Source organism: Kitasatospora sp. NBC_01300 (assembly GCF_041435235.1).
Classification (GTDB): Bacteria; Actinomycetota; Actinomycetes; order Streptomycetales; family Streptomycetaceae; genus Kitasatospora.
The window spans coordinates 4,915,001-5,029,284 of record NZ_CP108408.1 but is presented as its reverse complement, the minus strand read 5'-3'; the positions used below and the strand labels follow the sequence as shown (position 1 = coordinate 5,029,284).

Genomic DNA, 114,284 nt, shown 5'->3' with positions numbered 1-114,284 from the left:
CTCGGCGGTGACCCAGCCTTCGCCGCTGCCCTTGCGCCAGCGGGGGACGCCCTCGGTGACGCTGGCGGTGCACAGCACCTTGGTGTCGCCGTAGGAGATGAGGACGGATCCTTCGGCGTGCTTGCTCCAGCCCCGTTCGATGGTGATGGGGCGGAGCTGGTCGGGGGTGCGGCCGTCGATGCGTGACATAGGCACTGAGCGTAGTCGCTCGGAGTGAGTGTTCCGGGTGCGCCTCGGCCCGCCGGGGTGCTGCCGGGCGTCGTCCCCGGGTGCGGCTCGGTGTCGCCCCCGGGTGCGCCTCGGCCCGCCGTTCCCGGGTGGGGCGGCGGGCCGGGGGTGGGGTGAGCCAGGTGGCTCAGCTCACATCATGTCCTCGATGTCAGCGGCGATCGGGTCGGCGTCGGTGCCGATGACGACCTGGATGGCGGTGCCCATCTTGACGACGCCGTGGGCGCCGGCGGCCTTGAGGGCGGCCTCGTTGACCAGGGAGGCGTCCTTGACCTCGGTGCGAAGGCGGGTGATGCAGCCCTCGACCTCTTCGATGTTGTCGATGCCGCCCAGACCGGCGACGATCTTCTCAGCCTTGCTGGCCATCTGATTTCTCCCTCTGTCTCGGCCCGCCGGCCGCTCTGCCGGGTGCCGTCCTGCGCTGTGCTGGGGTGTCCGCCGACCCGGTGGCCGGCGTGGTCGGTACCGGTGCTGACGCGGGTTCAGCCGCGGTCGCGCCGCCGGGCAGCGCGACCAGCATCACCTGCTCCGGTCCGATCTGCCACGTTAGTCCACTTTTGGCCCATTCCGGCGCGCACGGTCCCGACCGTCACCGGAGGATGACGAGCAGCGGGCTCGTGCCCGGAGTGCGGCCTGCGTCCCAAAGTGGTCTACACCAATATATGTGTACTCCGATGAACGCAGAAAGGACCCCGGGTGTTCCGGAGCTCCGCCCGAGGGTCCCGCCGGGGGCCACCGGCCGGCAACTGCTCCCGGAGGGCGAAGGATGAGTTCGGCAGGCGCCACGGCCCCGCAGCGCGTGTGGTGGCACACCTTCTACGGCGGCCTCCAGAAGATGGGCCGCTCCCTCCAGCTCCCGGTGGCGGTGCTCCCCGCGGCCGGCATCCTCAACCGGCTCGGCCAGCCCGACGTCTTCGGCAAGGACGGCCTCGGCTGGACCGACGTCGCCAAGGTCTTCGCCGCCGCCGGCGGCGCCCTGCTGGACTCCTCGTTCGGCCTGCCGATGCTGTTCTGCGTCGGTGTGGCGATCGGCATGGCGAAGAAGGCGGACGGTTCCACCGCGCTGGCCGCCGTGGTGGGCTTCCTCGTCTACTACAAGGTCCTGCACGCGTTCCCGGAGGACTGCAAGAACGGGACGGTCCTGGTCACCGACGCCTGGACCGGCCAGTGCGTGGACTACAGCTCGGCCAAGGCGGCGGCCGCGACGTACCAGAACCCGGGCGTCCTGGGCGGCATCCTGATCGGCCTGATGTCGGCCTGGCTCTGGGTCCGCTTCCACCGCACCAAGCTGGTCGACTGGCTGGGCTTCTTCAACGGCCGCCGCCTGGTGCCGATGATCACCGCGGTGGTGGGCCTGGCCACCGCGTGCGTCGCGCTCTGGGTCTGGCCGCCGATCGGCCGCGGACTCAACGACTTCAGCCAGACCCTGGCCGACCTGGGCGCGGGCGGCGCCGGCATCTTCGGCCTGTTCAACCGCGCGCTGCTGCTGATCGGCATGCACCAGCTGCTGAACACATTCGTCTGGTTCCAGTTCGGCGAGTTCATCAAGCCGGACGGCACCATCGCGCACGGCGACATCCCGCGCTTCCTGGCGGGTGACCCGACGGCCGGCCAGTTCCAGTCCGGATTCTTCCCGATCATGATGTTCGCGCTGCCCGCCGCCGCACTGGCGATCGCGCACTCGGCGAAACCGCACCGCCGCAAGGAGATCTACGGCCTGATGCTCTCGGTCGGCCTGACCTCCTTCGTGACGGGCGTCACCGAACCGCTCGAGTACTCCTTCGCCTACGTCGCCCCGGCCCTGTACGGCGTGCACGCGCTGCTGACCGGCGCCTCGATGGCCGTCACCTGGGGGCTCGGGGTGCACGACGGCTTCAGCTTCTCGGCCGGCCTGATCGACTACGTCATCAACTGGGGGCTGGCCACCAAGCCGTGGCTGATCATCCCGATCGGGCTCTGCTTCGCCGCCGTGTACTACGCGCTCTTCCGGTTCATCATCGTCAAATTCAATCTGAAAACACCCGGGCGGGAGGACGAGAGCGAGGTCGAGGACGTCACCAAGCTCTGAAACCGAGCGTCACCGGGCAGCACCCGCAATGGCCTCCGGACCCGACGGTCCGGAGGCCATCGGCATTTCCGGAAAGGACCAAATACCCGGTCGGTAAAACAATTCCGATATGCGCCCCGGGGATTCCCCGGCGGGCCGTCCGCCGTGCCAGGCGGGGCCGGGGCGGCCCGCACCGCCCGGCCGCCGGGCCGCCGGGCGGGGGTGCCGCGGGGGTGGGGAAAGGCCGCCGCCGCCCGGCGCGGGCGGCGGCCGGCAATCGGCCGCCACCGTTTCCCCGCCGGCCCCGACCGCGCGCCGCGGGGGGTCGGAAAGCCGCGGATTGGCCGAAGCCGGACGGGGTGGGGCCCGGACTCGTCCCGACCGCCGACCGTTCGTGATGTCCGACACCCCGGCGGGCCCCTCCCCCGCCGCCCGCCGCGCCCGACCCGGACCTCGACGGCGGGCATCGGAGCTCCGGGGGCCACCGCCGCCCGGACACCGTCGCGTCCGCCCGTGAACCCCGCCGGCCCGACCCCCGCCCGCGCACCGCCGGGCCCGCGACGGACCCCTGACGAGGCCTCGGCGGGGCCTCCGGACGGGGCCGGGTCTTTTTGTTGCGCAAATAGCCAAAATCCCAATCACGGCGGGTAATCATGATCGTCGTTCCGCAACTAGGTTTCGATTTCATAGCGCTTCCCGGCAGGGGCGCTTTCCGGGGTTCCCCCCCTTCTCCACCCGTGCTACAAAACTGGTCTACACCACACGTGGTGTAGACCAGTTCGCGGTTCGGCCCCCTGTGCCCCTCCCCCGACCGCCATGCCGTTAGGAACCCACCCCCATGAGTCAGTCTGCGCAGGCACCGGCGCCCGCCACGGCTCCGGCTTCACCCAGCCCCGCCAAGAAGTTCGGCCAGGACCTCCTCCAGGGCCTGCAGAAGATCGGCCGCAGCCTCCAGCTGCCGGTCGCCGTCCTCCCGGCCGCGGGCATCCTGGTCCGGCTGGGCCAGCCCGATGTCTTCGGCAAGGACGGGCTCGGCTGGGGGAAGGTCGCCGAGGTCTTCGCCACCGCCGGTGACGCGGTCTTCAAGAACCTGGCGCTGCTGTTCTGCGTCGGTGTCGCGATCGGCTTCGCCAAGAAGGCCGACGGCTCGACCGCGCTGGCCGCCCTGGTCGGCTACCTGGTCTTCAAGAACGTGCTGACCGTCTTCCCGATCGACGGCACCGTCACCGAGGCGCTGCCCGCCGGGAAGCCGCAGGACCCGGGTGTCCTCGGCGGCATCATCGTCGGTCTGCTGAGCGCCACGATCTGGCAGAAGTACCACCGCAAGAAGCTCATCGACTGGCTCGGCTTCTTCAACGGCCGCCGCCTCGTGCCGATCATCATGGCGTTCGTCGGCACCCTGCTCGGCGTCCTCATGGGTCTGGCCTGGGGCCCGATCGGCACCGGCCTGACCCACGCCAGCGACTGGCTGACCGGCCTCGGCGCCGGCGGTGCGGGCATCTACGGTGTCGCCAACCGTGGTCTGATCCCGGTCGGCATGCACCAGTTCCTCAACACCTTCTTCCAGCAGCAGGTCGGCAGCTTCACCGACGCCTCCGGCCACACCTGGACCGGCGACATCCCGCGCTTCTTCCACGGTGACCCGACCGCCGGTCAGTTCATGTCCGGCTTCTTCCCGATCATGATGTTCGGCCTCCCGGCCGCCGCGCTGGCGATCGCCCACACCGCCCGCCCCGGCCGCCGCAAGGCCGTCACCGGCATGATGATCTCCGTCGCGCTGACCAGCTTCGTGACCGGTGTCACCGAGCCGATCGAGTTCTCGTTCATGTTCATCGCGCCGGTGCTGTACCTGATCCACGCCCTGCTCACCGGCCTCTCGATGGCCGTCACCTGGGGCCTCGGGGTGCACGACGGCTTCGGCTTCTCGGCCGGCCTGATCGACTACCTGCTCAACTGGAACCTGGCCACCAAGCCCTGGGTGATCATCCCGATCGGCCTGGTCTTCGCCGCGTTGTACTACCTCCTCTTCCGCTTCGCGATCACCAAGTTCAACCTCAAGACCCCCGGTCGCGAGGACGACGACGAGATCGAGGACGTGACCAAGGCCTGAGGCCCCGCCCGTCCGCACTCCACGACCCCGCCCCGCCGCTGCTCCCCCAGCGGCGGGGCGGGGTCGTTGCGTGTCCCGGCCGTCGTGCGTCCCGCCCCGGGGCGGCGGGAACGGCGGTTGACGAACCGGCGGAGGCACTGGTCAACTGAAGCCGTGAACGCGTCCTGCCCGCTGGTGACCCGCAGCCACATCGACTTCGGTCGCGTGTGGTCCGCGGCGTGTCGCGGCTGAGCCGACCGTTCCCCCCGCCGCCCGGCTGACCTCCCGCCCGGCGCCGTTCCTCCCCTCCCGCCCGCACGGGCCCCGCCCGCCTCCGGGCCGCCACCGCGCACCCGCGCGCGGCCGTACGCACCCGCACGCACCCTGTGCGGGTTCGCCGGCGTCGCCCGCACGCGTCCGCACGAGGAAAGTCAGGCCTCAGCATGCCCCGCCAACTGCACCTCTCCGCCGCCCTGGACAGCCCCGGCCACGTCGACGCCGGGCACTACGCCGCCCTCGCCCGCCTCGCCGAGCGGGCCACCCTCGACTTCGTCACCCTCGACGACTCCTTCACCCCCGAGCCGAGCCGCCCCGACGCCCTCGCCACCCTCGCCCGGATCGCCCCGCTGACCGAGCGGGTCGGACTGGTGCCCACCGTCACCACCACCCACACCGAGCCGTTCCACACCTCGATCTCGGTCAACACCCTGGACTGGGTGAGCCGGGGCCGGGCCGGCTGGCTGGTCGGCGTCTCCGCCACCGAGGCCGAGGCCAGGGCCTTCGGTCGCCGCCCGACCGCCCCCGCGGACGCGCTCTGGGCCGAGGCCGCCGACGCCGTCGAGGTCGCCGCCCGGCTCTGGGACAGCTGGGAGGACGACGCGGAGATCCGCGACACCGCCACCGGGCGGTTCATCGACCGCGACAAGCTGCACTACGTCGACTTCGAGGGCCCGCACTTCTCCGTCCGCGGGCCGTCGATCACCCCGCGCCCACCGCAGGGCCGCCCGGTCGTCGCCGTCCCGGTGGCCGCCGTCGACCTCGCCCCGTACGCCTCCCCCGGCGGTCGCGCCCGGGTCGCGACGGCGATCCGGTACGCCGACGTCGTGCTGCTGGACGCCCCCGACCACACCGCCCGGCTGGCCGCCGCCACCGAACTGCGGCTGCGCGCCGGCGAGCACCTGCGCATCCTCGCCCGGACCGACGCCGCCCTGCCCGACGACGCCGCGGCCGACCGCCTGCTCGCCGACCTCGCCGCGATCGGCACCGGCGTCGACGGCTTCCACCTCGTCCCCGCCGAACCCAAACGGGACCTGGCCGCCCTCGCCGAACGGGTCGTCCCGGTGCTGCGCGCCCAGGGGCTGTTCCGCGCCGGGTACGCGGCCGGCCGCACCCTGCGCGACCACCTCGGCCTGGCCCGCCCGGCCAGCCGCTACGCCACCGACGCCGCCGCCAACGCCACCCCGTCCACCGCCCCGTCCGCTGCCGCTCTCGCCGAGGTGACCCGATGACGGACCGCCCGCTCAAGCAGATCCACCTCGCCGCGCACTTCCCCGGCGTCAACAACACCACGGTGTGGAGCGACCCGGACTCCGGCAGCCACATCGAGTTCGCCTCCTTCCGCCACCTCGCCGAGACCGCCGAGCGCGGGAAGTTCGACTTCTTCTTCCTCGCCGAGGGCCTGCGGCTGCGCGAGAACAAGGGCCGCATCCACGACCTGGACGTGGTCGGCCGCCCCGAGTCGATCACCGTGCTGAACGCGCTGGCCGCCGTCACCACCCGCCTCGGGCTGGCCGGCACCGTCAACGCCACCTTCAACGAACCGTACGAACTGGCCCGCCGCTTCGCCTCGTTGGACCACCTCTCCGGCGGGCGCGCGGCCTGGAACGTGGTCACCTCCTCGGACGCCTTCACCGGGGAGAACTTCCGCCGCGGCGGCTACCTCGACCGCGCCGACCGCTACACCCGGGCCGCTGAATTCGTGCAGCTCGCAAGGGAGTTCTGGGACGGCGGAGCGGAGACCGTCCGACACACCGGCCCGCAGTTCGAGGTCGAGGGCCGGCTCTCGCTGCCCCGCCCGCCGCAGGGCCACCCGGTGGTCATCCAGGCCGGGGACTCCGACGAGGGACGGGAGTTCGCCGCCGCGACGGCAGACGTCGTCTTCAGCCGGCACTCCACCCTCGCCGACGGCCAGGCCTTCCACGCGGACGTCAAGCGCCGGCTCGCCGCGTACGGCCGCAAGCCGGACGAGCTGAAGATCATGCCCGGCGTCACCTTCGCCCTCGGCGACACCGACGCCGAGGCCGCCGAACTCGCCGCCGAGATCCGCCGGGCCCAGGTCGGGCCGCAGACCACGATCGCCTTCCTGGAACAGGTCTGGGGCATCGACCTGTCCGACCACGACCCGGACGGTCCGCTGCCCGCCGTCGACCCCGACCCGGACAGCGCCCTGTCCCAGGGCCGGGTCCGGATCGGCGACCCGCTGGCCGTCGCCGCCCGCTGGCGGGAGCTGGCCGCCGAGAAGAAGCTCACCAGCCGCGAGCTGGTGATCGAGGTGACCGGCCGGCAGTCCTTCATCGGCTCCCCCGCGACGGTCGCCGAGCGGATCGACTTCTTCGTGCAGAACGACGCGGCCGACGGCTTCATCCTCGTCCCCCACCTGACCCCGGGCGGCCTGGACGCGTTCGTCGACCGCGTGGTGCCGCTGCTCCAGGAGCGCGGGGTGTTCCGCACCGACTACAGCGGGACGACCCTGCGCGACCACCTCGGCCTGCCGCTCCCCGGCCGGCGCTGAGACGCCCGGCCCACGCCCTCAGATCCGGTACACCGCGCCCGCCCGGGCGACCTCGACGGGGCCCGGGTAAGCGGCGGCGGCGTCGCGGCGGTTGTGCTCGGCGTCGGTCCACGGGGGGATGTGGGTGAGGACGAGTCGGCGGACGTGGGCGGCGGCGGCGTGCTCGCCGGCCTCCCGGCCGTTGAGGTGGACGGCCTGGTAGGTGTCCCGGCCGTCGATGTAGGCGGCCTCGCAGAGGAAGAGGTCGGCGTCGCGGGCGAGTTCGACGAGTTCGGCGCTCTCGCCGGTGTCGCCGGAGTAGACGAGCGCGCGGCCGTCGTGTTCGAGGCGGAAGGCGAAGGCGTCGACGGGGTGGTTGACCTGGGCGACCTCGATCCGGAACGGGCCGAGGTCGAAGGCCCCGGGGGTGAGGGTGTGGAAGTCGAAGACCTCCTTCATCCCCGGGTTCTCCGGCATGTCGTAGGCGCGGGCGAGCCGTTCGGCGGTGCCGGCCGGGCCGTAGACGGGCATCGGGTCGGGGCAGCCCTCGGCGCGGTAGTTGCGGGCGACCCAGTAGGCGCACAGGTCGACGCAGTGGTCGGCGTGCAGGTGGCTGAGCAGGACGGCGTCGACCTCGTAGATGTCCACGTACTTCTGCAGGGCGCCGAGGGCGCCGTTGCCGAGGTCGAGCACGACGCGGTAGCCGTCGGCCTCGACGAGGTAGCTGGAGCAGGGCGATTCGGCGGACGGGAAGCTCCCCGAGCACCCCACCACGGTCAGTTTCATCCGAGCCCCTCCGCCCCGACACGTCCTGGCTGCTGCTGGAAAACGGCAGGCCGGGCCGGTGGAACCGGCCGGTAGCACTGCTTCGCGTGTCGAGAGTAAGGGCGGAGCGGCACTTTGCCCCCGTCCCCGTGCCGGGCTGTGGCTGGAATCACCAGAACGCCGGGGCGGGGGCGGTGCCGTCCGTTCGGGTGCCGTCGGGTCAGCGGTGGCGTGGGCGGTTGCGGGCCCAGGCCTTGATCGTGTCGGGGTACCAGCGGGGGTGGCCGCTGGCGTCGAGGACGTCCGGGGCGGGCAGCAGCCCGTGCCGCCGGTAGTTGCGGACGCTCTCGGCCTGCACGTTGATGTGGCGGGCGATCTCGGCGTAGGACCACAGCTCGGAGCTTCTCCCCACGAGGCACCTCCGGAGGGGCGGGGCGGGCGTACGTGAGGCAGCCTGTCCGGGCGTTGGCGACTCTTCACCGCACAACGGGCACCGTGGTCATTCCGTGACGAACCGGGAGCGTGGTGCGGACAAATGCCCGGCCGTCTCGGCACTCACGGTGGTGGGGGCCGCCATGCGCCCGGTACGGTTCGCGCCATGAACAGTTCGACCGGGGTCTGGGTGGTCCTGGCGGTGGCGGGCGTCGCGCTGCTGGCCGCCGTCGTGGGGGCGCTGGTCCGGCGCACCCGCCCGGCGCCGCGACCGGCCGGTCCGACGGCTCCGCGCCCGCGCCCGGCGGCCAAGGGCCGTCCGGGGCCGCAGCCGCAGGAGATCTGGTGGGCGGAGGTCCCGTTCGAGGACGGCCCGGGGTCGAAGGACCGCCCGTGCCTGGTGCTGCGGGTGCACGGCCGCACCGCGACCGTCGCGAAGATCACCAGCAAGCACCACGCCGAACGCCCGGGCGTGCTGCCGCTGCCGCCCGCCTCGGTGGGCGACCGGCAGGGCCGCACCAGCTGGCTGGAGACCGACGAGCTGCGCGAGGTGCCGCTGTCGGCCTTCCGCCGCCGGGCCGGCACGGTGGACCGGCAGGTCTGGTCCCGCGCGCAGCAGGCCCTGCAACGCCGCTAGGTCCTCGGTCCCGGAGCCGGCCCTCCAGCACCGCTAGGGCCCTCAGGCCCAGAGCTGGCCCTGCAGCGCCTCGACGGCCGCCTCGGTGGTCTCCGCGGTGTAGATGCCGGTCGACAGGTACTTCCAGCCGCCGTCGGCGACCACGAACACGATGTCGGCACGCTCCCCGGCCGCCGCGGCCTTGCGGCCGACGCCGATCGCGGCGTGCAGGATCGCGCCGGTCGAGACGCCCGCGAAGATGCCCTCCTGCTGGAGGAGTTCACGGGTGCGGCGGACGGCGTCCGCGGAGCCGACCGAGAAGCGGGTGGTGAGCACCGCGGCGTCGTACAGCTCGGGGACGAAGCCCTCGTCGAGGTTGCGCAGCCCGTACACCAGGTCGTCGTAGCGGGGTTCGGCGGCGACGATCCGCACGCCGGGGACCTTCTCGCGCAGGTAGCGGCCGACGCCCATCAGGGTGCCGGTGGTGCCGAGGCCGGCCACGAAGTGGGTGACGGTCGGCAGGTCGGCGAGGATCTCGGGGCCGGTGGTGGCGTAGTGGGCGCCCGCGTTGTCGGGGTTGCCGTACTGGTAGAGCATGACCCAGTCCGGGTGCTCGGCGGCGATCTCCTTGGCGATCCGGACGGCGGTGTTGGAGCCGCCGGCGGCCGGCGAGGGGATGATCTCGGCGCCCCACATGCGGAGCAGTTCGCGCCGTTCCTCGCTGGTGTTCTCGGGCATCACGCAGACCATCCGGTAGCCCTTGAGCTTGGCGGCCATGGCGAGCGAGATGCCGGTGTTGCCGCTGGTGGGTTCCAGGATGGTGCAGCCGGGGGTGAGCCGGCCGTCGGCCTCGGCGCGCTCGATCATGTGCAGCGCCGGGCGGTCCTTGATCGAGCCGGTGGGGTTGCGGTCCTCCAGCTTGGCCCAGAGCGTCACCTGCCCGTCGGTGTTGCCGGGGACGGCCGCGGACAGCCGCGGCAGGCGGACCAGCGGGGTGTTGCCGACGGCTTCGAGCGGGCTGTCGTAACGCAAGGGAGGCCTCCGGCCACGGCGGTGGGGGTGCGGAAGGGCGCCCTCACCGCCCGCCGCGGGGCGGGCGGTGGGGGCGGGAGGTCAGCGGGCTCCGCCGGCCACGGCGGGCAGGATGGTGACGCTGTCGCCGTCGGCGAGGGCGGTGGAGATACCCTCCAGGAAGCGGACGTCCTCGTCGTTCAGGTAGACGTTGACGAAGCGGCGCAGCTCGCCGCCCTCGACCAGGCGGGCGGCGATGCCCGGGTGGCGGGCGTCGAGGTCGGTGAAGAGTTCCCCGAGGTTGCTGCCGGTGCCCTCGACGGCCTTGGCGCCGTCGGTGTAGGTGCGGAGGATGGTCGGGATGCGGACCTCGATGGCCATGGGTGCGCTCCTGTGCGAGTCGTGAGGCGGGTGGGCCGCGGCGGGCGCGGCGGGGAGGGTGGTCCCGGGGCTCGGCGTCGCCGGCAGGCGGTGGGCCCGGGTGGGGCGGGGCGGCTCAGCGCGAACGCGCGGGCGTGCCGGGACAGATCGCACTGGCGAGCCGGCACAGGTCGACGTGCAGGCGCGCCACGAGGCGGGTGCCCGGGGCCTGGTTGCTCACATCGACGGAACGCATGGGCTCATCGTATAGATTCCCCGGCCCGCTCCTCCATGCCCGTCTCGGGATCCGGATGTTCCCGTTTCTCGGGCTGAGACGACACGGGCCCGCCGACCGCTCGCGGGCGGTCGGCGGGCCGCGCCCAGGTGGGTGCTGGTCAGGCCGGGTAGGCCTCGACGACCTGGACGTCTTCCTCTGTGATCTCGCCGTCCACGATGCGGAACGAGCGGAACTGGAACGGGTCGTCCTCGCCGTTGCCGTCGGCGGTGGAGACCAGGACGTAGTGGGCGAACGGCTCGGAGGCGTAGCTCACGTCGGTGCGCGAGGGGTAGGCCTCGGTGGCGGTGTGCGAGTGGTAGACGATCACCGGCTCCTCGTCGCGGTCGTCCATCTCGCGGTAGAGCTTGAACAGGTCGCCCGAGTCGAACTCGTAGAAGGTGGGCGAGCGGGCCGCGTTGAGCATCGGGATGAACCGTTCGGGCCGTCCGCTGCCGGCCGGTCCGGCGACCACGCCGCAGGCCTCGTCCGGGTGGTCGGCGCGGGCGTGGGCCACGATCCGGTCGCGGAGTTCTCGGGTGATGGTCAGCATGCGGTCAGGATAGCCACGCCCCGGCGGGTGTCCGCCGGGGCGTCCGGAGCGCGGTCACCGGGTGTCCGCCACCTGGGCGCGGCGGCCCGGCGCCGGCGGTTCAGCCGCCGTCGCGCACGTGCAGGTGGTCGTGGGCGACGCCGTGGGCGGCCCGCGGGTTGCGGCGCTTGAGCACCTGGTAGCCGATCACCAGCAGGACGGCCCAGCCCGGGAAGACGTACAGCGAGATCCGGTTGACCGAGTCGAACGCGATCAGCACCACGACCAGGGCGAGGAAGGCGAGCGCGGTCCAGCTGGTCCAGGCGCCGCCGGGCGCCTTGAAGGTGGGCGGCGGCAGGTGGCCGGCCCGCCAGGCCTTGCGGTAGCGGATCTGGCAGATCAGGATCATCGCCCAGGTCCACAGGCCGCAGACGGTGGCGACGGAGGTGATGTACTCGAACGCCTTGGCCGGGACGAGGTAGTTGAGCACCACGCCGACGCCCATCAGCAGGCAGGAGAGGGTGATCGCGAAGGCCGGGGTGCGGTGGGAGTTGAGCTTGGTGAGCTGCCCCGGGGCCTGGCCGCGCAGGGCGAGGTCGCGCAGCATCCGGCCGGTGGAGTACATGCCGGAGTTGCAGGAGGAGAGCGCGGCGGTGAGCACCACGAAGTTGATGATGCCGGCCGCGGCCGGGATGCCGATCTTGCCGAAGGCGGCCACGAACGGGCTGACGCCGGGCTGGAACTCGGTCCACGGCACGAGCGAGAGGATGATCACCAGCGCGCCGATGTAGAACAGCATGATGCGCCAGGGCAGGGTGTTGATGGCGCGCGGCAGGGTCTTCTCGGGGTTCTCGCTCTCCCCGGCGGTGACGCCGACGAGTTCGACGCCCAGGTAGGCGAACATGACGATCTGCAGCGTCATCACGGTGGCGCCGATGCCCTTGGGGAAGAAGCCGCCGTCCTGCCACAGGTGGGTGATCGACGCGGTGTCACCGGCCTTGCTGAAGCCGAGGGTGAGCACCCCGATGCCGATCAGGATCATGCCGATGATGGCGGTGACCTTGACCATCGAGAACCAGAACTCGATCTCGCCGAACAGCTTCACCGAGATCAGGTTGGCCGCGTAGAGGATCACCAGGAAGGTCAGCGCACTGGCCCACTGCGGGATGTCGGGCGCCCAGAACCTCACGTACACGGCGGCGGCGGTGGTCTCCGCCATGCCGGTGACCACCCAGAACAGCCAGTACGTCCAGCCGGTCACGTAGCCGGCGAAGGGGCCGAGGAACTCGCGTGCGTACTCGGCGAAGCTGCCGGAGACCGGGCGGTAGGTGAGGAGTTCGCCGAGGGCGCGCATGATCACGAAGATCGCCACGCCGGCGACGGCGTAGGAGAGGATCAGGCTCGGGCCGGACCGGGAGATCGCGGTGCCCGCGCCGAGGAACAGGCCGGTGCCGATGGCACCGCCGATCGCGATCATCTGGATCTGGCGGCTTCCCAGCCCCCGGTGATAGCCCTCCTCGTCCGGTTTCGCGTCGACCACGTCGTCGTACAGCTGCTCGGCCATGGTGCACCGTCCTGGGTGGGTCTCGTGGGGTGGAGAAGTCGTACCACGCAGGGTTCGGATAGCGGTGTTCATCTGAGCGTTATTTGAGCATGACCTGCTAGGGTTTGCCCGATTTACACAGAAATGCCCCGGCCATCCGTCCACATATTGGACGAATCGACCGGGGCTTGCCCGGAAGCGGGCAGGATCAGTCCGCAATCGCCTCCAGGAGCGTCTCCTGGAGCGCTCCCAGCCAGACGTACGCCATCACCAGCGGCTTGCGGTCGTCCTCGTCCGGCAGCTCGTAGAGCTCCTCGTCGTCCTCGCTGACCTCCAGCTGGACGCCCAGGGTCAGCCGCAGGTCGTTGAGCGCACCCAGCCAGCGCAGGCCGTCGGCGGGGTCCAGCTTGACCACCCCGCCCTCGCCGCCGAGCCGGTCGAGCATCCGGACGACGTGCAGGGCGTCCTCGCGCTTGCGGGTCCGCAGGTCCACCTCGGTGTAGCGGCGGAACTCGCCCGAGGCGGCCCGGCTCTCCTGGTCCTGCGGCCCGGCCGGGTCGCCGTAGGCGTCCGGGAAGAGCCGGGCGAGCATCGGGTTGGCCGGCGCCTCGGTCGGGCCCTCGGCGAACAGCGCGGCCAGCGGATCGCCGCCGTCCCCGCCCGGGCCGGGCCCGATCAGCTGCAGGATCCCCACCTCAAGGGAGCGCAGGATGGAGGCCTCCACCTCGTCCAGCGCGATCGCCGCGCTCCCGCCGCCGGCACTCTCGAACAACCCAGCCATGTCTATCGGTCAGCCCGTCTTCGTCGTCTCGGGTGGGGTACCGGCTCCGCGGCCGGTCGCGGCCGCGGTCCGCACTGCGCCGGTCACACCGCGCCGGTCGCACTGCGGTCAGTCCTGCCGCGGCCGGTCGTGCCGCGGCCCGTCCTGCTGCGGTCGGTCGTGCCGCGGTCAGTCGTGTTGCAGCGTCGCCCAGAGGCCGTAGCCGTGCATCGCCTGGACGTCGCGCTCCATCTCCTCGCGGGAGCCGCTGGAGACCACCGTCCGGCCCTTGGTGTGCACCTCCATCATCAGCTTCCTGGCCTTGTCCTTCGGGTAGCCGAAGTAGGCCTGGAAGACGTACTGGACGTAGCTCATCAGGTTCACCGGGTCGTTGTGCACGATGGTCACCCAGGGCGTGTCCGGCTCCACCACCGGTAGTCCTTCGACCTCCGGGCGCTCGATCTCCACGGGCGCGACACTCACCGCCGGGTCCTCCTCGCTGCGCAGTCCGTCCACGCCTCTTCAGCCCCATGCTGCCATCCGGGGGACCCCCGGGCGATTCCGGCCCGGCTCGCAGCACGAGAAATCGTCACTCTGACGCTAAGTGGTAGTAGCATCATCCGCATGGACGCCACTTCAGTGCGCGCGGCCGGTTCGACCGCGCTCCTCACCGACCGCTACGAGCTCACCATGCTGCAGGCCGCCCTGCGCAGCGGGGCCGCGCACCGCCGCTCCGTGTTCGAGGTGTTCACCCGCCGCCTGCCCAGCGGTCGCCGCTACGGCGTCATGGCCGGCACCGGCCGGGTGCTCGACGCCATCGAGAACTTCCGCTTCACCACCCCGCAGCTCGACTGGCTGGCCGGCCAGGACGTGGTCGACGAGGACACCCTGCGCTACCTCGCCGACTACCGCTTCACCGGCGACATCCACGGCTACCCCGAGGGCGAGGTCTACTTCCCCGGCTCGCCGCTGCTCACCGTCGAGGGCAGCTTCGCCGAGGCGGTGATCCTGGAGACGGTGATCCTCTCGATCCTCAACCACGACTCCGCGATCGCGGCCGCCGCCTCCCGGATGACCGCCTCCGCCGGCGGCCGCCCGGTGATCGAGATGGGCGCCCGGCGCGCCCACGAGCAGGCCGCCGTCGCCGCCGCCCGGGCCGCCTACGTGGCCGGCTTCGCCGCCACCTCCGACCTGGAGGCCGGCTTCACCCACGGCATCCCGACCACCGGCACCGCCGCCCACGCCTTCACCCTCGTCCACGACAGCGAGCGGGACGCCTTCCGCGCGCAGATCGCCTCCATGGGCAAGGGCACCACGCTGCTGGTCGACACCTTCGACCTGCGCGAGGCCGTCCGCACCGCCGTCGAGGTGGCCGGCCCCGAACTGGGCGCCGTCCGGATCGACTCCGGCGACCTCACCCTGCTGGCCCACCGGGTCCGCCGCCAGTTGGACGACCTCGGCGCCACCAAGACCCGGATCATCGTCACCTCCGACCTCGACGAGTACGCCATCGCCGCGCTCGCCGCCGCCCCGGTGGACGGCTACGGCGTCGGCACCAGCCTGGTCACCGGCAGCGGCCACCCGACCTGCGCGATGGTCTACAAGCTGGTCGCCCGCGCCGAGAGCGCGGACGGGCCGCTGGTGCCGGTGGCCAAGCGCGCGGCCGGCGGCAAGACCAGCATCGGCGGCCGCAAGTGGGCCGCCCGCCGGCCCGACGCCGACGGCGTCGCCGAGGCCGAGGTGGTCGGCACCGGAGCGATCCCCGCCAACCTGGAGCCGCACCTGATGCAGGTGCCGCTGGTGCGGGCCGGCCGGGCCGTCGGCCGCGAACCGCTCACCGCCGCGCGCGAACGGCACATCCGGGCCCGGGCCGCGCTGCCGCTCTCGGCCACCCAGCTCTCCAAGGGCGACCCGGTCCTGCCGACCGAACTCGTGCTCTGACCCCGTCCCGGCCGACCGGCGCGGACCGGGGGACGACCCCGGGGCCGGCCGCCGGTCCGCCGGTTCGCCACGGTTCGCCGTGCCGCCGGTTCCGGGCCGCCGGTCCGCCGCGGTTCGCCGGTTCGCGCCGGGAGCCGGCCCGGGGTCCGCCCCAGCCCTTCCGCCCCCGCACGCCACTCCCTAGAGTCAGCCGTAGAGTTCCCCCGGAGCTCCCCGAGAACCCCCGAGCCCCGCCGCGGGCCGAGTACTCCCGAGGGCTCCCCCCACCAGGGCGCCGCCACGGCCGCCCCCCACATCCGAGGATGCGAGCCATGCACCGGGCACTGATCGTCGTCGACGTGCAGAACGACTTCTGCGAGGGCGGCAGTCTGGCCGTCGCCGGCGGCGCCGAGGTGGCCGCCGCCATCACCGATCTGATCGCCGAGTCCTCCCCCGGCTACCAGCACATCCTCGCCACCCGCGACCACCACATCGACCCGGGCGACCACTTCTCCACCGAGCCCGACTACGTCACCAGCTGGCCGGTGCACTGCGTGGCCGGCACCGAAGGCGTGGGCTTCCACCCCAACTTCGCCCCGTCCGTCATCTCCGGCGCGGTCGAGGCGGTCTTCGACAAGGGCGCCTACTCGGCGGCGTACAGCGGTTTCGAGGGGTTGGACGAGAACAACCGCGGCCTGGTGGAGTGGCTGCGCGAACGGCAGGTCGACGAGATCGACGTGGTCGGCATCGCCACCGACCACTGCGTCCGGGCCACCGCCCTGGACGCCGCCCGGGCCGGCTTCACCACCCGCGTCCTGCTCGACCTCACCGCCGGGGTCGCGCCGGCGACCACCACCGCCGCGCTGGCCGAACTGCGGGCCGCCGGGGTCGAGTTGGTCGGCGCCCCGGTGGTTCGGGCGTAGCCCCGACCCCAGCTCCGTCTCCGGCTCCGGTTCGGGAGCGGCCCCGGACGCGGGTACCGGCGGATCCGGTCCGGAGCTAACCGACCATCAACTCCACCACGTCCGAACCGCCCACCCGGTGGGCCTCGCGCAGTTCGGCGCCGACCGCGTCCCGGTCGGCCGCGAGCCGGGCGCCGGAGACGTACACCACCCGGATCCCCAGGTACTCCATCCGGTGCTGGCCGCCGCGCACCCAGGCGGCCTCGCCCTCGCTGACGCAGCGCAGGTCCGAGTCCACCTCCACGGCGACGCCCTGCTCCGGCCAGTAGAGGTCCGGGACGGCGATGTACGTGCCGCCGCGCATCCGCAGCTCGGGGCCGACCAGCGGGACGGGCAGCAGGCACTCGTCCACCAGTTCGCCGACCCGCTCCAGGACGAAGTCCCGCTCACCGGCCAGCAGTTCGTCCAGGGCGGCGCGCACCCCGGGCTCGCCGGTCAGCCCGGAATCGGTCAGCTCGGAGGCCAACTCCCTTATGGTGCAGGGGCCTTCGGGCCGCGAGACGGCCTCGCGCAGCAGCTCCCGCACCGGCACCGGGGCGCCGCCCTCCTCCGCGGTCCACTCGCACAGCGCGTCCGCGACCGCCCGGGCGACCGGCGCGCAGGCCAGCCCGTGCACCGATCGGGCCACCAACTCCCGTTCGGTGCGCCGGATCCGCACCTCTCCGGCGTCCTTCAGCCGGCGCTGGCGGGGCACCAGGACGTCCACCCCGGTCACCGCCGGCAGCCGGGGCACCGCGGCGAAGCCGTACAGCGCGAGCGCGGCCGCACCGGTGATCACCGCGCCCTCGCGGCGGCCCTCCTCGCGACCGTTCTGCGCCGCGTACAGCAGGGCGGCCCACATCCGCTGCTCCGGGGTCGGCCCGTCGGACTGCAGCAGGTACACCCGGGGCAGCAGCCGCCGCCAGGGCCCGCCGCGACGGCAGTGCTCGGTGATGACCCGGGCCGGCACGCCCCGGGCGCGCAACTGGCTCGCGGTGACGACGTTCTGTTGACGCTTCGCCAGCTCCTCCAGGGACGGCGGCGGCGTGGGAATCCGGTAGCTCATGCGGACACCATCCCCAACCGCTCCGACCCGCCACCGGCCACCTGACGCACTGTTACCCAACCGTCGCGAAACCGGGATCAGCTCGCACTAAAGTCCCCATACCCTCACTCAATCGGAGTAATTGACGGTCGTCAGGTTGTCATATCTGATCGAAACCGATCGCCCACCAGGCCGCCTGACCCAGAGTGACCAAAGGCATACGCCGGGAGACCCTTCAGGCGTCAAACCCGCCCCGGGAATTGCCTAGGCTTGCGTCATGTCACGTGACGAGACCGCCGGCCTCCGCGCGGCCCAGCTCCGCCTTGGCCGTCTGCCCGGATACGTCCGCCGCCCGGACCCGGCCCGCCGCAGCGGCGAACAGGGCCATACGTACAAGAAGGGCTGGGAGGTCCGCTTCACCGCCCGCAGCGAGGCCGAGATAGCCGAGATCCGCGACCTCGTGGTCGCCGCCGGGTTCGCCCCGGCCAGACCCTTCTTCAAAGGCCACCAGCTCATCCAGCCGGTCTACGGCATGGCCGCCGTCCAGGCCTACCTGGCCGCGAGACAGGCGGCCGAGGAACACGCCGCCCGCACCGCGCTCGGCCGCCGCCGACGAACCGCCGGCGGACACCCCGCCACCGGACACCCCACCGGCGCCGCACACCCCGCCACCACCGGGCACCCCGGCGGCGCCGCGCACCGGTGCGAACGCGAGGAGGCCACCGCCGAGGCCGCTGCGGCCGCCCAACTCGCCCGGCGGCGGGCCATCGAGTCCTTCCCCGCCCAGGTCGAACGGAGCAGCGCCGTCGACGACCGCCTCTCCCCGACGGAGGCCCGACCGCAGTCCTGACGGCAGACCACCCCACCCGCGCCTCGACCCCCGGGCCTGACGGCCCCAGGCCGCCGAGGCGTGGCCGACGTGCACGGTGGCGGCCAGCAGGCGCGGGACCGCCCGGATCAGCGCCTGCTCCGCCCCCTCGGCCACCCGGGTGCGCCGCCGCCACGGCGAGCGCACCGCCCACCATCACCGCCGCCTCTGCCCGCCACGCCCGCCTCGCATCCACCGCCCGCACCCGGGCCGCGCGCCCCCTGTGGAGACATGCACGGCGGCGCCCATCCGGCCCGTCACGCCACGCCGGTGCGGGCGCGACCGAAGGTGTGGTTGCGCGGATGGTTGTGCGGCCGCAGCTTCGCGCCGTGGGCGTGGACGCCAGCCTCCATAAGCCCTACGGTGGCACATCAACCGTCCTGCAACCACGGCCCTTCTGCACCCCCTGACCAGCCGCGACGCGCTCGCAACTACACCCCCCGCACCACTGCGCCACCCTCCCCCACCGATCCCCCGCCCGGCCGCCCCACCACCGCCACACCACCGCGCCCCACCGGTCGACACCGGAACCGGCCGAGCGGCGGCGGGTTCCGGGCATTCAATCCGATTGGTAACCCAGCGCACCGAGGGCATATCGTAGAGTGAGCGCAGATGATCGACCGTCAGCCACCCATCTCCCTTTCCGAGAAGCCGAGATGACCAACCGTCACGCGAGTTCCGCCGAGCCGCCCCCGAGGCCCGGTGAACCGGAGGACGTACCACTGGAGTTCGCCGCCTTCTGCGAACTCCACCGCCCCCGGTACCTCAGCTACGCCCGGGTGTGGCTGACCGAGCACAGCAGCGCGGCCACCGCCGTCCAACAGGCGTTCGCCGAAATCGCCGTGCAATGGCGCGAGTTGCTGGGAAGCTCCAACCCCACCGCGAACGCCTGGCAGATCCTGCGCAGCACCGTCGCCGACCACACCCGGCACGTGCCCGCCGCACCGGACCGCCACCCCGCCGACGACGACCTGGCGATCCTGCACTACGTCGTCGGCCTCGCCGCCCCCGAGATCGCCGACGTCATCGGCACCGACACCGCCAGCGTCGCCGGCCGACTCCGGCGCACCATGCTGTGGGAGGCCTCCGGCTGGTGAGCCCCCTCAGACCCGCTCACCCGTCACGTCGAACAAGTGATGCACCGGGTCGTGGATCAGATAACGGGCAAACGACTCCACCGTGAACCGCGCCCCGTCACTACGCCCCCCGGTACGGCCCCACTGCTCGCCCGCCACCCGCCCGAACGCCGCCGCCAGCGCCTCCCCGGCCGCCGCCAACTCCCCGGCCACCACCGCCGGCACCTGCTCCCCGTACCGCTCGGCGACCGCCGTCTCGTCCTGGTCCCAGTTCGGGAACAGCGGGCCATCCTCGGCCAGCATCAGATCCAACCGGACCCGGAACAGCCGGAACACGTCCCGGACATGGCACGCGTACTCCAGCCCCGACCACACCCCCGGCCGCGGCCGCCGCCGCAAACCCTCCTCGGCCCCCGCCAACAACGCCACCCAGGCCTCCGCATTGGCCCGGACCATCCCGGCGACGTCCTCCCGCACCACCGCCGGAACATCCAGCCCACAATCCGGACACGGGCGTTCCAACACCCACGTCCAGTCCTTGCCGTCCGGAACGACCACACCCACCGGATCCACGCCACGCTCAGAAGCACTCATGGCCCCAGCATGGCCACCCCACCACCCGCCCCACCAGCGGCAAGGACGCCAACCGCCACCAAAATGCTGCCACCCCGCCCGCAGCCCTCAGCCGCCCGCACCCCTACGCCGCCGCACCCGCACCACCCACACCACGACCGCCACCACCCCACCGACCAGCACCCCCCACAACGCCACCCCCACCGCAACCCCGACCCCGAACCAGCCGCCCCCACCAGCCCCACCGGCCCCAGCCGCAGGCACCACGGCCTCGCCACCCGGCGGCTCCGTCACCCCGTCCCCCGCAGCCCCCTGCGACTCCGCCCGCCCCACCAACGGATTCTCCCGGGACCCGCCGTCCACCCCTGGATCGGCCTCCAACGCCTTCGCCGGCGCCAGCACCCCGAAGCCGTACCTGCTCCCCGGCACCGCCGACCCGTCCTGCGGCGGCGTGGCAGTCCTGATCATCCGATTGATCACCTGCCCCGCCGAAAGCTCCGGATACTTCGCCCGGATCAACGCGGCGGTGGCGGAGACGTAGGCGGTGGCATCCGAGGTGCCGTTGCCCACGCCGTAGCCGGCAGAGGTCTTCGCACCGGCCCGGTAGATCTCCGCCCCGGGGGCGACCAGCGTGGTCTCCGGCCCGTAGCTCGACTTCTCCCACAGTCGCCCCTGCCGGTCCACCGCGCCGACCGCCACCACTCCGGGGAAGGCCGCCGGGTACTGGACACCGCTCGGGCTGTCGCCGTTGTTCCCGGTGGCGGCGACCAGCACGACGTCCTTGGAGACCGCGTAGTTGACGGCTTCACGTGCCGGGGTGTCGAACCTCGACGTCCCCCCGAGCGACATGTTGACGACCTTCGCACCGTGATCCACGGCAAAGCGGATCGCCTCGGCGAGGCCGTTCTGCTGGATGTCCCGATTCTCGCCGTCGGTCCGTACCTTCACCGGCAGGATCTTCGCCTTCGGCGCCAAGCCCATGATCCCCGCCTGCGCACCGTGCCCGTGCCCTGCGATCAGGCTCGCCATCCCGGTGCCATGGCCGTCGCCGTCGGTACGGCCGTCCGTGTTCGTACCGGAGAAGTCACCCCCCGCAAGCACCTGTCCGGTGAGGTCCTGGTGGTCCTGGTTGACCCCACTGTCGACCACGCCGACGATCACGCCCTCGCCCTGGTTGACGGTCCAGACCTTCGTCTCGGCCTCGAAGGTCTTCAGGGCCCACTGCTTGTCTCTGATCTGATCCGCCGATGCCGTCGGTGCCATCGGTGCCGCGACACTCCAGATCAATGCCCCGGCGGCAAGGGCCGCTGTACCACGCGCCAACCGGCGGCTCGTCAAGCCTGGTCACCCCACTCAGCGAGGCGTCCCGCAGATCACCGACCTGCGGGACGCGATCAGATCACCCGTCCGTTTCAGGACCGGGCTCATTCCACCACGTTCGGATTGGCCGGCTTGTCCGGCGCCCAGGTCTCCTCGTCCTCAACGAGGTAGTCGGGCCTCCGACGGCCCTTCTCCCGGTCCTTCTCGTGCCGTTGCGCGCCGGTGAGCGGCAGGCCAGGGGCCATACCGCCTGGGCCGCCGGCACCGGGTTCGCCCCTGAGCCGGTTCCGGACTCCCAGGCCGGAACCGCCTTCCGTGAACGCCTGCTTGCCGCGCATTCCCTCGACCGGCCCTGCGGTCCCACCGACGATCCCACCAGGTCGGCCTGTGGACCCACCCATCGGCCGGGCGCCGGAGCCACCTCGACCCCCGATGCCCCCACCCGGTCCACGGCCGCCCGCCGGATCGTCACCGCCCGGCAGTGCCCGACCGCTGAATCCGACCTTGGCCTCGCCGATGCCGGGGCCGACCGGTAGACCAGCCGCCGCCGGGCCTGCGGGATTGGAGATCCCCTGCCCGCCGCTGCTTCCCGGGGTGCCGCCCGCAGCACCACCAGGCGGCACAACACCCGCCCCGGACACCTGAGTTCCCGGGATGGCAGTGGTGACCACAGTCCTGTCAGGGACGACCGCCGGCGTGTCGGCGACGCCCGCACCCGGGCCGTGGTTTACCGAGCCCAGGGGCTTCGGCGGAGTCTGCGCCGCGCCGCCCTTGATCCCCGAATCGGTCGGACCAGACGCGCTCCTCGACGTGGAGCGGGCTGGCACCGCCACTCTGGGGGACTTCGGGCTCTGTGCCGGCGGGCTGGTCGTCACCCGCCCTGATGTTCCCGCGACGCCGATCGAGGTTCCCGACATCATCGCGCTCGCCACCGCCGCCGCCCCAGCGGGATCGCCCTGTGGTGTCACATCGCGTGTCTCATCGGACGTCTGCAGCGGTGACAGATTCGGTGGCGGCTTCAGGGTGGGGGTGGCGATGCGGTAGTGCATGGCGAGGGTTTGCATGACGGTGGCGGCTTCGGCTTTTCGGCGGTCGGCGACGGGGATGTGTTCGTCGTCGCCGCCGAAGACGGAGGAGACGCCGTCGCCGACGGTGTCCTTGACCTTTTCCCAGGTGCTGGGTTCCTCGGGCATGTCGCGTTTGGCCTTGGCGATGGCCTCGGACATGTTGTGGAGGGTGTTGGCCGCGTCGTTGGCGTAGGAGGCGGCGTTGTTGATGCTGTCGGCGAGGTGGAGCATGCGGGTGTGGAAGGCGTCGCTGGTGGCGCCTTCCCAGGTGACGGCGGTTTCGGTGCTGGCGCGGGTGAGGGTGGCGCGGATGGCCTTGAGGGTGTCGGCGGCGTGGCGCCAGGGGTCGCCGGCGGCCATGACTTCGCCGGGGTTGAGGGCCTGGGCCATGGCGCGGAGTTGGGCGTGGCTGTAGGTGGTGAAGTCGGTGTAGGCCATGGGGGGTTCGCCTCCGTTCGGGCTCGGCCGGTGGTGGCCGGGGGTCAGGGGGCGGGTGGGGCGACGGTGCGCTCGTAGGCGGCCTTGCTGCCGGCGGAGGGGTTGGCGACGGACCAGCCGTCGTCGCCGAGTTCGAGTTTCTTCGCGGTGTGCTGGTCGTGTTCCTCGTAGCTGGTGGCGGTGAGTTCGGCGTTCTTCTGGGCTTCGTCGACGGCTTGTTGGAGTTGGTCGAGGACGTCGCGCAGGCCGTCGCGCATGGTGTTGTAGCGGTTGTGGATCTCGGTGGCTTCGGCGAAGGTGCCGAAGGCGGTCCTGCCGATGCCGCTGCGCCCGTGGGTGCCGGTGCCGTCGGCGTGGTGCTGGAATTCGGCGAGGAGGAGCCGGACTTGGGCGGCGAAGGCGCGGAGTTGTTCGACCTCGACGCGGTAGCCCCGGCCGGCGCCTCCGGTCGTGCCGGTTCCTGTTGCCACTTCGGCGCCTCCCCCGTGCGTCCGTGGGTCGCTGTCGGGGTGGGGCCCCGGTGTCTCATGTCTAACACACGGGGCCCGAATTCCGCCTGGTACCTGGTCAGTTCGCAGGCGTCCTGGCGTGGAGGGCGTCGGCGAGGGCGCGGCGGCAGAGGGAGTCGGCGTGCCGGGTGGTTTCGGGGAGCCGGTAGTGGGGGGCGAGTTGGAGGGTGGTGCGGACGGCGGTGTCGAGGCTGATGCGGTGGCCGATGGAGACGTAGACGGGTTTGACGCCGGGCCGGGTGCGGAGGGAGCGGCCGACTTCTTCGCCGGTGGCGGGGTCGGTGAGCGGGGTGGTGGAGCCGCGGGGGGTGTCGGGGTCGTGGTGGTGGAAGGTGAAGGGGGTTTTGGCGACGCCGAGGGTGCGCAGGCCGGTGAGGACGCCGAGGTGGCTGGCGAGGCCGAGGCGGCGGGGGTGGGCGAGGCCGTAGCCGTCGCAGACGACGGTGTCGGGGGTGCGGGTGAGGGCGGCGAGGGCGTCGAGGACGGCGGGGAGTTCGCGGAAGGCGAGCAGTCCGGGGGTGTAGGGGAAGGGGATGCGGCCGACGGCGGTGGACTGTTCGACGACGGCGAGGGTGTCGTGGTCGAGGAGGACGGCTGCGGCGGCGACGAGGTCGTGTTCGTCGTCGTAGGCGACGTCGACGCCGGCGATGAGCCGCCCGACCCCGCCGCCGGAACCGGAGCCTGAGCCTGAGCCGGAACCGTCGGGGTCGTCGGAGTCGTGGGTCTGGACGAGGGGGCGCAGGCGTTCCTGTTCGGCGAGTGCCTGGGCTTCGGTGGTGGGCCAGTCGGCGGGGATGGGCACGGGTGTTCCCCCGGGTGGGTGGGGCGGGCGCGGTCGGGTTCACCGTACCGAGGGGCGGACGACCCCGGGGTGAGCCTGTGCGCCCCCCGTGCTCCCGGTCCGGCGGGTTAGCCTGGACTTACCGAACTCCCTTGCCGGGCAGCACTTCTGGGACCGGCGCCATTCCCGCTCGTTCCCCCCGACGTGCGAAGGACCCCCCGCCATGCCGCGTCCGTCCGCTGCCCAGTACTGCCTCGGCTCGTTCACCGTCGTCGCCGCCACCGTGGCGCTGCTGGCCGTTTCGGGCGCCTCGGGCGTCCTGGAGGTCGCGGTGCTGGAGGGGTTCGCGCTGGCGCTCGGCACCGTGGTGACGGTGTTGTCGCTCGCCGTGTCCGGCCGGTCGGCGGCGAGGTCGGGAGCGGCCTCCCCGGCCCCGGCCGGACACGAGTACGCCCGGCAGCGCTAGCAAGCCAGTCCGCCGCCGGGCGCCCGCGGCCCGCTCGACCGGTCAGTCGGTGGTGACCACCACGGTCTTCGCGGCCTTGTCGTGGATGCACTGCCGGTAGGGCTTGTCGAAGACGCCGAACATCCCGTCGATGATCCACCAGAAGGCGGCGCAGCAGATCACGGCCGGGAGGATGTAGACGGCCGCGCGGGTCCAGGCGGCGCTCTGGGTGGGCTTGTTGCCGTCGATCAGCATGGCGACGCGGACGTGCATCGCCTTCTTGCCGAGGGTCTGGCCGTCCCGGCCGAGCATCAGGCCCTCGTAGAGGAGGTAGATGCCGCAGCCGAGCCAGAACGCGCCGACCTCGCCGGAGCGGTTGCTGAAGTCGGCGAAGGGGGCCACCACGATCACGGCGACGGCCTGGACGAGGAGGTAGTCGATCAGGCGGGCGATGATGCGCCTGGGCCAGCTGCCGATCGGCGGCATGCCGGGGACGGGTCCGGCGCCGGGGGTTCCGTAGCCGGTGGGGCCGTAGCCGGGCGGGGGCTGGTCGTAGGGGCTCTGGCCGTAGGGGCTGCCGCCGGGCGGGCTCTGACCGCCGGTCGGGCCGCCGTAGGTGCCGCCGTACGCGCCGGGGCCGTCGGACGGGGTGCCGGAGGTGCCGTCGGACGGGCCGCCGGCGGGCGGTGGGGCGGACGGCGGGTTCGGGTCCGACGGCGGGTTCGGGTTCGACGGCCGGTCTTCCGGCGTGCCGCCGCCCGGCTGCGGAGGCTGCTTGTCGAAGGAGGGCTGGCCGCCCCCCTCCGGCTGGGAGCCTGAGGGGTCGTGAGTGCTCATCCGTCGAGTAGAACATCACACATTCTCGCCGTTTGGGACATTCTGTCCGTTTTGCTGCCAGGGCCGGACGGCGCCTCCGCCCCGGATGATGCCTGCGCGCCGGGAGCCGGCCGCCACGCCGGGAGGCCTCAGCCGCGGACCACCCGGGTGCGGGCGGCCCGGTCCTGCCAGCCTCGCCGGGCCGGGCGGTCGAACACGGGCCAGACCAGGCCGACGAGCAGCAGCAGGCCGAGCTGCCTCACGGCCCACCGGAGCAGCGAGCGGCCGAGGCTCAGCCTGGTCCGGGCGGCGGGGGCGGCGGCGTCCGCCACCCGGATCCGGGCCAGCCGTTTGCCGAAGGTCTGGCCGGTGCGGGCGGTCGGCAGCACCTCGTAGAGCAGGCTGACGAAGAGCAGGATGCCGAGCAGGACCGCGACCTTGCCCAGCACCACGTCGTCCACCAGCCAGACCTGGACCTGACGCCGGGTGAGGGAACTGGCCATCCGGGCCTGGTCGAGCTTCTGCTGGAGGTGCTCGGACGCGGAGCGGCCGAGCGGGATTCCGGCGGCGACGGCGACCACGAGGAGTACGACGGTGTCCACGGCGCGCGCGGCCAGCCGGCGTCCGAGCCCGGCGGGCGTCGCGGAAGCGGGCACGGTGGGGGCGGGCACCGTGGGGGCCGGCTCGGCCGGGGCGGGGCGGCGCCGCGCGACGGCCTCCCGGGCCGGGCGCACGACCGGCAGCGACCCGGCGGGCGCGGCAGGCGCGGGAGCCCGGCCCTGGGCCCGGACCGGAGCCGCCCCGGCGGCGACCGGCGCGGCCGGGGCCGGTACGGCGGGCTCGGGCTCGGACGCGGGCTCGACGGCACGCCCGGCCCCGCGCGCAGCCGCCGGAACGGACGCCGCGACGGGCGACGGCGCCTCCCGCACCGCCACCGCCGCCGGGACGGTCGCGGGCGCTCCGGAGGCGGTGGCCACCTCCGCCCCGACCGAAGCGGCGGCCGGCATGCCGGCCGAAGCCCGGACCGGAAAAGCAACCGAAGCGCGGACCTGCCTCGCGCGCCCCTCTTCCTCGTCGGGCGCCCCCGAAAGCACCCCCCAGGAGATCCGGTGCGGCTCGCCATCCGCTTCCATCAGCCCCCGCCGTGCCGGCGGAACGGCCTGCCAGCCAGGCCCCTCCACCTCGCCCTGGCCGGCCGCACCCCCGACCGCCGAAACCTCGACCACCGGTTCGCCATGGACCTCTTCGCCCAGGACCGGCTCGTCGAAGACCACCTCCTCGAAGACCGCCTCCTCGAAGACCGGCACCTCGACCGCCGCCGCCGGCTCCGGCCCGGACGCCCCAGCCACCCCGGACGCCTCAGGGTTCGCGGGCGCCTCCGGCTCCCCGACCGTCCGGAACACCGGCCCGCCGATCACCTCCGCCGCCCGCGACCCGAGGACGAACTTCGCCCCGCCCGTGGTCTGGTCGAAGTACACCGGCCCGGTGTCCCCGCCCCCGCCGCGCGCGGTCCCGCCCCAGGACGGCTCCGGGGCCACCGTCTCCGGACCGGCCGCCTCCGGCACCGCCGGTGGCGGCACCGCCCGCGCCGCCCCCGCCGCACCGGCGGCGGGCCGCCGGGACGCGAACCGGGGCGGATCCAGCACCTCGCCCTCGGCGGGTGCGAGCCGGCTGGTGCCCGGCACCCAGGCCGAGCCGCCCCAGTACCGGACGAAGCCGGGGATGGAGGGGTCGGGGTAGTAGCCCGGCTCGGGTCCGACGGCCGAGTCGCCGGCGCCGGCGAAGGGGCGGTCCGTCATGGGGTCTTCTCTCCTGGCGGGTCCTGGCGGGGCCGACACGGCACGCCCGCCCGGCGCACCCGCGAGCCGCCCGGCGCGCGTGGGTGGGGGCACCGCCGGTAGGCGGAAAGTCGCCGGACAGTCACAAAGGGTAGTGCCTCGTCGCGGTGCCGACGGAAAGTTGGTCAATCACCGGACAGCGGAGGGCCCTCCGGGGTAAGGGCGGCCGAATCGTCCCGGCGCGCGGCGGGCGTCCGCGCGCCGGGATCCCCACCAGTCGCCGCCCCTCGTCTCACCCACCCCTCGTCGAACTTCCCGAAGAAATCCCGGAAACGTGTGTAAGAGCCGGCGCGGACCGCCCTCTCAAAGGTCACCGGGCCCGGAACCGGGCAGGAACCCAAGGCAGAGAGGAAGACGATCATGGAGCGCCCCACCGGCGTGGTCGAGCACGAACTGGAGCTGAACCTGGTGCTCTCCCCCGAGCACAGCGTCCCCGTCCCGGCCCGGCTGTCCTACGGCAGCCACGACCCGTACGCGGTGCACATCACCTTCCACCTGGACACCGGCTCCCCGGTGACCTGGGTGTTCGCCCGCGAGCTGCTGGTCGAGGGCACCTTCCGGCCGTGCGGCCAGGGCGACGTGCGGATCTGGCCGACCCGCTCGGGCCGGCGCAGCGTGCTCTGCCTGGCGCTGAGCTCCCCGGCCGGCGACGCCCTGCTGGAGGCGCCGCTGCCGGTCGTCGCGGCCTGGCTGGAGCGGGCCCACCGGCTGGTCCCGCCGGGCAGCGAGCTGGCCGCGCTGGACATGGACGGCTCGCTCGCGGACCTGCTTGCGTGAGCACGCGCAGGACCACCAGCACGCGCACGACCACCACCACGCGCGCGACCGCGAACGCACCGGCCGGCCACAGCGCGCAGCCGACCGGGACCGCGCGACGCGACGGGAGCCGCGCCCCCGCCGGCTCAGCGGGCCGCGGGGGCCTGCTGACGGCCGCGGGTGGCGTCCGGGCCACCGCCGTCGCGCTGTCCGGGCAGCCGGACCAGCGGTGCCCCGGCGGAGCGTCGCCGGGCCCTTATCCGGATGGCGGCGGCGAGCAGGAAGCAGAGCCCGACCCACGGGTAGACCGAGGTCGGCAGCTGGCGCAGCGGCCCCATGTGGAGGACGGCCGGCCCGAGCGGCTTGGCGGCCCACATCGCGAAGGAGAGGAACGCGAGCAGCGTCGCCCAGAAGGCGGCCCGCCAGCGCAGCCGGCGGACGCCGACCGGGCGGGCGTGCTCGACGGAGGCCTCGGTGGCGAGCAGGACGAGCACCGGCACGCACCAGACCCAGTGGTGGGTCCAGCTGATCGGTGAGATCAGCACGGCGGTGACGGCCGCGCAGCAGACGCCCCAGGCCTCGGCCCGGGGCAGCCAGCGGGCGCTGCGGTGGGCCCAGGCGGCGACGGCGAGGCCGGCCACCGCGACCAGGCCGGCCGCGAGGGTGGCGAGGGTGCCGGGGTCGGCGGTGTGCAGCAGCCGGGCGAGGGCGCCGCGCAGCGACTGGTTGTCGACGATCTCGGTCTTGCCGACCCGGGAGGAGTCGTAGAGGTACTTGGTCCAGAAGCCCCAGGTGGCGTCGGGCAGGAAGACGGCGCCGATCAGGAAGGTGCCGAGGAAGGTGAGGCCGGCCACGAAGGCGGCTCGGACCCGGCCGGTGATCAGCAGGTAGACGGCGAACAGGCCGGGGGTGAGCTTGAGGCCGGCGGCGATGCCGATCGCCATGCCCTTGCTGCGGCGGGCGTCCGAACGGGTGAGGTCCCAGAGGATCAGGCAGGCGAGCGCGAGGTTGATCTGGCCGTACCGGAGCGTGGTGAAGACGGGTTCGAGCCAGACGCCGAGGCCGGTCACCAGGATGACGCCGATCGGCCGCAGTTCGCGGCGCGGCCAGCCGACCAGCTTGAAGGACAGGTGGGTCAGCAGGGCGAGCAGCCCGAGGTTGCCGAGAGTGATCGCCACCCGGAGGAACGGGACCGGGAACCAGGTGGTGGGCACGAACAGCATGGCCGCGAACGGAGGGTAGGTCGCGGGCAGGTTCCACTCGGTGACGCGCAGTGCGTACAGGTCGGTGCCGTTGGCCACGGCGGCGCCCTCGGCCCGGTAGACGATCATGTCGACCATCGAGGTGTTGACGAAGTGGCGGACCACCGCGTACACGACCAGGGACAGGAGCGCCAGGGCCGAGGCGGCCAGCAGCGGTCGGCGGGGGGCCTCGCGCAGCGCGCGGACGGGGGCGCCGAGCGCGGTCCGCAGCCGGTCCGACAGGGGGGCGGGCGCGGGGTCGGGTGCGGTCCGCACCGGGCTCCGCTCGTCTTGCACCGCTGTCACCAGTCCACTCCGTCCACCGCTCGACCAATCGCCGACGATACCGGATGCGGGCCGCCCGGGCCTGGGCACAGGCGGTCACGCAAGGTGACGAATGGGCCCCGACCGGCCGTACTCCGTTGCGGGCGGAGCACGGACGGCCGGGGCCACCCGGCGAAGGGCTCAGGGCCTCAGCGACCTCAGGGGCCCAGGGCCTCAGGGACTCAGCGGCCCCAGCGGCCCCGCGCCTCAGCCCGTGTAGGCGCCGAGGGCCCGGGTGAAGTCCAGCGGCTGCTGGACGATGCTGCTGCAGCTGGCATCGGCGTAGGCCTTGGCCCCGCCGTCGCAGGCCTTGTCACGGGTGCCGGACCACATGGCCAGCCAGGCGAGGTGCCTGGACGCCGCGAAGTCGGCGAGCTGCTTGGCGTCGGCGACGGTGAAGACCTCGCTGGCGACGTCGTTGACGCCGATCATCGGGGTCACGGCGACCTTGCGCCAGGCGGCCGCGTCGTCCAGTCCGAGCACGCTCTTGACCTGGGCCTGGGTGGCGGTGGCTGCGGCGATCGCGTACTTGCCCATCTGGCCCTGCGGGTTCGGGGCGACGCCGTCGCCGAAGTCCATGGCCATGATGTTGACCGCGCCGATCGCAACGCCGTTGTTCTTGGCGTCGGCGACCAGGTTGACGCCCTCCTGGGTCAGGCCGGAGGGCAGCGCGGGCAGTGTGAAGGAGACGTCGAGCGCCTTGCCCTTGGCGGCGGCGTTCTTCTGCAGCTGGGCGATGGCCTGGGCGCGGCGGGTGTTGGCGGCGGTGTTGGCGATCGCGCCGCCCTCGACGTCGAAGTCGAGCCTGGTCAGGCCGTAGGCGTCGACGGTCTTCTGGTAGACGGCGGCCAGGTCGGCGGTGGAGCCGCAGGCGAGGGCCAGTTCGCTGCCGTTGGCGCCGCCGAAGGAGACCCGGACGTCGCCGCCGATCGCCCGCAGGGCGCCGATCTGGGCGGCCACCGCGTCGGCGGAGAGGTCGCTGACGCCGCCCCACTTGGGCTGGCAGCCGCCGCCGGACACGACGAAGGCGAGGGTGTAGTTCTTGACCCCGGTGGCCTTGGCGGTGGCGACCAGGTCGTACGGCGGGTAGAGCGAGGTGTCGACGTACGGGGCGAAGCCGGCCCCGGCACCGGCCGGGGGTACGGGCACACCGGTCGCCGTGGGGGTGGCGGTCGGGGTGGGGGTCGGCGCCGGGGTGGTCGGCTTCGCCGAGGGGGTGGCACTCGCGGTCCCCGTGGGGGAAGGGGCCGCGGTGCCGGTCCCGGTCGGCTTGGGAGGTGTCGACACCGGAGCGGTCGACACCGGAGCGGTCGGCACGGGACCGGTCGACACCGGACCGGTCGGCGCGGTGGTGGTGGGGCGGCCCGAGGGGGTGGGCGCGGTGCCGTCACCGGCCTTGCAGGAGGTGTTGTTGATCAGGCAGTTGCCGGGCTCGGCCTGCGCGGCACCGGCGCCCTGGGCGACGAAGCCGACCACCACGCTCCTGCCGGGCTCCAGCCGCTTGCTCCACGCCTCCGGCTTGACGGTGACGTGCTGGCCGGCGGCGGTGAAGGTGGCGTTCCAGAGCGAGTCGATCTTCGCGCCGGCCGGAAGGTCGAAGCTGAGCGTCCAGTCCTCGATCGGGCTGCTGTCCGGGTTGGTGACCAGGTACTGGCCGGTGTAGCCGGAGTCCCAGCTGCTGGTCCGGCTGTAGACGGCGCCGAGCGAGGCGGCGCTGGCCGAGGAGGCGAGGACGACGACACCGCCCGCGACCAGGGCGGCCGCGACCGCCGAGGCCCCGACGATCGCGCCCTTGCGGCCGCGCCTGCGGCGGCCGGGGCGGCGGTTGGGCTGGGTGGTCATGGCGCGTTACCTCCGGGGTGCCGTCGGTCGGCCGCGGTCCGGGCGCGGGTGCGTGCGGACGTCCGGGCGGCCGGCCCGGCTCGGTCGGGTGACCGGCGCGACCGACGCTAGCGGCGACCGGGAGGCCGAACCGGCGGGCTGAGCGAGGGGAAGAACTCCCTTAGGCCGCGCTTAAGGAAGATCCGGAAACTGGCGGCGCATCAGACGCGTGCGAAACCTGCCGCCACGCTTCCCCCGGGCCTCGGCCGAGGAACGAGGAAGAGGAAGCGGAAGCGGAAGCGGTCACTTCTGGAACAGCGCGCCCCGGCTGCGCCGCCGCCCCGCCCGCGCGGGGGTGCCGTCCGGGCGCGTCCGCAGCCGAAGCCGGATCTCGGCGCCGCCGAGCACGGCGGAGCGGCCGAGCGCCAGGTCGCCGCCGGTGGACTCGGCGAGTTTGCGGACGATGTCGAGGCCGAGGCCGGTGGAGCCCTCGCCGCCGTGGCCCTCGCCGCGCTTGAGGGCGGCGGCCGGGTCGCTGAAGCCGGGGCCGGCGTCGCCGACCAGGACGATCACCGAGGTCTCGGTGGCGAGCACGTCCACCGAGAAGGCGGTGCCGACGGCGGTGTGCCGGAAGACGTTGCCGAGCAGCGCGTCGACGGTGGCGGCCAGGTCGGCGCGCTGGACCGGGACGGGCGTCACCTGGTCGGCACCGGCCAGTTGCCAGCGGCGGCCCTCGTCCTCGGCCAGCGCGGACCAGAAGCCGACCCGTTCGCGGATCACCTCGGCGACGTCGCAGCCGACCGCGACGGCGGGCGCGTCCTCGGGGTCGCGGCGGGCCGAGCGGATGATCTGGTCGACCTCGCGCTCCAGTTGGGAGACCGCGTGCCGGGTGGCGTCGGCGGCGTCGCCCTCGCCGAGCGAGGCGGCGTTGAGCCGCAGCACGGTCAGCGGGGTGCGCAGCCGGTGGGACAGGTCGGCGGCCAGTTCCCGTTCCGCGGCGAGGAGTTGGACCACCCGGTCGGCCATGGTGTTGAACGCGTGGGCGGCCTCGCGCAGTTCCTCGGGGCTGCCGGCGGCCTGCTTGCCGTCCACCGGGACCCGTACGGCGAGGTTGCCGGCGCCGAGCGAGCGGGCGGCGCCGGCGAGCCGCCGGGCGGAGGCCACGATCCGGCTGCCCATCCGGTCGGCGACCAGGACCGAGATGGCGACCAGGCCGAGCGCGACGCCTGAGAGCACCAGCCAGGCGGTGGAGACGCCGCGGGTGAGGTCGCCGTCGGCGACGAACACCTCGACCACGGCGGTGCGCCCGGTGTCCACCGCGACCGGCTGGAGCAGCGCGTAGCCGCCGGGCACCTCGACGGTGAAGGAGCGGCCCTGGCCTCCGGCGGTGGACACGTCGCCGGCGGCGGCCCGGGCCTCGCCGATGGTGGGCCCGCCGGGGCCGCCCGCGCCGGGGAGCGCGTCCGGGGCGGCCGGGGCGGGCAGGTGGACCGCCATCCGGCCCTGCCCGCCGGCGTCGGTGCTGGCCAGGGCGCGGTCGATGGCGATCTGGTCGGTGGTGATGGCGAGGGCCGGGCCGAGCGCGGCGGCCTGCCGCTCGGCGGCGGTGAAGGCGTGGTCCCGGGCGGTCTGCTGGACCATCAGGCCGAGCGGGATGAGGAAGGCCAGCGCGACCATGGTGGTCCCGGCGACGGCGGCCTTGATCAGGGCCCAGCGCAGCGAGCGCCCGAACCTCCTCATGTCCGGTGCTCCGCCAGTCCCCCGGCGGCCTCCAGCCGGACCCCGACTCCCCGGACGGTGTGCAGGTAGCGGGGGCTGGAGGCGGTCTCGCCGAGCTTGCGGCGCAGCCAGGACAGGTGGACGTCGATGGTCTGGTCTCCGCCGTAGGTCTGCTGCCAGACCTCGGCCAGGATCTCCTTGCGCGGCACCACCACGCCGGGGCGTCCGGCCAGGAAGGCCAGCAGGTCGAACTCACGGCGGGTCAGGTCGAGCAGCCGCCCGTCCAGCGAGGCCTCGCGGCGCTGGAGGTCGATGGCGAGGCCGCCGACCCGCAGCACCTGGGCGACGGGGGCGGCGCCGCCGCCGAGCCGGCGCAGCACGGCGGCCATCCGGGCGCTGAGGTGTTCCCCGGAGAAAGGTTTCACCAGATAGTCGTCGGCGCCGTCGTTGAGCAGCCGGACGATCTCGGCCTCGTCGTCGCGGGCGGTCGAGATGATCACCGGCACGTTGGTCAGGCCCCGGATCATCTTGAGTGCCTCGCTGCCGTCCAGGTCCGGCAGTCCGAGGTCGAGGATCACCAGGTCACAGCCGACCTGGGCGACCTCCCGCAACGCCTCGAGTGCCGTGCCCACGCTGCGGACCGCATGACCGGTGTCGGTCAGGTGCCGGATGAGGGCGGAGCGTACGAAGGGGTCGTCCTCGACCACGAGCACTGTTGCCATGGCCCTGCACGGTACGCCATCGACGGGCAGTGGTCTGTACCTCGGGGTGGCCTCCGGACATTGTGCAACTCCCCTGACTAATAACGGGGCTGCCCGGCTGCGCAGGCCCGGAATACGGCAGGATGAGCGGACGATGCGGAACGGACTGGTACAGCTCGGCGCCTGGGCGGCGGCCACCGGGGCGGCGGTGGCGCTGTCCTGGCTCGGCGTGCACGCGGTGCTGACCGGTGCCGCGTTCGAGCAGCCCACGGCCCTGCCGCTGCCCTCACCGAGGGTCGACGGCACGCCGCACACCGCGACCGTCACCCCCGACCAGCCGCGGTCGGCCACCCAGACCGGGGCCCCGACCCCACCACCGGCCTCCCCGACCGCCGCCACGACCGCCGCCACGACGACGACGCGCGGGCCGGCCCCCGCCACCACCCTCGCCGCCGCCTCCCCGTCGGCCACCCGCCGCCCAACTCCCGCCACCACCACCGCGGTGTCCTCCGTGAAGAGCTATCCGGTGCCGGGCGGCAAGGTCGCCCTGGACATCCGCCCCGACAAGGCCTCGCTGGTCTCCGCCACCCCCGACCCGGGCTGGCAGATGCAGGTGTGGAACGGCGACCAGTGGATGCGGGTGGACTTCACCAAGGGCGAGCAGGCCAACTCGGTCTTCGTCTACTGGAACGGCCACCCGCCGGTGGTCGAGACGGCCATCCGCTGATCCCCCCTCACCAGGTCTCGAACGGCAGGTACCCCGGCAGGTACGGCCCGGCGTAGCCGGACCGGTCGACCAGGGTGTGCCTGGTCCCGCCCGGCACCCCGATCGTCGCGAGCACCGCCGTGCCGAAGCGGTCCCGCGCCTCGTACGGCTCGGCCAGCGACAGGGCGCCCCGGTCCACCGCGTAGTCGTAGGCGTAGAAGACGTCCGGCACGCTCACCGCGAGGTCCAGCACCCCGTCCCCGTGCCGGGCCAGGTGCGCGGCCAGCTCCCGGCCGCGCGGGCCGATCACCTGGACCAGCGAGGTGAGCACGATCCTGGTCCCGGGCGCGTCCAGCACGTACGAGACCGTCTCCGGCTCCCCGGTCTCCGGCCCGGCGTACGCGGTACAGCGCAGTCCGAGCGCGGCGGTGTAGCGGCGGGCGGCCCGCTCGGCGTCGCCGACCGCGAAGACCACCGCGTCGGCGCGGCCCATCGGGAGGGGGGCGGACTCTCCGGGCCCTGCGGCGAGCAGGACGGGTTCGGCGGCGGTGTCGGTCATGACGGCCCTCCCGGTAGGCGTGCGGACCACGGCGGGTGCGACCGCGCGCCGGTGTGGGGCCCGGCGCACGGCGTTGTGGCTGGAGGGTGGCGCCGAGCCGACCGGCGCGCAACTGTTCCGTTTCCTCCTGGTCAAGCTGTGCGCCGGGGCGGGAGAATCAGCGGCGCCGCTGTACAGAATGCCCACCGGAGGACGGAGCCGCGATGCCCCACGCCCAGTCCCCGAGCTCCCCCGGCTCGCCCAACTCCCCCGCCCCGCCGGGCGTTTCGGCCGCCCCCGGGACGGGCGGCGGGAACGACTCGATCGACGCGCTGGACGGCCGGCTGATCCGGCTGCTCGCCGAGGAGCCCCGGATCGGGGTGCTGGAGTGCTCGCGCCGGCTCCAGGTCGCCCGGGGCACCGTGCAGGCCCGGCTGGACCGGTTGCAGGCCAAGGGGGTGATCGGCGGCTTCGGCCCGGAGGTCGACCCGGCGGCGCTTGGCTACCCGGTGACGGCCTTCGCCACCCTGGAGATCTCCCAGGGCCAGGGCGCCGACGTCCGGACGCACCTGGCGAACGTGCCGGAGGTGCTGGAACTGCACACCATCACCGGGGCCGGGGACATGATGGTGCGGATCGTGGCCCGCTCCAACGCCGATCTGCAACGGGTGATCGACCGGGTGGTGGGCTTCGACGGGATCGTCCGCTCGGCCACCGCGATCGCGCTGGAGAACCCGGTGCCGTACCGCATCCTGCCGCTGGTGGACCAGGCCGCCGCCGAGTAGGGCCCGCGCCCGACGGCAGGGCCCGCGGCCCCGGTCAGCAGCTGGGGACGGTGCCGCCGCTCTTCAGCGCCTCCAACGCCGAGACCGCCTCGCCGAGCGTGCCGACCGGCACCAGGCGCAGCGTCTTGGGCGTGTTGACCTTGGCGTCCGTGCACTCGTCCTTGGGCAGCAGGAACACCGTCGCGCCGTCCCGGGCGGCCGCCTGGGTCTTGAGCGGGACGCCGCCGACCGCGCCGACGACGCCCTGGTCGTCGATGGTGCCGGTGCCCGCGATCTTGAGCCCGCCGGTGAGGTCGCCGCCCTTGCCGTCGCCGGCGAGCTTGTCGATGATGCCCAGCGCCAGCATCTGCCCGGCGCTCGGGCCGCCGACGTCACCCAGGTCGACCTTGACCTTGACCTGGTCCGGCGAGAGGTGGAGGTAGCCGAGCGCGGCGGCGGTGGCGCTGTTCTGCGACTCGGTCATCTGCTGGGCGGTCTGCTCCTCGGCCTTGGCCGGGTTGCCCGGCGGGTAGACCGTGTCGGTCGGGCGCACCGCCTCGTCCTGGTCGAACCAGGCCTGGAGCGCGCGCCAGAAGGTGGTCCTCTCCCCCGGGTTGGTGGCCGAGATGGTGACCATCCGCAGCTCGCCCTCGGTGGTGCGCAGCGGCGCCCCGGTCACGGTGAGGACCGGCTTGTCCTTGTACGTGCCGAGGGTGTCCGCGGTCAGGCCCGGCCAGGTCAGCGTGTACGGCAGCGGGACGAAGGCGGCCACGCCGAACAGCGCGGCGACCAGCACCCCGCAGAGCGTGAGCGCGCGGGTCCGCGGGGAGGTGAGGGCCTTGGGCAGCTTGGTGTCGGACACAAGGGGAATCCAAACACACCGGGGCCCGTGCCGGCCTACCGCAGCGCGTCGGCCACCTCGGTCGCCGCCTCCACCACCCGGGGGCCGACCCGCTCGGGGACCAGCCCGTTCAGCATCACCACGCCGACGCTGCCCTCGATGCCACTCAGTCCGATCAGCGCGGCGGCCGCGCCGCAGGCCCCGGACTGCTCCTCCGCACGGGTGATGACGAAGCCCTGCTCCGGCCGGCGCTGGCTGGGGAAGGTGCGCGCCTCCAGGATGGCCCGGCCGGCGGCGCTCTCGCCGAGCGGGTGGCGCAGGCCGGTGCGGTAGGCGACGTGGAAGTCGGTCCAGCTCGGCTCGACCACGGCGACGGCCAGCGCCTCGTTGCCGTCCACCAGGGTGAGGTGGGCGGTGGCGCCGAGGTCCTCGGCCAGGCTGCGCAGGGCCGGCAGCGCGGCCTCGCGCAGCAGCGGGTGCACCCGGTGGGCCAGGCGCAGGACGCCCAGGCCGACCCGGGCGCGGCCGCCGATGTCCCGGCGGACCAGGCCGTGCTGTTCCAGGGTGGCCAGCAGCCGGTAGACGACGGTGCGGTTGACGGCCAGTCGGGCGGCCAGCTCGGTGACGGTGAGCCCGCGCTCGGAGTCGGCGAGGAGTTTGAGGACCCGGACGCCACGGTCCAGGGTCTGGGAGGTCTCGGCAGTCACGACGGGCATCCTTTCCGCGGCGCTCGCGGGGCAGGCGGCGCCGGACCGGGTTCGGTGTCGCGCGCAGGTGGGGTGGCCGCGCTCGGACCGCTCGCGGTGTCGTCCTTGACGTGCGTGCGGTCCTGCGGCGCCCGTCCTGTGGGGGTTGCCCGGTGGAAGAGCGTGGGGGAAAGGTAGTGAAGGAAATGTCGCGACGGAAGTGGTTGTCCAAAATTCGGGCGTGATCGACTTCAACAGCGCGACGGAACCGGGACAAATGCCGGCATTTCTCCGGGCCCGCCGGCGCGCGGCTCCGGTCGCGCTCCGGAGTCCGGACACGCGGGAGCGGGGCGGCCGGCGCGCGGCAGCGCGCCGTGCCGTTCCCGCGTCCGGTTCCGCGACTACTTCGCCCACTCGCGGATCTTGGCGATCCGCGCCTTCAGCTGGTTGGCGGTGGCCTGCGCGGTCAGCGGTCCGCCGCACTGGCGGCGCAGCTCGTTGTGGACGGTGCCGTGCGGCTGGTCGGTGCGGTGGTGCCAGGCGGCCACCAGTGCGTTCAGCTCCTTGCGCAGCTCCCGGAGTTCCTGGTGGGTGACGACCGGCCGCTGCTCGGCCGGCAGCTCCAGCAGGTCGGCCTCCTCGGCGGGCTTGCCCTTGCTGCGCTGGATCTGCCGGTGCTGGCGCTTCTGCAGCAGCATCTGCACCTGGTCCGGCTCCAGCAGGCCCGGGATGCCGAGGTAGTCGTCCTCCTCCTCGCTCCCCGGGTGGGCCTGCATGCCGAACTCCATGGAGTTGTACAGCACCCGGTCGAAGACCGCGTCGGAGCCGATCGCCTCGTAGGAGAACTCGTCGCCGCCGGCGCCGTCCGGCCCGTCGTTGGCCCGCTCGGCCTCGGCGAGCAGCCGGTCCTCCTCGTCGAAGAGGCCCTCGCCCTCCTTCTTCGGCCGGTCCAGCACGTGGTCGCGCTGGACCTCCATCTCGTTGGCGAAGCCGAGCAGCGTCGGGATGGTGGGCAGGAACACCGAGGCGGTCTCGCCGCGCTTGCGGGCCCGCACGAAGCGGCCGACGGCCTGGGCGAAGAACAGCGGGGTGGAGATCGAGGTGGCGTACACCCCGACGCACAGCCGGGGCACGTCGACGCCTTCGGACACCATCCGGACCGCGACCATCCAGCGCGAGTCCCCGGCCGCGTAGTCGGAGATCCGCTGGGAGGCCTCGGTCTCGTCGGAGAGCACCACGGTGGCCTTCTCGCCGGAGATCTCGCGCAGGATCTTGGCGTAGGCGCGCGCGGTGTTCTGGTCGGTGGCGATGACCAGCCCGCCGGCGTCCGGGATCGCCTTGCGGACCTCGGACAGCCGCCGGTCGGCGGCCTGCAGCACGGACGGGATCCACTCGCCCTGCGGGGCCAGCGCGGTGCGCCAGGCCTGGGCGATCAGGTCCTTGGTCATCGGCTCGCCGAGCCGGGCCTCCAGCTCGTCACCGGACTTGGTGCGCCAGCGCATGTTGCCGCTGTAGCTGAGGAAGATCACCGGGCGGACGACGTGGTCGGCGAGCGCGTGCCCGTAGCCGTAGGTGTAGTCGGCGACGGACTTGCGGATGCCGTCGCCGCCGGCCTCGTACTGGACGAACGGGATCGGGTTGGTGTCGGAGCGGAACGGCGTCCCGGTCAGCGCCAGCCGGCGGGTGGCCGGCTCGAAGGCCTCGAAGCAGGCCTCGCCCCAGGACTTGGAGTCGCCGGCGTGGTGGATCTCGTCCATGATCACGAGGGTCTTGCGCGCCTCGGTCCGGTTGCGGTGCAGCATCGGGTTGACCCCGACGCCCGCGTAGGTGACCACGATGCCGTGGTAGTCCCGGGAGAGCGGGCCGGAGGAGTAGGCCGGGTCGAGCCGGATGCCTATGCGCGCGGCGGCCTCGGCCCACTGCTTCTTGAGGTGCTCGGTCGGCGCGACGACGGTCACCTGCTGCACCAGGTGGTTGTGCAGCAGGTACGAGGCCAGGGTGAGCGCGAAGGTGGTCTTACCGGCGCCCGGGGTGGCGACCGCGAGGAAGTCGCGCGGCTGCGTCTCGATGTACCTGTCCAGCGCGCCCTGCTGCCAGGCCCGCAGCTTGCCCGCGGTGCCCCAGGGGGCGCGGCCGGGGAAGGCCGGCGAGAGGTGGTGGGAGGCGGCGGACGCGGCGGGTCCGGCGCCCCGGGCGGGGGCCTGCGGCTCCGGCACGTCGGAGAACAGCGGCATCGAGGAGGCGGCGGCAGTACTCACGGTCTCCGAGGGGGGATCATCGCAGGTCAGGGGCGGTTTCTCAGCCCCGCCCCGCGGAAGGGCGGCGATCGGACAACCCGCCCAGCGTACCGGCCCGGCGCCGTCGGGGCGGCCAGGCGAGGCTCCGCGCCGGGCCCGGGCGGCCGGAAATCGACGTGACCCGGATCACATCCGATCGGTTCCGAAACCGAGTAATCACGGCCGGTCCCTGGACTCTCACCAGGGTGAGGCCGCCCCAACCCTCCCCCTTGTCGACCGGCCTCACACCGACCCGAAGGGACTCGCCGTGCACACCGCCGCCGAAGAGACCGTCCAGGCCCGACTGATCCTCTCGCTCCACCGCTCCGTCCGGCTGCGGGTGCTCCTGAGCTACCTGCCGGAGGACCCGCTCGCCGTCCGGATGGCCTTCCCCGCCGAGTTCTCGCTGGACGAACCGGCGGACGGCGGCCCGGGCTCGGACGGCGCCGACGACATCGTCTGGGTCTTCGCCCGCCAGCTGCTCTCGGCCGGCCTGGACCTGCCGGCCGGCGTCGGCGACGTCCACGTCCGGCCCGCGGTCGGCCGGCGCACCATGGTCGAACTGCGGGCGCCGGAGGGCACCGCGCTGCTCCAGTTCGACACCACCGACCTGCGCCGCTTCCTGTGGCGCAGCCGGCTGCTCGTCCCCGAGGGCGAGGAGCACCTGCACCTGGACGCCGACCGCGCGCTCGCCGAGCTGCTCGGCTGAGCGGCGCGCGGGGCCGGCGTCCGGGGGCGTCACCGCGCTTCCGGCCGTCACCCGGGTCCGGGGCCCGGGGCGCCTCAGCCCGACAGCCTGCGCATCAGCCGGACGCCCTGCGCCGGCGTCAGGTGCGGCAGGTACGCCTTGCCGATCGCCCTGGTGATGCTCGGCAGTGCGGCGGGGTCGGGGTAGGCCATGTACATCGGCCGGTACTCCGGCTGGAACTTCGCCTTGAACGCGAGCAGCGAGCGGAAGCCGTACACCGGCTCCAGCACCCGTCCCATCCAGTCCAGCATCCGCTGCAGGCCGGAGGGCTCCTCGTCCTGCCCGGAGCGGGCCAGCGGCGCGCCGGACAGCGACAGGAAGCGCGCGCCCTCCTCCTTGAAGCCCAGCGCGGCCGAGGCGATCAGGAACTCGTTGACGCCGCGGAAGCCGTCCGAGCGCCGGCGCATGAAGTCCAGCGTCCAGCCGACCGGCACGCCGTTCTCGTACACCGGCATCCAGCTGGTCAGCCCGTGCACGACGCGCTGCTCGTCCACCGCGATCAGCACCCGCACGTCCGGGTCGTCCAGCTCCTCCAGTCCGCCGAGCGTGAAGCCCATCTCGGGCAGGCCCTTCTCGGAGACCCACTCCTCGGAGATCGCCCGGATCTGGTCCCGCAGCGCGCGCGGCGCCTCGTGGTGGGACCACCACTCGGCGGTTATGCCCTGCTTGCCGGCCTTGTTCAGCGCGGTCCGGATGTCCTGCCACTTGCGGCCGGTGAAGGCCAGCTCGGGCAGCGCCACCACGGTGTCCTCGGCGACCTGCACCGAGCGCCAGCCGAGCTGGGCGGCGGCCTCCCGGGTCTGCGGGGAGACGCTGTAGAAGCACGGGGTCCAGCCGCGCTGGTCGCAGAACCGGGCGAACCCGGCCACCGCCCGGGCCCGGGCCTCCGGCGCGCCGAACGGGTCGCCGGTGGTCAGCGCCACCGTGTTGTGCACCCGGTAGGCGACGGCCGCCCGGCCCTCCTCGTCGAACCAGTAGTGGTTGCCGTCCCAGGTGGTGATGAAGGACAGCGTCCCGCCGCCGTACGCGGTGAGCAGCGCCCTGGCCCGGGCGGCCGCCTCCGCGTCGGTGTGCAGCACCGGCCGGCGGAAGGCCAGCAGCAGCGCGGTCAGCGCGACCACCCAGAACGCCAGCCCGCAGTACGTCTCCAGGAACAGCGCCACCGGGCCGACCGCGATCGGGTAGTCCGGCAGCAGGTCGTTGTAGGCGGGCGGCAGGAACTGCGCGGGCAGCCCGTGCAGCAGTCGGCGGATGTTCGCCCCCGGCTCGAACTGGTCGGCCGCGAGGCGCCCGAGCCCCACGTACGCGGCCGAGGCCGCCAGGGCGGCGCCGCCGAGCAGCGTGCCCAGCCGCAGCACCTCCCGGCCGGCCAGCCGCAGCCGGAAGCGCTGCCGGGTGGCCAGCAGCAGGCCGAGGGTGAGCAGCGGCAGCAGCAGCGCCTCGACGAAGTACTGGACCACGTCGCCGCTGACCGGGCCGGAGTCGAGGTACAGCCAGCCCAGCAGCGCCGCCCAGAGCAGCTCGGTGGCGACGGTGATCCGCCAGGCGAGCCGCAGCCCCCGGCGCAGCCCCTCGGCCAGGACCAGCAGCAGCGCCGGGAACAGCGCGGCCATCAGCCGGCCCGGGGTGTCGAAGATCCGCTCGACGGCGTGCGCGCGGGCGCAGTCGTGCGCCGACAGCGCGCAGAAGTCGGCCACCTCCTCCGGGCTGAGCCGGTGCGAGAAGTACAGCTCGGAGAAGGTGTTGAACGGCCCGCTGGCGTTGTCGTACAGCGAGGCGATCAGCGGCCCGAGGGCGGCGGCGACCAGGCAGAGCGCCACCAGCACCCGGGTCTCGGAGTGCGAGGAGCGGTGGGTGCGCAGGTGCAGCCCGCCCCGGGCGAGCAGCGCGCCGGCGCCCAGCCCGACGAACGCGGCGGCGCACCGCTGGACGCTCTGCAGGTGGCCCACGTACAGCGTCATGACCAGCGGGCCGAGCAGCACCAGCAGGTGCAGCCGGCGGCGCCAGAGCACGGTGAGCCGGTAGCCGAGCACCCCGGCCAGCGCGAACAGGCCGACGCCGGGGCCGACCGAGGTCTGGTCGGCCACCGAGACGGTCCACTGCTCGCCGACCCGGGAGCCGACCGCGATCAGCCCGGTGCCGAGCAGGGTGCCCGCCAGCTGCCCGCCGACCAGCACCGCGAGCGTGCGCAGCCACCCGAGCCGGTGCTCGGCGGCCGGGCCGACCAGGACCAGCAGCAGGCTGGTGAACACGTACGAGCCCAGGCCGGAGCACCAGAACAGCGAGGTGAACGGCGTCCACCAGTGGCCCTCGGCGAGCGTGGGCACGCCGGCCCCGACCCGGTCGAGCAGCCGCTCGGACGGCCCGTGGGACAGGCTGCCGGTGGCCGCGCCGAGCGCCCAGAGCCCGGCCAGCAGCACCAGGGTGAGCGGCGCCGAGCGCAGCCACACGCCGAACCTGCGGGTCGCCCGCCAGGCCCGCTGCGGGCGCGGCTCCGGCGTCCCGGCGACCGGCGCGCGGTCCGACGGCCACTCCTGCTCCTTGGCCGGCGCGGGGGCCGCGGGGAGCCGGATCACCGGATCAGCCCGGTCTGCTGGGAGAGCCAGGCCAGGTTCTGTTCGAAGGCCTGGCGGAACACGACCCAGCTGTGCCAGCCGGGGATGGTCTGGTAGCCGACCTTCATTCCGGCCGCCTGTGCCGCCGCATAGGCCTTCTCCTGCATGGGTCGGAAGTCCGGGTCGTTGGCGCCGACCACGAACATGCCTGCGGTGTCGGGGAACTTCTGCCGGGCCATGATGTGCACCGGGTCGACGGCGTCGAACGCGGCCTCGTCGCCGCCGAAGGCCTTGTCGACGGTCTCGCCGTGCTCGCCCAGGGTCGGCTCGTCCTGGCCGGAGATGTCCAGGAAGGTGCCGTAGACCCCGGGCGCGTTGACGGCCAGCTGGAGCGAGCAGGTGCCGCCGAGCGAGAGCCCGCCGATGGCGAAGGCGCCCCGGCCGGTGGCGGTCTGCAGGTTGTGGTGGATCCAGTCCGGGACGTCGGTGGCCAGGTAGGTGTGCGCCTTGGCGATCCGGGAGTCCATGCAGAGCGTGTTGGTGAACGGGCTGCCGGTGGGGTCGGCGACCACCACGATCGGGGCGAGGCCCTGGTGGTCGGCGGCGAAGGCGTCCAGGGTCTCCTGGATGGCCCCGGAGGTGATCCAGTCCACCGGGGCGCCGGGCTGGCCGGGCAGCAGCACCACGACGGGCAGCAGCGGCCGGGGATTGGCCTGGTAGGCGGGCGGCAGGTAGACGTACCCGTCGCGGGCCGTGAAGCCGGACTTGGTGCCGGGGATGGTCACGGTGGAGAGGGTGCCCTTGGCGGGCAGGCCGGGCGGCGCGTGCCAGAGCTCCTCGACGGGCTTGCCCGGCGTGGCGGCGATGGTGCTGGCCACCTTGCCCGTGGTCAGCGCCTGGACCCCGGGCACCAGCATGGCCCGGGCGGTCGGGTACTGGTCGAAGCCCCGGTTGACCTGCGAGGCGGCCATCAGCAGCACCAGGACGGCGGCTCCGGTCGCCAGCAGCCGGCGGCGGACGGCGAGCAGCGGCGCGCGGAAGCAGACCAGGGATATCGCGAACAGCGCGACGGCTATCCAGCGCAGGACGAAGTCCGGTGTGCCCTCCGGGAAGGGGTGCCACCAGCCGTCGACGCCGAGCTTCACCAGGGCGGTGAGCGTTCCGGCCAGCATCAGGGCGCCGAAGAGGCGCGGGGCCCGCCAGCGTTCGTGGCGGGAGAACGCGAGCAGGACCAGCGACCCCCAGCCCGCGGCGAGCACGGCGTACGGGATCGGGCCGTGGGTGAGCGGCCAGTCGATCGGGTTCCAGCGGGTGGCGAGGGTCAGCGTGGTCATGCGGCTTTGCCCGGCCGGGTGGTGTCGGCCAGGAAGCCGTAGGCGACGACGTTGCCCTCGTAGCCGTGCTCGGCGCTGTACGCGCCGCCGCAGGTGATGACCCGCAGCTGAGCGTCGGCGGCCTGGCGGTAGACCCGGTCGTCCGGGAAGTCCTTTCGGTCGTGCACTTCGATGGCGTACAGCTGGTAGACGGCGACGGCGCCGTCCGCGCGGGCGATCTCGATCCGGTCTCCGCGCCGGAGCGCCCCCAGGTTGTAGAAGACGGCCGGGCCGGCCTTGTTGTCGACGTGCCCGTCCAGGATGGCGGTGCCGCGCTGCCCGGGGCTGGCCCCGCCGCGGTACCAGCCGGCCAGGTTGCGGTCCGCCTCGGGCGGGGCCTGGAGGTGGCCGTCGGGGTCGAGCCCGAGCGCGGTGACCGGGGCGTCCAGCCGGACGGCCGGGATGCGGATGCGGGTGGGGTCGGAGGGGCCCAGCGGCGGGACGACGGAGACCGGGGCGAAGCCGGACAGCGTCTGCGTGCTGCCGGGGGCGGGCGGCAGCACGCCCTGCCCGCCGTCGTGCAGCAGCCAGGCGCCGAGCACCAGCGCGGCAGCGGCCGCCAGGGTGCCCGGCCACGGGCTCCTGCTCTGCTGGACGCCCACGGGCGCTCCCCTCTACCGACGGATTCCCGATCCTGGGAGTTTCCTGGGAAACAATTCAATCGGATCGGACCTTAGAGCACGTCCACACGATGGGTGTAATGACACCCCCCGATCGGCAGGGCAACCGCCCGAATCCCTGCGCCCAGTGGGCACCCGGTGACGGAACGCGACGGCCGTTTCCCAGGTGAAAGCGCCACCGGAACGCCTCGGTACGAGCTTCGACGGCGCGGAGGGTCGGTCCGGTTGCGGCAATCGGGCGATCGATGACGACTGCCAGTGGCGCCTGGCCGACCGATCGGGGTCAGCTGCCATGCTGACCCGGTCACGGGTTCTATCACCCCACTTGTCCGACCGGATTTCCGCACGCCTGTACGCCTGCCGAACGCCTCATGAACGGAGTGACCATGGCCGCTCTCTCCCGCCGCACCCTGCTGGCCGCCGGTGCGGCCTCCGCCGCCACCCTGGCGACCGGCTGCGGAAGCAACAGCGCCGACAAGCCGATGATCGGCTCGGCCGTCCCTCCCAGCGGCGCGGCCGTCGACCAGAGCGCCGGCCCCACGGACGTCGCCGAGCCGCAGGCCGTCCTGATCGGCGACGGCTCCACCTCCGACACCGGGGCCCAGCCCCACCAGCCCACCCCCGAGCGGCTCAAGGCCGGCGAACGGCCGCCGCAGTTCGTGGTCTTCTCCTGGGACGGCGCCGGCGAGCTCGACAACGGCCTGTTCGCCCGATTCCGTCGGCTGGCGCAGGAGCACAACGCCTCGATGACCTTCTTCCTCAGCGGCCTCTACCTGCTGCCCGAGTCCAAGAAGGACCTCTACCGCCCCCCGCAGCACAAGGTCGGCGCCTCCGAGATCGGCTACCTCACCGACCAGCACATCCACGACACCCTGGAGAACGTGCACGCGGCCTGGCTGGAGGGCCACGAGATCGGCACCCACTTCAACGGCCACTTCTGCGGCGCCACCGGCGTCGGCAAGTGGTCCCCGGAGGACTGGGACAGCGAGATCCAGCAGGCCATGGACTTCGTGACGAACTGGCGCACCAACACCGGCTTCACCGACCTGCCGGCGCTGCCCTTCGACTACCGCAGGGAGCTGGTCGGCAGCCGCACCCCCTGCCTGGAGGGCCAGCGCAACCTGCTGCCCACCGCGGTCAAGCGCGGCTGGCGCTACGACAGCAGCGGCAACGGCACCCAGGTGTGGCCGCAGAAGATCCAGGGCGGCGCGCTCTGGGACCTCCCGCTGCAGTCCATCCCCTTCCCCGGGCACACCTTCCAGGTGCTGTCGATGGACTACAACATCATGTACAACCAGTGCGGCCCCAACACCAAGGCCGACCCGGCGCTCTACCCGGGCTTCCAGGCCCAGGCCCGCGACGCCTACCTGCTGGGCTTCGACCGCACCTACAACGGCAACCGGGCGCCCTACGTCATCGGCAACCACTTCGAGGAGTGGAACGGCGGCATCTACATGAACGCCGTCGAGGACGTGCTCCGGACGATCGCGGACAAGCCGGAGGTCCGGCTGGTCTCGTTCCGCCAACTGGTGGACTGGCTGGACGCCCAGGACACTGCGGTGCTGCGCAAGCTCCAGGGCCTCGCCCCGGGCCAGGCGCCGACCGGCGGCTGGGAGGCCTTCCTCGGCACCCCCGGGGCACCGCCGGTGCCCTCCGCCGCCGCTGCCGGCTGACCCTCAGGACCTGACCCGGACCCGGCCGGCGAGCAGCGCCCCCAGCAGCGCCACGCCGGCCATGGCCAGCAGGATCACCGCGAACGCCGCGGGCGACCCGGTGGCCCCGGCCGAGGCGGTGGCCCCGGCGCCCTCGTGCGCGGCGGCGAGCGAGCCGCCGCCCAGCACCGCGAACATCACCCCCGCCAGGCCCGTCAGCAGGACGTTGCCCAGCGCGTCGCTCATCTGCAGGGCCGCCGAGTTCACCCCGGCGTCCTCCGGCGCGGAGAGCTTCATCATCAGCACGCTGACGCTCGCGACGGTCAGTCCCATCCCGATGCCGCCGACGCCCCAGGCCACCGCCGCCACCCAGGCCGGCACCGCCGGGACCAGCACCAGCGCGGCGCCCGCGATCGCCACCGCGGTCAGCACGAACCCGCCCCGGATCATCGCCTCGCGGTAGCGCTCGGCCCCCGGCCGCCCCTGCAGCCAGGAGCCCAGCGCCCAGGTGAGCCCGCCGCTGGTCAGGGTGAGCCCCGACATCGTCGGCGAGAGGCCGCGCTCGGTGGTCATCATCAGCGGGACGAAGGCCTCGGCCCCGAGGAACGCCCCGGCCGCCAGTCCGCGCAGCAGGATCACCGCCGGCAGCCCCCGCCCGGCCCGCAGCGTCCGCTGGGGCAGCAGCCCCAGGACGGCCGGCACCAGCAGCGCCGCCCCGACGACCCCGGGGAGCAGCCCGATCAGGTCGTGCCGCCCGCCCGCGTACTGCAGCAGGCCGGCACCGAGCGCCGCCATCGCGGCCAGCAGGGTGCGCCGGCGGTCGAACTCCGCGCCCCTGGCCACCGGGTGCTCCCGCTCGGAGCGGGCCAGCGCGGGGCCCATCACGGCCAGCGGCAGCAGGATCAGCACCGGCACGGCCAGGAACACCCAGCGCCAGCCGAGGTGCTGGGTGATCGCACCGGAGACCAGCGGCCCGACGATCGAGGGCAGCACCCAGGCCGAGGAGAAGGCCGCGAACACCGCCGGCCGCAGCCGCTCCGGGAAGGCCCGGCCGACCACCACGTACAGCGCGACGATCACCAGCCCGCCGCCCAGGCCCTGGATCGCCCGCCCGGCCACGAACACCCACATGCCCGGTGCCGTCCCGGCCACCACCAGGCCCACGCCGAACACCGCGATGCCGGTGAACAGCGGCTGCATCGGCCCGCGCCGGTCGCACCACTGCCCGGAGACGACCAGCGCGAACAGCGTGGTGGTGAAGTAGCCGGAGAAGGCGAAGGCGTACAGCCCGATGCCGTTCAGCTGGCGGGCCGCGGTCGGCATCGCGGTGTTGACGGCGGTCGCCTCGAAGGCGATCACCAGGACCACCGACACGATCCCCAGCGTCAGAGCGCGGTAGCGGCCGCTGAGGACCCCGCCACCGGGGTCGGGTTCGGAGGGTATCGAGGCGGAGTCGACCGAGGTGGGGGAGGCAGTGGTCATACGTAACATCGTAAGGGCCGTCTACCTTCATGACCCCTGACCCGAGTCGGTGATCAGCTAGTCCGCAGGGCTTAGGACCAGGGTCAGGGGGAAGCTCAGGCGGAGGTCAGTGGAGCACCTTCAGGCCGACCACGCCGGAGACGATGAGCAGCAGGCAGCCGATCCGGGCCGCCGTCACCGCGTCCCCCAGGACGGCCATGCCGTAGAGCGCGGTGCCGACCGCGCCGATACCGACCCAGACCGCGTAGCCGGTGCCGATCGGAATGGTGCGCATCGCGTACGCCAGCCCGCCCATGCTCAGCAGCAGGGCCACACCGAAGACGAGGCTGGGGGTGAGCCGGGAAAAGCCCTTGGACGACTCCAGGGCCACCGCCCACACGGTCTCCAGGACACCCGAGATGATCAGAACGAGCCATGCCATGACGGCCTACCTCCGCAGTCCACAGCGGCCGGATTGCCGCTGAACTGCGCCGTCTTGTCGTCACCGGGTACGACGCGCTCGTCCGGGGCGGCCGGGCGACCGGCCACCTGGTTCCGACCGTAGCACAAGCCGCCATACAGAATTTACATTCCGCCGTTGACGGCCCCCCACGCATTCCGCCACTATGAATTCACTGGCCGTGTGCCCGAGTGGCTTAGGGAACCGTCTGCAAAGCGGTGTACACGGGTTCGATTCCCGTCATGGCCTCGCCGGAAATGGAATTGCCGGTCGACATTCCGTCGACCGGCAATTCCTGTTTACGGTATTTCCGGGGCGGTCGACCGAAACCGCCGCCCCCGGCCGTCAGACCGCGACCGCGTCCTCCGGCCGGATCGGCAGCCGGCCGACCGGCAGGCCGGTGGCCGCCCGGACGGCGGCGGCCACGGCCGCCGGGGCGACCACCGCAGGGGCGGCGCTGACCGCCTTGGCCCCGAAGGTGGCGACCACGTCCCGCTCCTCCAGCAGGGCGGCGATCCGCACCTGCGGGGTGTCCAGCGCGGTGGGCAGCCGGTAGCCGGTGAGCGAGGGGTTCAGCAGCACGCCGCCCTCGGTGCGCAGGTCCTCCAGCAGCGCCAGGCCGACGCCCTGGGCCACGCCCGCCTCGATCCGGTCCTCGATCTGCCGCGGGTTCAGCGCCCGGCCGACGTCCTGGGCGACCGTCATCTCGACCACCCGGACGGCGCCCAGCTCGATGTCCACGTCCACCACCGCGCGCATCGCGCAGAACGCGATCGACACGAAGGCGTCGCCCTGCCCGGACTCGTCCAGCGGCTCGGTGGGGTGCGGGCGGCACTGGGCCGTCGCCCAGAGCTCCTTGCCCTCCAGCGCCTCGGCGACCGGCATGCCGAGCACCCCGTCGTACGAGGTGATCTTGCCGTCGGCGATCTGCAGCAGTTCCACCGACATCCCGAAGTTGGCGGCGATCGGCTGGAGCAGCTGGTGGCGGACCATCAGCGCGGCGCGCTCGACGGCGCCGCCGGAGACCCAGGTGTGCCGGCCGCGGGCGGAGGGACCGGCGATGGACTGGTCGCTGTCGGCCGGCGCGATGTACACCTCGCTGACGCCCAGCACGGTCTGCACGATCTGCCGGGCCAGCGTGGCGAAGCCCTGTCCGGAGTCGACGGCCGCGCAGATCACCGTGGCGTGGTCGCCGCTGACCCGCACGGTGGCGGTGGAGACCTCGTCCTCGCCCTCGGCGCCGAGCATGTGCACCATGCCGACGGCGTAGCCGATCCCGCGCCGCACCGCCGCCGGGTCGCCGGCGCCACCGGGCCCGCCCGGCAGCAGCCACTCGGCGTCCGGGTCGTCCACCGGCAGGGCCGGCAGCGGCTCGGCCGCGACGGCCTCCAGCAGCGCGCCGACCGGCGCCGGGCAGGTGACGGCCTGTCCGGTGGGCATCGGGTCGCCGGTGGACATCGCGTTGCGGCGGCGGATCTCCACCGGGTCCACGCCGATCCGGGCGGCCAGCTGGTCCAGCTGCGACTCGTAGGCGAAGCAGGCCTGCAACGCGCCCTCGCCGCGCATCCGCCCGGCCGGCGGGTTGTTGGTGCGCACCGCCCAGGCGTCCACGAAGACGTTCGGGCAGACGTACGGGCCGACCGAGAACGCGGTGGCGGCGGCCAGCGCCTCGGCGGAGACGTCCGCGTACGCGCCGCCGTCCAGCAGGATCTGCGCCTCGACCTTCACCAGGGTGCCCTCGGCGTCGGCGTGGTGGCGGTAGCGCAGCAGCGCGGGGTGGCGCGAGGGGTGGGTGTGGAAGGACTCCTCGCGGGTGAGGGTCATCTTCACCGGGCGGCCGGTGCGCAGCGCCAGCAGCGCCAGGGTGACCTGGAAGGAAAGGTCCTCGCGGTCGGTGGTGGCCCCGGGCACGCCGGTGACCACCAGCCGGACCCGGTCGGGCTCCAGGCCGAGGCAGGCGGCGGTGCGGTCGCGGTCGCCGTGCGGGTCGGTGGAGGACAGGTGCAGTTCGACGCCGCCGTCCGGGCGCGGCACGGCCAGCCCGGCCTCGGCGCCGAGCGGGGCCGGGTCCTGACGGCCGACCTGGTAGAGGCCCTCGATGATGATCTCGCCGGCCGCGTCCGGGTCCCCGGTGCGCAGCGGCAGGTGGCGGAACAGGTTGCCGTCCGGGTGCAGCGACGGGGCGGTGAAGGCCTGCTCGGGGTCGGTGACGGCCTCCAGCGGCTCGTAGTCGACCGCGATCAGACCGACCGCCAGCCGGGCGGTGTCCGGGTGGTCGGCGGCCACCGCGGCGATCGGCTCGCCGTGGTGGCGCACCACGCCCGCGGCCAGCACCGGCCGGTCGGCGACGATCGGCCCGGCCGGGGCGCCGTCCGGGCTTCCGTCCGGGCCGGGCGGCAGGTCGGCGGCGGTGACCACGGCGTGCACGCCGGGCAGCGCGAGCGCGGCCGCGGTGTCGATGCCCCTGATCCGGGCGTGCGGGTGCGGCGAGCGCAGCACCGCGCCCCAGAGCAGCCCCTCGGCCCACAGGTCGGCCGCGTACGGGTAGATGCCGAGCGCCTTGGGCAGCGCGTCGCTGCGCAGCGGTGAGCTGCCCAGGCCGAACGGCTCCGGTGCGCCGCCCTCGCCGCCGTCCTGCTGGAGTGCTGCGCCGATGTCGGTAGGCGACGTCATGATGCGTGGTCGTCCTCGGGGAGCCGGATGCCGTGGGCGGGGGTGGCGCCGTACGGGACGCCGGCCGGGGCGGTGCCGCCGGCCGGGGCGCCGTGCGGGGGCGTGGCGACGTACGGCGTGCCGTGCGGGGGCGTGCCGTCGAAGGCGGCCCCGGGCAGCGGTGTGCCGTGCGCGGGGGTGGGTTCGTAGACCGGGGCGTCGTACCCGGCGTCGTAGCCGTTCTGCTGCGGGTAGCCGCCGGGCACGTAGGTGCCGTGGGCGGGGGTGCCCTGGTACGGCTGCTCGGGGTAGCCCTGGGGCGGGTAGTACACCTGGTCGTCGGCGGTCTGGGCGGGGATGCCCTGGACCGGCGTCAGGACGGCGGTGTCGTACACGCCGGTGTCGTAGCCGCCCTGGCCGTCGCCGTACGGCTGGTCGGTGCCGGCCGGGGGCTGCTCGGCGGGCGGCTGCGGGACGTGCTCGATCCAGGCGTCGGCGTCGGCGTAGACCGGCGGTTCGGCGGCCGGCTCCGGTCCGGCGGCCGCTTCCCCGGCGGGCTGTTCGGCGGGCTGTCCCGCGGCCGGGGCGGCGGTCTGGGCGGCGGCCGGAGAGGCCGTCTCCTCCGCCTCCTCGACGTCCTCGGCGCGCGCGTCGGCGATGCTCTGGACGGCGGCCAGCACGCCGCGGTAGCCGGTGCAGCGGCAGAGGTTGCCGCAGAGCGCCTGGCGGGCCTCGACCTCGGTCGGGCGGTGGTTGCGCTGGAGCAGGTCGTGCACCGCCATCGCCATGCCGGGGGTGCAGTAGCCGCACTGCACCGCGCCGGACTCGGCCAGCGCCTGCTGGACGTCGCTCGCGCCGCCGGCGGCCGACAGGCCCTCGACGGTGTTGATCTCGCTGTCGGCGGCCAGCGCGGCGGGCACCAGGCAGCCGGCCACCAGCTGGCCGTCCACCTGCACCGAGCAGGCCCCGCACTCGCCCTGCTCGCAGCCGTCCTTGGCGCCGGCCAGGCCGAGCCGCTCGCGCAGCACGTAGAGCAGGCTCTCGCCGATCCAGGCGTCGGTGACGGGCCGTTCGAAACCGTTGACCCGCAAGGTGTAGGAGGCGCACGGGCGCAGCTCGCGGCTGACCTGCGGGGTGAGGCCGAGCGGGTCGGCGTCGAGGGTCTCGATGGGGTCTGTGGTCACTTCAGCGCCCTTCCCAGTGCCCGTCGGGCCAGCACCGATACGGTACGCCGCAGCCGGATGGCGGCCGCGCTCGGCCCCTCGGTCACGGCCTCCCAGGCGCCTTCGGCGCCGTAGCTGTCGGGGACGCAGGCGGTGGCCACGTACTCGCCGAAGGCGGCGGTCGCGGCCGGGTCGATCTCCCGGCTGCCGTCCCAGTCGATGCAGCCGGCGACCCAGGCCTCGGCCTCCAGCGGGCGCAGCGGCACCGGTGCGACGGCGCCGACCGCGCAGCGCACGGCGCGCCGGGCGGGGTCGAGGACCAGCGCGACGGAGGCGGTGGCGCGGGCCGGGCCGCTGCGGCCGGTGGCCTTGAGGAAGACCTGCGGGGCGTGCAGCAGCGGGACGCGCACCCAGGTGAGGAGTTCGCCGGGGCGCACCGGGTCGAGGCCGGTGAGCAGGTGACTGACCGGCACCTCGCGGCTGGCGCCGGCCCGGGCGAGGGTGACGCTGGCCTCCAGGGCGGTGAGCACCGGGAGGGTGTCGCCGGCCGGGGCGGCGGTGACGATGTTGCCGCCGAGGGTGCCGACGTTGCGGACCTGCGGCGGGCCTGCGGTGCGGGCGGCGTCCGCGAGCGCGGGGATGAGCGCGGCGAAGTCGGGGCGGTCCATCCGGGCGTGGGTGAGTCCGGCGCCGAGGACGGCGGTGCCGCCGTCCTCGTAGCGCCAGCCGCGCAGTTCGGTGATCCGGCCGAGGCCGACCAGGGCGGCGGGGCGTAGCCGTCCGGCGTTGACGGCTTCCATCAGGTCGGTGGCTCCGGCCACCGGTACCGCGGCCGGGGTGGCGGCCAGCGCGTCGACGGCCTCGTCGAGGGAGGCCGGCAGCATGATCGTCCGGTTCACCTGGGTCCCACCGTGCTCCACTTGCTCATCGATCGGCTGCCGCCCGCGGCCCTCGGCCGTGGTGTCCGCGTCAGCAGCCCGGCCTGGCCCGTAGGGTACGGGCGATCGGGCCGGGTTGGGCAACTCTGGCACACAATGCTCGATGATCATTTCGGGGCAGGTGAACGGGACTGCCCGATTGGGACGGATACCGGGCGGTATCTGCCCCGGCCCGAACCGGACCAGGGCAGATGTTCATCTGTTCTTGACGTCAGATGACCACTCAGAAGTTCCCGTCAGAGCGAGTCCATCGCGCTCAGCGCACCGGCGGCGGGCCCTCGATCGGCCGGCCGGCCACCCCGGGCCAGCGCTGCCAGGGGTGCGGGCCGTCCGCCGGGCGGTACTCCACGCCGAGCGCGTCCAGCACCTTCAGGTGCGTCTCCAGCCGGTGCTGGAAGCCGGCGTAGTCGCGCTCGGCCGGATCGGTGGGCAGGTCGGACCAGGCGACCTCGGCGAAGGCCACCAACCGGGGGAAGGCCCGGTAGTCGATGTCCCGGGCGCTGTCCATGAACTCGCTCCACAGGTTGGCCTGGGTGCCGATCACGTGCCGGGCGGCGGTCTCGTCCAGCTGCCCGGGCACCGGCTCGAAGCGGTACACGTCCTCCAGCGTGCGCACGAAACCGACCGGGATCGGCTCGTCCGGGCCGTCGGCCTGCCGGTGGTCGAAGTAGACGTGCTGCTCGGGGCACATCACCACGTCGTGCCCGGCCTTGGCCGCGGCGATCCCGCCGCCGAACCCGCGCCAGGAGGAGACGGCGGCGCCCGGGGCGAGCCCGCCCTCCAGGATCTCGTCCCAGCCGATCAGCCGGCGGCCGCGCTCGGCCAGCCAGCGGTCGAAGTGCCGGATCACGTGGCTCTGCAGCTCGTCCTCGTTGGCCAGGCCGAGCTCGCGGATCCGCGCCTGGGCGGCCGCGCTGTCCTTCCACTGCTCCTTGGGGCACTCGTCGCCGCCGAGGTGGATGAACTCGGACGGGAAGAGGTCCAGGATCTCCTCCAGCACGCCCTCGAAGAAGCGCAGGGTGTCCTCGGAGGCGTTGAGCACGTTGTGGCTGACGCCCCAGTCCGTCCAGACGCCGAGCGCCGCGGTGTCCACCACGTCGGTGTTGCCCAGCTCGGGGTAGGCCGCGACGGCGGCCTGGGTGTGCCCGGGCAGGTCCACCTCCGGGACGACGGTGACCCCGCGCGCGGCCGCGTAGGCGACGATCTCGCGCAGGTCGTCCTGGGTGTAGTAGCCGCCGTGCGGGCGGTCGTCGCGGCGCTGGCCGGCCCGGTAGCCGACCATCGAGCGGTCCCGCCAGGAGCCGCGCTCGGTCAGGCCGGGGTAGCGCTTGATCTCCACCCGCCAGCCCTGGTCGTCGGTCAGGTGCAGGTGCAGCACGTTCAGCTTGTGCGCGGCCAGCAGGTCGACGAAGCGCAGCACGTCCGACTTGGGCAGGAAGTGCCGGGCGACGTCGAGCAGCGCACCGCGCCAGCCGAACCGGGGGGCGTCCTCGATGTCCGCGCCGGGCAGCACCCAGCCGGTGCCGCGCAGCGGGGAACGGCGGAAGGCGTCCGGGCCGAGCAGCTGGCGCAGGGTCTGCGCGCCCCACAGCGCACCGGCCGGCCCGCCCGCGGCTATCAGGGCGTGGCCGGGGCGCACCGTGATCCGGTACGCCTCGGCGGCCAGCGCGTCGTCCTGGACGAGTTCGATGCCCGTGCCCGGCCGGCCCGGGCCGAGCGGCAGCCCGGTGGCCGCGGACAGCGCGGTGCGCAGCCACCGTTCGGCGTCGGCCAGCCCGGGCGGCGCGGTCAGCGTGGTGGCGTCGTCGAGGGGGAAGTCCTCGTCCGGGCGGCGGACGGCACTCGAAGGCACGGGAATGAGGTCCATTCCGACATCCTGCCCCCGCCCCGGACGACTGGCATAGACCACTTCGGAAACGCGGCACTATGCAAAACGGCGCTGTGCACAACCACACCGTGCGCTACGGCGCCGGGCACCGGCCCGCGGCGGTCGGTGCTACTTGCCGCCCTTGTTGTCGTCGCCGCCCTGCGGCTTGCCGATGCCGTCGTAGATCTCCTTGCACATCGGGCAGACCGGGTACTTCTTCGGGTCGCGCCCGGGCACCCAGACCTTGCCGCAGAGCGCCACCACGGGCGAGCCGGAGAGCGCGCTCTCCATGATCTTGTCCTTCTGGACGTAGTGCGCGAAGCGCTCGTGGTCGCCGTCCCCGTGGGACACCTGGGGGACGGGCTCGACCAGGGTGCCGGTGCCGAGGCCGCGCTCGGGCTCAAGAGTGCTCATAGGTGCCAAGTCTATGGGCGCCCCGCGAAACCCGGCCAGTATCGCGACGGCGGCCCGTACGTCAGTTCAGCGTCGGGTCGTCCGGATAGGTGGCGAGCAGCGCCAGCGGGCCGCGCTGGCGGCGCAGCACCGAGCGCCACAGCCGCTCCGGTTCCGGGCTGGAGATGTCCCCCGGTTCGCAGTCCACCAGGTACCAGGCGCCGCTCCCCAGCTCCGTCTCCAGCTGGCCCGGCGACCAGCCGGCGTACCCGGCGAAGATCCGCAGCGCGCCCAGCTCGCCGGCCAGCACCTCGGGCGGCGCCTCCAGGTCCACCAGGCCGATCGCGCCGTGCACCCGCCGCCAGCCGAGCGGCTCGCCGGTGCCCGGCTCCCCCGGCGCCACGGCGAGGCCGAGCGCCGAGTCCAGCGCCACCGGTCCGCCCTGGAACACCACGGCGGGCTGCCCGACCAGCCGCCCCCAGCCGTCCAGCACGCTGCCCACCTCGACCGGCGTCGGCCGGTTGAGGACCACGCCGAGCGCCCCCTCGACGTCGTGGTCGAGGAGCAGCACCACCGCCCGGGCGAAGTTCGGGTCGGTGAGCAGGGGCGTCGCGACGAGCAGACGGCCGGTGTGGGACCGTCCTGCGTGCGAGTGGGCCGCCGTCATGCCCACATGATCCCGCAGAACGGCCGGGGTCGGACACCTCAACGATCGAAACCCCGCCACGCCGGACAAACACCCGAACGGCCCCTCCGGCGGGCGGGAGCGAGCCCGGAGAGAGGACCATCACGGGAGAGGCTCACGGGAACCATCGGCACGCCCACTACCATCTACGGATGGTGGACGCCCTTTACGGTGCCGACTCGGTTTTGCCGGGGGCCCGAGCGCGCCCGTACCAACCGGTCCACCACCGGCTCTCTACCGGAGCCTTCCCACTCCTCTGGCACCCCGGATTGCGAGAACGATGACCGACGACGTCCTGCTGGTCCACGGCGGAAACCCGCTCGAAGGCGAGATCCGCGTCCGCGGTGCGAAGAACCTGGTGCCCAAGGCCATGGTCGCCGCCCTCCTCGGCCAGGGCCCCAGCAGACTGCGCAACGTCCCGGACATCCGCGACGTCAAGGTGGTCCGCGGACTGCTCCAGCTGCACGGGGTCACCGTGCGGACCGGCGACGAGGACGGCGAGCTGATCCTCGACCCGTCGCACGTGGAGAGTGCGAACGTCGCCGACATCGACGCGCACGCCGGCTCCTCGCGGATCCCGATCCTGTTCTGCGGCCCGCTGCTGCACCGCCTCGGCCACGCCTTCATCCCGGGCCTGGGCGGCTGCGACATCGGCGGCCGCCCGGTCGACTTCCACTTCGAGGTGCTGCGCCAGTTCGGCGCCACCATCGAGAAGCACCCGCAGGGCACCTACCTGGTCGCCCAGCAGCGCCTGCGCGGCACCAAGATCGAGCTGCCCTACCCCTCGGTCGGCGCGACCGAGCAGGTGCTGCTCACCGCCGTCCTCGCCGAGGGCGTCACCGAGCTGCGCAACGCGGCCATCGAGCCGGAGATCGTCGACCTGATCTGCGTGCTGCAGAAGATGGGCGCGATCATCACCCTGGGCACCGACCGGACCATCCTGATCACCGGCGTCGACGAGCTGGGCGGCTACACCCACCGCGCGCTGCCGGACCGCCTGGAGGCCGCTTCCTGGGCCTGCGCGGCGCTGGCCACCAAGGGCGACATCTACGTCCGCGGCGCCCGCCAGCTGGAGATGATGACCTTCCTGAACACCTTCCGGAAGGTCGGCGGCGCCTTCGAGGTGGAGGACGAGGGCATCCGCTTCTGGCACCCGGGCGGCGAGCTCAAGGCGATCGCCCTGGAGACCGACGTGCACCCGGGCTTCCAGACCGACTGGCAGCAGCCGCTGGTCGTCGCCCTGACCCAGGCCACCGGCCTGTCCATCGTCCACGAGACGGTGTACGAGTCGCGGCTCGGATTCACCGGCGCGCTCAACCAGATGGGTGCACACATCCAGCTGTACCGCGAGTGCCTGGGCGCCACCCCGTGCCGCTTCGGCGCGCGCAACTTCCTGCACTCGGCGGTCGTCTCCGGCCCGTCCAAGCTGATGGGCGCCGAGCTGGTCATCCCCGACCTGCGCGGCGGCTTCTCGTACCTGATCGCGGCGCTGGCGGCCGAGGGCACCTCGACCGTGCACGGCATCGACCTGATCAACCGCGGCTACGAGAACTTCATGGACAAGCTGCGCGACCTGGGCGCCCACGTCGAGCTGCCGTCCGAGCAGCTGGTCGACGCCTGACCCGCAGGGCCTACGGGCCTGCGGGCCCGTAGGCCCACGACGAGAGGCCGGGCTCCCCAACAGGGGAGCCCGGCCTCTCGGGCGTTCAAGGGGTGGTTCAGGCGCCCTTGGCGGCTTCCTTCAGCTTGGAGCCGGCGCTCACCTTGGCGCTGTAGCCGGCCGCGATCTGGATCGGCTCACCGGTCTGCGGGTTGCGGGCGGTGCGGGCGGCGCGGTGGGTGCGCTCGAAGGTCAGGAAACCGGGGATGGTGACCTTCTCGTCGCCCTTGGCGACGACCTCGCCGACGATCTCGGCGAAGGCGGCCAGAACGGCGTCGGCGTCCTTGCGGGTCACCTCGGCGCGCTCGGACAGCGCGGCCACCAGCTCACTGCGGTTCATGTGTACTCCTGTGGTCTGTTCGCTTGCGGTGTGCGGGGGCCCATCGGTACTCCCACCGGGGGGCACCCGGATAGGCCGCAGGTCCGCACACTGTGCTCATGCAGGCAATGCGTGGTCGCAGGCCGGGTCCGTACCCGATGCCGCGCGCCGGTGCCGTCGAAGGCCCGTCCGCCTGCCTGGATACGAATCCTGCCCCGACCGGCCCCGAGAAAGCCAATCGGGCCCCGGCCACGACACCCGAACGAACCCCACCCGTTGGAGGTGTGACGCTCCGTCGGCTCCGGCGGACCGGGCCCGGGCGGCGGTCGGGACGACGCGCCGGAAGACCAGGGGGACGTTCCGTACTTGTCGGACACGCCTGCCCCGTGCAGGGCTACCGTACGCCCTAGGCACGACAAGCCCAAACACGCCCCTCGCCCTTGTGTCGCAAGGGTTCGGGGCGGGCTCGGGCGGGTAAGGCCGCTATTCGGACATTTGACCGATCAGCGACACGTCGGTCGCCTCGCCGGTCAGAGCTTGACGGTGGGGAACGAGGAGGCGTCGAGGGTGCCGACGATGCCCGGGGTCGGACGGGCCGGCTCCGTGCTCTCCTGGACGCCCGCCAGCGCCGCCTCGCGCACCGCCGAGGCGACCGTCTTGGCGACGTCCTTGTGGAAGACGCTCGGGATGATGTAGTTGGCGTTCAGCTCGTCGTCGGCGACGGTGGTGGCCAGCGCCCGGGCGGCGGCGATCATCATCTCGGTGTTGACGGTGCGGCTCTGGGCGTCCAGGAGGCCGCGGAAGACACCCGGGAAGACCAGCACGTTGTTGATCTGGTTGGGGAAGTCGCTGCGGCCGGTGGCGACCACGGCGGCGGTCTGCCGGGCGATGGCCGGGTCGACCTCCGGGTCCGGGTTGGCCAGCGCGAAGACGATCGAGTCCTCGGCCATGGTGGCCAGGTCGTCGCCGTCCAGGACGTTCGGGGCCGAGACGCCGATGAAGACGTCGGCGTCCGCCACGGCCTCCTTGAGGCTGCCGGTGCGGCCCGAGCGGTTGGTGTGCTCGGCGATCCAGCGCAGGCTGTCGTTGAGGTCCTCCCGGCCCTGGTGGACCACACCGTGCACGTCCGCCACGGTGGCGTGCTCGACGCCGGCCGCCAGCAGCAGCTTGAGGATCGCGGTACCGGCGGCGCCGGCGCCCGACATCACCACCCGGATGTCGCTGATCTCCTTGCCGACCACCTTCAGCGCGTTGGTGAGGGCGGCCAGCACCACGATCGCGGTGCCGTGCTGGTCGTCGTGGAAGACCGGGATGTCCAGGGCCTCGCGCAGCCGGGCCTCGATCTCGAAGCAGCGCGGCGCGGAGATGTCCTCCAGGTTGATGCCCGCGAAGCCGGGGGCGATCGCCTTGACGATGGCCACGATCTCGTCGGTGTCCTGGGTGTCCAGGCAGAGCGGCCAGGCGTCGATCCCGGCGAAGCGCTTGAACAGGGCCGCCTTGCCCTCCATGACCGGCAGCGCGGCGGCCGGGCCGATGTTGCCCAGGCCCAGCACCGCCGAGCCGTCGGTGACCACGGCGACGCTGTTGCGCTTGATGGTGAGGCGGCGGGCGTCCTCGGGGTTCTCGGCGATCGCCATGCAGACCCGCGCGACACCCGGGGTGTAGATCATGCTGAGGTCGTCACGGTTGCGGATCGGGAGCTTGGACGACATCTCGATCTTGCCGCCGAGGTGCATCAGGAAGGTGCGGTCCGAGACCTTGCCGATCGACACGCCGTCGATCGCCCGCAGCTTCTCGACGATCTCCTCGCCGTGCGCGACCGAGGAGGCCGCCACCGTGACGTCGATCCGCAGCGCCTCCAGGCCGGAGGCGGTGACGTCGAGACCGGTCACCGAACCGCCGGAGGACTCCACGGCCGTGGTGATCGCACTGACGGCGTTGCCCCGGGCCGGGACCTCCAGCCGCACCGTGATCGAGTTGGAGACACTGGGCACCGTCGCCATCGACGCTTCCTTCTTCCGTCCGTGCGGCAGGTTCAACATTTTGTTGAAGGCATCGCCTGCGCATGCTAGACCTCGATCGTCGCACCTTCCAAGGGGTAGCCAGAAATAACGTTCATTGAGTGTGCGGACCCGACAACTTCTTGCCTCTCCGGGCCGATGCGTTACATTGGACGGGACACCGGCTCGATCCAAGCCCCCGGGCCCAACCTTCGTCCCTTCGAGGGACCACTTGCCGCGAGGCGAGCATGGCGGGTCGGTGTCACTAACGTCTGAAGGCCCCTCACCATCCGGTGAGGGGCCTTCTTCGTCCGGCGGACCGGCCGTCAGCCGTGCAGCAGCGCGGGCACGCCGGCCGCGTCCGGCAGGTCGTCCGGACCGGACAGCACGGTCAGCCGCTGGGTCGCCCGGGTGAGCGCCACGTACAGCACCCGCAGGCCGGCCTCCGACTCGCCGGCGATGCCGGTCGGATCGGCCACCACGGTCGCGTCGTACTCCAGGCCCTTCGCCTCCAGGCTGCCCAGCACCACCGCCCGCTCGCCCAGGCCCTCGGCCCAGCCGGCCGCCTCGGCCCGGCGGTCCATCGGCACCACGATCGCCACGGTGCCGTCCACCTCGGCCAGCAGCCGCTCCAGCTCCGCCCGGGCCGCCGCGCCGAAGGCCTCCGGGGCGGGATCCACGACGGCCGCGAAGCGCGGCTCGACGCCGACCCGGCGCACCGCGGTCGGCGACGGGGTGCCCGGCGCGGCCAGCGCCAGCACCTTGGCCGCGACCTCGGCGATCTCCGCCGGGTTGCGGTAGTTGACGGTCAGCGTGAAGCGGCGGCGCGGCTTGCCGGACAGCACCTCGTCCAGCGCGGCCTGCGCCTCCTGCGGGAACGGCCAGGAGGACTGCGCCGGGTCGCCGACGATCGTCCAGGTCGCCATCCGGGCCCGGCGGCCGATCATCCGCCACTGCATCGGGGTGAGGTCCTGCGCCTCGTCCACGATCACGTGCGCGTACTCGGTGCGCTCGACGGGGACGCGCTCGCGCTGGCGGGAGCTGCGGTCGGCGAAGGTGGTGACCTCCTCCAGCCCGCTCAGCAGGTCCACCGCGTCCACCTCCCGCACCTTCGGCCGGGCCGCCTCGCCCAGCAGCACCTGGAGCTCGTCCACCAGCGCGACGTCGTGCGCGGACAGCGCGCCCTCGCCGTTCGGGGACAGCCGGCGCCAGGACGCCGCCAGCAGCCTCGCCTCGTCCGGGGAGACGGCGCGGCGGGCGATCCGGTTGATGTGCCGGTGCTGCTTGAGCGTGCCGAGCACCCGGCGCGGGGTCACGGCGGGCCACCAGGCGTCCAGGAAGTCCAGGAACGGCGCCTCGTCCGAGACGTACTCGTCGAAGGACTCCTTCTCCTCCTGGCGCTGCTCGCGGGCGTAGTGGTCGGTCGGCTTCGGCAGGTGCCGGGTGGCCTCCTGCCACAGGGCGTCCAGCAGCAGGCGGCGGGCGCGCGGGCGCAGCAGGTTCAGCGGGGTGCCGCCGGAGCCGATCACGTTGCCGCGCACGGCCTTGAGCCGGCCCGCGTCCAGCTTGAGCACCTCGCCGCGGGCGACCACCTTCAGCTCCTGCGGCGCGCCCAGCTCCAGCGCGGCCCGGGCGGCCCGGCGCAGCAGCTGCACCATCCGGCCCGAGCCCTTGACCCGGGCCGCCTCCGGACTGTCGTAGGTGCCCGCCTCGATGCCGTCGACCAGCGAGCCGACCGCGCGAATGGCGACCTGCCCCTCCTCGCCGAGCGAGGGCAGCACGCCCTCGGTGTAGGAGACCAGCAGCGGGGTCGGCGAGACCACCAGGATGCCCCCGGCGTACCGGCGGCGGTCCTGGTACAGCAGGTACGCGGCGCGGTGCAGGGCGACGGCGGTCTTGCCGGTGCCCGGGCCGCCGGTGACGAGCGTGGCGCCGGCGGCGGCCGCCCGGATCACCTCGTCCTGCTCCTTCTGGATGGAGGAGACGATGTCGCGCATCGAGTGGCTGCGGGCGCGGCCGAGCGAGGCCATCAACGCGCCGTCGCCGACCACCGCCAGCTCCCGGCCGTTCAGGGTCGGGGTGAGGTCGGGACGCAGCAGGTCGTCCTCGACGCCGATCACCCGGCGCCCCTTGGAGCGGATCACCCTGCGGCGGACCACCCGGCCCGGCTCGACCGGGGTGGCGCGGTAGAACGGCGCGGCGGCGGGCGCCCGCCAGTCGATCACCAGCGGACCGTACTCGGCGTCCAGCACGCCGAGACGGCCGATGTGCAGGGTCTCGGCGACGGCCGGGTCGGCCGGGTCGAGCGGCGTGTCGGAGGGGATGCCGTGTTCCTCCGGGGCGTCCGCCCGCTGGAGGTCGATCCGGCCGAACAGGAAGTCCTCGAACTCGTTGTTCAGGCGCTGGAGGTGGGCGCCGGCCCGGTAGACCTGGGCGTCGCGCTCGGCGAGCGCGCCGGGGGTGCCGACGTGGACCCGCTTGGCGGCGTCCTCCAGGATGTACTCGGCCTCGGCGAGTTTCTCCTCCAGCCGGCGGTAGACGGTGTCGAGGTGCTGCTGCTCACCGGCGATCTCGCGCTCGCGCACGGTCTCGCGGTCGGTGGCGGCGGTGGTGTCCGTGTTGCTCTGCATGGCCTCGGTGGTAGCGGCGGAATCCGGCTCCGGAAAACGAGCGGACGGATGATCCTACGCCCCAACCGGGGTAAACGTGAAGGCCGCCCACCGCAAAGCGGTGGACGGCCTTCACTGTCAACATGGGGTGGTGGAGATGCCGGGAATCGAACCCGGGTCCAGTGGAGTTAATTCAGGGCTTCTCCGAGCGCAGTCCGCTGTGATTTTCTCGGCCCTGGCAGTCACACGGACAAGCCGCCAACAGGCCCAGCTGCTGTTTGATTTCCCGTCCACCCTCGCAGCCCGGGTGGACGGTTGAGTTCCCTAGATTATGCCAGGGTCCGGGTCGGGAACTCCCCGGTCTGACACCCAAGCGCTATCGGTGCTTATTAGGCAGCGAGAGCGAACTGCTGGGAATCGCGCTTAGAGTTGGCGATTATTTTTTTGCGACACGTGGTTAACGAGATCATTGCCGCGTTCCTCGGCTCGCTTCCCCTGTTTCAACATCCCCTGTCGAAACCGATCATCCCCATGTTTTGTTGAGAAACAGCCGGACGGTGACCGTCCGTGTTGCTGCCGCCATACTACGCGAGGCGGCGGGTGAGGGTCCAGCGGATTAACGCTGGCGCCGCCGGGCGGCCGCCACCGCACGGGCCGTCTCGCGGGTGTCCTGCTTCTCGCGCAGCGTCTGCCGCTTGTCGTACAGCTTCTTGCCGACCGCGAGCGCCAGTTCGAGCTTCACCCGGCCGTCCTTGAAGTACAGCGAGAGCGGGACGAGCGTGTGGCCCGCGTCGCGGACCGTGCTCTCGATCTTGCGGATCTCCAGCCGGTGCAGCAGCAGCTTGCGCTTGCGCCGGGCCGCGTGGTTGGTCCACGTCCCCTGGGTGTACTCGGGGATGAACACGTTGTCGATCCAGGCCTCGTGGTTCTGGATGTAGGCGTAGCCGTCGACCAGGTTGGCCCGCCCCTCGCGCAGTGACTTCACCTCCGTACCGGTGAGCACGAGGCCGCACTCGTAGGTGTCGAGGATCGTGTACTCATGTCGCGCCTTCTTGTTCTGCGCGATCAGCTTCTGTCCGGTTTCCTTTGCCATAGCGCGGCCATTCTCGCACTTCGGCCGGTTCGGGGCAGCCCCTTTAGGCCCGGGTGCCGAGCCCGGCCAGCACCCGCAGGGCGAGCGCGTCGGCGTCCTCGCCGGCCGCCGCCGGGACGTCCGGGGTCAGGCCGGTGCCCTCCGGGGAGCGGCCGGCCGGGGTGTAGTAGCGGCCGACGGTCAGCTCCAGCACCGCGCCGTCGGCGAGCCGGCTGGGCTGCTGGACGGTGCCCTTGCCGAAGGTCCGGGAGCCCACCACCACGGCGCGGCTGCGGTCCTGGAGCGCACCGGTGAGCAGTTCGGCGGCGCTCATCGTGCCGCCGTCGACCAGCACCACCAGCGGGGTGCGCTGGTCGCCCCCGGGCGGGGCGGTCAACTCCCGGGTCTCGCCGCGCTCCTGGTACGAGCCGACCGCTCCGCCGTCCAGGAAGATCCCGGCGGTGCCGGCGGCCTCCTCGACCAACCCGCCCGAGTTGCCGCGCAGATCGAGCACCACACCGGCGTGCGGGGCGCGCAGCGCGGCGCGCACCTGATCGGTCACGCCGCTGGTGAAGGCCCGCACGGCGATCCGCAGCACGCCCTTCTCCAGCTGCTCGGCGGTGACCTGCCGGCTGTCCAACAGGGCTCGCCGCAGCCGCAGTTCTCGGACCTCGCCGGCACCGCGCCGCACGGCGAGGGTGACTTCGGAGCCCACCCCGCGCTCGCCGTCGCGCCCACGCAGCCGGGCCACCACCTCGGTGACCGGCAGGTGGTCGGCCTGGTCCTGGTCGATCCGCAGCAGCCGGTCGCCGGCCTCGATCCCGGCCGTGGCGGCGGGCCCGGCGGGCGCGACCTGGGAGACCGCGGTGACGCCGTCCTGGCCGCGGCCGACCGAGAGGCCGACGCCCAGGTAGCGGCCGTCCAGTCCCTGGCTGAACGCGGCGTACTCCTGGGCGCTGTAGTAGGCGCCCCAGCGGTCGCCGTTGGCCCCGAGCAGGTGCTCGGCCTGCTGCTCGGACAGGGCGGTGCCGGCCGGGTCCGCCGGGAGGCCCGGGGCGGCGCCCGCGACCGGGGCGGCACCGGCGGCCGGGCGCCGCGGCGGGTCGCCCCAGGCGCCGGTGGCGGCCCCGGCGATCAGCACGACGCCGAACACCAGGCTGAGGGTGGCCACCTGACGTGCCCTGCGCGGAGTTTCCAGCATGGCACCGGAGTGTAGACACCGCGTCGGGCACGACGGGCCACAACGGCGGCCGAAACGACGGCGGCCCCGGACGGCGCAGTGCCGTCCGGGGCCGCCGGGGCCGGAGGTGGTCAGACCTTGAGGTACTTGCGCAGCGTGAAGAACGCCGCCACGCCGGCCATGCCCATACCGACCACGATCAGCAGCGGTATCACCGCGAGCACCGAGCCGAGGCCGATGAAGTGGATGAACTGCACCCGGTCGGCCAGCCAGTTCTGGACGAAGAAGTGCCCGCCGACCAGCAGCCCGGAGGCCATGGCCGCGCCGAGCAGCGCGGAGAACGCGGCCTCGGCGATGAACGGCATCTGGACGTAGAAGTTCGAGGCACCGACCAGGCGCATGATGCCGGTTTCGCGCCGCCTGCTGTACGCCGACACCCGGACGGTGTTGACGATCAGCAGCAGGGCGACGAACAGCATCAGCACCATGATCACGAAGGCCGCCGTCTGGAGGCCGTTGAGCAGGCCGAACAGGTTCTCCAGGATCTTCCGCTGGTCCTCCACCGACTTGACGCCGGGTTTGCCGGCGAAGGCGCTCTGGATGACGTCGTACTTGGTCGGGTCGTTCAGCTTGACCCGCCAGGACTGCGGCATCGCGTCCGGGCCCAGGACGGAGATGAGCGGGTTGTCCGGGTTCATCTCCTTCCAGTGCTTGTACGCCTCGGCGGAGCTCTCGAAGGTCGACGACTGGACCACCGAGTCCATCTTGTCCAGCTGGGCCTTGATGTCCTGCACCTGCTGGTCGGTGGCCGCACCCTTGTCGCACTGCGGCGAGTTGCGCGCGTCCGACTTGGTGCAGAAGTAGATGCTCACCTCGACCTTGTCGTACCAGTACCCCTTCATGGAGTTCACCTGGTCGCGGACCAGGAGCGAGGAACCGGCCAGGGCGAGGGAGAGCGCGACACTGACCACGACCGCGATGGTCATCGTCAGGTTGCGGCGGAGACCCACACCGATCTCCGACAGGACGAACTGGGCACGCATGCGGGTAACAACTCCAGGGTCGGTACTGCTGGTCTGGCGACGCGGGCGGACGGCCCTACGGGTTCAGCGCCGGCTGCGCCGGTCGGTCAGTGCTGGTATCCGTAGACGCCGCGGGCCTGGTCGCGGACGAGCAGCCCCTTGTCGAGCTCGATGACGCGCTTGCGCATCTGGTCGACGATGGCCTGGTCGTGGGTGGCCATCAGCACCGTGGTGCCGGTGCGGTTGATGCGGTCGAGCAGCTTCATGATGCCGACCGAGTTCTGCGGGTCGAGGTTGCCGGTGGGCTCGTCCGCGATCAGCAGCATCGGACGGTTCACGAACGCGCGGGCGATCGCCACGCGCTGCTGCTCACCACCGGAGAGCTCGCCCGGCATGCGGTCCTCCTTGCCGCCGAGGCCGACCAGCTCCAGCACCTCGGGCACCACCTTGTTGATGGCGCTCTTGGGCTTGCCGATCACTTCGAGGGCGAAGGCGACGTTCTGCGCGACCGTCTTGTTGGGCAGCAGGCGGAAGTCCTGGAAGACGGTGCCCAGCTGGCGGCGCATGTGCGGCACCTTCCAGTTGGACAGCTTGCCGAGGTCCTTGCCCAGCACGTGCACCTCGCCCGTGGAGGGGCGCTCCTCGCGCAGGCACAGGCGCAGGAAGGTGGACTTGCCCGAGCCGGACGAGCCGACCAGGAAGACGAACTCACCCTTCTCGATCTCCAGCGAGACGTTGTCCAGGGCGGGACGGTTCTGCTTGGGATAGGTCTTGGAGACGTTGTCGAATCTGATCACGGCTGCATCACGGAGGCCATCCTAGGCGGCGCCAGTCCTCGGTCGGTCCACCCCGGGCGCCCGGCCCTGGGGCGGGTGGCGGGAGCGGAAAGGGCCGCTCCCGGTCTGGGACCATACGCGAATCGGCGGTCGGCGCGCAGGGGCCGCCCAGGACAGCCGTCGAAATCTGGGGGAGAATGTCTGGTTATGCCCCGAAAATTGGGAGGCATCTCACAGCCCGGGAGCCGGAACCGTCAGAACCTGGCAGAGTGGAGGTGGCGTCCGTGTTCGGGCGCTCCCCCGCACAGGGCAAGAAGAGGAACCAAAGCCCCGTCCGGTGCGTTGGCTGTAGCAGCGAGGAGGAGATCGCATGACCTGCGACCATCTGGTGTGCGCCAACTGCAACGGCCGCGTGAGTGACGGGCGCTGCGCGGTCTGCCGCGCCAACCGGGCCCGGCTGCAGGAGCAGCAGGGTCCGTTCGCGGCGCTCTCCCCCGCGATGCTGCTGGCCCTGCTGGCCGGTCTGCTCGCGGTGGCGCTGATCGCCCGGCAGGCCCTGGCCTGAACCCACCGAGGCACACGAAAGGGCCCCCGACCACTGCGGTCGGGGGCCCTGTTCCGTCTGTCGGCGCCTACTGCGCGGCGGTCTCGCGCTGCTTGCGCCAGCGGATGCCGGCCTCGATGAAGCCGTCGATGTCGCCGTCCAGCACGCCCTGCGGGTTGCCGACCTCGTACTCGGTCCGGACGTCCTTGACCATCTGGTACGGGTGCAGCACGTAGGAGCGCATCTGGTTGCCCCAGGAGCTGCCGCTGTCCTTGAGCGCGTCCATCGCCGCACGCTCCTCCTGGCGGCGCCGCTCCAGCAGCTTCGCCTGGAGGACGTTCATCGCGGACGCCTTGTTCTGGATCTGCGAGCGCTCGTTCTGGCAGGAGACCACGACACCGGTCGGGAGGTGCGTGATGCGCACCGCCGAGTCGGTGGTGTTGACGCCCTGGCCGCCGGGGCCGGAGGCGCGGTAGACGTCGATCCGCAGGTCGCCCTCGTCGATGTCGACGTGGTCGGCCTGCTCGACGACCGGGAGCACCTCGACGCCGGCGAAGGAGGTCTGCCGGCGGCCCTGGTTGTCGAAGGGCGAGATGCGGACCAGGCGGTGGGTGCCCTGCTCGACCGACAGGGTGCCGTAGGCGTACGGCGCCTTGACCGTGAAGGTCGCGGACTTGATGCCGGCCTCTTCGGCGTACGAGGTGTCGTACACCTCGGTGGGGTACCCGTGCCGCTCGGCCCAGCGCAGGTACATGCGCATCAGCTGCTCGGCGAAGTCGGCGGCGTCGACGCCACCGGCCTCGGCGCGGATGTTGATCAGCGCCTCGCGGGCGTCGTACTCGCCGGACAGGAGGGTGCGGACCTCCAGCTCCTCGACCGCCTTCTGGAGGGAGGCGAGCTCGGACTCGGCCTCGACCCGGGTGTCCGCGTCGTCCTCGGCCTCGGCCAGCTCGAACAGCACGCCCAGGTCGTCGATACGGCTGCGCAGGCCCTCGAACTTGCGCAGTTCGCCCTGGAGGAAGGAGAGCCGGCTGGTCACCTTCTGCGCGTTCGCGATGTCGTCCCACAGGTTGGGGGCGCCTGCCGCCTCCTCCAGGACAGCGATGTCGGCCCGGATCTTGTCCAGGTCGAGGACGGCCTCGATCGACCCCATGGTCGTTTCGAGGTTCTTGAGCTCTTCGGAAGGATCGACGGCTGCCACGCCCCCAGGGTAATGGTTCCGGGGGTGGTCATGACGACACCGGGGTCCTCCGGCTCCCGCGGCACCCGCCCGACGGCCTTCTACGGCGCCCGCGGGGCCGTGCCGGACACCGCCGGGCGGGCCGGGTGGCCGGCGTCCGGGGCGGTGGCCGCGAAGGCCGTCCAGGCCGCGGCGGCGCCCGCCAGCAGCAGGACGGTGGCCAGCAGGACGGCCAGCAGCCGGCGGCGGCGCAGCAGCGCCTGCCGGTCCCGGCGGTGCCCGGTGCCCGGGGCGGTGCGCTGGGCGCGGGACTCCGCGGCGTACGCGGCCAGCTCGCCCGCGGAGGGGCGGCGCAGGCTGGTGTGGGTGTCCCGGGTGGAGTCGGGGGCGACGCCGGGCACCAGCGGGACGGCCGGGCCCCGGCGGCGCTTGTGGATGCCCGGGCCGGCGTCCACCTCGGCGTACACGGCCTCGCCGGGGGGCAGCGCCTCCTCCGCCGGGGCACGGCCCTGGGAGGGGACGGCCAGCACCGGAAGGCCGGCCAGCGAGGGCAGCTGCTCGCGCAGCCGGGCGGCCAGCTCGGCGGCCCGCAGCCGGGAGGCCGGGGCCTTGGCCAGGCACTCGGAGATGATCCGCCACAGCCCGTCCGGCAGACCGGGGATCGGCGGCACCTGCTCGGTGACGTGCCGGCGCAGCACCGCGCCGGTGTGGCCGCCGCCGAACGGGGTGAACCCGGCCAGCAGCTCGTACAGCACGGTGGCGAGGGCGTAGATGTCGACGGCGGCGCGCGGCTCCAGGCCCTCGATGATCTCCGGGGCGAGGTAGTCGGGGGTGCCGATGATCCGGGTGGCCCGGGTCCGGCGCGGGGCGTCGACCAGGCGGGCCACGCCGAAGTCGGTGAGCTTGGCGCGCGGGGCGCCGCCGGGGCCCGGGGCGGCGGCGAGGTCGAGCAGGACGTTCTCCGGCTTGACGTCGCGGTGGACGATGCCGGCGGCGTGCGCGGCGGCCAGGCCGTCGGCGACGTCCGCGATGACCGAGGCGGCGGTCTGCGGCGGGAGCGCGCCGTCGCGCTCCAGCCGGGAGCGCAGGTCGGTGCCCTGGACCAGCTCCATCACCAGGGCGAGGTCGCTGCCGTCCACGACCATGTCGCGCACACCGACCACCCGGGGGTGGTCGAGGCTGGTCAGCGCGGCGCGCTCCTGGACGAAGCGGCCGACCAGCACCTGGTCGGCGGCCAGGTCCTCGCGCAGCAGCTTGACCGCCACCGGGCCGTCGGGCCCCTCACCGAGCCAGACCGTCCCGGCCGAACCCCGGCCGATCACCTGGTGGACGGTGTACCGGCTGCCGATCTTGCGTGCCAATGCTGCTCCGTGGGCGGCGCGGGAGCGCGCCCGGGGGTCCGGTGCGCTCGGTGGGGCGGGACAACAGCGACCAACCTACGCGCCCCGGCGCCCCGCGCGGGCCGCCCGAGGGCCCTGGGCGGGCAGTCTCGGGCGAGAAATCTCATAAATTGTCGACAAATCGTCAATCTCGCCGCGCGGGCCCGGTCCTGGACCGGGCGGCCCCGCGCGGCGGGGCCTGGCCCGGCGTCAGCTCTTCGAACTGCCGAACAGGGCGTCCGCCCAGTCGCGCACGGTGTTGAACCAGCCCTGGACGTTGTCCCAGTAGTGCGGCAGCGGCGTGAAGTTCCACAGCGCGAACCCGGCCACCACCAGCACCACCAGCACCACCAGGCACCCCTTGAGGCAGCCGAGCCCGGGGATGTACATCCGGTTGCGGCTGCGCTGGCGCCGCTCGCGCGGCGGGGCGGGCTCGCGGCGGTCCTGCTCGCGCGGCTCCTCCCGACGCTGCGGCTCCTCCCGACGCTGCGGGGGCTCACGGTGCTGAGGGGGCTCGCGGTGCTGCGGGGACTCGCGGTGCTGCGGCGGCTCGGCCCGGCGCGGGACCGGGGTGGGCGGGGGCGGCGGCGGGTAGCCGCCCTGCGACTGCCCGTACGCGGCCGGGGCCGGCCGGTAGCCGCCGGGCGGCTGCGGGCGTCCACCGGGCCCGGGCTGCGGCTGGCCGCCGTGACCGGTCTGCCCGGCCTGGTAGCCCTGACCGCCCTGGTAGGGCGGCGGGGCCACCGGCGGCCGCTGGGCGTACCCGGGCGGCGGCGGGCCCTGGCGCCGCTGGTCCGGGTGGTAGCCGGGCGGCGGCTGCTGCGGCTGGTAGCCCGGGCGACCGCCCGGCCCGGCCTGGAAGGGCCGCGGGGCGACCTGCGGGTCCTCGAAGTCCTCCGGGCCGAAGTAGCCGACCTGGGTCTGCTGGTTGCGGTCCCGGGCCGCCCGCAGCTGCGTCTGCCACGGGTGCGGCGTCTCCTCCCCCGGAGCGCCCGGAGTGCCCGGAGCACCCGGCGGGGGCGGCGGCACGACGGTGGGCGGCATCACCTGGGTGCGGTCCGGGGCCCCGAACGGCGGGGCGGGCGGCGGCTGGGTGCCCATCACCTGGGTCGCCCCGGCCGGGTCGTACTGCGGGGCCGGCGGGGCGGCCGGAGCCGCCGGCGACAGGCCGGGGACGCCCGCGCCCGCGCTCGGGACGGAGGTCGGGCGCGGGTCCGGCAGCAGCAGCGAGCCGACCGCGAGCGCCTCGTCCACCGCCGCCGGGGAGGCGTGCACCCCGACGCCGGCCGCCACCACCCGCAGCGCGCCGGCCAGCGAGGTCGCGGACGGCCGCTGCGCCGGGTCCTTGCGCAGGCAGCGCTCGATCACCGTCCACAGCGGCTCGGGCATGGTGCTGGGCCGCTGCGGCTCCTGCGCCAGGTGGGCGTGGAGGAGCGCGATCGCGCTGTCGCCCTGGAACGGCTGGCGGCCGGTGACCAGCTCGTACAGCATGATCCCGGCGCCGTAGACGTCCACCGCGGAGGTCTGCGGGCGGCCCTCGGCGGACTCCGGCGCGATGTAGGCGGGGGTGCCGACGAACTCGTGGGTGCGGGTGATGCCCGGGGAGTCGGCGAGGCGGGCGATGCCGAAGTCGGTCAGCATCGGGTGCATCTGCTCGGTGCCGTCCAGCACCGTGGAGGCGAGCAGCACGTTGGCCGGCTTGAGGTCGCGGTGGACGATCCCGTCCTCGTGGCTGGCCGCCAGCGCGTCCGCGACCTGGGCCATCAGCAGGGCGCCGGCGATCGGGCTGAACGGGCCGTTGGAACGCAGGTAGCGGGCCAGGTCGGGGCCGTCGATCAGGTCCATCACCAGGGCCAGCAGCTCGCCCTCGACCACCAGGTCGCGGACCCGGACGATGTTCGGATGGGTCAGTCGCAGCAGCAGCGAGCGCTCGCGAAGGAAGCGCATCACGACGTCCGGGTCGGCCGCCAGTTCCTCGCGCAGCACCTTGATCGCCACCAGCTGCCCGGGCTCGCTGCCGGGCACCTGGACGTCGGGGCGCACCCGGCCGCGCCAGACCGTCCCGGTGGCACCCCGTCCGAGGGTCTCCTCAAGCAGATACTTGCTGCCGACTGGCCGCACCTGTCGCACTCCTCGTCGTGCCGCCCGTGCGGGGCGCTCCTCCGCCGGTGCGGTGAGCCTGCCGGGCCCGTGTCTGCGGCCACTCTAACGGTGTCCGTTCAGGTTTTTGGGGCGACCGGCAGGCCATCCCGGAGGGGTTGGGGGACATCCCCTAGGGGAGTTCCCGGACGGGTTCGGCGGGCCCGCCGACGGGGCCCCCGCCGCACCGGTTGACCTGACCCTCCGTCGCCTCCACCATGGCGATGATCGCAAGATCGTCAAATCCGGTACGGTGCGCGGACTGTCCGTGACGGATGGCAGGATGGACACTCGCCACTCGTGTGGCCCAAAGGGTCGCCGCGGCCGCCCCGCGCGCCCGCGACGACACCGGGCAGCGGTACCAGGCTCCACACCAGCAGAAGGGACCCGCGGGCGAGATGCAGATCCGGCTGACCGTCCTCCGACCGCGCAGCGGCCCGACCGCCGTCGGCTCCGCCATCCCCTACGTGGACGTGCTGGTCACCGCACCCGTCGGCACCGCGCTCGGCGCGCTCGCGGGCGCCCTCGCGGGCGCCGTCGGCGTGCGCGGGCCCCGGGCCGCCACCCACGTGCACCTGTACGCCGGGGCGCACCGGGTCGACGAGCACACGCTGCTCGGCCACCCCCCGCTCCTCGACGGGGCCGTCCTCAGCCTCAACGAGCCCGACCCGACCGCCGACGACCCCGACGACACCCCCGCCGCCGCCGAACTGCGCGTGGTCGGCGGCCCGGACGCCGGCGGAGTGCACCGGCTGCACGGCCGGGAGATCCGGATCGGCCGCTCCGGCGAAGCCGACGTCCCGCTCGACGACCCCGACGTCTCCCGGCTGCACCTGGCCCTGCACCTCGCCGACGACGGCAGGATCACCGTCCGCGACCTCGGCTCCACCAACGGCACCACCCTGGACGGTCGGCTCGTCCCGCCCGGAGCCCCCGAGGAAGCCGTCCCGCTGGAAGCCGGCGCCCTGCTGCGCATCGGCGAATCCACCCTTCAGGTGGCCGCCCCCGACCCGGCCGACGGCACCGGCCGCGCCGCCCTGCCCGACGGCCACGGCCACCTCCAGCTCGCCGCCCCCGGCCCGGTCCGCCCCGCCCCGCCGGTGGCCGAACCGCCGGCGGCCCCCGAACCCGCCCCCGGCCGCGGCCGCGGCCTGCTCTCGCTGCGGCTCGGCCGCACCGCCGAACCGCCCGGCCAGGAGAGCGCCGAACGCCACCACACCGCCGTACGGCTGCGCCAGGCCGCCGCCCAGCGCGAACGATGGCCGGATCTCGCCACCCTGCTGCTCAACGCCGTCGGCCCCGGCCCCCGGCTCTGGGAGCGCGGCCCCGGCCACCCCGACGCGCTCACCCTGCGCCTGGGCACCGCCGACCGCCCCGGCGGCCCCGGCACCTCACCCGGCACCATGCTGCCCGCCGTCCCCGTCACCCTCGACCTGCAGACCGCCGGCAGCCTCGGCCTCAGCGGCCCGCGCGAACGCCTGGACGCGCTCACCCGCGCCGTCGTCGCCCAGCTCGCCGCCCTGCACCCGCCGACCGGCCTGAGCCTGGTCGTCGTCGACGCCGACCAGGCGCGCACCCCCGAAGAACGCGCGGACACCTGGGCCTGGGCCCTCTGGCTGCCCCACCTGCGCCCCGCCGACGGCCAGGACTGCCGCCTGCTGCTCGGCCTCGACGACGAACAGGCCACCGCCCGGCTGACCGAACTCACCACCCGGCTCAGCGGCCCGGCCGGCCTCGGCGGCCACCCCGCCACCGTCGTCGTGGTGGACGGCCGCCCGACCACCGAGACCGCCCGGCAGGCCGTCGACCTGCTGCTGCGCCAGGGCCCGGCCGTCGGCATCTTCCCGATCTGCCTCGCCGAGCAGCCCGAACTGCTCCCCCGCGGCCTCGGCGCCACCGCCCTGATCACCGGCGAGGTCGGCACCCAGCTCTCCCTCGACCGCCCCGTCGCCCGCGGCAGGGAGACCTTGCACGAGGTCTCCCTGGACGCCGTCTCCGACGCCTGGGCCGAACGGCTCGCCCGCGTGCTCGCCCCGCTGCGCGAGGCCGCCCCGGCCGCCCGCGGCCCGCTGCCCGACGCGCTGCGGCTGCTCGACCTGCTCCAGCTCGACACCGTCACCCCGGCCAAGCTGTCCGCCCGCTGGGCGGCGCACGCCGGCGGCATCGGCGCCGCCACCGCGCTGCTCGGCACCACCCGGGACGAGCTCTGCACGCTCGACCTGGCCGATCCCGAACTCGCCCTGCCCTCCCCCGACCCGGGCGGCCCGCACCTGCTCATCGGCGGCGCCCGCGGCTCCGGCAAGACCGAGCTGCTGCGCACCCTGGTCGCCTCGCTCGCCGTCTCCGAACGCCCCGAGCGCCTCGCCGTCACCCTCATCGAGGGCCGGTCCACCGAGGACGGCCTGGACGGCTGCACCGAACTGCCGCACGTCACCGGCCTGGTGAACGCCGCCGACGACCCGCGGGCCGCGCTGCTCGCCGCGGAGGCCCTGGAGGACGAACTCGCCCTGCGCGAGCGGCTGTTCGACGGACTGGACTTCGCCTCCTGGCACGCCGCCCGCATCCTGGACGGGCAGAGCCTGGACGCACAGGGCCTGGCCGGGCAGGGCCTGGCCGGGCAGGGCCTGGCTGGACACCCGGCCGTCCCGGTGCCCGCCGTCGTCGGCGCGGCCTCCGCCGCCACCCCGAAGATCATCCACCCGCGCAGCGGCGACGGCGCCCGGCCGGTCACCTCCCCCGCCGCCGCCCCCTGCCCCGCCCGCCTGGTCGTCGTCGTGGACGACTACGACGCCCTGCTCTCCCCCACCTCCCCGGCCGGCCGCCCGCTCGCCCGCGCCCTCGCGGCCGTCGCCCGCCACGGCGGCCCGCTCGGCGTCCACCTCGCGGTCACCACCGGCCGCCCGGAGGAGAGCGCCGGCACCGAGGTCGACGAGGCCGCCCTGCTCCGCATCGCGCTGCGCACCGAGGACCCGGCCGACTCCGACCTGCTGATCCACCTCGGCGACGCGGCCGCCCTGCCCGAGGACACCCCCGGCCGCGGCTACCTGCGCCTGCCGGACGGCGGCGTCACCGCCTTCCAGACCGCCCGGATCAGCGGCCGCATCCCGCGCACCGCCACCCTGCGCCCCACCGTCGTCGCGATCGACCCGCTCCAACTCGGCGCCCCGCCCGCCCGCCGCCCGGTCCGCGAACTCGGCAACGGCCCCACCGACCTCGCCCTCCTCGCCAGCGCCCTCCAACGCGCGGCCGCCCACTGACCGGGCGGCTGGGGCGCCGTACGGCTTTCCTCGGCCGAGGCGTCGCCTTCGATTCTCAGGAGCAGTACGTGTTGTGCTTGACCAGGGCGAGGCCGGCGACCTTGCCCTCGGCCATGGTGAACTCGTAGAACCAGTCCGGGCCGCCGTTGCCGCCCTCGGCCGGGAGTTCGTACTTGCCGTCCTCGGTCGGCTTGAGGGCCTTGCCCTCGTAGGCTCGCTTGAGCTCGTCCTCCGCCGAGCCGGCGCCGACTCCCTCGGCGGTGCGGGCGTCCGCCGGGGCGACCAGCTGGCGCAGGCCCTCGGTGCCGAAGTTGACCCGTCCGGTGGCCAGGAAGGCCTGGTCCCGGTTCTTACGGGCGGTCACGATGACGTCCGCCTCCTTGAACAGCGCGTCGGACTCCTGCCGTTCGGCGGCCTCCTGCTTCAGCCGCTCCTGGAGGCGCTCGCTGTGCTTCACCATCTGCTCCAGCGAGGCCCCGGGCGCCAGGGTCTCGAACGGCTTCCGGTTCGCCCGCATCTCGTCGATCCTGGCCAACGCCTTGTCGGACTTCGCGCGGGCCTCCGTCTCGGCCGCCATCCGGACCGGGTCCGGCGCCGGGCCGCCCTTGTACGCGTAGTCGGTGCAGCCGTTGAACAGCGAGACCGGCGACGGCTCCAGGGCTCCGGAGGCGAGTGCCTCGTCCTTGGTCATCGACAACTGCAGTCCGCGGTAGCCGCCGGTGCCGAACGGCTGCAACGGCGTACTGGCCGCCGCGGTCGCGCCGGTCTTCTGCCCCGCGTCCTTGCCGCCCTCGCAGGCCGCCGCTCCGGCCACGACCAGAGCCATCGTCAGTACGGCCCCCGCCGTGCGCGCGCTGCGCATCATCCCCACGGTGATCCCCTCCCCGGTGTCGATCACACACAGTAGCGAATATGCGGGCGTGATCCACAATCGGTTTCCACACCAGTGGAAGGGACGTCGCCGTGCACGGCCGACGACTGGTCACCCGCCGTCCGCCGCCTTCCGAAGGCGGCGGACGGAAGCTGCAGGTCAGTGGGCCGGGGGCTGGGCGGCGAGGCCGCGGGTGTAGTGGGCGGCGGCGAGGACCGAGGCCATCAACTCGGAGTCGAGCACGGAGGCGTCGGCCAGCCGGGTGGCCGCCGCATGGGAGGCGAGCAGCGTCTTGGTGACCCTCAGTGCCGCCTCGGGGCGACGGGTGACGGGCCTGACCCACTCGGCCACCGCCCCGTCCAGATCCTGCTCGGGGACGACGCGTTGCAGGATGGCGAGCTCCCGCGCCTCCACCGCGCCGACCGGGCGGCTGGTGAGGATGATCTCACGGACCCTGGCCGCGCCGACCTCGTGGAGCAGCCGGGGCAGCAGGCCGCCCCAGGCGACGGGCAGGCCCAGGGCCAGCTCGGGCAGCCGGAAGACGGCGTTGTCGGCGCCGACCCGCAGGTCGCAGGCGAGCGCCAGGGCGAAGCCGGCGCCGGTGGCCCGGCCCTGGACCCGCGCGACGGTCACGGCGGAACTGTTGGTGAGGGCATCGCAGACCCTGCGGGCCTTCTCCCCGTAGTTCCGTATGCCGCCGCCGGTCGGGTCCTGGGCCAGGCCCGCGAAGAGTTCGTCGCGGTCGCCGCCGAGGCAGAAGTCCCGGCCGGCCCCGGACAGCACGATCACGCGCACGGCCGGGTCGGGTACGGCCAGCACGGCGAGGAGTTCGTCCAGCATGGCCGAGGTGACGGCGTTCCCGGTCGCCGGGCTGTCCAGCTCGATGTGGAGCACGGGGCCCTGGCGCTCGGTACGGACCGTACGGGCCACCACGGGCGCGGGAACGGGCTCCGGGGCGGGCTCGGGGTAGGGGTTCTGATACGGGTTCGGGAGGTACGAGGGCTGCGCCGCGTACGGCGGGTACTGCGGGACCTGCGGCACCTGGGGAACCTGCGGGGACACGTTCATGCGGCCACTCTCAGGGACGTCACCCGGTGGAAGACCATCCGGGGTGCGTACTCGGGCGGGCTCACCGCCCGCAGGGTCGGGAAGCGCCGCAGCAGCTGGCCGAGCAGGGCGCGCGCCTCCAGCCGGGCCAGGCCCGCGCCGAGGCAGTAGTGGGCGCCGCCGCCGAAGGTGAGGTGGGTGCCCCGGCGGAGCACGTCGAAGGCGTGCGGGTCCGGGTTGCGGCGCGGATCGCGGTTCGCCGCGCCGTACATCACGTGGACCATGGTGTCCTTGGGCAGGAACACCCCGGCCAGCTCGGTGTCCTCGCCCGCGACGCGGCTGTTGACGCGGATCGGCGGGTCGTAGCGCAGCGCCTCGTCGATCGCGTCGTCGATGTGCTCCGGCCGCTCCCGCAGCCACTCCCACCGGCCGGGCGACCGCAGCAGCGACCACACCAGCGAGGAGAGCAGCGTCGCCGTGGTCTCCAGCGAGGCGATGGTGACGAACATGGTGAGCTGGTAGACCATCCGGTCGGTGGCCTCGCGGTCGGACTCCAGCGCGTCCCAGGTGCGGATCCAGCCGGCGATCACGTCGTCGCCGTCGTTGTCGCGTCGCTCCCGGACGAGGCGGGTGAAGTACTCGCGCAGGTCCATGGTGGCCTGCTCGGAGACCGCCAGCTGGCTCTTGGTGGGCAGCAGTTCCTGGGCGTGCACCTGGTTGTGGGTCATCGTCAGGATGTGCGGGTGGTCCGCCGGGGCGATGTCCAGCCAGCGCCCGACGGTGCCGATCGGCAGCTGCTCGCTGACCAGGGACGAGAGGTCCGCCTCGCCGTCCGTCCGTATTCGCTCGGCCAGGCGGTCGAGCAGCCCGGTGACGTCGGCCTCGATCTCCGGCTGCATGTCCCGCAGGGTGGCGTGGTTGAAGAGGTTCCCGAGGCTGCGCCGCTGCCGGGTGTGCTCGGGGGCGTTGAGCCGGGAGAGCGTCCGGCTCATCTCCTGGGTGGCGACGGCCTCCCAGCGCTCCGTCCCGGTCTGCCGCTCCTGCCAGGCGAAGTCGGGGACGAGCCAGGTCCTGCCGCGCAGGACCTGGTCGCACGCGTCGTACCCGGTGACCAGGTAGCCGCCCCAGGGCGCGGGGACGAGGTCTCCCAGCGCCCGCAGCCCGTCGTAGACCGGGCTCGGGTCGGCGAGTCCCTCGGCCGACCGCAGCCTGCGCAGGAGCGGCACGGCGGCGCGGCGGTCGACCGCCGTTCCGTCCGGGCGCTCCGGGTCTGCGGGGCGGGCTTCCAACGTGGCGGTCACACGGGGCTCCTTACGCGCGGGCGGGCAGTACGGCGGCGATCTACCCAGCAACAGCGCGCTCAAGCGTCGATCCGTGTTGCCCCCGTCACGTACCCGCACCGCCGTCGGACCCCGTTCACACCGCGTTGGCGGAACGGCTTCCGACGGCGCGTCGGATCGGAGCCCAGGCCGTGTCAGACCCGGAAGACGTCCAGGAAGGCGCTCCACCACCCCTTCTTCTGCCCGGCCCGGCCCGGCGCGGGGGCGGTGGCCTGCGGGTACGCCTGCGTCGCCTCGGGGCCGCCGACCGGCGATCCGCCCGGCGCGGTGTCCGCACCCGCGGCCGGCCGCGTGGTGCGGGCGGGCGCCGGGCTGAACCGCACCGGCAGCGAGACCAGGCCGCGCTGGAACGGGCCCGGCCGCCACTCCACGCTCTCCGCGGGCACCGCGAGCGTGACGTCCGGGAGGGCGTTGAGCAGGCACTCGATCGCGCTCAGGGCGATCAGCTGGGCCGGGGACTTGGCCGGGCACGCGTGCGGGCCGGCGCCCCAGGCCAGGTGGGCCCCCTTGCTGAGGGTCAGCCGGGCGTCCGTCAGCGCGGGGTCGCTGTTGGCGGCGGCGAAGCTGATCACCACCGGGCTGCCCGCGTCCATCGGGACCCCGCCCACGTCGAGGTCCTGCATCGGGTAGTGCGTCGCGTAGTTGGCGATCGGCGGGTTGTTCCACAGCACGTCGTCGAGGGCGTCCTCGATGCGCATTCCGGAGCGGCCCTCGCCGGACAGCAGCAGGAGCAGCGCGTTGCCGATCAGGTTGCGCTCGGGCTCGACGCCGGCGCCCATCAGCATGACCAGCTGGTCCTTGAGCTCCTCGTCCCGCAGGCCGGCCGGGTGCTGGATGAGCCACGAGGTGATGTCGTCGCCGGGCTGGCGGCGCTTCAGCGCGACCAGGTCCATCAGGCAGGCGGTCAGCTCCTCGTTGGCCTGGATCACGTCGAGGCCGTCGAAGAGCGCGGACATGCTGCGGGTCAGCCGGTCGCCGATGTCGGCAGGGCAGCCGAACAGCTGGTTGAACAGCAGCAGCGGCAGCAGCTTGGCGTAGTCGTTGAGCAGGTCGGCCCGGCCCAGCGGACTGAACTGGTCGATCAGGTAGCCGGCTATCCGCTCGACGTGCCGGTTGAGCCGGTTGTCGTTGAGCCGGCCCAGGCTCTCGGTGACGGCCTTGCGCAGCCGCAGGTGCTCGGCGCCGTCCGTGAAGAGGCAGTTGGGCCGGTAGAACATCATCGGCAGGACGGGGCTGTCCAGCGGCACCCGTCCCTCGTTGAGCGCCGCCCAGCGCCGCGAGTCCCGGGCGAACATCCCCGGGTTCTGCAGCACCCGCAGGGCGGCCTCGTGCGAGGTGACCAGGGTGGCCTCGACCCCCGGGGCCAGCTCGACCGGCGCGGCAGGGCCGTTGGCGCGCAGCTTGTCGTAGACCGCGCCGGGGTCGGACGAGAACATCTCCCCGTAGAGCGGTGTGCTCACGCCGACGTGCATCGGGCAGCCCTGCGGAGGCGACTGCGGGCCGGGTCGCTGCGGAGAATCCATGGGTCGTTCCTTGGAGGTGGCCCCGGGCGGGTGCGGACCCGGGAGGCGTGAGGGGAGGGAGGCGTGGGGGAGGTCAGGAGTCGCGGGGGGTCAGGAGGCGCGGTCGAGCAGGTGCCGGACGAGCGTCAGCAGGGCGTTGGCCGAGGAACGCTGGTCCCGCGCGTCGCAGAACACCACCGGGGTGTGCGGCAGCAGGTCGAGCGCCTCGCGCAGCTGGTCCTCGGTGTACTCGTCCTGCCGGTCGAAGCTGTTGACCGCCACGGCGTACTCCAGGCCGTACTGCTCGATCAGGTCGATGACGGGGAAGGTGTCCGCGAGGCGGGTCGGGTCGGCCAGCAGCAGCGCTCCCAGCGCGCCCCGCGCCATGTCCTCCCAGAGCTGCATGAACCGCTGCTGCCCCGGCGTGCCGAACAGGTACAGCACCAGGTCGTCGCCGAGCGTCAGCCGGCCGAAGTCCAGGGCGACGGTCGTGGTCTTCTTGTCCGGTACGCCGCGGAGGTCGTCGACGCGGATGGACGCCTGCGTCATGCTCTCCTCGGTGCTCAGCGGGGCGATCTCCGACAAGGCCCCGATGAGCGTGGTCTTGCCGACCGCGAAGTGCCCCACGACCAGGATCTTGACCGCGGTCGTCACCGCGCCCGGGACGTAGATGTCCTCAGGCGAACCGGCGTTGAAGTCCATGCAGTACCTTCTCTAGAAGTCTCGGATCCGGGGCCTGGGCCGGGGGCGGGGCCGACCGGCACAGCAACCGTCCCTCATGGATCAGGTCCGTCAGCAGCAGCCTCACGACCCCCACCGGCAGCTCCAGTCGGGCCGCGACCTCGGCCACCGAGAGGTAGCCGCCGGAGCACAGCTCCCAGATCGCCCGGGTCTCCGGGCTCGGCAGGGCAGGGAGGTCCTGCTCGGGCGCGACGGTGACCAAGGTGATCAGAGACAGGGCTTCCGCACTCGGTAACTCGCGCCCGCCGGTGATCACGTAGGAGCGGATGAAGCCGCCGGTGACCCGCTGTTCCTCGCCGCCGGCCGTCATGAGCCGCTGAGCGTGCTCTGGCGCGGCGCCGCCGACATCGCCCGTCCGAGCGCGCCCACCTGCTGCTGCATCCGGAAGGACATCGCCTCCATGTCGACGTCGGGGGCGGTGGAGGCGGCCAGGTACGCGCCGCTGCCGGCCGCGATCAGGAAGATCCAGCCGTGGTCGTACTCCAGCAGGGTCTGGCGCCAGACCCCGGCGCCTGCTCCGTCCCCGCCGACGAACGGGGCGACCGCGCGGCTCAGCGACTGCATCGAGCTCATCGCGGCGGCGTTGGTCTCCGCCTCGTCACGGCCTATCTCGCTGGACCGTTCGAGCAGGAGGCCGTCGGCGGAGACGAGGATGGCGTGCCGGGCGCCGGGGACCTGGAGTACGTCGTTGAGCACCCAGGAAAGATCGCGGCTCACTGGATCTCGGTTCCTTCCGTGTTCGTGGTGTTGCGCCCGGACAGCGTGCCGCGCTGGAACGCGCCGAGGCGGGACGGCGTGTTCTGGCCGGGGCTCCGCACCGGCGCCTCGGCCCGGCCGGGGTCCTGCGGGGAGGGGAGCACCGACACCGGGCGGTGACGGCGGCGGCGGGGCAGCTGCCCGTCCGCGGTCATCTCCGGTTCCGTCACCGCCGCCGCCGGCACCGGGGCCAGGGGCGCCGCCGGTTCGGGCAGCGACACGAGCCGCTGACCGGGGGCCTGCGCCCAGGCCGGCGCGGGCTGCTCCGCCGGCGGGGCCTGGTAGTCGCCGCGCGCGCCCTGGTGGTCACCGTGCGCGGCCTGGTGGTCGCCGTGCACGGCGGTGGCCGGGGCCGGGGCCGGGGCCGCGACCTCGCTGCTGAGCAGCTCGGCCGGCAGCAGCACCACGGCCCGCACGCCCCCGTACGGGGAGACCGAGTCGACGGAGACCCGGAAGCCGTAGCGGGCGGCCAGCATGCCGGAGACGGCGAAGCCGAACTTCGGGGGGTTGCCCAGGCTGGTGAGGCCGATCGGCGCGCCCGGGTTCAGGAGCACCGCCGCGCGGTCCTTCTCCTCCTGGCCCATGCCGAGGCCGGCGTCGTCGACGATCAGGCAGACGCCCGTGGGGACGGCCTGGACGCTGACCTCCACCGGGGTGTCCGGGGCGGAGTAGTTGGTCGCGTTGGCGAGCAGCTCGGACAGCACGACGGCGACCGGCTCGACGACCTTGCTGACGAGCGCGACGCTGACCTGGGAGTGGATCCGCACCCGGTCGAAGTGCCGGATCCGGCCCTGGGCGCTGCGGACCACGTCGTAGACCGAGGCGACGCTCTCACGGCGGCCCAGCCAGCCGCCGCAGAGCACCGCGATGCCCTGGGCACGCCGGCCGAACTGGCTGTTCGTGTGGTCGATCGTCATCAGGTCGGCCAGGATCTGCGGGCTGTCGCCGTACTTCCGCTGCACCTTGTCGATGACGACCTGCTGCTCGTCGGCCAGGCCCTGCAGCGTCCGCATCGCCGCCTTGAGGACGGCCTTGGTGTCCTCCTCGGCGTCGCGGCGGACGTCCGTCAGTTCGGACGCGTGCTGGCTCCGCAGGTGGTCGTGCAGCACGGCGAACTCGTCGCGCTGCCGCTGAGCCAGGGCGCCGGCCTCCTCCAGGGAAACGTTTCGCCGCCGCAGGGCGAGGTTCGTCCTGCGGGCCTGGAGGGCCGCTCCGACGGCTACGAGCATCACCACGATGAAGACCCAGAAAAAGGGTTCCTGCACAAATGACGTCATGAAACTCTCTTCAGGTGGCACCGTGTGGAGCCGGTCCGGGCCCCGAGGCGCGAATGGGACTGGCGGCCTGAACCCCCTCCGAAAGACACCTGATGTCACATCACATCGCGGTGCTTTCCGGCACGGGACCTGCGGCGACGCCTATCGCGGGGTCAGCCTACTGCAACTCCTGGCAGGTCAGAACAGCTACCAAAAAGGGCAGTTGGGGCGAAGTTCCACGCCCGACCGGGAACTCCGTTGGGACTCGGCGGACTTCGTAGCGCGACGTTAATCGCCAGGACATATCCCGACCATGCCCCGGCTCGTGCGCAGCGTGACGGCTCCGTCACCATCCGGAACCCGCCGCCCGCTGACCGGCCACGAAAAGGCGGCGGGCCCGCGTCCGTGGACGCGGGCCCGCCGCCTTGCTGTGCCGTCGGCCGTCAGCGCATGGAGCCCGTGCGCAGGAGGGTGCGGATGACGCGCATCGCGACCGAGAGGCTGGACAGCTCGTAGTTGTCCGAACCCCTTATGTCGTCGAGGGTGCTCTTGGCGCGGTTCAGCAGGGTGGAGTTGAGGTCCGCCCAGGCGGTGTAGCGCTCCTCGGGGGTGGCGCCCTCGGGGCCGCAGGCCAGGATGTCGGCGGTCAGCGCCGCGTGCGCCGCGAAGAGGTCCTCGCGGATCGCGGCCCGGGCCATGGACGACCAGCGGTCGGTGCGGGGCAGGTCGATGATGCGGTCGAGCAGGTGCGAGATCTGCAGGCGGTCGCCCAGGTCGTAGTAGAGCTCGGCGACCTCGGCGACGTCCTTGCCGGAGCGGTCCGCGACCTCGGTGATGTCCAGGGTCGGGAAGACCGAGGACAGCCCGGCGATCCGGGTGACCAGCTCGTCCGGCACGCCGGCCGCGGCGAGCTCGCCCTGGATGCCCTCGAACCAGGTCAGGTCCTCGCCGCGCAGCGGCTTGGGCAGCGAGCCCCAGACCTGGCTGACCCGGTCGTGGAAGAACTCGATGGTGCCGGCGATGTCGAGCGGCTGGCGGCGGTTGTTGAGCATCCACCGGGTGGCGCGCTCGACCAGGCGCCGCGAGTGCAGCCGCATCTTGGTCTGGATCCGGGCCGGGACCTTGTTGTCCAGGCCCTCGATCTCGGCCCAGATCTCCTCCAGGCCGAAGACGGCCCGCGCGGCGGTGTGCGTCCGGGCGATCTCCTCGTAGGTCGCGCCGGTCTCCTCCTTCAGGCGGAAGGCGAAGGTGCAACCACCGCGGTTGATCGTGTCGTTGACGATCAGCGTGGTGATGATCTCGCGGCGCAGCGCGTGGTTGTCGATCGCGTCGGCGAACTTCGCCCGCAGCGCGCTCGGGAAGTAGTCGTGCAGCACGGTGCGGAAGTACGGGTCGTCCGGCAGGTCGGTGGCCAGCAGCTCGTCGGCCAGGATGATCTTGGTGTACGCGAGCAGGACGGACATCTCCGGCTGCGACAGGCCGCGGCCGCCCTGCTGGCGCTCGCGGATCTGGCGCTCGGCGGGCAGGAACTCCAGCCCCCGGTCGAGCCGGCCGGCCCGCTCGAAGCGGTTGATCATCCGGGAGTGGACGTTGACCATGCTGTGCGCCTGGGCGACGGCGTTGGCCAGCACCACGTTCTGCGCGTAGTTGTTGCGCAGCACCAGGTGGCCGACCTCGTCGGTCATCTCGGCGAGCAGGACGTTGCGCTGCTTGACCGTCATGTCGCCGTCGGCGACGACCTGGTTGAGCAGGATCTTGATGTTGACCTCGTGGTCCGAGGTGTCCACGCCGGCCGAGTTGTCGATGGCGTCGGTGTTGATCCAGCCGCCGGCGCTCTCGGGGCCGCCGACCGCGGCGTACTCGATGCGGCCGAGCTGGGTGCAGCCGAGGTTGCCGCCCTCGCCGATGACGCGGGCCCGGACCTGGTCGCCGTTGACGCGGATGGCGTCGTTGGCCTTGTCGCCGACCTCGGCGTTGGTCTCGGTGGAGGCCTTGACGTAGGTGCCGATGCCGCCGTTCCAGAACAGGTCGACGGGCGCCTGGAGGATCGCCTTCATCAGCTCGGCCGGGGTGAGCCGGCTGTCCTGGACGCCGAGGGCGGCCCGGACCTGCGTGCTGAGCTGGATCGACTTGGCGGTGCGCGGGAAGACGCCGCCGCCGGCCGAGATCAGCGACTTGTCGTAGTCGTCCCAGGAGCTGCGGGGCAGCTCGAAGAGCCGGCGCCGCTCGGCGTAGGAGGCGGCGGCGTCCGGGTTCGGGTCGAGGAAGATGTGACGGTGGTCGAAGGCGGCGACCAGGCGGATGTGCTCGCTGAGCAGCATGCCGTTGCCGAAGACGTCGCCGGACATGTCGCCGATGCCGATGACCTTGAAGTCCTCGGTCTGGGTGTCGACGCCGAGCTCGCGGAAGTTGCGCTTGACCGACTCCCAGGCGCCGCGGGCCGTGATGCCCATGCCCTTGTGGTCGTAGCCGGCCGAGCCGCCGGAGGCGAACGCGTCGCCCAGCCAGAAGCCGTAGGACTCGGCGACGCCGTTGGCGATGTCGGAGAAGGTCGCGGTGCCCTTGTCGGCGGCGACGACGAGGTAGGTGTCGTCCTCGTCGTGGCGGACGACGTCGGCCGGGTGGACGACCTCGCCGGCGACCAGGTTGTCGGTGATGTCGAGCAGCGCGGAGATGAACGTCTTGTACGAGGAGATGCCCTCGGCCAGCCAGGCGTCCCGGTCGACCGACGGGTCCGGCAGCTGCTTGGCGACGAAGCCGCCCTTGGCGCCGACCGGCACGATGACGGTGTTCTTGACCATCTGCGCCTTGACCAGGCCGAGGATCTCGGTGCGGAAGTCCTCGCGCCGGTCGGACCAGCGCAGACCGCCGCGGGCGACCTTGCCGAAGCGCAGGTGCACGCCCTCGACCTGCGGCGAGTACACCCAGATCTCGAACGCGGGGCGCGGGGCCGGCAGGTCCGGGATGGCCTTCGGGTCGAACTTCATCGACACGTAGGAGTGCCAGTCACCGGAGCCGTCGTGCTGGAAGAAGTTGGTCCGCAGGGTGGCCGTGATGAGGTGCAGGAAGGAGCGCAGGATGCGGTCCTCGTCCAGCGAGACGACCTCGTCGAGCGCGCCGGACAGCTCCTCCAGGATGCCCTCGGTCAGCTCGCCGGAGCCCTGCTGGTGGCTGGGGCTCAGCCGGGCCTCGAACAGGTTGACCAGCAGCCGGGTGGTGTGGGTGTTGTTGCGGAGCGCGTCCTCCATGTAGTCCTGGGAGAACGTGGAGCCCGCCTGGCGCAGGTACTTGGCGTACGCGCGCAGCACCGTCGCCTGGCGCCAGGTCAGCCCGGCGGTGAGGACCAGCTCGTTGAAGCCGTCGTTCTCGGCCTTGCCGGTCCAGGTGGCGGCGAAGGTCTCCTGGAAGCGCTCGCGGGCCTCGTCGGTGAGCTCGGTGGCCTCGCGCAGCTTCAGGCCGAAGTCGTACACCCACGCGGTGGTGTCGTCGGAGCGGCGCAGCGCGTACGGGTGCTCGTCCAGCACCTCGACGCCCAGGCGCTGGAGCACCGGCAGGACCTCGGTGAGCGAGATCGGGCCGCCGACCCGGTAGACCTTGAAGCGGCGCTCGTCGTCGCCGGCGCCGACCGGCTGGTACAGGTTGAGGCGGAAGTCGCCCTCCCCGTGCAGCGACTCGATCTGCTTGATGTCGGCGACGGCGGTGCGTGGCGGGAAGTCGGCGCGGTAGCCGTCGGGGAAGGCGTTGGCGTACTTGTGGCCGAGCTCGGCGGCCTTCTCCTCGCCCAGTTCGGTGTGCAGCTGGTCGTGGAAGCCGTCCATCCAGAACCGGGCGGCCTCGGCGAGGCGGTTCTCGATCCGCTCGATGTCGGAGTCGGTGAGCTGCGGCAGTTCGGTGCCGGGGGCGACGCGGACCACGAAGTGCAGACGGGTCAGCACCGACTCGGTGGCGTACACCGTGTAGTCGATGGTGGCGCCGTTCAGCTCCTCCTTGAGGATGTCGGTGAGCAGCAGCCGGATCCGGGTGGTGTAGCGGTCGCGCGGCAGGTAGATGAACGCGGAGAAGTAGCGCCCGTACTCGTCCTGGCGCAGGAAGAGCCGCAGCTTACGGCGCTCCTGGAGGTACAGCACGCTGGTGGCGATGGAGATCAGCTCGGAGGCCGCGGTCTGGAACATCTCGTCCCGCGGGAAGGTCTCCATGATCTGCAGCAGGTCGCGGCCGTCGTGGCTCTCGCTGGAGAAGCCGGAGCCTTCGAGCACCTCCTGCACCTTGCGGCGCACGACCGGGATGCGGGTGACCGACTCGGTGTAGGCGGCGGAGGAGAACAGGCCGAGGAAGCGGCGCTCGCCGATCGGCTCGCCGGCGGCGTTGAACTTCTTGACGCCGACGTAGTCCAGGTAGGACGGGCGGTGCACGGTGGAGCGGCTGTTGGCCTTGGTGAGGACGAGCAGCTTCTTCTCGTGGGCCTTGGCGCGGACCGGCGCGGAGAGGCGGCCGAAGGCCTCGCTGGCCGGGTGGTGGTGGTCGTCGTGGCCGCGCGGGTCGGAGCGCAGGATGCCGAGGCCGGTCCCGGCGACGGCCTTCAGGACCTCCTCGCCCTCGTGCTCGACCAGGTCGTACTCGCGGTAGCCGAGGAAGGTGAAGTGGTCGTCGGCGAGCCAGCGCATCAGCTCCCAGGCCTCGCCGACCTCCTGCTCGGGCAGGCCGGTCGGGGGCTCCTCGGCGAGCTCGTCGGCCAGGCGCAGCGCGCTCTCGCGCATCTTGCTCCAGTCCTCGACGACCTCGCGGACGTCGCCGAGCACCCGGCGCAGGTCGGCCTCGATCGCGCGCAGGTCGTCGCGGTCGGTCTCGCGGTCGATCTCGATGTGCATCCACGACTCGACGGTCGCGTCGGCGGGCCACTCGGTGCCGGCGGCCTGGCTGCGGGAGCAGGCGTCGACGTCCAGGATCTCCAGCAGCTTGCCGGTGATGTCGCGGCGGACGACCAGCTGGGGGTGGATCACGACGTGGATGGCGCGGTCCTGGCGGGACAGCTCGTTGGTGACGGAGTCGACCAGGAAGGGCATGTCGTCGGTGACGACCTCGACCACGGTGTGGCCGCAGGACCAGCCGTTCTCCTCGACCGAGGGGGTGTACACCCGCACCTCGGCGGTGCCCTGCGGGCGCTTGAGGCCCAGCCGGTAGTGGGAGGCCGCCGCGCCGTAGACGTCGACCGGGTCGCGGTCGACCAGGTCCTCGGGCGCGGTGTGGAGGTAGTAGTGGTGCAGGTACGCGGTCAGAGCGCCGTTGCTCAGACCTTCCCCCGGCGCCGCTCCCCCCACCTGGCTGTTCTCAGCGGCTGCGGCTGCCTTCTTGAGCAGGTCGGCCTTGGCTGCGTCCAGCTTGGTCTGCATGACTTCTTGGCTCCTGTCGCGCGCCGTTGCGTGACTCGGTGGTGTGTGGGTGTACACCGACGGGTCACTCGCAATCCTGCCGCACCTTCCAACTGAAAAGGCTTCATGGCGCGCATGAAATACCTTCGCAGTGGGTAGGACGATTCGTCCTGCGGAGCCACCCGACGACGCCAGCCAGCCTAACCGGATCAATCGAAGGTGGACAGGGACAGGGAGGCGCAAACCCGCAGGATGATCGGTCCGTCCTGGACACCATGTCCAAACCGGAGCCCCCCGTTCACTCTCAGCCCATGTGCGGGTACCGCAGGTCGGTGGGGGGAACGAAGGTCTCCTTGATCGCGCGGGCCGAGGTCCAGCGCAGGAGGTTCTGGGCGGAGCCCGCCTTGTCGTTGGTCCCGGAGGCCCGTCCGCCGCCGAAGGGCTGCTGGCCGACGACCGCGCCGGTCGGCTTGTCGTTGATGTAGAAGTTCCCGGCGGTGAACCGCAGCGCCTCGACCGCCTGGGCGATGGCGTAACGATCCTGCGCGATCACCGAGCCGGTCAGGCCGTACGGGGCGCCGGAGTCGACCCGGCGCAGCACGTCCTCCCAGCGGGCGTCCTCGTAGACGTGGACGGCCAGGATCGGACCGAAGTACTCCGTCCGGAAGATCTCGTTGCGGTAGTCGGAGGAGACCAGGACGGTCGGCCGGACGAACCAGCCGATCGCGTCGTCGTACTGGCCGCCCGCCGCCAGCTCGATCGTCGGATCGGCCTTGGCCCGTTCGATGGCGTCCCGGTTCTTCTCGAACGCGCGCCGGTCGATGAGGGCGCCCATGAAGTTGGAGAGGTCGGTGACGTCGCCCACCGTGAGCGCGTCCACCTCGGCCACCAGCTCGTCCTTGATCTTCTGCCAGAGGCTGCGCGGCAGGTAGGCCCGGGAGAGCGCCGAACACTTCTGGCCCTGGTACTCGAACGCGCCGCGGACCAGCGCCGCCTTCAGGATCGCCGGGTCGGCCGAGCGGTGGGCCAGCAGGAAGTCCTTGCCGCCGGTCTCGCCGACGATCCGCGGGTACGTCCGGTAGCCGCCGATGTTGGCGCCGACGGTCTGCCAGAGCGACTGGAAGGTGGCGGTGGAGCCGGTGAAGTGCAGCCCGGCGAGCGCCGGGTCGGCGAGGGCGACCGCGGACAGCTGGACGCCGTCGCCGGTGACCAGGTTGACCACCCCGGGCGGCAGACCGGCCGCCTCCAGCAGCCGCATCAGGTAGTGCGCGGCCAGGGTCTGGGTCGGCGCGGGCTTCCAGACCACGGTGTTGCCCATCAGCGCGGGCGCGGTCGGCAGGTTGCCGGCGATCGCGGTGAAGTTGAACGGGGTGATCGCGTAGACGAAACCCTCCAGCGGGCGGTGGTCCACCCGGTTCCAGACGCCCGGTGCGGAGACCGGCTGCTCGGCCAGGATCCGCCGGGCGAACTGGACGTTGAACCGCCAGAAGTCGATCAGCTCGCAGGCGGAGTCGATCTCGGCCTGCTGCGCGGTCTTGGACTGGCCGAGCATGGTGGCCGCGTTGAGGGTCTCCCGCCAGGGCCCGGCCAGCAGGTCGGCGGCCCGCAGGAAGACCGCCGCCCGGTCGTCGAAGGACAGCGACCGCCACTGCCGGCCCGCCGCGAGCGCCGAGTCCACCGCCGCGCGGGCGTCCTCCCGGGTGGCGTTGCCGAGCACCCCCAGCTTGGCGGCGTGGTGGTGCGGCTGGACGACGTCGATCCGCTCACCGCCGCCGAACCGCTGCTCGCCGCCGATGGTCATCGGCAACGGGATCTGCTCGGCCGCCAGCTCGTCCAGCCGCCGGACCAGCCGGTCCCGCTCCGGGCTGCCGGGCGCGTACCCCAGCACCGGCTCGTTGACCGGTAGGGGCACCTCGGTGACTGCGTCGATCGGCATGGCGGCTCCGTCCTGCTGACTGCTCCGGTGGGAGGGCCCGATCCACCGGACAGGCCCTGGTCCAGCCTGACCAGCGGCCGCGCGATCCGCCCGCTCAGACACGCGGACGGCGGACGTGGCGCCCGCCACGCCCGCCGCGGCCGGTCAGCCCCGCCCCAGCCGCCCGGCCAGCTCGACCGCCTCCGCCAGGCTGTCCACCACCGGCACCCCGAGCGGCTCCAGCTTCTCCCGGGTGTGCGAGCCGCCGGTGTAGAGCACCGCGTGCGCGCCCGCGACCAGCGCCGCCCGGGCGTCGTCCGCGGCGTCGCCGATCAGCACCGTACGGGCAGGGTCCACCCGCTCGCCGAGGGCGGCCAGGTGCCGGGCCAGCTGCTCCGCCTTCTGGCCGCCGGACGGGCCGCTGCGGCCGTCCACCCGCAGGAACCGGCCGGTCAGGCCGAAGGCGTCGACCAGCGGCAGCAGCTTCTCGTGCTCGTACATCGACAGCAGCGACTGGCTGTGCCCGGCCTCCCGCCAGCCGTCCATCAGCTCGTGCACGCCGTCCGTCAGCCCGCAGGCCGGGCTCAGCTCCCGGTAGCGGTCGTGGAAGGCCTCGTCCAGCCGGAGCCACTCCTCCTGGGACGGCATCCGGCCGAGCAGCCGCTCGTAGAACCGGGGGATCGGGATCTCGTACTGCTCGCGGTACTCCAGCATGGTCATCGGCCCGACGCCGATGGTCGCGAACGCGGCGTTGCTCGCGCCGAGCACCGCCTCCATGTCGTGGAAGAGCGTGCCGTTCCAGTCCCAAACGATGTGTGTAGCCACGCCCGGAACGGTAACCCCGACCACCGACACGCCGGTAGGACGGGGCTCACGCACCCCGCTGCCCCGCTCGGGCGCGACCGGCCGGTCAGGCCAGCAGCGCGGAGATCTCCTGGGTGGCGAACCAGAGCAGGTCGTGGTCCTCGGCCCCGTCCACGGTGAACTGGGCGTCCTGGTCGCCCGCGTCGGCCGCGGCCACCGCCGCCACCGCCGCCGCGACGTCCTCGACCACCTCGCCGTCGGCGACGTCCGCGTGCACCGCCGCCGCCTTCGCCAGCGGCAGCGGGCCGGCCAGCACCACCCGGCCGAGCGAGGCCTGGTCCTGGTACTCGTCGCCGGGGAACGGCCGGACGGCCGAGTCGGCCACGTCCAGGGCCACCACGACCCGGCGGCGCGGGGCGTCCGGGTCGGCGGCCAGCAGCCGCAGGGAGGACTGCGCGGCCCGGTTCAGCGCCGCGTACTCCAGCTCCTCCAGGTCGTCGCTGACGTACCACTCGCGCAGCGCGGGCGTCACGGCGTAGGCCGCGGACTGGTCCAGGGCACCACCCGGGTGCGCCGCCGCCAGGCCGTTCAGGGTGGTGGGCACGTACACGCGCATCGGTGGCACTCTCCGGTTCGTCCAGCGGCACAGCTTCCAGCGCCCCAAGAATAAGCGCCGCCGGGCCGGGCGTGATCACCTCGGCCCGACTCAGCGGGCGGCCCGCAGGGCCTCACCGCACGTGCGCAGGGCGCTCTCCAGCACCGCGTCGCGGCGGGCCGGGTCCATCATGTTCGGGCCCATCACGGCCAGGTCGGCCGGCGTCGGCGCGAGCATCCGCACCCGTACGCCCTCGGCCCGCAGCAGCACGGCCTCGCGCAGCAGCTGCCGGGTGACGGCGCGGCGGTAGCGGCTGACCAGCTGGGCCAGCACGCCGCGCGGGCGGTCCCGGGCGCGCCACTCGCGCAGCGCGGCGAGGGAGCCCGCGAGCCCGCTGGTGCCGGCGACCCCGCCGGCGTCGGCGCCTTCGGCACGGTCGGCGCCTTCGGCACGGTCGGTGCGGTCGGTGCGGGGGCGCAGCCGCAGGGCCATCGGGGCGAGCACGTACACCTCGTCCAGGCCGCGGCCGAGCAGCAGGTCGGCGTTGGTGGCGGACCAGCAGCCGCCGTCCACGTACGCCGAACCGTTCAGCCGCACCGGCGCGAACCAGCCGGGGATCGAGCAGGAGGCCATCACCGCGTCGGCGACCGCGACCGCCGGGGCGTCCGGGTCCCCGAAGACCACCCGGCGGCCGCTGCGGTAGTCCACGGCCGCCACCCGCAGCACCGCGGCCCCGGCGCCGGCCTCGCCGTCGGCGCCCGGCGGCGGCCAGCCGCCCGGGCCGAGCAGGCCGCGCACCAGCTCGCCGACCGGGGCCAGCGAGCCGCGGCCGGGCGGCGCCATCGCCGACACCATGGTCAGCAGCGGGTACTCGCGCGGGTGCCGCACGGCGTCCCGCAGCAGGCCGGGCGAGCCGATGCCCGCCCCGGGGCGGGGCGGCAGCGCGCCGCCGGCGGCCGTGTCGTAGTCGAAGTCCACCCCGGCCAGCGGGCCGTCGGTGATCGGCAGGCCGCGCTGGTGGTCACGCAGTTGCTCGGTGCGGACCCCACCGGCCAGCATCGCGCCGAGGATCGAGCCCGCCGAGGTGCCGAGCAGCACGTCCGCGCGGCCCGGCCGCCAGCCGGTGGCCTCCTCGACGGCGCAGAGCGCGCCGACCGTCCAGGCCGCGCCGAGCATCCCGCCGCCGCCCAGCACCAGGCCGCGCCGGGGTGCGTCCCCGGTCGGCGGGGCGGTGCCCGCGGCTGCCGGAGCCGGAACCGCCGCTGCCCGTGTCGTCATCGCGGCCGCCCCTCGTCGTGGGTGCGGTCGTGGCCGCCCGGCCCCGTCCCGCTCCGCGCGGTTCCCGATCAGGCTCCGATGGTGCGCGCCGACGGCCGGGCACCGCAACGGGGGCGGCGATCCGGGCCACCCGGTCCGGCGCATCGAACCGTCCTCTTTCGGACCGTACGGCCCGTCCACGCACGTCAATCGGGCACCGCACGACCGCGCGCCGGGCCCGGCACCGCACTGATCGATTCACTCGGATAGGTGAACTTGCCGGTCACTCCGGGAGCAGCGGCAAAAGCCCTTGCCGCCCGACGCGGCCCACCGCTAGCAAGGACCCGTCCGCACCCGCACCACCGTGTCGAGGAGCCCGCCGTGACCGCACCGCTCACCGCCCGCCCGCACCGTCGGCCGCGCACGACCGCCGCCCACGACCCGGCCGGGCGCCGCCCGCGCCACCCCCGCGCCGCCTGCACCGGCCCGGGCGGCCACGACCCCCGGGCGCTGGCCTCCCGCTTCGCCCACCAGCTGGTCGAGGTGCTCACCGGGGCCCGGCCCTCCGGCCAGCTGATGCGGCACACCAGCCTGGACGGCTACGGGCAGCTCGCCTCCCTGGTCCGGGCCGGAGCGCTGCGCCGCGGCGGCGCCGCCGACCGGCCCCGGCTGGGCCCGGTGCACGACCGGTCGCCCTCGCCCGACGCGGTCGAGGCCTGCGTCCGGGTCGACCTCGGCCGGCGGCACCACATGGTGGCCTTCCGGCTGGAGCAGCGCGGCCAGGCCGGGCAGTGGCAGTGCACCGCCGTGGAGGCCCGATGACCACGACCGTCGCGGCGACCACGGCCGTCACAGCGGCCAAGGCGGCCAGGGCGGCCACAGCGGCCCCCACGACCGCGTGGCGGACCGGGACGGCACAGGGCGCCGCCCCCGTCCGGGAGCGGCGCCCTGTGCGGCGTCCTGCGGCCTGCTCAGCCCTTGCGGCGGCGGCCCTTGGCCGACTTCGCGGCCTTGCGGCGCTCGGCGCGGGTCAGCCCGTCGCCCTCGTCCTCCGGCGCGAGGTCATCGAAGTCGCCCTCGATGACACCGCCGCCGACCTCGTCCGAGGGGGCCGTGTAGTGCAGCCGCTGCGGCTTCGGGGCCTCCAGGCCCTTGGCCTTGATCTCCGGGCGGGCGGCGTCCTTCTCCAGCTTGTCGAGCAGCACCTCGGCGTCCGCGACCGGGACCTCCTCGACCTGCTGCTCGACCTGGACCTCCAGGTTGAACAGGTAGCCGACGGACTCCTCCTTGATGCCCTCCATCATCGCGGTGAACATGTCGAAGCCCTCGCGCTGGTACTCGATCAGCGGGTCGCGCTGCGCCATGGCCCGCAGGCCGATGCCCTCCTGGAGGTAGTCCATCTCGTAGAGGTGCTCGCGCCAGCGGCGGTCCAGCACCGACAGCACGACCCGGCGCTCCAGCTCACGCATGATCTCGGCGCCGAGCTGGTCCTCACGGGCGCCGTACTGCGCCTGGATGTCCTCCTGGACGACCTTGACCAGGAACTCGGAGGTCATCCCGGAGGGGCCGCCGGCCTCCTCCTCCAGCTCCTCCAGGTCCAGGGTGACCGGGTAGAGCTGCTTGAGCGCGGTCCAGAGCTTCTCCAGGTCCCAGTCGTCCTCGAAGCCCTCGCCGGTGGCCGCCTTGACGTAGGCCTCGACGGTGTCGTCCATGAAGTGGCCGACCTGCTCCTGCAGGTCCTCGCCCTCCAGCACGCGGCGGCGCTCGCCGTAGATGACCTCGCGCTGGCGGTTCAGCACCTCGTCGTACTTGAGGACGTTCTTGCGGATCTCGAAGTTCTGCTGCTCGACCTGGGTCTGCGCGGAGGCGATCGCCCGGGTGACCATCTTGGACTCGATCGGCACGTCCTCGGGCACGTTGGCCATCGACAGCACGCGCTCGACCATGCCGGCCTTGAACAGGCGCATCAGGTCGTCGCCCAGCGACAGGTAGAAGCGGGACTCGCCCGGGTCGCCCTGACGGCCGGAGCGGCCGCGCAGCTGGTTGTCGATCCGGCGGGACTCGTGCCGCTCGGTGCCCAGCACGTAGAGGCCGCCGGCCTCCTTGACCTCGTCCTGCTCCGCCTTGACCGAGGCCTTGGCCTTCTCCAGGGCGGCGGGGAACGCGGCCTCGTACTCCTCCGGGGTCTCGGTCGGGGTGAGCCCGCGCTGCGCCAGCTCGGCCGCCGCGAGGTGGTCGGAGTTGCCGCCGAGCATGATGTCGGTACCGCGGCCGGCCATGTTGGTGGCGACGGTCACGGCGCCCTTGCGGCCCGCCTGCGCGACGATCTGCGCCTCGCGCTCGTGGTGCTTGGCGTTCAGCACCTCGTGCGGGATGCCGCGCTTGCGCAGCTCCTGCGAGAGGTACTCGGACTTCTCCACCGACACGGTGCCGACCAGCACCGGCTGGCCCTTCTCGTGCTTCTCGGCGATGTCCTCGACCACGGCGGCGAACTTGGCCGGCTCCGACTTGTAGATCAGGTCGGGCTGGTCGATGCGCAGCGGGTTCTTGTTGGTCGGGATCGGCACCACGCCGAGCTTGTAGATCTGGTGGAACTCGGCGGCCTCGGTGGTGCCGGTACCGGTCATGCCGGCGAGCTTGTCGTACAGGCGGAAGAAGTTCTGCAGGGTGATGGTGGCCAGCGTCTGGTTCTCGTTCTGGACCTCCACCCCCTCCTTCGCCTCGATCGCCTGGTGCATGCCCTCGTTGTAGCGGCGGCCGGCCAGGATGCGGCCGGTGTGCTCGTCGACGATCATGACCTCGCCGTTCATGACGACGTAGTCCTTGTCCGCCCGGTACAGCTCCTTCGCCTTGATGGCGTTGTTCAGGAAGCCGACCAGCGGGGTGTTCACCGACTCGTAGAGGTTGTCGATGCCGAGGTAGTCCTCGACCCGGGTGACGCCCTCCTCCAGGATGCCGACGGTGCGCTTCTTCTCGTCGACCTCGTAGTCGCGGTCGATCTTCAGGCGCAGCACCAGCTTGGCGAAGTCGGCGTACCACTTGGTCGCCTGGTCGGCCGGGCCGGAGATGATCAGCGGGGTGCGGGCCTCGTCGATGAGGATCGAGTCGACCTCGTCGACGACCGCGAAGTTGTGGCCGCGCTGGACGAGTTCGTCCTTCGACCAGGCCATGTTGTCACGCAGGTAGTCGAAGCCGAACTCGTTGTTCGTGCCGTACGTGATGTCCATCGAGTACTGGTGCTTGCGCTCGGCGGGCGTCATGTTGCCGAGGATCACGCCGACTTCGAGGCCGAGGAAGCGGTGCACCCGGCCCATCCACTCCGAGTCGCGCTCGGCGAGGTAGTCGTTGACGGTGATCAGGTGGACGCCCTTGCCGGTGAGCGCGTTCAGGTACGCGGGCAGGGTGCCGACGAGGGTCTTGCCCTCACCGGTGCGCATCTCCGCGACGTACCCGTGGTGCAGAGCCGCGCCGCCCATGAGCTGAACGTCGTAGTGCCGCTGACCGAGCACCCGCTTGGCGGCCTCGCGCACCGTGGCGAACGCCTCGGGGAGGATGTCGTCCAGGGTCTCGCCGTCCGCGAGCCGCTGCTTGTACTCGTCGGTCAGCGCGCGCAGCTCGGCGTCGGTGAGGTTGACGAAGTCCTCTTCGATGGAGTTGACCTGGGCAGCAATCCGCTGCAGCTTGCGAAGGATCTTGCCTTCGCCGGCGCGCAGGATCTTGTCGAAGACGGACACTTGGGCGGGCTCCTTGCCTGTATTGGCACTGGACGACTGCACGGCGGGTTCACCCCACCGCACGGGCCATCGTATGCGAGGAGTCCAATGCCCCGGGAGGTGCGTCAGCACGGTATTCCCGTGTCACCCGCGCGAGCACTTGATCCGATAGCACCGCCCACCGGGACAAACCGGTCAGCGGACCGAGGGGTCGGCCCGATATTCGGATGCCCGAATTCCTCTCTCCACGGAATAATCCGCCCATGGAAGAGCCCCCCACCGTCACCCTCACCACGGACCGCCTCGTCCTGCGGGCCCCGCAGGAGTCGGACATCGACGCCGTCTTCGCCGCCTGCCAGGACGCCGAGATCCAGCGCTGGACGGTCGTCCCGAGCCCGTACCGACGCGAGGACGCCGAGTACTTCGTCCGCGACCTCGCCGCACAGGGCTGGCGCACCGGCGAGAACCGGATCTGGTGCGTGTTCGAGCGCGGCTCCGACGCCCTGGTCGGCACCCAGGGCCTCGTGCTGCGCCACGGCGACCCGGGCTCCGCCGAGGTCGGCTGGTGGGCGACGAAGGAGTTCCGCGGCCGCGGCTACACGGTCGAGGCCGCCCGCGCGGTCGCCCGCCACGGCCTGGTCGAGCTCGGCCTGCGCCGCCTGGAGTGGCAGGCCTACGTGGGCAACGAGGGCTCCCGCGCGGTGGCCGAGAAGGTCGGCTACCGCTTCGAGGGCACCCTGCGCTCGTACGCCGAGCGGCGCGGCACCTTCCACGACGCCTGGGTCGCCTCGCTGCTCGCCTCGGACCTCCCGGACCTCCCGGACCTCCAGCGCTGACCACCGCCCCGGCACACCCCCAACGGCTGTCGGTACCCCGGACTACCCTCGCCGACATGACCGCCCTGCCTGCCGCCGACTCCCCCGCCGGCCCGCCGCCCGTCACCGCCCTGAGCGCCGACGAAGCCCGCCGGATCGCCCTTCGCGCCCAGGGCCTGCTCGGCGCGCCGGACCGCCGGGCCGGGGTGCGCGGGGTGCTGCGGCACCTGGGCGCCGTCCAGCTGGACACCATCTCGGTGCTGACCCGCTCGCACGAACTGGTGCCGTACGCCCGGCTCGGCGCGGTCGGCCGCCCGGCCGTCGAGGCCGCGTACTGGGGCGCGGGCACGAGCTTCGAGTACTGGTCGCACGCGGCCTGCATCCTGCCGGTCGAGGAGTGGCCGCTGTTCGCGTTCCGGCGCCGCCGCTACCGCGAGCGCGGCCACCTCTGGGGCCACCAGGTGACGCCCGAGACGTACCGGCACGTGCTCGACAAGCTGCGCGCCGAGGGCCCGTTGACCTCCACGGAACTGGGCGGCGCCAAGAAGACCGCCGAGTGGTGGGACTGGTCGGACACCAAGATCGCGGTGGAGCGGGCGCTGGCCTTCGGCGACGTGGTCTGCACCGAGCGCCGGAGCTGGAAGCGCGTCTACGCGCTGGCCGAACAGGCCATCCCCGACCCGCTGTTCGGTCAGGACCGCACCGACCGGGAGTGCGTGCGCACCCTGGTCGCCCAGGCCGGGGCCGCACTCGGCGTGGCCACCCGGGCCGACCTGCTGGACTACCACCGGCTGCGCGCCGAGGAGCTGGACCCGGTCCTCGCGGACTGCGGGCTCGTCCCGGTCGAGGTGGCCGGCTGGGGCCCGGGCGGCGCCGCGGCGGCGGCCTGGGCCGACCCGGCCGCACTGGCCACCGCCCCGCGCGGGCGTCACCGCACCACGCTGCTCTCGCCGTTCGACTCGCTGATCTGGGACCGCGCACGCACCGAGCGGATCTTCGGCATGACGCACCGGCTGGAGGCCTACACGCCCAAGCACAAGCGGGTGCACGGCTACTTCGCGATGCCGCTGCTGGCCGGCGGCCGGCTGGCGGGCCGGGTCGACCCGGCCCGGGAGGGACGCACCCTGGTGGCCCGTCAGGTCTCGCTGGCCGGCGACCGGGGGCACGGCGCCCGGCACGTCGAGGCGCTGGCGGCGGCCCTGCGCGAGGCGGCCGCCTGGGTGGGCTGCGACGCCATCCGGGTCGAGACCCTGCCGGACGAACGGCTGCGCCCGGCCCTCGAGAAACTCCTCGCGAGCTAGGGCACAAAGCGCAGCCGGGTCACCCTATTTCGAGGATCTTCTCGCGCATCGCGTACACCACCGCCTCCATCCTGGAGTGCAGTTGGAGCTTCTCCAGGATGTTGCGCACGTGGTTCTTCACGGTGTTCTCGCTGATGAACAGCTCCTTGGCGATCTCCCGGTTGTTCATCCCGGTCGCCACCAGCTTGAGCACCTCCAACTCCCGGTCGGTGAGCCGGGGTGCGGGCACCAGGTCCCGGTCGTCGGAGCGGCGCTGGATCATCGACTTGAACTCGGTGAGCAGCTTGGACGCCATCGACGGGCTGATCTGGGACTGCCCGTCGGCGACCGCGCGGATCGCGGTGGCGACCTCGTCGGTGGAGATCTCCTTCAGCAGGTAGCCGGTGGCGCCCGCCTTGATCGCCTCGTAGAGGTCGGCCTCCTCGTCGCTTATCGTCAACATGATGATCTTGGTGCTGGGTGCCACGTCCTTGATCGCGGTGCAGGCCTCGATCCCGCTGCGGCGCGGCATCCGGACGTCCATCAGGATGATGTCCGGGAGCAGGTCGGCAGCCTTCAGCACGGCCTCGGCGCCGTCGCCGGCCTCGCCGACGACCTTGATGTCCGGCTCCTCCGCGAGCACGATCTCCAGCCCACGGCGGAACAACGCGTGGTCGTCCACCACCAGCACGCGGATCGGCTCACCCCGGTGCGGCGCGTACGCGGGTTCCTCCTCCGGTCCCGGTGACAGTCCGGTGACCGGCCCCGTAGCGGGCCCCAGCCCGAAGTGATCCCCCATCCGCTCCTCCCCCTTCGCGGGTCGTCGTGCGCCAATCATTCCACGCCGCGCGGCCGTTGCGGTCACCCTCCGACGCCGCCCTTCCGCATCGGGTGACCTCCCGGGCCCGCCCTCGACTCCCGCTCCACCCGCCCTGCCCCGAAACGCCGGTGACCCCGGCGGACTCGGCCGCCGGGGTCACCCCTCCAGGATTGTCTTCGGACGGTCAGTCCTCGTCGTCGCTTTCGCCGATCGCCCCGCCCGCGCCGCTGCCCGCGCCGGCCGACCCGTCGGTCTGCAGGTGGATGACGCCGTAGTGGTAGCCGTGACGGCGGTAGACGACGCTCGGCAGGCCGCTGTCCTTCTCCACGAAGAGGTAGAAGTCGTGGCCGACCAGTTCCATCTCGTACAGCGCCTGGTCCAGCGCCATGGGGGCGGCCGGGTGGGTCTTCTCCCGGACCACCAGCGGGCCTTCGCCCTCCACTTCCAGGGATCCCATCATGGTCTTGCGGACGGCCCCGTTGGTCTCGCCCTCCCGCGCCGCCGTGTCCGGCAGCGCGGCCAGCGCCGCGGTCGCCTCGGCGACGCTGATGGGGGTGCGGCCGTTGCCGCCCTTGTGCACTCGGCGCCGGTCCGCGGACTTGCGCAGCTGGGCGTCGAGCTTCGCCGAGGCCAGGTCGAGCGCCGCGTACGGGTCGGCGGCGGCGGCTTCGGCCCGGATCACCGGCCCACGGGTACGGAGAGTGATCTCCACCCGCTCGGACCGGTCGGCCTGCCGCGGGTTGTGCTCCTTGGACACCTCGACGTCGAGGCTGATCACCTTGCCGTCGAACTTCTGGACCTTCTCCAGCTTCTCGGCCACGTGCTCGCGGAACCTCTTGGGCACCTCGGTCTTGCGGCCCTTGACGACGATGTCCACGCAGAACTCCGATCCCTCGTGCTGACGCCGATCCGGGTGCTACCGGACCGGACTGAGACCCAGCTGGACCAGCCCATCCACTGCCGGCCCCCCGCCCCCGCCGCCAGCGGCGGGAAACGACTGGCCCTCACCTCACTTCCTCCCCACCAGGGACGGTTGAAACCCCTTGGAGCTTTATCGAACACCTCACACGGGGTTTTCGCCTCCCCAGGCGCGGAGTCGGGTATGACCCGATACTGCGGGCGGGCGGTCAAGCTGTTGGACCCTGTCTACCCTCCTGCGAGTGAAGCACGGGTAAATACCTGGACAACACCCCCCGTACGGCGCATCCTTTGCTCACTCTCCGTGCCTGCCGTCGCCAGGAGCAGCCGTGCCACCACCCTCCGCCCCCACCCGTCCGCCGTCCGCCCAAGGGCCGTTCGGCCACGCACTGGCCGGACTGCTGGACGTCCTGGTCCCGGCCCGCTGCGCCGGCTGCGGCGCCGAGCGCACCCAGCTCTGCCCGGTCTGCCACCACGCGCTGGCCGCCACCCGGCCCGGCCCCACGCTGCTGCCCTGGGCGCACGCCGCCGCCCCGTACGCCGATCCCGTCCGGCAGTTGCTGCTCGCCCACAAGGAGCGCGGCGCGCTGCGCTTGGCGGGCCCGCTCGGCGAGGCGCTCGGCCGGGCCGTCCGCTCCGCCCTGGGGCCGCGTGCCGGGGCCGCGCCGCTGCTGCTGGTCCCGATGCCCTCGGCCCGGTCCGCCGTCCGCGCCCGCGGCCACGACCCGACGCTGCGGCTGGCCGGGGCAGCCGCCCGCTCGCTGCGCCGGTGCGGCCTGGACGCCCGGGCCGAGCCGCTGCTGCGGCACGCCCGCCCGGTCGCCGACCAGGCCGGGCTGAGCGCGGCCGAGCGCCACCGCAACCTGCACGGCGCGCTCACCGTGCTGCCGCGCGCCCGGCGCGACCTGCTGGGCCGTCAGCCGGTCCTGGTGGACGACCTGGTGACCACCGGCGCCAGCCTCGCCGAGGCGGCCCGGGCACTGGCGGACGCCGGACTGCCCGCCCGGGCGGGCGCCGCGGTCGCCGCCACCGCGCACCGGCCCGGCTGAGGCACCGTGCGGCCCGACGGGGCATCAGGGATCGGAACGTCAGGCCGTGACGGGCCGGTTCCCAGACGCACGCCCTAGCCCGCGTAGAAGAAGGACCCGGCCTTGTCGGCCAACTGGACCTCGCGCCACTGACTGCCGATCAGCCGGTAGATCGCGCCGCCGGCCGCCGCGAGCACCGACGGCGCCTGGGCCAGGACGTTGCCCCGGGACTCGGAGGCCGAGACGGTGAGCATGTTCTCGGCCTGCAGCGTGGTGTCGGCGCTCTGCGTGCCGTCGGTGCCGATGTAGTACAGCTGCTTGATCCGGTCGGCCTCCTTGCCGAGCACCAGCAGCTGGTCGGCCTCCGCCCAGGAGACCGAGGCGACGTCGGTGAGCGAGGGGGCCGCCCGGCGCAGGCCGGTGATCCGCGCGGTCGGCGCCTCCGGGGTGCCGCCGTGCACCACCAGGCCGAAGTACAGCGAGCGGCTGGGCACGCCCGCGGTCTTGACCACCAGGGCGGCCCGGGCGCCGTCCGAGGAGATCTTCAGGGCCTGCACGGTCTGCCCGTCCAGCCCCTCGACCGCGACGGGGTACGTCCGGTTGCCGCGGACCATCACCACCCGCGGGCCCTGCGGGTTGCGGTCCACCACCCAGAGGTCGCCGCGGCCGTCCCAGCTGGGCGAGGCGAGGCCGTCCTCCTTGTCGGAGGTCTTCACCGGCGAGGTGAGCACCGGGTCGGGCAGCGCCACCGCGCTGTCCGCCAGCGGCACCGAGTAGAGCTGGTGGCCGTCCCCGCTGATCGCCGCGGCCCGGGAGCCGTCCCGGTTGACGGCCATGGTGCCGAGCGGCGCCTTGCCGGCCGGCTGCGGCTTGCCGAGGACGCCGCGCACCGGCTCGCCGTTGCGCTGCTCGTCGGTGACCATCAGGAGGCCGTTGTCGGCGCGCTGGTAGTACTGCTGCGCGGGCAGCGGCCCGGCCAGGGCGCCGGGGCCGGTGGCCGGCAGGTCGTTGCGGCTGGCGAAGCAGTTGCCCCGCTGGCCCTTGAGTTCGAGCCGTTCGACCTGCCCCTTGCCCTGGTCGGCGAGGGTGTAGAAGAGCTGGGTCGCCATCCGCCGGCAGGACACCGGCTCGCTGACGTCCGCCCCGCCGAGCTGCACGTGGGCGATCCGGCCGTCGTCGACGCTCACCCGGTCGACGCTGACGCCGCTCGGGAAGGACGTCCGGGCGACCGGCGCGAGCCAGGTCGAGGGCCCGGCGACCAGGGCCTTGGCGGCGGCGGTCAGCGGGTCTATCCGGCGCCGCAGGTAGATCGGGTCGGGGATCAGGACCTGCTGGCCGGCGCTCCCGGTGACGGTCGAGGACGGGTCCGGCGTGGTGTAGAAGTACCGGTCGACCTGGCGGTAGCTGTTGTTGAAGTTGGTCTCGTTCATGATCACGCCGGCCGGCAGCCGGTCGATCCGCCACTCGCCGTCCTTCTCCCGGACGAGGGTGAAGTCGGCGGAGACGTCCCGCTGCCCCTCGGCCAGGTACGAGTGCTTCTCGTCGATCCTGGCGATCAGCGAGCCGGTCACCGTCGCGGAGACGCTGGTGTCGGTGTCGGCGATGTCCTGGCCGGCCGGGAGGTTCGGGGTGGCGGCGGAGAGCACCTGGATGCCGGCGTCCGGGTTCCAGTGCGCGGAGGCGTTCTCGGTGAGGTACTGCCGCGCGGTCTCGTACCCCTCGTCGGCGGTCACCGCGTCCAGGAACCCGGTCAGCAGGGCACGCGGCTTGGCGCCCTTGGCCGGCGCCACCGGGTAGACCTTGGCCTGCAGGTTCTTGTCGGCCGCCCCCTGCGACAGCTCCACCCGGGAGATGCCGCCGGAGTCCGGCATGGCCGCGCAGCCGCTCGCCACCAGGGCGCCGAGCACCACGCCGGCCACCGCCGTGAACCGCGGCTCAGTCCTGCTGCTCGTCCTTCGCACGCTGCGACCCCTCCAGGTCCGTCCCGCCCGTCCCGTCCGTCACGTCCGGCTCCGCCGTCCGCTGTGCCACCGACGGCCTTCCGGGCGTCGGGTCCACCATCACCTGGGCGCCGGTGGCACCGTACCCGCTCCCCGCCGTCCGGACGTCCGAGGGGTCCGCGCGCGGCCCTTCGGGCAGCCGGCGCTTGCCCAGGTCGGGGCCGATGTTCAGCACCCCGCCGAGCCCGCTGCCGAAGCCGTTGACGGGCCCCTCCGGCGTCTCCGCCTGCTCCTCGGCCGCGGTCATCGCGGTCGCGCCGGGCGGGCTGATCGCCCGCCGGTACGGCACGCCGTAGGTGCCCAGGCCCCGGTTGTTGCGGGAGTCCTCCGGCTCCAGCCGGAACGGCGCCCGGCTGATCTCGCCGCCCCGGGTGCGCGGCAGGGTGAGCCGGAAGTGCGAGCCGCCGCCGGGCTCGCCCCAGGCCTGCAGCCAGCCGCCGTGCAGGTGCGCGTCCTCGACGGCGATGGACAGGCCGAGGCCGGTGCCGCCGGTGGTCCGCACCCGGGACGGGTCGGCCCGCCAGAAGCGGTGGAACACCCGGGACGCCTCGCCCGGCTTGAGGCCGATGCCGTAGTCGCGCACGCCGACGGCGACCGCGCCGTCGGCCGAGCCCAGCCGGACCACCACGTCGCGTCCCTCGCCGTGCTCCAGGGCGTTGACCACCAGGTTGCGCAGGATGCGCTCGATCCGGCGGGAGTCCACCTCGGCGACGACCGGCTCGCCGTCGCCGCGGATCACCACCGCACTGCCCTTGGCCTGGGCCAGCGGGTCGGCGGCCTCCACCACCCGGGCGACGATGTCGCGCAGGTCGACCGGCTCGCCGTCCAGGATCGCGGCGCCGGCGTCGAAGCGGCTGATCTCCAGCAGGTCGGCGAGCAGCGACTCGAAGCGGTCCAGCTGGCCCTGCAGCAGCTCCGCCGAGCGGGCCGCCATCGGGTCCAGGTCCTCGCGGCTGTCGTAGATGAGGTCGGCGGCCATCCGGACCGTGGTCAGCGGGGTGCGCAGCTCGTGCGAGACGTCCGAGACGAAGCGCCGCTGCACCCGGGACAGCTCCTCCAGCTGGCGGATCTGGGCCTGGAGGGCGTTGGCCATCCGGTTGAACGACTCGCCGAGGCGGGCGATGTCGTCCGTGCCGGTGACCTTCATCCGCTCTTCCAGGTGCCCGTCGGCGAGCCGCTCGGAGATGCCGGCGGCCATCCGGACCGGGGTGACCACCTGGCGCACCACGACCCAGGCGATGCCGCCCATCAGGATCACCACGAACACGCCGGCGGTCGCCAGGGTGCCGGTGATCAGGTCGAGGGTGTCGGTCTCCTGGCCGAAGGAGAACACGTAGAACATCTGGTAGCTGTTGCCGGCCGGGCCGGTGAACTGCATGCCGAGGGCCAGCCCGGGCTCGGTCCGCTCGTCGGCCCGGTGGATCCGGGCCGGCTGGTCGAACATCTGGCCGGGCTCGGAGTGGACCCTGTCCCGCAGGGTGTCGGGGACGCTGCTGGGCAGGATGTCGCCCGAGAAGCGCGGCGCGAAGCCGTTCTCCGGGACGATGGCGTCGGTGCCGGCGGCCATCGCGATCACCGAGTAGACGGTCTGCCCGCTCGCGGCCAGGTCGTTGACCTGCCGCAGCAGCCAGGTGCCGGTCTCCTCGATGGTGGGGTCGGGCGTGGCGCCGACCCGCAGCCGCTGGTCCTTCGCCTCGTCGATCTTCTTCAGTTCCGCCTGGAACCCGATCCTGGCCTGCTCGCGGGCGGCCGCCATCTTGGTGCCGAGCAGGCCGGTGCGCACCTGCGCCATCACGACCACGCCGAGCACCAGGACGACCGCGATGGACGCGAGCAGCGAGACCGCCACCACGCGCAGCTGGATCGACCGGCGGTACAGCGCCGTCACCCGGCGCGCGGGGCGACGCAGCTGACGGGTCAGCAGCGCGTACGCGGCCGCCCGGCGCCGGCGGCGGGTGGTCGAACTCAGCACGGACCCGCGAACCGCGTCGGCCCCGTCGGTCGCGGAACCCGACGGGGCTTCGTCAGCCAGGTGCGTCACGTCAGCTGGGTCCGGCCTTGTAGCCGACGCCGCGGACGGTCACCACGATCTCGGGGCGCTCCGGGTCCTTCTCGATCTTGGACCGCAGGCGCTGCACGTGGACGTTGACCAGGCGGGTGTCCGCCGCGTGCCGGTAGCCCCAGACCTGCTCCAGCAGCACCTCACGGGTGAACACCTGCCAGGGCTTGCGGGCCAGCGCGACCAGCAGGTCGAACTCCAGCGGGGTCAGCGGGATGCCCCGGCCGTCCCGCTTCACCGAGTGGCCGGCCACGTCGATCACCAGGTCGCCGATGGTCAGCTGCTCGGGCGTCGGCTCCTCGGCACGGCGCAGCCGGGCACGTACCCGGGCCACCAGCTCCTTGGGCTTGAACGGCTTGGTGACGTAGTCGTCGGCACCCGACTCCAGGCCCACCACGACGTCGACCGTGTCGGTCTTCGCGGTCAGCATGACGATCGGAATGCCGGACTCCGCCCGGATCTGCCGGCAGACGTCGATTCCGTCCCGACCGGGCAGCATCAGGTCGAGCAGGACCAGGTCGGGCTTGGTCTCCCGGAACGCAGCTAGCGCCCTGTCCCCATCCGCGACGAAAAACGGCTCAAAACCCTCACCACGCAGCACGATACCGAGCATCTCGGCCAGTGCGGAGTCGTCATCAACGACGAGGACGCGTCCCTTCATGCGTCCATCCTCTCATTACCGGATTGTGACCTGCCGCACAGCAGTGCCAATGCTCCACAACGGCCAACTCCCCCCACCGGTTAATTCCGGCCATACCGGTCGAATGTGCCCGGCCGGAGCGCCTTCGAACGGTCCGCGACCCACCGCCCGGCCACCGGAAGGCCCCCGTTTCCGACCAGCGGCCGGATACCCATGGGGCCTCCCCAGGCCCCATGGCACGATGGGCGCTGCGCGCGGGCGAAAGATCCGCCCGGAACCGCGCCCGTGACGCCCCTCCGAGGAGCAGTGATGACCGACACTCCGGGCTGGGCCTCGCCCGGCTCGCCCGAGCCGCCCCGCGACGACGCCCGGCCGCCGGCCGACGCGCCCGCCGCCGTGCCCGGGCCGTCGGCACCACCGCAGGGCGCCCCCGCCCCGGCCCCCGGCTGGAACGGCCGGCAGGCCCGGCCCGACTGGAGCCGGCCCGCACCGAACGGCCACCACCCCTACGGCTGGGGCGCTCCGCAGAGCCCCAAGCCCGGCGTCATCCCGCTGCGCCCGCTCGGACTCGGCGAACTCCTCGACGGCTCCGTCGCCACCATCCGCAAGCACTGGCGGACGACCCTCGCCCTCTCCCTCGGCATCGCCATCGTCGAGCAGGCCGGCAACGTCGCCGCCCAGCTGCTGGTCAAGGGCAAGACCGGCCCCGCCACCCAGGTGACGACCATGCTGGCCTCGATGCCGCTGACGGTGCTGCTCGGCGTGGTCGCCACCGCGCTGCTCACCATGGTCGTCAGCCGCGCCGTCCTCGGGCAGTCCGCGAACGCCGGGGACGCCTGGCGCGACGCCCGCCGCCGGCTGCCGCAGTTGCTCGGGCTGACCCTGCTCACCGGCCTGATGTCCGGCGGTGTGGTGCTGCTCGGCTTCAGCCCCTGGTACTTCTACGCCACCGGCTCGGCGGGCGCCCCCGAGACGGAGGCCCTGCTGTTCCTCGTCGGCATCCTGACCATCCCGGTCGGGTTCTGGCTGTGGATCCGGTTCAGCCTGGCCGCCCCCGCCCTGATGCTGGAGAAGCAGGGCGTGCGGACCGCGCTGTCCCGCTCCCGGCGGCTGACCCTCAGCTCCTGGTGGCGGATCTTCGGCATCTCGCTGCTCGGCGAGGTGCTGACCTTCATCGTCGCCATGGTCATCGCGATCCCGTTCCGCTTCGCCGGACTCGTCCTCGGCTTCAGCGACCTCGACCGCCAGGTCGACCTCAGCTCGGCCCACGAGCCCACCGCGATGCTGATCACCACCGCGATCGCCGGCATCATCGCCGCCACCCTCACCATCCCCTTCCGGGCCGCCCTCGGCGTCCTCATCTACGTCGACCAGCGGATCCGCCGCGAGGCCCTGGACATCGAACTCGCCCGCGCCGCCGGCCTCGCCGAGCCCGGCGCCACCGGCTGGGGCGACCAGGCCGGCCGACCCCCCGCGAGGCGCTGACCCGGATGCCTACCTGGGGGGACAGGCTCCTCGTCGCGGGCGGCGCCCCGGTCACCGTCCCGCGTGACCCGGCCCGCGACGCCGCCCGCGACGAGCTGCTCGACGCCGAGTACCACAAGCACGACCCGAGCGTCCTGGAACGGGTCATGACCTGGCTCAACGACCACATCACCGACGCGCTCGACAGCATCTCCGGCAACGGCACCAGCGGCACCACCGGCCTGGTGCTCTTCCTGATCGTCGCCGTGCTGATCGGCGCCGCCCTCTGGTGGCGCCTCGGCGCGCCACGGCGCGCGGCCCGCACCGTCCTCGACGTCTACGGCGTCGAAGGACCGCGCGGCGCCGGCCAGTACCGGGCCGACGCCGAACGGCACGCCGCCGCCGGGCAGTGGAACGAGGCCGTCCGCGCGCAGATGCGGGCCCTGGTCCGGGCCCTGGAGGAACGCACCCTGCTCGACGTCCGCCCCGGCCGCACCGCCGACGAGGCCGCCACCGAGGCCGGCCGGGCCCTGCCCGACCACGCCGCCGCCCTGGCCGCCGCCGCCCGCACCTTCGACGACATCGCCTACGGCGAGCGCACCGCCGACCAGGCCGCGTACCAGCTGCTGCGCGAGCTCGACCGGACCCTGGAACGCGCCCGCCCGGCCCTGGGAGGAGCGGCATGACCAGCACCGCCCCCGCGCCGCCCGCGCCGCAGCCGCCCACCGCCCCGGTCCCCGGCGGGGTCCCCGGCGGGACGGCCACGACCAGCCTCGCCCCCACCGGCCGCGGCCTCTGGCGCCGGGCCCGCTGGTACCTGCTCGTCCTCGCCGTCCTGCTGATCGGCGCCACCGCCGTGGCCGCCCTCGGGCAGGACCGCCGCTACCCGCCGCTCGACCCGCGCTCCTACGACAAGGACGGCAGCCACGCCGTCCTCGCGCTGCTCGAACACCAGGGCCTCAAGACCGACCTCACCACCGACCTCACCGGCCACCCGGGCGGCGCCGACACCCTCGTCCTGCCCGAGCCCGACCTGCTCGGCCCCGCCGAACTGCGCGCCGTCGCCGCGGCCCGGCACAGCCGGCTCGTCCTCATCGCCCCCGGTCCGGCCGCACTCAGCGCCCTGGCCCCCGGCATCCGCCCCTCCGACGAGGACGGCGGGCCCTCCTACGCCTCCGTCCGCAGCACCGCCGCCCAGTGCCCGCTCACCGAGGCCGTCCGGGCCGGCAGCGCCGAGATCGGCGGGATGCTCTACACCAGCGGCAGCCGCGGCGCCGGCTGCTACCCGCGCGGCCACGGCTACCCGCTGGTCAGCGCCCCGACCGCCGGCGGCGACGTCATCGTGCTCGGCACCGGCGACTTCCTGCACAACGAGCAGCTCGCCAAGGACGGCAACGCCGCCCTCGCCCTCGGCCTGCTCGGCTCCCAGCCCCGCCTCACCTGGCACCTGCCCGACTACAGCGCCCCGCTCGCCCCGGGCACCCGGGACAAGACCTTCGGCGACTACATCCCGGACGGCTGGCGCTGGGCCGGCTACCAGCTCGCCGTCGCCGCCGTCCTGACCGCCCTCTGGCGCGGCCGCCGACTCGGCCCCGTGATCAGCGAGAACCTGCCCGTGGTGGTCCGCGCCGCCGAGACCACCGAGGGCCGCGCCCGGCTCTACCGCCGCGCCAAGGCCCGCGGCCGCGCCGCCGAGGCCCTGCGCCGGGCCGCCGCGCATCGCCTCGCCCCGGCCCTGGGCGTCCCGCTCCACGCCGGCGCGCCCGACCCCGACACCCTCTGCGCGGCCGTGGCCGACCGCCTCCCCGAGCAGCCCGCCGGCGACGTCCGGGCCCTCCTCTTCGGCCCGCCCCCGACCGACGACACCGCACTGCTGCGGCTCGCCGACGACCTCGACGCCCTCGAAAGGCAGGTACGGAACCCGTGACCGAACAGGCCACCGCCACCCCGTCCAGCACCCCCGGCGCGGCGGCTGCCACCCCGGGCACCCCCGACACCGCCACCGACCCGCGCGCCGCACTCACCGCCCTGCGCGCCGAGATCGGCAAGGCCGTGGTCGGCCAGGACGCCGCCGTCACCGGCCTCGTCGTCGCCCTGCTCTGCGGCGGCCACGTCCTGCTGGAGGGCGTCCCCGGCGTCGCCAAGACCCTGCTGGTCCGCACCCTGTCCACCGCGCTCAACCTGGACACCAAGCGCATCCAGTTCACCCCCGACCTGATGCCCGGCGACGTCACCGGCTCCCTCGTCTACGACGCCCGGACCGCCGAGTTCTCCTTCCAGCCCGGCCCGGTCTTCACCAACCTGCTGCTCGCCGACGAGATCAACCGCACCCCGCCGAAGACCCAGGCCGCCCTGCTGGAGGCCATGGAGGAGCACCAGGTCACCGTCGACGGCGTGCCGCGCCCGCTGCCCGTCCCGTTCCTGGTCGCCGCGACCCAGAACCCGGTCGAGTACGAGGGCACCTACCCGCTGCCCGAGGCCCAGCTGGACCGCTTCCTGCTCAAGCTGGTCCTGCCGCTGCCCGACCGGGACCAGGAGTTCCAGGTCCTGTCCCGGCACGCCGCCGGCTTCGACCCCCGCGACCTCGCCGCCGCCGGTGTCCGCCCGGTCGCCGGGCCCGCGCACCTCGCCGCCGCCCGCGAGCAGATCGCCAAGCTGACCGTCTCCCCCGAGATCCTCGCGTACATCGTCGACCTCTGCCGGGCCACCCGGCAGTCCCCGTCGCTGTCCATCGGCGTCTCGCCGCGCGGTGCCACCGCCCTGCTGGCCGCCTCCCGCGCCTGGGCCTGGCTCGCCGGCCGCGACTACGTCACCCCCGACGACGTCAAGGCCCTGGCCCTGCCCACCCTGCGGCACCGCGTCGCGCTGCGCGCCGAGGCCGAGATGGAGGGCGTCACCGCCGACTCCGTCATCCAGGCCGTCCTCACCCAGACGCCCGCCCCCCGCTGAACCGCCCGTTCCCGAAGGAGCGCACCGCATGGCCCTCACCGGGCGAACCGCCCTGCTCGCCGCGCTCGGCACGCTCGTCGTGGGCCTGTTGCTGCCGTCCTGGGCCGGGATCGGCCTCGTCACCGGCACCGTGCTGCTCGCCGCCGTGATCGACCTGGTGCTCGCCGCCCCCGTCCGCAGCCTGGAACTCGGCCGGGGCGGCGACACCACCGTCCGGCTCGGCGAACCCGCCTCCGTCGAACTGACCGTCACCAACCCCTCCGGGCGGCTCCTGCGGGCCCGGATCCGCGACGCCTGGGCCCCGTCCGCCTGGCGGCCGGGCACCGCCGAGGCCGCCTCCCGGCACACCCTGCACGTCCCCGCCGGCGAGCGGCGCCGGGCCGTCACCGTGCTCGCCCCGACCCGCCGCGGCGACCACCACGCCCGGCGGGTGACGGTCCGTTCGCTCGGGCCGCTCGGCCTGGCCGGCCGCCAGGGCTCGCACCACCTGCCCTGGACGGTCCGCGCCCTGCCCCCGTTCAACAGCCGCAAGCACCTGCCCTCCCGGCTCGCGCGGCTGCGCGAACTCGACGGCCGCACCTCCGTCCTGACCCGCGGCCAGGGCACCGAGTTCGACTCCCTGCGCGAGTACCTGCCCGGCGACGACGTCCGCTCCATCGACTGGCGGGCCAGCGCCCGCCGCAACACCGTCGCCGTCCGCACCTGGCGCCCCGAACGCGACCGGCACATCCTCGTCGTCCTCGACACCGGCCGCACCTCCGCCGGCCGGGTCGGCGACGCGCCCCGCCTCGACGCCGCCCTCGACGCCGCCCTGCTGCTCACCGCCCTCGCCACCCGCGCCGGCGACCGGGTCGACCTGCTCGCCCACGACGCCCGCAAGCGCGCCGCGGTCGCCGGCAGCTCGCCCAGCGAGATCCTGCCGGCCTTCACCAACGCGATGGCCTCCCTCCAACCGGCCCTGCACGAGACCGACATGCGCTCGCTGGTCTCCACCGCCCTCAAGATGGCACCGCACCGCTCGCTGATCGTCCTGCTCACCGGCCTCGACACGGCCCCGGTCGAGGACGGCCTGCGCCCGCTGCTGCCACTGCTCACCAAGCGCCACGAGGTGGTCCTGGCCTCCGTCGCCGACCCCCACCTGGACGCCCTCGCCGCCGGCCGCGGCACCCTGGAAGCCGTCTACGGCGCCGCCGCCGCCGAACAGACCCGCGCCGACCGCCGCGCCACCGCCGACCTCCTCACCCGCCACGGCGTCACCGTCCTCGACGCATCCCCCACCCAGCTCGCCCCCGCGCTCGCCGACACCTACCTCGCGCTCAAGGCCGCCGGCCGCCTCTGAGCCGCGCCGTACGACGGTCCCGTCCCCTGGTCCCGCCCATTGGTCCCATCCCTCCAAGGGGAAAGCCGTGGTGACGCCGTGCCACCCGCCCGGTCCGTCAGCGAGGCCGACGGGAATTGAGCCGGGCGGCCTGGCGCATGAGGTGGTCGCGCTCCGCGAGATTGGGGGCCTGGTGGGCCGCCTCGGCGTACAACCGGGCCGCCGTCTCCAGGTCGCCGTCGCGCTCGTGGAGGTACGCCGCCACCGCCATGTGACGGGGCAGCGAACCGTCCAGTTCCCCGAGCGCCGCCAGCCCCGCGCGCGGTCCGTCGGCCTCACCGACGGCCACCGCGCGGTTGAGCCGGACAACCGGGCTCTCGGTCAGACGGACGAGCTCGTCGTACCACTCCACGATCTGCACCCAGTCGGTCTCCCCGGCGGGGAGGTCACTCGGTGACGGTGGGCGGCGCGGCCAGGAACGGACGCAGCTCCAGCCACTCGTGGATCGGCCGCCCGCCCGCCCCGGGAGCGGCCGACAGTTCCCCGGCCAGCTCGACGGCACGCTCGTAGCTGTCGACGTCGATCACCATCCAGCCGGCGATCAGGTCCTTGGTCTCGGCGAACGGGCCGTCGGTCACCGGCGGGCGCCCCTCGCCGTCGTACCGGACGAACGTCCCCTCCGGAGCGAGAGCCTGGCCGTCGACGAACTCGCCGGTCTTCTCCAGCCGGTCCGCGAAGTCCTGCATGTACTTCACGTGCGCCGAGATCTCCTCGGGCGTCCATCGGTCCATGGGCACGTTGTTGACCGGAGCCGGGGCGCCTCGGTAGTGCTTGAGCAGCAGGTACTTGGCCATGATGTTCTCCTCGGTGCTGGTGCGACCCATTGTGGCCGCGTCCACCCCGGGGACGGAGCCAGCCACGGGTTCTCGACATGGCCGGCCGAACTTTTTGAACTTTCGTGGGGACCCTCGTGGGGACCTTGGTGAGGTGCTCCGGTGGGCCGGAAATGCAAAGAACCCCCATCCGGTTTCCCGGATGGGGGTTCTCTGTGAATGATTGTTCGGCGGCGTCCTACTCTCCCACAGGGTCCCCCCTGCAGTACCATCGGCGCTGTAAGGCTTAGCTTCCGGGTTCGGAATGTAACCGGGCGTTTCCCTCACGCTATGACCACCGAAACACTATGAAACTGTCAACCGCACCAACCCCGTAGCCAAACGGGTTGGGGTCGTTGTTTCAGAACAACACAGTGGACGCGAGCAACTGAGGACAAGCCCTCGGCCTATTAGTACCGGTCAACTCCACCCCTCACAGGGCTTCCATATCCGGCCTATCAACCCAGTCGTCTACTGGGAGCCTTACCCTCTCAAGGAGGTGGGAGTGCTCATCTCGAAGCAGGCTTCCCGCTTAGATGCTTTCAGCGGTTATCCCTCCCGAACGTAGCCAACCAGCCATGCCCTTGGCAGGACAACTGGCACACCAGAGGTTCGTCCGTCCCGGTCCTCTCGTACTAGGGACAGCCCTTCTCAACACTCCTACGCGCACAGCGGATAGGGACCGAACTGTCTCACGACGTTCTAAACCCAGCTCGCGTACCGCTTTAATGGGCGAACAGCCCAACCCTTGGGACCTACTCCAGCCCCAGGATGCGACGAGCCGACATCGAGGTGCCAAACCATCCCGTCGATATGGACTCTTGGGGAAGATCAGCCTGTTATCCCCGGGGTACCTTTTATCCGTTGAGCGACGGCGCTTCCACAAGCCACCGCCGGATCACTAGTCCCTACTTTCGTACCTGCTCGACCCGTCAGTCTCACAGTCAAGCTCCCTTGTGCACTTACACTCAACACCTGATTGCCAACCAGGCTGAGGGAACCTTTGGGCGCCTCCGTTACTCTTTAGGAGGCAACCGCCCCAGTTAAACTACCCACCAGACACTGTCCCTGATCCGGATCACGGACCCAGGTTAGACATCCAGCACGACCAGAGTGGTATTTCAACGACGACTCCACAACAACTGGCGTTGCCGCTTCAAAGTCTCCCACCTATCCTACACAAGCCGAACCGAACACCAATATCAAGCTATAGTAAAGGTCCCGGGGTCTTTCCGTCCTGCTGCGCGAAACGAGCATCTTTACTCGTAATGCAATTTCACCGGGCCTATGGTTGAGACAGTCGAGAAGTCGTTACGCCATTCGTGCAGGTCGGAACTTACCCGACAAGGAATTTCGCTACCTTAGGATGGTTATAGTTACCACCGCCGTTTACTGGCGCTTAAGTTCTCAGCTTCGCCTGGACGAATCCAAGCTAACCGGTCCCCTTAACGTTCCAGCACCGGGCAGGCGTCAGTCCGTATACATCGCCTTACGGCTTCGCACGGACCTGTGTTTTTAGTAAACAGTCGCTTCTCGCTGGTCTCTGCGGCCACCCCCAGCTCTGGCAGCAAGTGCCGTCACCAGGAATGGCCCCCTTCTCCCGAAGTTACGGGGGCATTTTGCCGAGTTCCTTAACCATAGTTCACCCGAACGCCTCGGTATTCTCTACCTGACCACCTGAGTCGGTTTGGGGTACGGGCCGCCATGAAACTCGCTAGAGGCTTTTCTCGACAGCATAGGATCATCCACTTCACCACAATCGGCTCGGCATCAGGTCTCAGACTATGTGAACGGCGGATTTGCCTACCGTTCGT

The 114,284-nt window shown here is 73.0% G+C and carries 95 protein-coding genes, 1 tRNA gene, 2 rRNA genes, 1 other RNA gene, 1 pseudogene and 1 riboswitch (2 of these 101 running past the window's edge); of the genes and pseudogenes, 28 read left to right on the top strand and 72 right to left on the bottom strand.

Annotated features, from left to right (window positions below; all coding sequences use genetic code 11):
* Window positions 1–189, bottom strand: partial view of a ribonuclease PH gene (gene rph, locus OG556_RS22405; RefSeq protein WP_350881205.1) — the start only. It extends 537 nt beyond the left edge of the window; the window shows 189 of its 726 coding nt (coding positions 1–189); it begins with the start codon at window positions 187–189; its stop codon lies beyond the left edge, outside the window.
* 171 nt (window positions 190–360) lie between these two features.
* The gene (locus OG556_RS22400) at window positions 361–594 is read right to left on the bottom strand and encodes a glucose PTS transporter subunit EIIB (protein WP_063349220.1); all 234 of its coding nucleotides are present in this window, start codon (window positions 592–594) and stop codon (window positions 361–363) included.
* A gap of 400 nt (window positions 595–994) precedes the next feature.
* Here OG556_RS22400 and OG556_RS22395 point away from each other — a divergent pair, with 400 nt between their 5' ends.
* From OG556_RS22395 to OG556_RS22380, 4 genes are all read left to right on the top strand, one after another.
* The gene (locus OG556_RS22395; protein ID WP_371518704.1) at window positions 995–2,296 is read left to right on the top strand and encodes a PTS transporter subunit EIIC; all 1,302 of its coding nucleotides are present in this window, start codon (window positions 995–997) and stop codon (window positions 2,294–2,296) included.
* A gap of 817 nt (window positions 2,297–3,113) precedes the next feature.
* Window positions 3,114–4,385, top strand: a complete 1,272-nt coding sequence (locus OG556_RS22390; RefSeq protein ID WP_371518701.1) for a PTS transporter subunit EIIC — start codon at window positions 3,114–3,116, stop codon at window positions 4,383–4,385.
* 422 nt (window positions 4,386–4,807) lie between these two features.
* Window positions 4,808–5,872, top strand: coding sequence for an LLM class flavin-dependent oxidoreductase (locus tag OG556_RS22385; RefSeq protein ID WP_371518699.1), 1,065 nt, complete (start codon window positions 4,808–4,810; stop codon window positions 5,870–5,872).
* The gene (locus OG556_RS22380) at window positions 5,869–7,155 is read left to right on the top strand and encodes an LLM class flavin-dependent oxidoreductase (protein WP_371518697.1); all 1,287 of its coding nucleotides are present in this window, start codon (window positions 5,869–5,871) and stop codon (window positions 7,153–7,155) included. Before OG556_RS22385 ends, OG556_RS22380 begins: the two co-directional genes overlap by 4 nt.
* A gap of 18 nt (window positions 7,156–7,173) precedes the next feature.
* On the opposite strand, the gene OG556_RS22375 is transcribed toward OG556_RS22380, so the two are convergent.
* Entirely contained in the window at window positions 7,174–7,920 is a 747-nt protein-coding gene (locus OG556_RS22375) for an MBL fold metallo-hydrolase (protein ID WP_350881195.1), read from the bottom strand.
* 199 nt (window positions 7,921–8,119) lie between these two features.
* Complete coding sequence (locus OG556_RS22370) at window positions 8,120–8,311, bottom strand: MarR family transcriptional regulator (protein WP_371518695.1); 192 nt, start codon at window positions 8,309–8,311, stop codon at window positions 8,120–8,122.
* Window positions 8,312–8,497: 186 nt separating this feature from the next.
* On the opposite strand from OG556_RS22370, the gene OG556_RS22365 reads away from it, so the two are divergent.
* Entirely contained in the window at window positions 8,498–8,968 is a 471-nt protein-coding gene (locus OG556_RS22365) for a type II toxin-antitoxin system PemK/MazF family toxin (RefSeq protein ID WP_371518694.1), read from the top strand.
* A gap of 42 nt (window positions 8,969–9,010) precedes the next feature.
* Here OG556_RS22365 and OG556_RS22360 read toward each other — a convergent pair whose 3' ends face one another.
* The 7 genes from OG556_RS22360 to clpS form a co-directional block, all read right to left on the bottom strand.
* Window positions 9,011–9,979 (bottom strand): cysteine synthase, encoded by a 969-nt coding sequence (locus tag OG556_RS22360; RefSeq protein WP_350881189.1) that lies wholly within the window; start codon window positions 9,977–9,979, stop codon window positions 9,011–9,013.
* Between the two features lie 81 nt (window positions 9,980–10,060).
* Window positions 10,061–10,339: a MoaD/ThiS family protein gene (locus OG556_RS22355; RefSeq protein WP_196952340.1), complete on the bottom strand. Its 279-nt coding sequence runs from the start codon at window positions 10,337–10,339 to the stop codon at window positions 10,061–10,063.
* A 115-nt stretch (window positions 10,340–10,454) separates the two neighbouring features.
* The gene (locus OG556_RS22350) at window positions 10,455–10,574 is read right to left on the bottom strand and encodes a putative leader peptide (RefSeq protein ID WP_347878546.1); all 120 of its coding nucleotides are present in this window, start codon (window positions 10,572–10,574) and stop codon (window positions 10,455–10,457) included.
* Window positions 10,575–10,713: 139 nt separating this feature from the next.
* On the bottom strand, window positions 10,714–11,145 hold the full coding sequence (locus OG556_RS22345; RefSeq protein ID WP_371518693.1) for a Mov34/MPN/PAD-1 family protein: 432 nt from the start codon (window positions 11,143–11,145) through the stop codon (window positions 10,714–10,716).
* Between the two features lie 100 nt (window positions 11,146–11,245).
* A complete protein-coding gene (locus OG556_RS22340; RefSeq protein WP_371518691.1) occupies window positions 11,246–12,688 on the bottom strand; it encodes an amino acid permease in 1,443 nt (480 codons plus the stop codon).
* Between the two features lie 187 nt (window positions 12,689–12,875).
* The gene (locus OG556_RS22335) at window positions 12,876–13,448 is read right to left on the bottom strand and encodes a DUF2017 domain-containing protein (protein WP_371518689.1); all 573 of its coding nucleotides are present in this window, start codon (window positions 13,446–13,448) and stop codon (window positions 12,876–12,878) included.
* A 168-nt stretch (window positions 13,449–13,616) separates the two neighbouring features.
* The gene (clpS, locus tag OG556_RS22330) at window positions 13,617–13,910 is read right to left on the bottom strand and encodes an ATP-dependent Clp protease adapter ClpS (RefSeq protein ID WP_063351371.1); all 294 of its coding nucleotides are present in this window, start codon (window positions 13,908–13,910) and stop codon (window positions 13,617–13,619) included.
* A gap of 141 nt (window positions 13,911–14,051) precedes the next feature.
* Between clpS and OG556_RS22325 the strand changes: the two genes are divergently transcribed.
* Together OG556_RS22325 and OG556_RS22320 are read left to right on the top strand one after the other, a co-directional pair.
* Window positions 14,052–15,368 (top strand): nicotinate phosphoribosyltransferase, encoded by a 1,317-nt coding sequence (locus tag OG556_RS22325; protein WP_371518687.1) that lies wholly within the window; start codon window positions 14,052–14,054, stop codon window positions 15,366–15,368.
* Window positions 15,369–15,679: 311 nt separating this feature from the next.
* Window positions 15,680–16,270: an isochorismatase family protein gene (locus tag OG556_RS22320; RefSeq protein ID WP_371518686.1), complete on the top strand. Its 591-nt coding sequence runs from the start codon at window positions 15,680–15,682 to the stop codon at window positions 16,268–16,270.
* Between the two features lie 76 nt (window positions 16,271–16,346).
* Here the strand turns inward: OG556_RS22320 and OG556_RS22315 are convergent, their stop codons facing one another.
* Window positions 16,347–17,354 (bottom strand): hypothetical protein, encoded by a 1,008-nt coding sequence (locus OG556_RS22315; RefSeq protein WP_371518685.1) that lies wholly within the window; start codon window positions 17,352–17,354, stop codon window positions 16,347–16,349.
* A 256-nt stretch (window positions 17,355–17,610) separates the two neighbouring features.
* On the opposite strand from OG556_RS22315, the gene OG556_RS22310 reads away from it, so the two are divergent.
* Both OG556_RS22310 and OG556_RS22305 read left to right on the top strand, forming a co-directional pair.
* Window positions 17,611–18,183 carry a hypothetical protein gene (locus OG556_RS22310; RefSeq protein WP_371518683.1) on the top strand — a complete coding sequence of 191 codons (573 nt, stop codon included), beginning with the start codon at window positions 17,611–17,613 and terminating at the stop codon, window positions 18,181–18,183.
* Window positions 18,184–18,857: 674 nt separating this feature from the next.
* Window positions 18,858–19,298, top strand: a complete 441-nt coding sequence (locus tag OG556_RS22305) for a hypothetical protein (RefSeq protein ID WP_063349204.1) — start codon at window positions 18,858–18,860, stop codon at window positions 19,296–19,298.
* Between the two features lie 6 nt (window positions 19,299–19,304).
* Here the strand turns inward: OG556_RS22305 and OG556_RS22300 are convergent, their stop codons facing one another.
* The 5 genes from OG556_RS22300 to OG556_RS22280 all read right to left on the bottom strand — a co-directional run bounded on the left by OG556_RS22300 (window position 19,305) and on the right by OG556_RS22280 (window position 23,986).
* A complete protein-coding gene (locus OG556_RS22300; RefSeq protein ID WP_371518682.1) occupies window positions 19,305–19,871 on the bottom strand; it encodes a DinB family protein in 567 nt (188 codons plus the stop codon).
* 87 nt (window positions 19,872–19,958) lie between these two features.
* On the bottom strand, window positions 19,959–21,188 hold the full coding sequence (locus OG556_RS22295; RefSeq protein WP_371518681.1) for a S8 family serine peptidase: 1,230 nt from the start codon (window positions 21,186–21,188) through the stop codon (window positions 19,959–19,961).
* Window positions 21,189–21,274: 86 nt separating this feature from the next.
* The gene (locus tag OG556_RS22290) at window positions 21,275–22,675 is read right to left on the bottom strand and encodes a WXG100 family type VII secretion target (protein WP_371518679.1); all 1,401 of its coding nucleotides are present in this window, start codon (window positions 22,673–22,675) and stop codon (window positions 21,275–21,277) included.
* Between the two features lie 44 nt (window positions 22,676–22,719).
* Window positions 22,720–23,145 carry a hypothetical protein gene (locus tag OG556_RS22285; protein WP_371518677.1) on the bottom strand — a complete coding sequence of 142 codons (426 nt, stop codon included), beginning with the start codon at window positions 23,143–23,145 and terminating at the stop codon, window positions 22,720–22,722.
* A 97-nt stretch (window positions 23,146–23,242) separates the two neighbouring features.
* Window positions 23,243–23,986, bottom strand: coding sequence for an endonuclease V (locus OG556_RS22280; protein WP_371518676.1), 744 nt, complete (start codon window positions 23,984–23,986; stop codon window positions 23,243–23,245).
* A 202-nt stretch (window positions 23,987–24,188) separates the two neighbouring features.
* On the opposite strand from OG556_RS22280, the gene OG556_RS22275 reads away from it, so the two are divergent.
* Window positions 24,189–24,431 carry a hypothetical protein gene (locus OG556_RS22275; RefSeq protein ID WP_371518675.1) on the top strand — a complete coding sequence of 81 codons (243 nt, stop codon included), beginning with the start codon at window positions 24,189–24,191 and terminating at the stop codon, window positions 24,429–24,431.
* A 42-nt stretch (window positions 24,432–24,473) separates the two neighbouring features.
* Here the strand turns inward: OG556_RS22275 and OG556_RS22270 are convergent, their stop codons facing one another.
* Window positions 24,474–25,247 carry an RDD family protein gene (locus tag OG556_RS22270; protein ID WP_371518674.1) on the bottom strand — a complete coding sequence of 258 codons (774 nt, stop codon included), beginning with the start codon at window positions 25,245–25,247 and terminating at the stop codon, window positions 24,474–24,476.
* A 128-nt stretch (window positions 25,248–25,375) separates the two neighbouring features.
* Window positions 25,376–27,025, bottom strand: a complete 1,650-nt coding sequence (locus OG556_RS22265) for an RDD family protein (protein WP_371518672.1) — start codon at window positions 27,023–27,025, stop codon at window positions 25,376–25,378.
* A 399-nt stretch (window positions 27,026–27,424) separates the two neighbouring features.
* On the opposite strand from OG556_RS22265, the gene OG556_RS22260 reads away from it, so the two are divergent.
* A complete protein-coding gene (locus tag OG556_RS22260; RefSeq protein ID WP_371518671.1) occupies window positions 27,425–27,841 on the top strand; it encodes an SsgA family sporulation/cell division regulator in 417 nt (138 codons plus the stop codon).
* Window positions 27,842–27,966: 125 nt separating this feature from the next.
* Here the strand turns inward: OG556_RS22260 and OG556_RS22255 are convergent, their stop codons facing one another.
* The 4 genes from OG556_RS22255 to OG556_RS22240 form a co-directional block, all read right to left on the bottom strand.
* Window positions 27,967–29,367, bottom strand: coding sequence for a glycosyltransferase 87 family protein (locus tag OG556_RS22255; protein ID WP_371518670.1), 1,401 nt, complete (start codon window positions 29,365–29,367; stop codon window positions 27,967–27,969).
* A gap of 225 nt (window positions 29,368–29,592) precedes the next feature.
* Window positions 29,593–31,227: a cellulose binding domain-containing protein gene (locus OG556_RS22250; RefSeq protein ID WP_371518668.1), complete on the bottom strand. Its 1,635-nt coding sequence runs from the start codon at window positions 31,225–31,227 to the stop codon at window positions 29,593–29,595.
* 282 nt (window positions 31,228–31,509) lie between these two features.
* Window positions 31,510–32,946 carry a sensor histidine kinase gene (locus OG556_RS22245; RefSeq protein WP_371518666.1) on the bottom strand — a complete coding sequence of 479 codons (1,437 nt, stop codon included), beginning with the start codon at window positions 32,944–32,946 and terminating at the stop codon, window positions 31,510–31,512.
* Window positions 32,943–33,647, bottom strand: coding sequence for a response regulator transcription factor (locus OG556_RS22240; RefSeq protein WP_350881149.1), 705 nt, complete (start codon window positions 33,645–33,647; stop codon window positions 32,943–32,945). The genes OG556_RS22245 and OG556_RS22240 overlap by 4 nt, the downstream gene beginning before the upstream one ends.
* A gap of 133 nt (window positions 33,648–33,780) precedes the next feature.
* Here OG556_RS22240 and OG556_RS22235 point away from each other — a divergent pair, with 133 nt between their 5' ends.
* Complete coding sequence (locus OG556_RS22235; protein ID WP_371518664.1) at window positions 33,781–34,353, top strand: hypothetical protein; 573 nt, start codon at window positions 33,781–33,783, stop codon at window positions 34,351–34,353.
* A 7-nt stretch (window positions 34,354–34,360) separates the two neighbouring features.
* On the opposite strand, the gene OG556_RS22230 is transcribed toward OG556_RS22235, so the two are convergent.
* Window positions 34,361–34,891, bottom strand: a complete 531-nt coding sequence (locus OG556_RS22230) for a VOC family protein (RefSeq protein WP_371518663.1) — start codon at window positions 34,889–34,891, stop codon at window positions 34,361–34,363.
* Between the two features lie 203 nt (window positions 34,892–35,094).
* Here OG556_RS22230 and OG556_RS22225 point away from each other — a divergent pair, with 203 nt between their 5' ends.
* Complete coding sequence (locus OG556_RS22225) at window positions 35,095–35,655, top strand: Lrp/AsnC family transcriptional regulator (RefSeq protein ID WP_371518661.1); 561 nt, start codon at window positions 35,095–35,097, stop codon at window positions 35,653–35,655.
* 34 nt (window positions 35,656–35,689) lie between these two features.
* Here the strand turns inward: OG556_RS22225 and OG556_RS22220 are convergent, their stop codons facing one another.
* The 3 genes from OG556_RS22220 to OG556_RS22210 form a co-directional block, all read right to left on the bottom strand.
* Window positions 35,690–36,496 carry a S16 family serine protease gene (locus OG556_RS22220; RefSeq protein WP_371518659.1) on the bottom strand — a complete coding sequence of 269 codons (807 nt, stop codon included), beginning with the start codon at window positions 36,494–36,496 and terminating at the stop codon, window positions 35,690–35,692.
* Window positions 36,497–36,531: 35 nt separating this feature from the next.
* Entirely contained in the window at window positions 36,532–37,182 is a 651-nt protein-coding gene (locus OG556_RS22215; RefSeq protein WP_350881140.1) for a helix-turn-helix domain-containing protein, read from the bottom strand.
* Between the two features lie 380 nt (window positions 37,183–37,562).
* Window positions 37,563–39,395, bottom strand: coding sequence for a DEAD/DEAH box helicase (locus tag OG556_RS22210; protein WP_371522816.1), 1,833 nt, complete (start codon window positions 39,393–39,395; stop codon window positions 37,563–37,565).
* A gap of 310 nt (window positions 39,396–39,705) precedes the next feature.
* Here OG556_RS22210 and OG556_RS22205 point away from each other — a divergent pair, with 310 nt between their 5' ends.
* A complete protein-coding gene (locus tag OG556_RS22205) occupies window positions 39,706–40,146 on the top strand; it encodes an SsgA family sporulation/cell division regulator (RefSeq protein WP_371518657.1) in 441 nt (146 codons plus the stop codon).
* A gap of 74 nt (window positions 40,147–40,220) precedes the next feature.
* Here the strand turns inward: OG556_RS22205 and OG556_RS22200 are convergent, their stop codons facing one another.
* From OG556_RS22200 to OG556_RS22190, 3 genes are read right to left on the bottom strand one after another with little or no spacing between them, the layout of a single operon-like run.
* The gene (locus OG556_RS22200; protein WP_371518656.1) at window positions 40,221–42,761 is read right to left on the bottom strand and encodes a phosphatidylglycerol lysyltransferase domain-containing protein; all 2,541 of its coding nucleotides are present in this window, start codon (window positions 42,759–42,761) and stop codon (window positions 40,221–40,223) included.
* The gene (locus OG556_RS22195; RefSeq protein ID WP_371518655.1) at window positions 42,758–44,074 is read right to left on the bottom strand and encodes an alpha/beta hydrolase; all 1,317 of its coding nucleotides are present in this window, start codon (window positions 44,072–44,074) and stop codon (window positions 42,758–42,760) included. Before OG556_RS22195 ends, OG556_RS22200 begins: the two co-directional genes overlap by 4 nt.
* The gene (locus OG556_RS22190) at window positions 44,071–44,715 is read right to left on the bottom strand and encodes a class F sortase (RefSeq protein WP_371518654.1); all 645 of its coding nucleotides are present in this window, start codon (window positions 44,713–44,715) and stop codon (window positions 44,071–44,073) included. The genes OG556_RS22195 and OG556_RS22190 overlap by 4 nt, the downstream gene beginning before the upstream one ends.
* 404 nt (window positions 44,716–45,119) lie before the next feature.
* Between OG556_RS22190 and OG556_RS22185 the strand changes: the two genes are divergently transcribed.
* On the top strand, window positions 45,120–46,406 hold the full coding sequence (locus tag OG556_RS22185; protein ID WP_371518653.1) for a hypothetical protein: 1,287 nt from the start codon (window positions 45,120–45,122) through the stop codon (window positions 46,404–46,406).
* A gap of 3 nt (window positions 46,407–46,409) precedes the next feature.
* Here OG556_RS22185 and OG556_RS22180 read toward each other — a convergent pair whose 3' ends face one another.
* On the bottom strand, window positions 46,410–47,867 hold the full coding sequence (locus OG556_RS22180; RefSeq protein ID WP_371518651.1) for an MFS transporter: 1,458 nt from the start codon (window positions 47,865–47,867) through the stop codon (window positions 46,410–46,412).
* 106 nt (window positions 47,868–47,973) lie between these two features.
* Window positions 47,974–48,288 (bottom strand): SMR family transporter, encoded by a 315-nt coding sequence (locus tag OG556_RS22175; protein WP_350881126.1) that lies wholly within the window; start codon window positions 48,286–48,288, stop codon window positions 47,974–47,976.
* A 43-nt stretch (window positions 48,289–48,331) separates the two neighbouring features.
* Window positions 48,332–48,398, bottom strand: a riboswitch (guanidine-III (ykkC-III) riboswitch).
* Window positions 48,399–48,483: 85 nt separating this feature from the next.
* Here OG556_RS22175 and OG556_RS22170 point away from each other — a divergent pair.
* Window positions 48,484–48,555, top strand: a tRNA-Cys gene (locus OG556_RS22170).
* Between the two features lie 96 nt (window positions 48,556–48,651).
* Here OG556_RS22170 and OG556_RS22165 read toward each other — a convergent pair.
* From OG556_RS22165 to OG556_RS22140, 6 genes are all read right to left on the bottom strand, one after another.
* Window positions 48,652–50,979 carry a xanthine dehydrogenase family protein molybdopterin-binding subunit gene (locus OG556_RS22165; RefSeq protein ID WP_371518650.1) on the bottom strand — a complete coding sequence of 776 codons (2,328 nt, stop codon included), beginning with the start codon at window positions 50,977–50,979 and terminating at the stop codon, window positions 48,652–48,654.
* Window positions 50,976–52,142 (bottom strand): 2Fe-2S iron-sulfur cluster-binding protein, encoded by a 1,167-nt coding sequence (locus tag OG556_RS22160; protein WP_371518648.1) that lies wholly within the window; start codon window positions 52,140–52,142, stop codon window positions 50,976–50,978. The genes OG556_RS22165 and OG556_RS22160 overlap by 4 nt, the downstream gene beginning before the upstream one ends.
* On the bottom strand, window positions 52,139–53,005 hold the full coding sequence (locus OG556_RS22155) for a xanthine dehydrogenase family protein subunit M (RefSeq protein ID WP_371522814.1): 867 nt from the start codon (window positions 53,003–53,005) through the stop codon (window positions 52,139–52,141). Before OG556_RS22155 ends, OG556_RS22160 begins: the two co-directional genes overlap by 4 nt.
* Window positions 53,006–53,315: 310 nt before the next feature.
* Window positions 53,316–54,926 carry a beta-N-acetylhexosaminidase gene (locus OG556_RS22150; RefSeq protein WP_371518647.1) on the bottom strand — a complete coding sequence of 537 codons (1,611 nt, stop codon included), beginning with the start codon at window positions 54,924–54,926 and terminating at the stop codon, window positions 53,316–53,318.
* 129 nt (window positions 54,927–55,055) lie between these two features.
* Entirely contained in the window at window positions 55,056–55,340 is a 285-nt protein-coding gene (locus tag OG556_RS22145; RefSeq protein ID WP_371518646.1) for a DUF3039 domain-containing protein, read from the bottom strand.
* A 61-nt stretch (window positions 55,341–55,401) separates the two neighbouring features.
* Window positions 55,402–55,986 carry a YqgE/AlgH family protein gene (locus tag OG556_RS22140; protein ID WP_063349180.1) on the bottom strand — a complete coding sequence of 195 codons (585 nt, stop codon included), beginning with the start codon at window positions 55,984–55,986 and terminating at the stop codon, window positions 55,402–55,404.
* Window positions 55,987–56,284: 298 nt separating this feature from the next.
* Between OG556_RS22140 and murA the strand changes: the two genes are divergently transcribed.
* Window positions 56,285–57,625 (top strand): UDP-N-acetylglucosamine 1-carboxyvinyltransferase, encoded by a 1,341-nt coding sequence (gene murA, locus OG556_RS22135; protein WP_350881121.1) that lies wholly within the window; start codon window positions 56,285–56,287, stop codon window positions 57,623–57,625.
* Between the two features lie 97 nt (window positions 57,626–57,722).
* Here the strand turns inward: murA and OG556_RS22130 are convergent, their stop codons facing one another.
* The 8 genes from OG556_RS22130 to ftsE form a co-directional block, all read right to left on the bottom strand.
* A complete protein-coding gene (locus OG556_RS22130; RefSeq protein WP_030059737.1) occupies window positions 57,723–58,004 on the bottom strand; it encodes an HU family DNA-binding protein in 282 nt (93 codons plus the stop codon).
* A gap of 509 nt (window positions 58,005–58,513) precedes the next feature.
* Window positions 58,514–59,986, bottom strand: a complete 1,473-nt coding sequence (locus tag OG556_RS22125; RefSeq protein WP_371518644.1) for an NAD-dependent malic enzyme — start codon at window positions 59,984–59,986, stop codon at window positions 58,514–58,516.
* 323 nt (window positions 59,987–60,309) lie between these two features.
* On the bottom strand, window positions 60,310–62,613 hold the full coding sequence (locus OG556_RS22120; protein ID WP_371518642.1) for a UvrD-helicase domain-containing protein: 2,304 nt from the start codon (window positions 62,611–62,613) through the stop codon (window positions 60,310–60,312).
* Between the two features lie 128 nt (window positions 62,614–62,741).
* Window positions 62,742–63,123: a transfer-messenger RNA gene (gene ssrA / locus OG556_RS22115) on the bottom strand.
* 85 nt (window positions 63,124–63,208) lie between these two features.
* The gene (gene smpB / locus OG556_RS22110) at window positions 63,209–63,685 is read right to left on the bottom strand and encodes an SsrA-binding protein SmpB (protein ID WP_350881115.1); all 477 of its coding nucleotides are present in this window, start codon (window positions 63,683–63,685) and stop codon (window positions 63,209–63,211) included.
* A 43-nt stretch (window positions 63,686–63,728) separates the two neighbouring features.
* A complete protein-coding gene (locus OG556_RS22105; protein ID WP_371518641.1) occupies window positions 63,729–64,865 on the bottom strand; it encodes a S41 family peptidase in 1,137 nt (378 codons plus the stop codon).
* A 110-nt stretch (window positions 64,866–64,975) separates the two neighbouring features.
* A complete protein-coding gene (gene ftsX, locus OG556_RS22100) occupies window positions 64,976–65,887 on the bottom strand; it encodes a permease-like cell division protein FtsX (RefSeq protein WP_350881111.1) in 912 nt (303 codons plus the stop codon).
* A gap of 86 nt (window positions 65,888–65,973) precedes the next feature.
* Window positions 65,974–66,663, bottom strand: coding sequence for a cell division ATP-binding protein FtsE (gene ftsE, locus OG556_RS22095; RefSeq protein ID WP_063349173.1), 690 nt, complete (start codon window positions 66,661–66,663; stop codon window positions 65,974–65,976).
* Between the two features lie 349 nt (window positions 66,664–67,012).
* On the opposite strand from ftsE, the gene OG556_RS22090 reads away from it, so the two are divergent.
* The gene (locus OG556_RS22090) at window positions 67,013–67,207 is read left to right on the top strand and encodes a hypothetical protein (protein ID WP_363370334.1); all 195 of its coding nucleotides are present in this window, start codon (window positions 67,013–67,015) and stop codon (window positions 67,205–67,207) included.
* Window positions 67,208–67,274: 67 nt separating this feature from the next.
* On the opposite strand, the gene prfB is transcribed toward OG556_RS22090, so the two are convergent.
* From prfB to OG556_RS22075, 3 genes are all read right to left on the bottom strand, one after another.
* Window positions 67,275–68,387, bottom strand: a complete 1,113-nt coding sequence (prfB, locus tag OG556_RS22085; RefSeq protein WP_371518639.1) for a peptide chain release factor 2 — start codon at window positions 68,385–68,387, stop codon at window positions 67,275–67,277.
* A gap of 80 nt (window positions 68,388–68,467) precedes the next feature.
* Entirely contained in the window at window positions 68,468–69,727 is a 1,260-nt protein-coding gene (locus OG556_RS22080; protein WP_371518637.1) for a serine/threonine-protein kinase, read from the bottom strand.
* Window positions 69,728–69,955: 228 nt separating this feature from the next.
* Window positions 69,956–71,866 (bottom strand): serine/threonine-protein kinase, encoded by a 1,911-nt coding sequence (locus tag OG556_RS22075; protein WP_371518636.1) that lies wholly within the window; start codon window positions 71,864–71,866, stop codon window positions 69,956–69,958.
* Window positions 71,867–72,186: 320 nt separating this feature from the next.
* Here OG556_RS22075 and OG556_RS22070 point away from each other — a divergent pair, with 320 nt between their 5' ends.
* Window positions 72,187–75,141: an FtsK/SpoIIIE domain-containing protein gene (locus OG556_RS22070; RefSeq protein ID WP_371518634.1), complete on the top strand. Its 2,955-nt coding sequence runs from the start codon at window positions 72,187–72,189 to the stop codon at window positions 75,139–75,141.
* A 55-nt stretch (window positions 75,142–75,196) separates the two neighbouring features.
* Here OG556_RS22070 and OG556_RS22065 read toward each other — a convergent pair whose 3' ends face one another.
* The 13 genes from OG556_RS22065 to OG556_RS22005 form a co-directional block, all read right to left on the bottom strand.
* Window positions 75,197–76,039 (bottom strand): hypothetical protein, encoded by an 843-nt coding sequence (locus tag OG556_RS22065; protein WP_371518632.1) that lies wholly within the window; start codon window positions 76,037–76,039, stop codon window positions 75,197–75,199.
* Window positions 76,040–76,171: 132 nt separating this feature from the next.
* Window positions 76,172–77,080 carry an enoyl-CoA hydratase/isomerase family protein gene (locus OG556_RS22060; RefSeq protein WP_371518631.1) on the bottom strand — a complete coding sequence of 303 codons (909 nt, stop codon included), beginning with the start codon at window positions 77,078–77,080 and terminating at the stop codon, window positions 76,172–76,174.
* Window positions 77,077–78,267 (bottom strand): cytochrome P450, encoded by a 1,191-nt coding sequence (locus OG556_RS22055; protein ID WP_371522812.1) that lies wholly within the window; start codon window positions 78,265–78,267, stop codon window positions 77,077–77,079. The genes OG556_RS22060 and OG556_RS22055 overlap by 4 nt, the downstream gene beginning before the upstream one ends.
* 266 nt (window positions 78,268–78,533) lie before the next feature.
* Entirely contained in the window at window positions 78,534–79,922 is a 1,389-nt protein-coding gene (locus OG556_RS22050) for a cytochrome P450 (protein ID WP_371518629.1), read from the bottom strand.
* Window positions 79,923–80,012: 90 nt separating this feature from the next.
* A complete protein-coding gene (locus OG556_RS22045; RefSeq protein WP_350881092.1) occupies window positions 80,013–80,603 on the bottom strand; it encodes an ATP/GTP-binding protein in 591 nt (196 codons plus the stop codon).
* Window positions 80,578–80,952, bottom strand: a complete 375-nt coding sequence (locus OG556_RS22040; protein ID WP_350881090.1) for a DUF742 domain-containing protein — start codon at window positions 80,950–80,952, stop codon at window positions 80,578–80,580. The genes OG556_RS22045 and OG556_RS22040 overlap by 26 nt, the downstream gene beginning before the upstream one ends.
* Window positions 80,949–81,359, bottom strand: coding sequence for a roadblock/LC7 domain-containing protein (locus OG556_RS22035; RefSeq protein WP_350881088.1), 411 nt, complete (start codon window positions 81,357–81,359; stop codon window positions 80,949–80,951). The genes OG556_RS22040 and OG556_RS22035 overlap by 4 nt, the downstream gene beginning before the upstream one ends.
* Complete coding sequence (locus OG556_RS22030) at window positions 81,356–82,675, bottom strand: ATP-binding protein (protein ID WP_371518626.1); 1,320 nt, start codon at window positions 82,673–82,675, stop codon at window positions 81,356–81,358. The genes OG556_RS22035 and OG556_RS22030 overlap by 4 nt, the downstream gene beginning before the upstream one ends.
* 422 nt (window positions 82,676–83,097) lie before the next feature.
* Window positions 83,098–88,044 carry an NAD-glutamate dehydrogenase gene (locus tag OG556_RS22025; RefSeq protein WP_371518624.1) on the bottom strand — a complete coding sequence of 1,649 codons (4,947 nt, stop codon included), beginning with the start codon at window positions 88,042–88,044 and terminating at the stop codon, window positions 83,098–83,100.
* A 283-nt stretch (window positions 88,045–88,327) separates the two neighbouring features.
* Complete coding sequence (pruA, locus tag OG556_RS22020; protein WP_371522810.1) at window positions 88,328–89,953, bottom strand: L-glutamate gamma-semialdehyde dehydrogenase; 1,626 nt, start codon at window positions 89,951–89,953, stop codon at window positions 88,328–88,330.
* 150 nt (window positions 89,954–90,103) lie between these two features.
* A complete protein-coding gene (locus OG556_RS22015) occupies window positions 90,104–90,763 on the bottom strand; it encodes an HAD family hydrolase (RefSeq protein ID WP_371518622.1) in 660 nt (219 codons plus the stop codon).
* Between the two features lie 85 nt (window positions 90,764–90,848).
* On the bottom strand, window positions 90,849–91,358 hold the full coding sequence (locus tag OG556_RS22010; RefSeq protein ID WP_350881082.1) for a hypothetical protein: 510 nt from the start codon (window positions 91,356–91,358) through the stop codon (window positions 90,849–90,851).
* 90 nt (window positions 91,359–91,448) lie between these two features.
* Entirely contained in the window at window positions 91,449–92,615 is a 1,167-nt protein-coding gene (locus OG556_RS22005; RefSeq protein WP_371518621.1) for a patatin-like phospholipase family protein, read from the bottom strand.
* Between the two features lie 360 nt (window positions 92,616–92,975).
* Between OG556_RS22005 and OG556_RS22000 the strand changes: the two genes are divergently transcribed.
* Window positions 92,976–93,416 (top strand): Rv3235 family protein, encoded by a 441-nt coding sequence (locus tag OG556_RS22000; RefSeq protein WP_063349159.1) that lies wholly within the window; start codon window positions 92,976–92,978, stop codon window positions 93,414–93,416.
* A 149-nt stretch (window positions 93,417–93,565) separates the two neighbouring features.
* Here OG556_RS22000 and secA read toward each other — a convergent pair whose 3' ends face one another.
* A complete protein-coding gene (secA, locus tag OG556_RS21995; protein ID WP_371518620.1) occupies window positions 93,566–96,328 on the bottom strand; it encodes a preprotein translocase subunit SecA in 2,763 nt (920 codons plus the stop codon).
* 242 nt (window positions 96,329–96,570) lie between these two features.
* Between secA and OG556_RS21990 the strand changes: the two genes are divergently transcribed.
* Both OG556_RS21990 and OG556_RS21985 read left to right on the top strand, forming a co-directional pair.
* Window positions 96,571–97,143 (top strand): GNAT family N-acetyltransferase, encoded by a 573-nt coding sequence (locus tag OG556_RS21990; protein WP_371518619.1) that lies wholly within the window; start codon window positions 96,571–96,573, stop codon window positions 97,141–97,143.
* A 56-nt stretch (window positions 97,144–97,199) separates the two neighbouring features.
* Entirely contained in the window at window positions 97,200–98,423 is a 1,224-nt protein-coding gene (locus tag OG556_RS21985) for a winged helix-turn-helix domain-containing protein (RefSeq protein WP_371518618.1), read from the top strand.
* Window positions 98,424–98,442: 19 nt separating this feature from the next.
* On the opposite strand, the gene OG556_RS21980 is transcribed toward OG556_RS21985, so the two are convergent.
* Together OG556_RS21980 and hpf are read right to left on the bottom strand one after the other, a co-directional pair.
* Window positions 98,443–99,201, bottom strand: coding sequence for a response regulator transcription factor (locus OG556_RS21980; RefSeq protein ID WP_079135841.1), 759 nt, complete (start codon window positions 99,199–99,201; stop codon window positions 98,443–98,445).
* Window positions 99,202–99,406: 205 nt separating this feature from the next.
* On the bottom strand, window positions 99,407–100,099 hold the full coding sequence (hpf, locus tag OG556_RS21975; protein ID WP_371518617.1) for a ribosome hibernation-promoting factor, HPF/YfiA family: 693 nt from the start codon (window positions 100,097–100,099) through the stop codon (window positions 99,407–99,409).
* A gap of 370 nt (window positions 100,100–100,469) precedes the next feature.
* Between hpf and OG556_RS21970 the strand changes: the two genes are divergently transcribed.
* Entirely contained in the window at window positions 100,470–101,189 is a 720-nt protein-coding gene (locus OG556_RS21970) for a ComF family protein (protein WP_371518616.1), read from the top strand.
* 74 nt (window positions 101,190–101,263) lie between these two features.
* Here OG556_RS21970 and OG556_RS21965 read toward each other — a convergent pair whose 3' ends face one another.
* The 3 genes from OG556_RS21965 to mtrA form a co-directional block, all read right to left on the bottom strand.
* Complete coding sequence (locus tag OG556_RS21965; RefSeq protein WP_371518614.1) at window positions 101,264–103,129, bottom strand: LpqB family beta-propeller domain-containing protein; 1,866 nt, start codon at window positions 103,127–103,129, stop codon at window positions 101,264–101,266.
* The gene (gene mtrB, locus OG556_RS21960) at window positions 103,104–105,140 is read right to left on the bottom strand and encodes an MtrAB system histidine kinase MtrB (RefSeq protein WP_371518613.1); all 2,037 of its coding nucleotides are present in this window, start codon (window positions 105,138–105,140) and stop codon (window positions 103,104–103,106) included. The genes OG556_RS21965 and mtrB overlap by 26 nt, the downstream gene beginning before the upstream one ends.
* A 70-nt stretch (window positions 105,141–105,210) precedes the next feature.
* Window positions 105,211–105,888 (bottom strand): MtrAB system response regulator MtrA, encoded by a 678-nt coding sequence (gene mtrA, locus OG556_RS21955; protein ID WP_030247322.1) that lies wholly within the window; start codon window positions 105,886–105,888, stop codon window positions 105,211–105,213.
* A 288-nt stretch (window positions 105,889–106,176) separates the two neighbouring features.
* On the opposite strand from mtrA, the gene OG556_RS21950 reads away from it, so the two are divergent.
* From OG556_RS21950 to OG556_RS21930, 5 genes are all read left to right on the top strand, one after another.
* Window positions 106,177–107,352 carry a hypothetical protein gene (locus tag OG556_RS21950; protein ID WP_371518612.1) on the top strand — a complete coding sequence of 392 codons (1,176 nt, stop codon included), beginning with the start codon at window positions 106,177–106,179 and terminating at the stop codon, window positions 107,350–107,352.
* 5 nt (window positions 107,353–107,357) lie between these two features.
* Window positions 107,358–108,017 (top strand): DUF4129 domain-containing protein, encoded by a 660-nt coding sequence (locus tag OG556_RS21945; protein ID WP_371518611.1) that lies wholly within the window; start codon window positions 107,358–107,360, stop codon window positions 108,015–108,017.
* Entirely contained in the window at window positions 108,014–109,258 is a 1,245-nt protein-coding gene (locus OG556_RS21940; protein ID WP_371518610.1) for a DUF4350 domain-containing protein, read from the top strand. The genes OG556_RS21945 and OG556_RS21940 overlap by 4 nt, the downstream gene beginning before the upstream one ends.
* A 101-nt stretch (window positions 109,259–109,359) precedes the next feature.
* Entirely contained in the window at window positions 109,360–110,280 is a 921-nt protein-coding gene (locus tag OG556_RS21935) for an AAA family ATPase (RefSeq protein WP_371522808.1), read from the top strand.
* A 28-nt stretch (window positions 110,281–110,308) separates the two neighbouring features.
* Window positions 110,309–111,619 (top strand): DUF58 domain-containing protein, encoded by a 1,311-nt coding sequence (locus tag OG556_RS21930; RefSeq protein ID WP_371518609.1) that lies wholly within the window; start codon window positions 110,309–110,311, stop codon window positions 111,617–111,619.
* A gap of 97 nt (window positions 111,620–111,716) precedes the next feature.
* Here OG556_RS21930 and OG556_RS21925 read toward each other — a convergent pair.
* The 4 genes and pseudogenes from OG556_RS21925 to OG556_RS21910 all read right to left on the bottom strand — a co-directional run.
* A pseudogene (locus OG556_RS21925) lies at window positions 111,717–112,049 on the bottom strand (RNA polymerase subunit sigma-24); the annotation flags it as partial.
* The gene (locus tag OG556_RS21920; protein ID WP_371522806.1) at window positions 112,045–112,452 is read right to left on the bottom strand and encodes a YciI family protein; all 408 of its coding nucleotides are present in this window, start codon (window positions 112,450–112,452) and stop codon (window positions 112,045–112,047) included. The pseudogene OG556_RS21925 and the gene OG556_RS21920, both read right to left, overlap by 5 nt.
* A 204-nt stretch (window positions 112,453–112,656) precedes the next feature.
* Window positions 112,657–112,773 (bottom strand): 5S ribosomal RNA (gene rrf, locus OG556_RS21915).
* Between the two features lie 87 nt (window positions 112,774–112,860).
* A 23S ribosomal RNA gene (locus tag OG556_RS21910) occupies window positions 112,861–114,284 on the bottom strand (it continues 1,696 nt past the right edge of the window).

What these genes read in the sequence shown, in the direction of transcription:
- OG556_RS22400 (WP_063349220.1), bottom strand. Translation starts at nt 594, where the DNA reads ATGGCCAGCAAGGCTGAGAAGATCGTCGCCGGTCTGGGCGGCATCGAC.
- OG556_RS21950 (WP_371518612.1), top strand. Translation starts at nt 106,177, where the DNA reads ATGACCGACACTCCGGGCTGGGCCTCGCCCGGCTCGCCCGAGCCGCCC.
- OG556_RS22090 (WP_363370334.1), top strand. Translation starts at nt 67,013, where the DNA reads ATGACCTGCGACCATCTGGTGTGCGCCAACTGCAACGGCCGCGTGAGT.
- murA (WP_350881121.1), top strand. Translation starts at nt 56,285, where the DNA reads ATGACCGACGACGTCCTGCTGGTCCACGGCGGAAACCCGCTCGAAGGC.
- OG556_RS21980 (WP_079135841.1), bottom strand. Translation starts at nt 99,201, where the DNA reads ATGGGGGATCACTTCGGGCTGGGGCCCGCTACGGGGCCGGTCACCGGA.
- OG556_RS22340 (WP_371518691.1), bottom strand. Translation starts at nt 12,688, where the DNA reads ATGGCCGAGCAGCTGTACGACGACGTGGTCGACGCGAAACCGGACGAG.
- OG556_RS22250 (WP_371518668.1), bottom strand. Translation starts at nt 31,227, where the DNA reads ATGACCACCCAGCCCAACCGCCGCCCCGGCCGCCGCAGGCGCGGCCGC.
- OG556_RS22380 (WP_371518697.1), top strand. Translation starts at nt 5,869, where the DNA reads ATGACGGACCGCCCGCTCAAGCAGATCCACCTCGCCGCGCACTTCCCC.
- OG556_RS22275 (WP_371518675.1), top strand. Translation starts at nt 24,189, where the DNA reads ATGCCGCGTCCGTCCGCTGCCCAGTACTGCCTCGGCTCGTTCACCGTC.
- OG556_RS21985 (WP_371518618.1), top strand. Translation starts at nt 97,200, where the DNA reads ATGACCGCCCTGCCTGCCGCCGACTCCCCCGCCGGCCCGCCGCCCGTC.
- OG556_RS22140 (WP_063349180.1), bottom strand. Translation starts at nt 55,986, where the DNA reads ATGACGGCGGCCCACTCGCACGCAGGACGGTCCCACACCGGCCGTCTG.
- OG556_RS21930 (WP_371518609.1), top strand. Translation starts at nt 110,309, where the DNA reads ATGGCCCTCACCGGGCGAACCGCCCTGCTCGCCGCGCTCGGCACGCTC.
- OG556_RS22320 (WP_371518686.1), top strand. Translation starts at nt 15,680, where the DNA reads ATGCACCGGGCACTGATCGTCGTCGACGTGCAGAACGACTTCTGCGAG.
- OG556_RS22355 (WP_196952340.1), bottom strand. Translation starts at nt 10,339, where the DNA reads ATGGCCATCGAGGTCCGCATCCCGACCATCCTCCGCACCTACACCGAC.
- OG556_RS22235 (WP_371518664.1), top strand. Translation starts at nt 33,781, where the DNA reads ATGCGGAACGGACTGGTACAGCTCGGCGCCTGGGCGGCGGCCACCGGG.
- OG556_RS22245 (WP_371518666.1), bottom strand. Translation starts at nt 32,946, where the DNA reads ATGAGGAGGTTCGGGCGCTCGCTGCGCTGGGCCCTGATCAAGGCCGCC.
- OG556_RS22105 (WP_371518641.1), bottom strand. Translation starts at nt 64,865, where the DNA reads ATGCTGGAAACTCCGCGCAGGGCACGTCAGGTGGCCACCCTCAGCCTG.
- OG556_RS22350 (WP_347878546.1), bottom strand. Translation starts at nt 10,574, where the DNA reads ATGCGTTCCGTCGATGTGAGCAACCAGGCCCCGGGCACCCGCCTCGTG.
- OG556_RS22120 (WP_371518642.1), bottom strand. Translation starts at nt 62,613, where the DNA reads ATGCAGAGCAACACGGACACCACCGCCGCCACCGACCGCGAGACCGTG.
- OG556_RS22030 (WP_371518626.1), bottom strand. Translation starts at nt 82,675, where the DNA reads ATGACGTCATTTGTGCAGGAACCCTTTTTCTGGGTCTTCATCGTGGTG.
- OG556_RS22040 (WP_350881090.1), bottom strand. Translation starts at nt 80,952, where the DNA reads ATGACGGCCGGCGGCGAGGAACAGCGGGTCACCGGCGGCTTCATCCGC.
- OG556_RS22335 (WP_371518689.1), bottom strand. Translation starts at nt 13,448, where the DNA reads ATGGCTGGGTTGTTCGAGAGTGCCGGCGGCGGGAGCGCGGCGATCGCG.
- OG556_RS22325 (WP_371518687.1), top strand. Translation starts at nt 14,052, where the DNA reads ATGGACGCCACTTCAGTGCGCGCGGCCGGTTCGACCGCGCTCCTCACC.
- OG556_RS22180 (WP_371518651.1), bottom strand. Translation starts at nt 47,867, where the DNA reads ATGACCACTGCCTCCCCCACCTCGGTCGACTCCGCCTCGATACCCTCC.
- OG556_RS22395 (WP_371518704.1), top strand. Translation starts at nt 995, where the DNA reads ATGAGTTCGGCAGGCGCCACGGCCCCGCAGCGCGTGTGGTGGCACACC.
- OG556_RS22155 (WP_371522814.1), bottom strand. Translation starts at nt 53,005, where the DNA reads ATGCTGCCGGCCTCCCTCGACGAGGCCGTCGACGCGCTGGCCGCCACC.
- OG556_RS22365 (WP_371518694.1), top strand. Translation starts at nt 8,498, where the DNA reads ATGAACAGTTCGACCGGGGTCTGGGTGGTCCTGGCGGTGGCGGGCGTC.
- OG556_RS22175 (WP_350881126.1), bottom strand. Translation starts at nt 48,288, where the DNA reads ATGGCATGGCTCGTTCTGATCATCTCGGGTGTCCTGGAGACCGTGTGG.
- OG556_RS22145 (WP_371518646.1), bottom strand. Translation starts at nt 55,340, where the DNA reads ATGAGCACTCTTGAGCCCGAGCGCGGCCTCGGCACCGGCACCCTGGTC.
- OG556_RS21940 (WP_371518610.1), top strand. Translation starts at nt 108,014, where the DNA reads ATGACCAGCACCGCCCCCGCGCCGCCCGCGCCGCAGCCGCCCACCGCC.
- OG556_RS22225 (WP_371518661.1), top strand. Translation starts at nt 35,095, where the DNA reads ATGCCCCACGCCCAGTCCCCGAGCTCCCCCGGCTCGCCCAACTCCCCC.
- OG556_RS22375 (WP_350881195.1), bottom strand. Translation starts at nt 7,920, where the DNA reads ATGAAACTGACCGTGGTGGGGTGCTCGGGGAGCTTCCCGTCCGCCGAA.
- smpB (WP_350881115.1), bottom strand. Translation starts at nt 63,685, where the DNA reads ATGGCAAAGGAAACCGGACAGAAGCTGATCGCGCAGAACAAGAAGGCG.
- OG556_RS22060 (WP_371518631.1), bottom strand. Translation starts at nt 77,080, where the DNA reads ATGAACGTGTCCCCGCAGGTTCCCCAGGTGCCGCAGGTCCCGCAGTAC.
- OG556_RS22270 (WP_371518674.1), bottom strand. Translation starts at nt 25,247, where the DNA reads ATGAGCACTCACGACCCCTCAGGCTCCCAGCCGGAGGGGGGCGGCCAG.
- OG556_RS22005 (WP_371518621.1), bottom strand. Translation starts at nt 92,615, where the DNA reads ATGACGACACGGGCAGCGGCGGTTCCGGCTCCGGCAGCCGCGGGCACC.
- OG556_RS22265 (WP_371518672.1), bottom strand. Translation starts at nt 27,025, where the DNA reads ATGACGGACCGCCCCTTCGCCGGCGCCGGCGACTCGGCCGTCGGACCC.
- OG556_RS21920 (WP_371522806.1), bottom strand. Translation starts at nt 112,452, where the DNA reads ATGGCCAAGTACCTGCTGCTCAAGCACTACCGAGGCGCCCCGGCTCCG.
- OG556_RS22165 (WP_371518650.1), bottom strand. Translation starts at nt 50,979, where the DNA reads ATGACGTCGCCTACCGACATCGGCGCAGCACTCCAGCAGGACGGCGGC.
- OG556_RS22310 (WP_371518683.1), top strand. Translation starts at nt 17,611, where the DNA reads ATGTCACGTGACGAGACCGCCGGCCTCCGCGCGGCCCAGCTCCGCCTT.
- OG556_RS22010 (WP_350881082.1), bottom strand. Translation starts at nt 91,358, where the DNA reads ATGCGCGTGTACGTGCCCACCACCCTGAACGGCCTGGCGGCGGCGCAC.
- mtrA (WP_030247322.1), bottom strand. Translation starts at nt 105,888, where the DNA reads ATGAAGGGACGCGTCCTCGTCGTTGATGACGACTCCGCACTGGCCGAG.
- OG556_RS22045 (WP_350881092.1), bottom strand. Translation starts at nt 80,603, where the DNA reads ATGGACTTCAACGCCGGTTCGCCTGAGGACATCTACGTCCCGGGCGCG.
- OG556_RS22130 (WP_030059737.1), bottom strand. Translation starts at nt 58,004, where the DNA reads ATGAACCGCAGTGAGCTGGTGGCCGCGCTGTCCGAGCGCGCCGAGGTG.
- OG556_RS21945 (WP_371518611.1), top strand. Translation starts at nt 107,358, where the DNA reads ATGCCTACCTGGGGGGACAGGCTCCTCGTCGCGGGCGGCGCCCCGGTC.
- OG556_RS22315 (WP_371518685.1), bottom strand. Translation starts at nt 17,354, where the DNA reads ATGAGCTACCGGATTCCCACGCCGCCGCCGTCCCTGGAGGAGCTGGCG.
- OG556_RS22385 (WP_371518699.1), top strand. Translation starts at nt 4,808, where the DNA reads ATGCCCCGCCAACTGCACCTCTCCGCCGCCCTGGACAGCCCCGGCCAC.
- OG556_RS22230 (WP_371518663.1), bottom strand. Translation starts at nt 34,891, where the DNA reads ATGACCGACACCGCCGCCGAACCCGTCCTGCTCGCCGCAGGGCCCGGA.
- ftsX (WP_350881111.1), bottom strand. Translation starts at nt 65,887, where the DNA reads ATGCGTGCCCAGTTCGTCCTGTCGGAGATCGGTGTGGGTCTCCGCCGC.
- OG556_RS22185 (WP_371518653.1), top strand. Translation starts at nt 45,120, where the DNA reads ATGGCCGCTCTCTCCCGCCGCACCCTGCTGGCCGCCGGTGCGGCCTCC.
- OG556_RS22290 (WP_371518679.1), bottom strand. Translation starts at nt 22,675, where the DNA reads ATGGCCTACACCGACTTCACCACCTACAGCCACGCCCAACTCCGCGCC.
- OG556_RS22260 (WP_371518671.1), top strand. Translation starts at nt 27,425, where the DNA reads ATGGAGCGCCCCACCGGCGTGGTCGAGCACGAACTGGAGCTGAACCTG.
- OG556_RS22300 (WP_371518682.1), bottom strand. Translation starts at nt 19,871, where the DNA reads ATGAGTGCTTCTGAGCGTGGCGTGGATCCGGTGGGTGTGGTCGTTCCG.
- OG556_RS22025 (WP_371518624.1), bottom strand. Translation starts at nt 88,044, where the DNA reads ATGCAGACCAAGCTGGACGCAGCCAAGGCCGACCTGCTCAAGAAGGCA.
- OG556_RS22240 (WP_350881149.1), bottom strand. Translation starts at nt 33,647, where the DNA reads ATGGCAACAGTGCTCGTGGTCGAGGACGACCCCTTCGTACGCTCCGCC.
- OG556_RS22345 (WP_371518693.1), bottom strand. Translation starts at nt 11,145, where the DNA reads ATGCTGACCATCACCCGAGAACTCCGCGACCGGATCGTGGCCCACGCC.
- OG556_RS21990 (WP_371518619.1), top strand. Translation starts at nt 96,571, where the DNA reads ATGGAAGAGCCCCCCACCGTCACCCTCACCACGGACCGCCTCGTCCTG.
- OG556_RS22150 (WP_371518647.1), bottom strand. Translation starts at nt 54,926, where the DNA reads ATGGACCTCATTCCCGTGCCTTCGAGTGCCGTCCGCCGCCCGGACGAG.
- OG556_RS22305 (WP_063349204.1), top strand. Translation starts at nt 18,858, where the DNA reads ATGACCAACCGTCACGCGAGTTCCGCCGAGCCGCCCCCGAGGCCCGGT.
- OG556_RS22210 (WP_371522816.1), bottom strand. Translation starts at nt 39,395, where the DNA reads ATGCCGCTGTTCTCCGACGTGCCGGAGCCGCAGGCCCCCGCCCGGGGC.
- OG556_RS22125 (WP_371518644.1), bottom strand. Translation starts at nt 59,986, where the DNA reads ATGGCGACGGTGCCCAGTGTCTCCAACTCGATCACGGTGCGGCTGGAG.
- OG556_RS22390 (WP_371518701.1), top strand. Translation starts at nt 3,114, where the DNA reads ATGAGTCAGTCTGCGCAGGCACCGGCGCCCGCCACGGCTCCGGCTTCA.
- OG556_RS22050 (WP_371518629.1), bottom strand. Translation starts at nt 79,922, where the DNA reads ATGGATTCTCCGCAGCGACCCGGCCCGCAGTCGCCTCCGCAGGGCTGC.
- OG556_RS22195 (WP_371518655.1), bottom strand. Translation starts at nt 44,074, where the DNA reads ATGACCACGCTGACCCTCGCCACCCGCTGGAACCCGATCGACTGGCCG.